Source organism: Chthoniobacterales bacterium (assembly GCA_039930045.1).
Lineage (GTDB): Bacteria > Verrucomicrobiota > Verrucomicrobiia > Chthoniobacterales > DASVRZ01 > DASVRZ01.
Genome location: JBDSQB010000018.1, coordinates 1 through 115,343, shown reverse-complemented (window position 1 = coordinate 115,343; position 115,343 = coordinate 1). Strand labels below are relative to the sequence as shown.

98 protein-coding genes, 2 tRNA genes, 2 pseudogenes and 1 riboswitch (1 of these 103 running past the window's edge) are annotated in these 115,343 nt (G+C 58.2%); of the genes and pseudogenes, 44 read left to right on the top strand and 58 right to left on the bottom strand.

Annotation, left to right across the window (positions count from 1 at the left end; translation table 11 throughout):
* The 9 genes and pseudogenes from ABIT76_14650 to ABIT76_14610 all read right to left on the bottom strand — a co-directional run.
* A protein-coding gene (locus ABIT76_14650; protein MEO7934388.1) for an alginate lyase family protein crosses the window boundary here: on the bottom strand, positions 1-62 show its 5' end (the start). It extends 3,196 nt beyond the left edge of the window; 62 of the gene's 3,258 nt are visible here — the first part of the coding sequence; the start codon lies at positions 60-62; its stop codon lies off the left edge, out of view.
* 18 nt (positions 63-80) lie between these two features.
* Positions 81-1,421 (bottom strand): glycoside hydrolase family 27 protein, encoded by a 1,341-nt coding sequence (locus ABIT76_14645; GenBank protein ID MEO7934387.1) that lies wholly within the window; start codon positions 1,419-1,421, stop codon positions 81-83.
* Positions 1,418-3,976, bottom strand: coding sequence for a glycoside hydrolase family 2 TIM barrel-domain containing protein (locus tag ABIT76_14640; protein ID MEO7934386.1), 2,559 nt, complete (start codon positions 3,974-3,976; stop codon positions 1,418-1,420). The genes ABIT76_14645 and ABIT76_14640 overlap by 4 nt, the downstream gene beginning before the upstream one ends.
* A 91-nt stretch (positions 3,977-4,067) precedes the next feature.
* A complete protein-coding gene (locus tag ABIT76_14635) occupies positions 4,068-5,708 on the bottom strand; it encodes a glycoside hydrolase family 43 protein (protein MEO7934385.1) in 1,641 nt (546 codons plus the stop codon).
* Between the two features lie 112 nt (positions 5,709-5,820).
* Positions 5,821-7,668: a family 43 glycosylhydrolase gene (locus tag ABIT76_14630; protein ID MEO7934384.1), complete on the bottom strand. Its 1,848-nt coding sequence runs from the start codon at positions 7,666-7,668 to the stop codon at positions 5,821-5,823.
* A gap of 24 nt (positions 7,669-7,692) precedes the next feature.
* A pseudogene (locus ABIT76_14625) lies at positions 7,693-8,637 on the bottom strand (glycoside hydrolase family 43 protein).
* A 107-nt stretch (positions 8,638-8,744) separates the two neighbouring features.
* Entirely contained in the window at positions 8,745-9,710 is a 966-nt protein-coding gene (locus tag ABIT76_14620) for a glycoside hydrolase family 43 protein (GenBank protein MEO7934383.1), read from the bottom strand.
* Positions 9,711-9,746: 36 nt separating this feature from the next.
* Positions 9,747-10,535, bottom strand: a complete 789-nt coding sequence (locus ABIT76_14615; GenBank protein ID MEO7934382.1) for an alginate lyase family protein — start codon at positions 10,533-10,535, stop codon at positions 9,747-9,749.
* On the bottom strand, positions 10,532-14,785 hold the full coding sequence (locus ABIT76_14610) for an autotransporter-associated beta strand repeat-containing protein (GenBank protein MEO7934381.1): 4,254 nt from the start codon (positions 14,783-14,785) through the stop codon (positions 10,532-10,534). The genes ABIT76_14615 and ABIT76_14610 overlap by 4 nt, the downstream gene beginning before the upstream one ends.
* A gap of 421 nt (positions 14,786-15,206) precedes the next feature.
* Between ABIT76_14610 and ABIT76_14605 the strand changes: the two genes are divergently transcribed.
* The 3 genes from ABIT76_14605 to ABIT76_14595 all read left to right on the top strand — a co-directional run bounded on the left by ABIT76_14605 (position 15,207) and on the right by ABIT76_14595 (position 19,964).
* Entirely contained in the window at positions 15,207-16,250 is a 1,044-nt protein-coding gene (locus ABIT76_14605) for a LacI family DNA-binding transcriptional regulator (protein MEO7934380.1), read from the top strand.
* Between the two features lie 159 nt (positions 16,251-16,409).
* Positions 16,410-17,600 carry a hypothetical protein gene (locus tag ABIT76_14600; GenBank protein MEO7934379.1) on the top strand — a complete coding sequence of 397 codons (1,191 nt, stop codon included), beginning with the start codon at positions 16,410-16,412 and terminating at the stop codon, positions 17,598-17,600.
* An 867-nt stretch (positions 17,601-18,467) separates the two neighbouring features.
* Entirely contained in the window at positions 18,468-19,964 is a 1,497-nt protein-coding gene (locus ABIT76_14595; protein MEO7934378.1) for a hypothetical protein, read from the top strand.
* 457 nt (positions 19,965-20,421) lie between these two features.
* Here the strand turns inward: ABIT76_14595 and ABIT76_14590 are convergent.
* Positions 20,422-20,506 (bottom strand) — tRNA-Leu (locus tag ABIT76_14590).
* A gap of 65 nt (positions 20,507-20,571) precedes the next feature.
* On the bottom strand, positions 20,572-23,139 hold the full coding sequence (clpB, locus tag ABIT76_14585) for an ATP-dependent chaperone ClpB (protein ID MEO7934377.1): 2,568 nt from the start codon (positions 23,137-23,139) through the stop codon (positions 20,572-20,574).
* Positions 23,140-23,230: 91 nt separating this feature from the next.
* Between clpB and ABIT76_14580 the strand changes: the two genes are divergently transcribed.
* Entirely contained in the window at positions 23,231-23,626 is a 396-nt protein-coding gene (locus tag ABIT76_14580) for a gamma-glutamylcyclotransferase (protein MEO7934376.1), read from the top strand.
* Here the strand turns inward: ABIT76_14580 and uca are convergent.
* From uca to nikR, 4 genes are read right to left on the bottom strand one after another with little or no spacing between them, the layout of a single operon-like run.
* Positions 23,623-27,204 (bottom strand): urea carboxylase, encoded by a 3,582-nt coding sequence (gene uca, locus ABIT76_14575; protein MEO7934375.1) that lies wholly within the window; start codon positions 27,202-27,204, stop codon positions 23,623-23,625. The genes ABIT76_14580 and uca overlap by 4 nt on opposite strands.
* Before the next feature lie 2 nt (positions 27,205-27,206).
* Entirely contained in the window at positions 27,207-27,848 is a 642-nt protein-coding gene (locus tag ABIT76_14570; protein MEO7934374.1) for an urea amidolyase associated protein UAAP2, read from the bottom strand.
* Positions 27,845-28,564 carry an urea amidolyase associated protein UAAP1 gene (locus ABIT76_14565; GenBank protein MEO7934373.1) on the bottom strand — a complete coding sequence of 240 codons (720 nt, stop codon included), beginning with the start codon at positions 28,562-28,564 and terminating at the stop codon, positions 27,845-27,847. The genes ABIT76_14570 and ABIT76_14565 overlap by 4 nt, the downstream gene beginning before the upstream one ends.
* Positions 28,564-29,010 carry a nickel-responsive transcriptional regulator NikR gene (nikR, locus tag ABIT76_14560; GenBank protein ID MEO7934372.1) on the bottom strand — a complete coding sequence of 149 codons (447 nt, stop codon included), beginning with the start codon at positions 29,008-29,010 and terminating at the stop codon, positions 28,564-28,566. The genes ABIT76_14565 and nikR overlap by 1 nt, the downstream gene beginning before the upstream one ends.
* Before the next feature lie 300 nt (positions 29,011-29,310).
* On the opposite strand from nikR, the gene ABIT76_14555 reads away from it, so the two are divergent.
* The 9 genes and pseudogenes from ABIT76_14555 (at position 29,311) to ABIT76_14515 (ending at position 38,060) form a co-directional block, all read left to right on the top strand.
* Positions 29,311-30,081 (top strand): creatininase family protein, encoded by a 771-nt coding sequence (locus ABIT76_14555; protein MEO7934371.1) that lies wholly within the window; start codon positions 29,311-29,313, stop codon positions 30,079-30,081.
* A gap of 1 nt (position 30,082) precedes the next feature.
* Positions 30,083-31,443: pseudogene (glnT, locus tag ABIT76_14550) on the top strand (type III glutamate--ammonia ligase).
* Between the two features lie 31 nt (positions 31,444-31,474).
* Positions 31,475-32,443, top strand: a complete 969-nt coding sequence (locus ABIT76_14545) for an ABC transporter substrate-binding protein (GenBank protein MEO7934370.1) — start codon at positions 31,475-31,477, stop codon at positions 32,441-32,443.
* A 4-nt stretch (positions 32,444-32,447) separates the two neighbouring features.
* The gene (locus ABIT76_14540; protein ID MEO7934369.1) at positions 32,448-33,512 is read left to right on the top strand and encodes an ABC transporter permease subunit; all 1,065 of its coding nucleotides are present in this window, start codon (positions 32,448-32,450) and stop codon (positions 33,510-33,512) included.
* Positions 33,499-34,401 carry an ABC transporter ATP-binding protein gene (locus ABIT76_14535; GenBank protein ID MEO7934368.1) on the top strand — a complete coding sequence of 301 codons (903 nt, stop codon included), beginning with the start codon at positions 33,499-33,501 and terminating at the stop codon, positions 34,399-34,401. Before ABIT76_14540 ends, ABIT76_14535 begins: the two co-directional genes overlap by 14 nt.
* Positions 34,379-35,266, top strand: a complete 888-nt coding sequence (locus tag ABIT76_14530; protein MEO7934367.1) for a polysaccharide deacetylase — start codon at positions 34,379-34,381, stop codon at positions 35,264-35,266. The genes ABIT76_14535 and ABIT76_14530 overlap by 23 nt, the downstream gene beginning before the upstream one ends.
* Entirely contained in the window at positions 35,263-36,504 is a 1,242-nt protein-coding gene (locus ABIT76_14525) for an SRPBCC family protein (GenBank protein ID MEO7934366.1), read from the top strand. The genes ABIT76_14530 and ABIT76_14525 overlap by 4 nt, the downstream gene beginning before the upstream one ends.
* Positions 36,501-37,199 (top strand): formylglycine-generating enzyme family protein, encoded by a 699-nt coding sequence (locus ABIT76_14520; GenBank protein MEO7934365.1) that lies wholly within the window; start codon positions 36,501-36,503, stop codon positions 37,197-37,199. Before ABIT76_14525 ends, ABIT76_14520 begins: the two co-directional genes overlap by 4 nt.
* A gap of 6 nt (positions 37,200-37,205) precedes the next feature.
* Complete coding sequence (locus ABIT76_14515) at positions 37,206-38,060, top strand: sugar phosphate isomerase/epimerase (protein MEO7934364.1); 855 nt, start codon at positions 37,206-37,208, stop codon at positions 38,058-38,060.
* On the opposite strand, the gene ABIT76_14510 is transcribed toward ABIT76_14515, so the two are convergent.
* The 7 genes from ABIT76_14510 to ABIT76_14480 all read right to left on the bottom strand — a co-directional run bounded on the left by ABIT76_14510 (position 38,057) and on the right by ABIT76_14480 (position 45,036).
* The gene (locus ABIT76_14510; GenBank protein ID MEO7934363.1) at positions 38,057-39,382 is read right to left on the bottom strand and encodes a GTP-binding protein; all 1,326 of its coding nucleotides are present in this window, start codon (positions 39,380-39,382) and stop codon (positions 38,057-38,059) included. The genes ABIT76_14515 and ABIT76_14510 overlap by 4 nt on opposite strands.
* Complete coding sequence (gene cysD / locus ABIT76_14505; GenBank protein MEO7934362.1) at positions 39,382-40,293, bottom strand: sulfate adenylyltransferase subunit CysD; 912 nt, start codon at positions 40,291-40,293, stop codon at positions 39,382-39,384. Before cysD ends, ABIT76_14510 begins: the two co-directional genes overlap by 1 nt.
* On the bottom strand, positions 40,290-40,952 hold the full coding sequence (locus ABIT76_14500; GenBank protein MEO7934361.1) for a phosphoadenosine phosphosulfate reductase family protein: 663 nt from the start codon (positions 40,950-40,952) through the stop codon (positions 40,290-40,292). The genes cysD and ABIT76_14500 overlap by 4 nt, the downstream gene beginning before the upstream one ends.
* Positions 40,953-41,015: 63 nt before the next feature.
* The gene (locus ABIT76_14495) at positions 41,016-42,170 is read right to left on the bottom strand and encodes a glycosyltransferase (protein ID MEO7934360.1); all 1,155 of its coding nucleotides are present in this window, start codon (positions 42,168-42,170) and stop codon (positions 41,016-41,018) included.
* 8 nt (positions 42,171-42,178) lie between these two features.
* Complete coding sequence (obgE, locus tag ABIT76_14490) at positions 42,179-43,264, bottom strand: GTPase ObgE (protein ID MEO7934359.1); 1,086 nt, start codon at positions 43,262-43,264, stop codon at positions 42,179-42,181.
* 76 nt (positions 43,265-43,340) lie between these two features.
* Positions 43,341-44,549, bottom strand: coding sequence for a glycogen synthase (gene glgA / locus ABIT76_14485; GenBank protein ID MEO7934358.1), 1,209 nt, complete (start codon positions 44,547-44,549; stop codon positions 43,341-43,343).
* Between the two features lie 124 nt (positions 44,550-44,673).
* Positions 44,674-45,036, bottom strand: a complete 363-nt coding sequence (locus tag ABIT76_14480) for a DUF423 domain-containing protein (protein ID MEO7934357.1) — start codon at positions 45,034-45,036, stop codon at positions 44,674-44,676.
* Positions 45,037-45,073: 37 nt separating this feature from the next.
* Between ABIT76_14480 and ABIT76_14475 the strand changes: the two genes are divergently transcribed.
* Both ABIT76_14475 and ABIT76_14470 read left to right on the top strand, forming a co-directional pair.
* Positions 45,074-45,682, top strand: coding sequence for a hypothetical protein (locus tag ABIT76_14475; GenBank protein MEO7934356.1), 609 nt, complete (start codon positions 45,074-45,076; stop codon positions 45,680-45,682).
* A 98-nt stretch (positions 45,683-45,780) separates the two neighbouring features.
* Positions 45,781-45,906, top strand: a complete 126-nt coding sequence (locus tag ABIT76_14470) for a hypothetical protein (GenBank protein MEO7934355.1) — start codon at positions 45,781-45,783, stop codon at positions 45,904-45,906.
* A gap of 7 nt (positions 45,907-45,913) precedes the next feature.
* Here the strand turns inward: ABIT76_14470 and ABIT76_14465 are convergent, their stop codons facing one another.
* Positions 45,914-47,206 (bottom strand): hypothetical protein, encoded by a 1,293-nt coding sequence (locus ABIT76_14465; GenBank protein MEO7934354.1) that lies wholly within the window; start codon positions 47,204-47,206, stop codon positions 45,914-45,916.
* 122 nt (positions 47,207-47,328) lie between these two features.
* Here ABIT76_14465 and ABIT76_14460 point away from each other — a divergent pair, with 122 nt between their 5' ends.
* The 11 genes from ABIT76_14460 to sufT all read left to right on the top strand — a co-directional run bounded on the left by ABIT76_14460 (position 47,329) and on the right by sufT (position 60,066).
* Positions 47,329-49,035 carry a serine protease gene (locus ABIT76_14460; protein ID MEO7934353.1) on the top strand — a complete coding sequence of 569 codons (1,707 nt, stop codon included), beginning with the start codon at positions 47,329-47,331 and terminating at the stop codon, positions 49,033-49,035.
* Positions 49,036-49,096: 61 nt separating this feature from the next.
* Positions 49,097-49,582: a DUF2062 domain-containing protein gene (locus tag ABIT76_14455; GenBank protein ID MEO7934352.1), complete on the top strand. Its 486-nt coding sequence runs from the start codon at positions 49,097-49,099 to the stop codon at positions 49,580-49,582.
* A 24-nt stretch (positions 49,583-49,606) separates the two neighbouring features.
* On the top strand, positions 49,607-50,347 hold the full coding sequence (locus ABIT76_14450) for a hypothetical protein (protein ID MEO7934351.1): 741 nt from the start codon (positions 49,607-49,609) through the stop codon (positions 50,345-50,347).
* Positions 50,348-50,733: 386 nt separating this feature from the next.
* Positions 50,734-52,848: an FUSC family protein gene (locus ABIT76_14445; GenBank protein MEO7934350.1), complete on the top strand. Its 2,115-nt coding sequence runs from the start codon at positions 50,734-50,736 to the stop codon at positions 52,846-52,848.
* A gap of 48 nt (positions 52,849-52,896) precedes the next feature.
* On the top strand, positions 52,897-53,640 hold the full coding sequence (locus ABIT76_14440; GenBank protein ID MEO7934349.1) for a succinate dehydrogenase cytochrome b subunit: 744 nt from the start codon (positions 52,897-52,899) through the stop codon (positions 53,638-53,640).
* A 5-nt stretch (positions 53,641-53,645) separates the two neighbouring features.
* Complete coding sequence (locus ABIT76_14435; protein MEO7934348.1) at positions 53,646-55,562, top strand: fumarate reductase/succinate dehydrogenase flavoprotein subunit; 1,917 nt, start codon at positions 53,646-53,648, stop codon at positions 55,560-55,562.
* A gap of 5 nt (positions 55,563-55,567) precedes the next feature.
* The gene (locus ABIT76_14430; protein MEO7934347.1) at positions 55,568-56,326 is read left to right on the top strand and encodes a succinate dehydrogenase/fumarate reductase iron-sulfur subunit; all 759 of its coding nucleotides are present in this window, start codon (positions 55,568-55,570) and stop codon (positions 56,324-56,326) included.
* A 95-nt stretch (positions 56,327-56,421) separates the two neighbouring features.
* Positions 56,422-58,452 carry an ATP-dependent zinc metalloprotease FtsH gene (gene ftsH, locus ABIT76_14425; protein ID MEO7934346.1) on the top strand — a complete coding sequence of 677 codons (2,031 nt, stop codon included), beginning with the start codon at positions 56,422-56,424 and terminating at the stop codon, positions 58,450-58,452.
* A 6-nt stretch (positions 58,453-58,458) separates the two neighbouring features.
* Positions 58,459-58,998, top strand: a complete 540-nt coding sequence (locus ABIT76_14420) for a rhodanese-like domain-containing protein (GenBank protein MEO7934345.1) — start codon at positions 58,459-58,461, stop codon at positions 58,996-58,998.
* A 22-nt stretch (positions 58,999-59,020) separates the two neighbouring features.
* Positions 59,021-59,509 (top strand): iron-sulfur cluster assembly scaffold protein, encoded by a 489-nt coding sequence (locus ABIT76_14415; GenBank protein MEO7934344.1) that lies wholly within the window; start codon positions 59,021-59,023, stop codon positions 59,507-59,509.
* A gap of 5 nt (positions 59,510-59,514) precedes the next feature.
* Positions 59,515-60,066 carry a putative Fe-S cluster assembly protein SufT gene (sufT, locus tag ABIT76_14410; GenBank protein ID MEO7934343.1) on the top strand — a complete coding sequence of 184 codons (552 nt, stop codon included), beginning with the start codon at positions 59,515-59,517 and terminating at the stop codon, positions 60,064-60,066.
* A gap of 306 nt (positions 60,067-60,372) precedes the next feature.
* Here the strand turns inward: sufT and ABIT76_14405 are convergent, their stop codons facing one another.
* Genes ABIT76_14405 through ABIT76_14395 form a run of 3 tightly spaced genes read right to left on the bottom strand, consistent with a single transcriptional unit; the run spans position 60,373 to position 63,912 of the window.
* Entirely contained in the window at positions 60,373-61,551 is a 1,179-nt protein-coding gene (locus ABIT76_14405; GenBank protein ID MEO7934342.1) for a hypothetical protein, read from the bottom strand.
* Positions 61,548-62,129 carry an acyltransferase gene (locus ABIT76_14400; GenBank protein ID MEO7934341.1) on the bottom strand — a complete coding sequence of 194 codons (582 nt, stop codon included), beginning with the start codon at positions 62,127-62,129 and terminating at the stop codon, positions 61,548-61,550. The genes ABIT76_14405 and ABIT76_14400 overlap by 4 nt, the downstream gene beginning before the upstream one ends.
* Before the next feature lie 28 nt (positions 62,130-62,157).
* Positions 62,158-63,912, bottom strand: coding sequence for an ABC transporter ATP-binding protein (locus ABIT76_14395; protein MEO7934340.1), 1,755 nt, complete (start codon positions 63,910-63,912; stop codon positions 62,158-62,160).
* Positions 63,913-64,060: 148 nt separating this feature from the next.
* On the opposite strand from ABIT76_14395, the gene ABIT76_14390 reads away from it, so the two are divergent.
* Positions 64,061-64,132 (top strand) — tRNA-Lys (locus ABIT76_14390).
* Positions 64,133-64,144: 12 nt separating this feature from the next.
* Here the strand turns inward: ABIT76_14390 and ABIT76_14385 are convergent.
* A complete protein-coding gene (locus ABIT76_14385) occupies positions 64,145-65,362 on the bottom strand; it encodes a glycosyltransferase family 4 protein (GenBank protein ID MEO7934339.1) in 1,218 nt (405 codons plus the stop codon).
* A 47-nt stretch (positions 65,363-65,409) separates the two neighbouring features.
* Between ABIT76_14385 and ABIT76_14380 the strand changes: the two genes are divergently transcribed.
* Together ABIT76_14380 and ABIT76_14375 are read left to right on the top strand one after the other, a co-directional pair.
* Positions 65,410-65,631, top strand: coding sequence for a hypothetical protein (locus ABIT76_14380; GenBank protein ID MEO7934338.1), 222 nt, complete (start codon positions 65,410-65,412; stop codon positions 65,629-65,631).
* Positions 65,632-65,759: 128 nt separating this feature from the next.
* Complete coding sequence (locus ABIT76_14375) at positions 65,760-65,921, top strand: hypothetical protein (GenBank protein ID MEO7934337.1); 162 nt, start codon at positions 65,760-65,762, stop codon at positions 65,919-65,921.
* A gap of 35 nt (positions 65,922-65,956) precedes the next feature.
* Here ABIT76_14375 and ABIT76_14370 read toward each other — a convergent pair whose 3' ends face one another.
* Positions 65,957-67,351 (bottom strand): DEAD/DEAH box helicase, encoded by a 1,395-nt coding sequence (locus ABIT76_14370; protein ID MEO7934336.1) that lies wholly within the window; start codon positions 67,349-67,351, stop codon positions 65,957-65,959.
* 73 nt (positions 67,352-67,424) lie between these two features.
* Between ABIT76_14370 and ABIT76_14365 the strand changes: the two genes are divergently transcribed.
* Positions 67,425-68,165 carry a dienelactone hydrolase family protein gene (locus ABIT76_14365; protein MEO7934335.1) on the top strand — a complete coding sequence of 247 codons (741 nt, stop codon included), beginning with the start codon at positions 67,425-67,427 and terminating at the stop codon, positions 68,163-68,165.
* Here the strand turns inward: ABIT76_14365 and ABIT76_14360 are convergent.
* The 9 genes from ABIT76_14360 to ABIT76_14320 form a co-directional block, all read right to left on the bottom strand.
* Positions 68,162-68,578: a DUF5069 domain-containing protein gene (locus ABIT76_14360; protein ID MEO7934334.1), complete on the bottom strand. Its 417-nt coding sequence runs from the start codon at positions 68,576-68,578 to the stop codon at positions 68,162-68,164. The two genes, ABIT76_14365 and ABIT76_14360, sit on opposite strands and share 4 nt — an antisense overlap.
* Before the next feature lie 11 nt (positions 68,579-68,589).
* A complete protein-coding gene (locus ABIT76_14355) occupies positions 68,590-69,402 on the bottom strand; it encodes a polymer-forming cytoskeletal protein (GenBank protein MEO7934333.1) in 813 nt (270 codons plus the stop codon).
* Between the two features lie 9 nt (positions 69,403-69,411).
* Positions 69,412-69,834 (bottom strand): polymer-forming cytoskeletal protein, encoded by a 423-nt coding sequence (locus ABIT76_14350; protein ID MEO7934332.1) that lies wholly within the window; start codon positions 69,832-69,834, stop codon positions 69,412-69,414.
* Positions 69,835-70,014: 180 nt separating this feature from the next.
* On the bottom strand, positions 70,015-71,370 hold the full coding sequence (locus tag ABIT76_14345; GenBank protein ID MEO7934331.1) for an ABC transporter permease: 1,356 nt from the start codon (positions 71,368-71,370) through the stop codon (positions 70,015-70,017).
* 29 nt (positions 71,371-71,399) lie between these two features.
* Complete coding sequence (locus ABIT76_14340) at positions 71,400-72,644, bottom strand: ABC transporter permease (protein MEO7934330.1); 1,245 nt, start codon at positions 72,642-72,644, stop codon at positions 71,400-71,402.
* A 28-nt stretch (positions 72,645-72,672) separates the two neighbouring features.
* Entirely contained in the window at positions 72,673-73,737 is a 1,065-nt protein-coding gene (locus ABIT76_14335; GenBank protein ID MEO7934329.1) for an efflux RND transporter periplasmic adaptor subunit, read from the bottom strand.
* 153 nt (positions 73,738-73,890) lie between these two features.
* A complete protein-coding gene (locus ABIT76_14330; GenBank protein ID MEO7934328.1) occupies positions 73,891-74,784 on the bottom strand; it encodes a hypothetical protein in 894 nt (297 codons plus the stop codon).
* Between the two features lie 108 nt (positions 74,785-74,892).
* The gene (locus tag ABIT76_14325; GenBank protein MEO7934327.1) at positions 74,893-76,800 is read right to left on the bottom strand and encodes an ABC-F family ATP-binding cassette domain-containing protein; all 1,908 of its coding nucleotides are present in this window, start codon (positions 76,798-76,800) and stop codon (positions 74,893-74,895) included.
* Between the two features lie 100 nt (positions 76,801-76,900).
* Positions 76,901-77,062, bottom strand: a complete 162-nt coding sequence (locus ABIT76_14320) for a hypothetical protein (GenBank protein ID MEO7934326.1) — start codon at positions 77,060-77,062, stop codon at positions 76,901-76,903.
* A gap of 191 nt (positions 77,063-77,253) precedes the next feature.
* Here ABIT76_14320 and preA point away from each other — a divergent pair, with 191 nt between their 5' ends.
* Entirely contained in the window at positions 77,254-78,393 is a 1,140-nt protein-coding gene (gene preA / locus ABIT76_14315) for an NAD-dependent dihydropyrimidine dehydrogenase subunit PreA (GenBank protein ID MEO7934325.1), read from the top strand.
* A 67-nt stretch (positions 78,394-78,460) separates the two neighbouring features.
* Positions 78,461-79,249: an alpha/beta hydrolase gene (locus ABIT76_14310; protein MEO7934324.1), complete on the top strand. Its 789-nt coding sequence runs from the start codon at positions 78,461-78,463 to the stop codon at positions 79,247-79,249.
* On the opposite strand, the gene ABIT76_14305 is transcribed toward ABIT76_14310, so the two are convergent.
* The 9 genes from ABIT76_14305 to ABIT76_14265 all read right to left on the bottom strand — a co-directional run bounded on the left by ABIT76_14305 (position 79,246) and on the right by ABIT76_14265 (position 87,730).
* On the bottom strand, positions 79,246-79,860 hold the full coding sequence (locus ABIT76_14305; protein ID MEO7934323.1) for a lysophospholipid acyltransferase family protein: 615 nt from the start codon (positions 79,858-79,860) through the stop codon (positions 79,246-79,248). The genes ABIT76_14310 and ABIT76_14305 overlap by 4 nt on opposite strands.
* 24 nt (positions 79,861-79,884) lie before the next feature.
* The gene (gene cmk / locus ABIT76_14300; protein ID MEO7934322.1) at positions 79,885-80,541 is read right to left on the bottom strand and encodes a (d)CMP kinase; all 657 of its coding nucleotides are present in this window, start codon (positions 80,539-80,541) and stop codon (positions 79,885-79,887) included.
* Positions 80,538-81,884, bottom strand: coding sequence for a 3-phosphoshikimate 1-carboxyvinyltransferase (gene aroA / locus ABIT76_14295; protein MEO7934321.1), 1,347 nt, complete (start codon positions 81,882-81,884; stop codon positions 80,538-80,540). The genes cmk and aroA overlap by 4 nt, the downstream gene beginning before the upstream one ends.
* The gene (locus ABIT76_14290) at positions 81,871-82,734 is read right to left on the bottom strand and encodes a prephenate dehydrogenase/arogenate dehydrogenase family protein (protein ID MEO7934320.1); all 864 of its coding nucleotides are present in this window, start codon (positions 82,732-82,734) and stop codon (positions 81,871-81,873) included. Before ABIT76_14290 ends, aroA begins: the two co-directional genes overlap by 14 nt.
* A gap of 44 nt (positions 82,735-82,778) precedes the next feature.
* A complete protein-coding gene (locus ABIT76_14285) occupies positions 82,779-83,171 on the bottom strand; it encodes a hypothetical protein (GenBank protein ID MEO7934319.1) in 393 nt (130 codons plus the stop codon).
* Positions 83,172-83,245: 74 nt separating this feature from the next.
* The gene (locus tag ABIT76_14280) at positions 83,246-84,760 is read right to left on the bottom strand and encodes a proteasome accessory factor PafA2 family protein (GenBank protein ID MEO7934318.1); all 1,515 of its coding nucleotides are present in this window, start codon (positions 84,758-84,760) and stop codon (positions 83,246-83,248) included.
* A gap of 2 nt (positions 84,761-84,762) precedes the next feature.
* Complete coding sequence (locus ABIT76_14275) at positions 84,763-86,415, bottom strand: AAA family ATPase (GenBank protein MEO7934317.1); 1,653 nt, start codon at positions 86,413-86,415, stop codon at positions 84,763-84,765.
* A 47-nt stretch (positions 86,416-86,462) separates the two neighbouring features.
* Positions 86,463-87,158, bottom strand: a complete 696-nt coding sequence (locus tag ABIT76_14270) for an anti-sigma factor (GenBank protein ID MEO7934316.1) — start codon at positions 87,156-87,158, stop codon at positions 86,463-86,465.
* The gene (locus tag ABIT76_14265; GenBank protein MEO7934315.1) at positions 87,155-87,730 is read right to left on the bottom strand and encodes a sigma-70 family RNA polymerase sigma factor; all 576 of its coding nucleotides are present in this window, start codon (positions 87,728-87,730) and stop codon (positions 87,155-87,157) included. The genes ABIT76_14270 and ABIT76_14265 overlap by 4 nt, the downstream gene beginning before the upstream one ends.
* A gap of 214 nt (positions 87,731-87,944) precedes the next feature.
* Between ABIT76_14265 and ABIT76_14260 the strand changes: the two genes are divergently transcribed.
* The 4 genes from ABIT76_14260 (at position 87,945) to ABIT76_14245 (ending at position 90,420) form a co-directional block, all read left to right on the top strand.
* Positions 87,945-88,481 (top strand): transcriptional regulator, encoded by a 537-nt coding sequence (locus ABIT76_14260; GenBank protein MEO7934314.1) that lies wholly within the window; start codon positions 87,945-87,947, stop codon positions 88,479-88,481.
* Positions 88,482-88,565: 84 nt separating this feature from the next.
* On the top strand, positions 88,566-88,967 hold the full coding sequence (locus tag ABIT76_14255; protein ID MEO7934313.1) for a hypothetical protein: 402 nt from the start codon (positions 88,566-88,568) through the stop codon (positions 88,965-88,967).
* A 47-nt stretch (positions 88,968-89,014) separates the two neighbouring features.
* On the top strand, positions 89,015-90,004 hold the full coding sequence (locus ABIT76_14250) for a TIGR01777 family oxidoreductase (GenBank protein ID MEO7934312.1): 990 nt from the start codon (positions 89,015-89,017) through the stop codon (positions 90,002-90,004).
* Positions 90,001-90,420, top strand: a complete 420-nt coding sequence (locus ABIT76_14245) for a DUF393 domain-containing protein (GenBank protein ID MEO7934311.1) — start codon at positions 90,001-90,003, stop codon at positions 90,418-90,420. Before ABIT76_14250 ends, ABIT76_14245 begins: the two co-directional genes overlap by 4 nt.
* 9 nt (positions 90,421-90,429) lie before the next feature.
* Here ABIT76_14245 and argB read toward each other — a convergent pair whose 3' ends face one another.
* The 5 genes from argB to ABIT76_14220 form a co-directional block, all read right to left on the bottom strand.
* Complete coding sequence (gene argB / locus ABIT76_14240) at positions 90,430-91,311, bottom strand: acetylglutamate kinase (protein ID MEO7934310.1); 882 nt, start codon at positions 91,309-91,311, stop codon at positions 90,430-90,432.
* Positions 91,312-91,330: 19 nt separating this feature from the next.
* On the bottom strand, positions 91,331-92,551 hold the full coding sequence (gene argJ, locus ABIT76_14235) for a bifunctional glutamate N-acetyltransferase/amino-acid acetyltransferase ArgJ (GenBank protein ID MEO7934309.1): 1,221 nt from the start codon (positions 92,549-92,551) through the stop codon (positions 91,331-91,333).
* Between the two features lie 12 nt (positions 92,552-92,563).
* Positions 92,564-93,616 carry an N-acetyl-gamma-glutamyl-phosphate reductase gene (argC, locus tag ABIT76_14230; protein ID MEO7934308.1) on the bottom strand — a complete coding sequence of 351 codons (1,053 nt, stop codon included), beginning with the start codon at positions 93,614-93,616 and terminating at the stop codon, positions 92,564-92,566.
* A 66-nt stretch (positions 93,617-93,682) separates the two neighbouring features.
* On the bottom strand, positions 93,683-94,303 hold the full coding sequence (locus tag ABIT76_14225; protein ID MEO7934307.1) for a response regulator transcription factor: 621 nt from the start codon (positions 94,301-94,303) through the stop codon (positions 93,683-93,685).
* 55 nt (positions 94,304-94,358) lie between these two features.
* On the bottom strand, positions 94,359-98,117 hold the full coding sequence (locus tag ABIT76_14220) for a PAS domain-containing protein (protein ID MEO7934306.1): 3,759 nt from the start codon (positions 98,115-98,117) through the stop codon (positions 94,359-94,361).
* Positions 98,118-98,244: 127 nt separating this feature from the next.
* On the opposite strand from ABIT76_14220, the gene ABIT76_14215 reads away from it, so the two are divergent.
* Together ABIT76_14215 and ABIT76_14210 are read left to right on the top strand one after the other, a co-directional pair.
* A complete protein-coding gene (locus tag ABIT76_14215; GenBank protein ID MEO7934305.1) occupies positions 98,245-99,513 on the top strand; it encodes an MFS transporter in 1,269 nt (422 codons plus the stop codon).
* A 600-nt stretch (positions 99,514-100,113) separates the two neighbouring features.
* Positions 100,114-102,135 (top strand): threonine--tRNA ligase, encoded by a 2,022-nt coding sequence (locus ABIT76_14210; GenBank protein MEO7934304.1) that lies wholly within the window; start codon positions 100,114-100,116, stop codon positions 102,133-102,135.
* Positions 102,136-102,163: 28 nt separating this feature from the next.
* On the opposite strand, the gene ABIT76_14205 is transcribed toward ABIT76_14210, so the two are convergent.
* The 3 genes from ABIT76_14205 to ABIT76_14195 all read right to left on the bottom strand — a co-directional run bounded on the left by ABIT76_14205 (position 102,164) and on the right by ABIT76_14195 (position 105,233).
* Positions 102,164-103,492 carry a hypothetical protein gene (locus ABIT76_14205; protein ID MEO7934303.1) on the bottom strand — a complete coding sequence of 443 codons (1,329 nt, stop codon included), beginning with the start codon at positions 103,490-103,492 and terminating at the stop codon, positions 102,164-102,166.
* On the bottom strand, positions 103,456-104,016 hold the full coding sequence (locus ABIT76_14200) for a hypothetical protein (protein MEO7934302.1): 561 nt from the start codon (positions 104,014-104,016) through the stop codon (positions 103,456-103,458). Before ABIT76_14200 ends, ABIT76_14205 begins: the two co-directional genes overlap by 37 nt.
* Positions 104,017-104,102: 86 nt before the next feature.
* Entirely contained in the window at positions 104,103-105,233 is a 1,131-nt protein-coding gene (locus tag ABIT76_14195) for an AI-2E family transporter (GenBank protein MEO7934301.1), read from the bottom strand.
* Between the two features lie 127 nt (positions 105,234-105,360).
* Between ABIT76_14195 and ABIT76_14190 the strand changes: the two genes are divergently transcribed.
* Together ABIT76_14190 and ABIT76_14185 are read left to right on the top strand one after the other, a co-directional pair.
* Complete coding sequence (locus ABIT76_14190) at positions 105,361-105,609, top strand: hypothetical protein (GenBank protein ID MEO7934300.1); 249 nt, start codon at positions 105,361-105,363, stop codon at positions 105,607-105,609.
* A 21-nt stretch (positions 105,610-105,630) separates the two neighbouring features.
* Positions 105,631-106,515 carry an MIP/aquaporin family protein gene (locus ABIT76_14185; protein MEO7934299.1) on the top strand — a complete coding sequence of 295 codons (885 nt, stop codon included), beginning with the start codon at positions 105,631-105,633 and terminating at the stop codon, positions 106,513-106,515.
* Between the two features lie 43 nt (positions 106,516-106,558).
* On the opposite strand, the gene ABIT76_14180 is transcribed toward ABIT76_14185, so the two are convergent.
* Both ABIT76_14180 and ABIT76_14175 read right to left on the bottom strand, forming a co-directional pair.
* Entirely contained in the window at positions 106,559-107,053 is a 495-nt protein-coding gene (locus ABIT76_14180) for a peroxiredoxin (GenBank protein ID MEO7934298.1), read from the bottom strand.
* Positions 107,054-107,145: 92 nt separating this feature from the next.
* Entirely contained in the window at positions 107,146-108,108 is a 963-nt protein-coding gene (locus ABIT76_14175; GenBank protein ID MEO7934297.1) for a cation diffusion facilitator family transporter, read from the bottom strand.
* A gap of 86 nt (positions 108,109-108,194) precedes the next feature.
* A riboswitch (cobalamin riboswitch) is annotated at positions 108,195-108,423 on the top strand.
* Between the two features lie 153 nt (positions 108,424-108,576).
* Between ABIT76_14175 and ABIT76_14170 the strand changes: the two genes are divergently transcribed.
* From ABIT76_14170 to ABIT76_14155, 4 genes are all read left to right on the top strand, one after another.
* Positions 108,577-110,424, top strand: coding sequence for a TonB-dependent receptor (locus ABIT76_14170; GenBank protein ID MEO7934296.1), 1,848 nt, complete (start codon positions 108,577-108,579; stop codon positions 110,422-110,424).
* Positions 110,425-110,486: 62 nt separating this feature from the next.
* Positions 110,487-111,545, top strand: coding sequence for a thiamine pyrophosphate-dependent enzyme (locus ABIT76_14165; GenBank protein ID MEO7934295.1), 1,059 nt, complete (start codon positions 110,487-110,489; stop codon positions 111,543-111,545).
* 27 nt (positions 111,546-111,572) lie between these two features.
* Positions 111,573-112,538, top strand: coding sequence for a transketolase C-terminal domain-containing protein (locus ABIT76_14160; GenBank protein MEO7934294.1), 966 nt, complete (start codon positions 111,573-111,575; stop codon positions 112,536-112,538).
* A 12-nt stretch (positions 112,539-112,550) separates the two neighbouring features.
* Positions 112,551-113,762 carry a 2-oxo acid dehydrogenase subunit E2 gene (locus ABIT76_14155; protein ID MEO7934293.1) on the top strand — a complete coding sequence of 404 codons (1,212 nt, stop codon included), beginning with the start codon at positions 112,551-112,553 and terminating at the stop codon, positions 113,760-113,762.
* A 39-nt stretch (positions 113,763-113,801) separates the two neighbouring features.
* On the opposite strand, the gene ABIT76_14150 is transcribed toward ABIT76_14155, so the two are convergent.
* Positions 113,802-114,557, bottom strand: coding sequence for a hypothetical protein (locus tag ABIT76_14150; GenBank protein MEO7934292.1), 756 nt, complete (start codon positions 114,555-114,557; stop codon positions 113,802-113,804).
* Positions 114,558-114,802: 245 nt separating this feature from the next.
* On the bottom strand, positions 114,803-115,343 hold a 541-nt coding region (locus ABIT76_14145), incomplete at its 5' end, for an RICIN domain-containing protein (GenBank protein ID MEO7934291.1).

Sequence of the window (115,343 nt, the reverse complement as noted above, 5' to 3'; positions counted from 1 at the left end):
TGCCCCGACCATTCGTCGGCAATTTCGAGATTCTGTGTGCAGTGCGGACAATCGAATTTCATTTAGTGCAGCCTGTTGGATTACTTCACTCGCAGCGTTACGGCACCGTGCGGCGGCACAGTGACGGTGAACTTGTCGGAAAACGAGCCGAGATCCTTGTGGGCCCACAGGTCGCGAACTTTGCGGCTTCCGGCAAGGCTAGCCTCGCTCCAGAGCACCTCAACATCCGCAGCCGCGTCTCCGCGATTAAAAAGTCCCACGGCCTTGTCGCCATTCTCAAGGGTCTTCACCCAGACCTCGGTTCCGTTTCGCTGCACCACGCGTTTTGCTTTTGCGCCGAGCCGATCCTGATTCACCGCGAGCACTTCATCATTGGTAAGCAAAGCGAGCGTAGGCTCATCCAGGTCTGGAAGGTTCGCGCCCAGCATGAGCGGCGATGGGGCGAGCGACCATAGCGACATCAGTGTGCGCTGCTCGTCCGGGGTGTAACGCGTCTGGCGGTCCGGCCCGGCGATGGTGCACTTGATGCCAATGTGACCAAACGGAATCATGTCCGCGTCAGGCCAATGCCCCGGGCCGCCGACATCCTGCCACGCGGCGAGCAGGTCGAATTGATGATCAAGGTCCTTCCAGCGATCCCAAAAGTCACCGGAGATGCGCCACATGTTAGCGAACTTTGAAACGTGCGCGGCCTGCTTTGTATCGGTCGGTCCCGCCGACGTGCTGAAGACAATCGGGCGGCCGCATTTGTCGATGGCTTTGCGGATCATCTCGATCTCGGGTGTTCGGTAGGGAGACGAGAGATCGTCCACCTTCACGAAATCAAGTCCCCACGATGCCCACAACCGGGCACATGAGTCATACCACGCCTGGCCGGCTTCGTTGTCGCGAACGCCGAACATATCAGGACACCAACCGCACGTGTTCTTTTCATCGCCCGCATCCGCAGCTGTGAAATTACTTCCTTCGATAGGCGTCCGCGCACTGACCGCCTGCCGCGGGATGCCACGCATCATGTGAAAACCGAACTTCAGCCCCATCGAATGGATTTGATCAGCCAGCGGCTTGAAACCTTTCCCGTCAACGGCGGACGGAAACCGGTTCGTGGCGGGAAGCATTCGGCCAAACACGTCCGCGAAGAGCTTCGCGCCGGCACGCTCCTTGTTGAGGTTATGGTCGTCGAATGACGACACCGAGTCATACCAGCGGAAGTCGATCACGACATGATTCCAACCGTGCGCGAGAAGATGCTGCTTCATGGAGCCGGCATTGGCCAGCACCTCCGCCTCCGTCACGCTGCCTCCAAACGCATCGTAGCTGTTCCAGCCCATCGGCGGCGTGGACGCCACGGGAGCGGCAGGGAGCGAATTGGCCAGGGTGGCGAACAGCAGGAGGAGAGCGTGTGTGGGTTTGATTTTCATTGAGTGAGATGTCCGGTGAATTGCGCTTCTGCGAGCGCGGCTGGTTTGCCGACAGGAGTGCCGGTAAAAGTGACGCGCACGAAGCGCCCCGTAGCGCCGGGCGAAGTTTTGTCAGTGCGATCTTTCGATGTTGCGGTCGCGCCAGTCTGATCGACGGCGGGTTTCCAACTCACGCCATCCTGCGACACTTCGACGCGGTAGCGGTAATTGCTGGCATCGGGAAACGTGAGCGCGATTTTTTCAATCACCACGATGCGCTCGAGATCGGCCTGCCACCACGCATTGGGGCGGACATCAGCGGATTGCCAAAAGGAAGCTGGATTTCCGTCGTTGGCGAACCGGGCGCTGTGGCCGGGAGCCTCGCTGCTCGAGCGTGTGGGATTCTCGCGGCCAAATGTCGTCGTGCTTCCAGTCGTGTCCGATTTTTCCTCAAAGCGCACATAGGCGCGTGGCCTCACGAGTGGCGTTTGCCCAGATATAAAGACGGGCTGGCCTTCGGAGGTGATGGTGAGCGTGGCGTCCGTCAAACCCGGCGAAGACGCGCGAATGACACTCTGCCCAGCGTAATACGAGCGGAACTCGATCGCAGCCTGACCGTCGCGAATGGCGATGTCCGACTGCGGATCAAACGTAATGGCCGGGCCAGTCGGAAATTCACCCGGACCGGATTCCACCGTCAGCGCCACTGGCGGGCAGTTGCTGATCGCTTTCCCTGCCTTGTCCACGACCGTGACGATGAGTTGCGCGTCGTCCGTGCCATCCACGCTTTTCAAAGTCGTCTTGTCGGTGCTCAACTTCAGTGCCGCAGGCGTGCCCTCGGCTGGCCACTCCGGCGCTGGGATTTTCGCGTATTCGTTGCGATACCAATACCATGCGCGCTTCGGCAGGCGGAAGTAATCGACCAAGCCCATCGCGCCGAACTTCCTCCCCGCGATGCTGCCGTGATCAAAGCCGCACCAAATGACCTCGCCGCTGCGCCACGCAAATTTTTCCGGCTGCAGATCGCCCCAGCCCGGCTCGTATTTGCCGGGACGGTCCGAAGAAGTGGAACCATATTCGCTGACGACGCTGGCGACGCCGGGGTTCAGGTATTCGCGAAGACGCGCGCCGTCGCCGTTGTAGCCGGCGATGTCACCGAGTTTGTCGATTTCCCCGCGCTGCGCACCGCCGACGGCAGCCGGGCGTGTTGGGTCCAGTTCGTGCGAATACGCCACGAGTTGTTTGAGGAATTCGCGCACCTTCGGCATGACTGCTTTGTCGGAGAAAAACGGCTCATTGCTCATGCTCCAGACGACGATGCTCGGATGGTTGCGATGGATGCGGATCATGTCGCGCAGGCTGGCCTTCACACTTTCCTCGAACGGCTTTTCATCCTCCGCCTTCACCGGGTAGGCGCTGCAATTCCAATAGCCGTCGCCCTTAAACCCGCCCGTGCCCCAGAAACTGTTCTCCGACCAAAACAGAATTCCCTCGTGGTCGCAGGCCTCCGCGAAGGCCGGGTCGTGCGGATAATGCGAGCCGCGGATGAAATCGAAACCCGCGTCTTTGATCAACTTCACGTCGCGCTCAAACCCCGCGTTCGTCACCGCGTCGCCCCAGCCCGCGTGATCCTGATGCACATTGGCTCCCTTGAAATAAACGTGCTCTCCATTGAGGAAAAATCCCTGATCGGCGGTAAACTTGAACCAGCGGAAGCCGAGCGGCGAGGTGAAGTCGTCCACAGGTTTACCTGCGTCGAGCACCGTGGTTTTCACCGTGTAAAGATTCGGCGTCTGCGGACTCCACAGTTTTGGGTTGGCGACAGGTTTGCTGGTCTGATCGAAGATAAGCGTCTTGCCTGCTGGCACAGTTTGCTTGGACTCCATCGCCGCCACCTGTGCGCCGCTCGCATCGAGGACGGCGGTCTGCACCGTTGCGGATTTTGAGACGTCGGAGTCATTCACGATTTCCGTTTTCACGTTCACGGTGCCCGACTCCTTCGAGACCTGCGGCGTGGTGACAGCAGTGCCATACCACGCCACGTGCAACGGATCGGTGACAACCAGATGTACATCGCGATAGATGCCGCCGCTGAAAACATGCTCGCCGGCACGCGGCGCGAGCTGGCCATTCCAGAAGTTGTTCAGCCGCACCGCGACGACATTGTTGCCGGGCTTCAGTGCCTTGGAGATGTCCAGCGAGAAGCCCGTGTAGCCGCCCTGGTGCCCGCCCACGCGCTGACTATTGACAAAGATTTCCGCGTCTTGAAACGCGCCCTCAAATTCCAAAAATACCCGCTTTCCTGCCCACGACGATGGAGCTTCAAACTGCTTTCGATACCAGCCGTAGCCGACGTAAAATTTCTGCGCCGCGAAGTAGGGAATGCTGAACGAGTGCGGAAGACCGATGGCGTCCCATTTTGAATCATCAAAGGCGGCGGCCTCTGCGCCAGGCTGATCACCGACGAGAAATTTCCACTCGCGATTAAAATTGGAATCCTCCCGAAGCGGCGCGGCGGACGCTATGAATGCCATGGCGAAGAGGCCAAAAACGAGGATGGCGGCTCTAATCTTCATAAAGTTGGCGAGTTGGATAACGATGCGACTGCGGTTTGTTTCAGTTCCATTGGGCGATGTAGAGGCCGCGTTTTTCACCTTAAGCGTTGCACTATTTTATTTCTCGAAGGGTGAAATAATCGAAGTCCGCAAAGGCACGCTGGCCTGCGACATCGTGCGCGGCCAGACCAACGAAGGCACCTGTGAAATGCAGACCGCTCGCGTATTCATCGGAGAGTTTGCTGGCATCCAAAACGGGACCGACGGATTGCCAGGTGACAGCATCGCGTGAGGCGGAAAATTGCAGGCCAGCGCCATGGATTTCTGCCCGCAGATGCATTTCCAGCCAGTCGTTGATGACAATCTTTGAATCATCGAGTTCGTCGTAAACGCCATCATCCATCTGGACGATGCCGAGGATTTTTCCCAGTTGCTCGTCGTGAGAGATTCGCAGGTAAAAAAACATCTTCGTGTCATACCAGGCGACCAGGCCCGCCATCTGGGAAAAACGAGTCGGGTTAAAATCGACTCGGGTTTCCGCAATGGCGTGAAAAGATTGGAGGCGGCGGGCGACGACACTTTGCTCGTGAAGCGAACTGGGGCATTCCCGGCCCTGCAGCCGCAGCCAGCCCGGTCTCTCTGTCGTGGATAGCCAGGTCGAATCGGCCATCACCCGGAGCGTGGACCAATGTTCGCTGAGGTTAGGTTCCTCAAAATCATCGCGCTCCGACACCGGTTCCCATGGATGCAATGGCAGGTCGGAGGGAGCTTCCACGCTCACTTCGGGCAGCACTCCGCCGTGGGCCAGGCGCAGCCAGCCGTCCGGCGACCAGACGACTCGCTGCAGGGCTGTTTCGCGTCCCAGCACGCAGCGATGGCCCGCGTGCGCACGAGCCGCCGCAGTCTGATCGGGAGATTTGGGATCGAGTCCGGCTCCCGTCTTTAATGGTCGGCTGCAAAGGTGGGCCAGCCACCATTCACCGGAAGCCGTCTCGACCAATTCGCCGTGCCCGGCTTTTTGCAAGGGATGTTCCGGCGCATGACGCGTGGTTAGGACAGCTTCCTCGGGATCGAGTTCATACGGTCCCGTGATCGAGCGCGAACGCGCCATCGAGATGCCGTGGTTCCAGCCCGTGCCTCCCTCGGCAAGCATGAGGTAATACCAGCCGTTGTGTTTGTAGAGATTGGGGCCTTCGCACAGAATGTTTTCCTTGCGGACCAATTCATGGACCGGGCCGACAAGTCGCCGGCTCGCAGGGTCGTATTCCTGGGCCACATTTCCAGCAAATCGATGCCGTCCTTTGCGGAAATCCCATTGCATATTAACCAGCCATTTCCGCCCATCATCATCGTGAAAAAGGGAGGGATCGAAGCCGATCGCATTCAGGAAAATCGGTTCGCTCCATGGACCTTCAATCGTCGGCGCAGTGATCAAAAAAGTGAGCGGATCCTTGAAGGGACGTCCCATGCCCGCTGTCCGTATGTTAGTATAAAGCAGCCAGAATTGCCCATCCGCATAGCTAAGAGAAGGCGCCCAAACTCCGTTGGAATTTTCCACCCCTTTCAGGTCGATTTGCGAGGGGCGAGTGAGGGCGTGACCTGCGAGCCGCCAATGAACCAAATCCCTGGAGTGATGAAAGCGAACTCCGGGCAGCCACTCAAACGTGGAACTGGCGAGGTAGAAATCGCCCCCTACGCGGACGAACGAAGGGTCGGGATGAAACCCTCGCAGGACTGGATTTTGAATTTGCATGAATTGGGGGTGGAAAATAGCAGCCGGACAGAATCTTCCTCCTGACAAATACGGCCCCTGCCCCACTCGGCAAAGGGTTGCCGCTCTTACACGGTTAAGCCCTCCCTTTGCACTACCTCGGATCGGGCAATCCCTTGCCGTGGCTGATCGGCTCACCAAGGTCGCCTAGCTTGAATGGCACCACCATCGGGTCCATCGGCTTGATCGAGCCGTCAGGATTGAATTCCATGCGGACTAGACAGACTTCGCGTTTGTAACCGCCGCCGCCGGGAACGGCATGGCGATGATAGGCGACATACCAACGGTCGGTGCCGGGGACATTGACCACGCTGTGATGCGCGGTCCCCACCACCGGGCCATTTTTCTGTAGAACGATGAAGTCCGTTTCAGGTATTTTCACTGGGCCGAAAGGTGTGTCGGAAATGCCCCAGCCGACGCGATAATTCGGGCTGCGGGCATCATCAATGGACCACATGAAGTAGTATTTCCCGTCACGCTTGAAAACGACAATTCCCTCACGGAAGTCCTTCATGGGGATGTCCACAGGATCGCCGTCCAGCGTGATCATGTCGGCTTTTAATTTGATGACCTGGGCACAACGACCGTTTCCATAATAGAGGTAACCCTGCCCATCGCTGTCGATAAAGGGATAGGGGTCGATCGTGGTCACATTCACCTTGCCACCTTTGACCAGAAGCGGATGGTTCAGCGCGTCCTTGAAAGGCCCGGTAGGAGTTGGGGCGGTAGCCACGCCAATTTTGCCACGGGCACAGAAGTAGAAATAATAGGTGCCGTTGCGTTCGACACAGTCGGGTGCCCAGGCTTGGAGATCGGCCCATTGCAGATCTTTGGTGACATCGAGAACGATCCTTTCCTTTTTCCAGTCGATCAGGTTTTTCGACGAAAAAACGGGGAACTCGGTGGTGTTCCAGTAGGGTTTGTCCGAGGTCGGGTAAATGTAATATGTGTCGCCAAAAACCCGAATTGCCGGGTCGGCGTTAAATCCTTCGAGGATCGGTTTGGGCGCGACGGCGGCAGATTCCTGACGCAGTTTTTCCGCCAAATCCACAGGAACAGAAAAGATGGTGCCGTGGCGCTGGCCATTTGCGACGGCGGTGGATTTGGCAATGTCTGTCCACGTTTTCCAATCGGTGGTTTCACGCGCCGCGTAGCGACCATTCACGTAGTAATCCGCGTAGAGCAAAGTTTTGTCGCCGATGGTGATCGGGGATGGCCCTTCCACGCGTTCATTCGCAAATGCTAGATCGGGAAGAAGTTGGTAGGGACCGAGCGGCTTGTCGGCCACGGCGGCATGGATGGCTCCCCATTTTTTCAGTTTGGGCTGATCGGTTTCCTTGAGAAGGATGAGGTATTTTCCGTCGGCGCGTCGCAACATCGTGGTGTCAATATTGTTGAAGCCGGGATCGAAGAGAACCTTGGGATCGCTGAAGGTTTTGAAATCCCGTGTGAGTGAGTACCAGGCTCGAAAGTGTTCCTCAGTGGAACCGACAGACGGGACATTAGAGGACCACACGAGGATGTAATTTTTCGTCGCGTCGTCGTAGAAAGTTTCCGGCGCCCAGCAGTTTTGGGCACCCGGAGTTTTTTCCATCAGCGAGATGTATTGTTGCCCGGACCAGTGGACCAAATCCTCCGAAGTGGCGTGGCCAATGCCGGTGTCTTTCCAGCCAGAGGTCCAGACCATGTGATAAAGATGGTCCGGTCCGAAAAGTATATGGGGATCGCGCAGTAATTTACCGCCAACCGTGGGGGTGAGAAAGACACGATCGAGGTCGGTCCAATCCAGCGCGTCGTGGCTGTAGGCGAGATGCAACCCGTCGCCATTACCGCGAAAGGAAGTGAAAAGATACGCTGTCGTGGATGGTGGAGTTTCGGCGTGAATGGCGTTGCCGAGGAAGAACGCAGTCGCGAGCAGAAGATGGAGAAAGAGGGTTTTCATTAAATTTTATGGAGTCGGATATGGGCCATCAGCGACCGGAGTGCCGAAGTCGGGCGTGCCGTCCGGTCGCCATTGGATGACTTGGGCACGGGTCGCACGGTCACCATTCTTAAGTGGGTCGCCTTTGATTTTTTCGTAGTTGCGGTCGTGATAAATGAGGATGTCGATCTTACCGTCCGGGCTGGTGGTGAAGCAGTTGTGGCCGGGACCGTATTGGCTCGTGGCCGGGTCGCTTTTGAAGACGGGATCGGGCGATTTCTTCCAGGATTTCCGGTCGAGCAGGTTGGCGTTTACGTCGGCGGTGAGCAGACCTAGACAGTAGTTGGCATCGGTCGCGCTGGCCGAGTAAGTGAGGAAAATCTGTCCGTTTTTCTGCATCACAGCGGGGCCTTCATTGACCGCATGACCGATGCGCTCCCATGGCAATTCGGGCTTGGAGATGGCAATCTGTTCACCGGTGATCGACCAAGGCGAATCCATTTTTGCGATGTAGATGTTGGTGCCTTTAACCTTCGGGTCACGCTCGGACTGCGCCCACGTGAGATAGCGAGTGCCGCTAACTTCAAAGGTTGTCGCATCGAGTGTGAAGGATTCCCAATTCACCTTGAGCTGGCCTTTTTCGGTCCATTCACCTTCCAGCGGATTGGGCGAGCTGTTTTCCAAGACATAGAGGCGAATATTCCAGATGTGCTCGGCTTCGCCAGCAGTGAAATAGACATACCATTTGCCGCCGATGAAATGAATCTCCGGCGCCCAGATATGCGATCCCATTGGGCCTTTGGGATGCATGTTCCAGATGACTTTCGACTCGGCAGTGGACAGCCCGTCCAAGGTGCGGGCACGATGCAACTCGATGCGATCGTATTCCGGAACTGTCGCGGTGAGATAATACCAGCCATCGTGCAGCATTACCTGCGGATCGGCTCGTTGCGGCACAATGGGATTCGTCCAGGAAAGAGAATGATCCGCCGCTCTGATTGGCAGCGCTAAAGAAAGGGCAAAAATGGCGAGTAAGATGCGAATCATGAGGGAAAATTTTCCCATCGCGCGTTCAGTTGAATCACTATCTCGTGGAGTCATTTCACGGGTGGAAGATCAGTGCCTTCGCTCGTTTGCACGACGCGCTTCATCGTACCGTCGGGGTTGTAGTAGAGATAATCGACACAGACAGAGCGCCGAAAACTGCCACCTGTGTTCGGGTGCTGGATCACTCCGTTGTGGTAAACGAAATACCACTGGTTTTTGAATTCGATGATCGCCTGATGGATGGTGTTGCTGTTCCCAGCGACTTCCGCGAGCACGCCGCGAGGAGTCCACGGCCCGGTGATTTTGGGGGCGGTGGCGTAAGATATTTTTTCCGGGAAACCGGACGCGTAGGAGAGGTAATACATGTCTCCCTGTTTGTGGAGCCACGGCGCTTCGGTGTATTCGGGCAAATTTTCCACGCTCTGAATCGGGCCATCCAGCTCGGTCATGTTCGGCTTGAGTTTGGCCATGTAGCAGTTGGTATTTCCCCAGCAGAGATAGGTCGCGCCGTCGTCATCCGTAAAAACCGTGGGATCGATGTCTTCCCAGCCGATTTTGCCGTTGGGCGTCATGTCGTTGGTCACGAGAGCGGAGCCGCGAGCGTCCTTGAAGGGGCCGGTTGGACTGTCAGAGACGGCAACGCCGATCGCTTTGCCTCGGTGTTGATCGTTGTGCTGCACGGTCACATACCAATAGAACTTCCCTTTATTCTCGATGACTTGAGAGGCCCAGGCATCGCCTTTGGCCCAGGCGAAATCTTTCCAAGCCAGCGGCGAACCATGCGAAGTCCAAGTCTTCATATCCTGCGACGAATAGCAGACCCATTTGTTCATCGTGTAGCCTTTGTTCGGCGGAGCCTCGTCCTGCCCGGCATACAGATAGACGGTGTCTTTATAGACCAACGCAGCCGGATCAGCCGTGAAGATGTCAGTAATGATGGGGTTGGCCGCATGCAAACCCAGCGGGATGAGCGCGATAGCCAAAGAGATGAACTGTTTCGTTACAGGGGTTTTCATAAATGAACTGTGATTAGCAAACTATCTTTACCGAGACTATGGGATCACCGTCACACGGTAAAAACGTTTGGCTTGCTGACCCGCCATTCGTGTCTGTGATTTGCACGGGATTGCCGGTGCCGGGGATGTTGTCTGATATTCGTCGGTCGTGCCCATCGGGAACTTTGTCCAGTTCGCCTGATCGTCGCAGAAGACCGCGATCGCCACGGCGGCAGCCATGCTCAAGGAGCCCTTGTTAGTCGGGCCGAGCTCGTCGGTGGGCAGACTGGTCGCTGGCCAATAGACGGTGGAGAAGAGCGCCTTCACTTTGTCGGTGTCCGCCTGCGTCCAGAGCGGCCAGGTGCCGCGCAAGATATCCGCTCCGTCCCCAAAACGAAATGCGTAGTCTCCCAAGTCGAGGCCGGATTCGATGCCGCCGAAGCTGGTCTGGGTGTTGGCCCATTGGAGCAGGATGTCGTGCGCCTTTTGCGCGTAGGCAGTGTTGCCGGTGAAATACCACATGAGCGAAAGGTTCCAGATCGCGATCATGTCGTTGCGCCACTGGGTGAGGTTGGGATTGGTGCCGCTCTCGTTGCGCCCGACGTGCGCGAATGGCCCCTGCATCGTGTAGGAGAGCTGGGAGCGGTAGTCTGCCGCCAGCGCCGCGTAGCCGGAATTCCACGGCTCTTTGGCAAGGTTGGCCGCAACCGCATCCAAGTCGGCCGCGATGAGGGGAATGCCGGGATGGGTGAAAGCCCTCGCCTCAGCGCACCAGAAGCCAGCAAATCCGATGACAATCAGTGCAAGGGCACTTTTCAGAATCGAAAAGCAACGGGATTTCCTCACGGGATGAGGACCCGGTAGAAGCGTTTGCCCTGCATGGCCCCGCCGGCGTCGGTGACCTGCACGACGCCACCAGTGCCGGCGAGGTTGTCCTGCACGGTTGTCCACGAGCCGCTTTGCAGCGTGTCGGAGCGTTCTACGCGATAGACTTTCCCAGAGACCGTCGGGAAGCTGATCACCATGTCGTTGCCGGATGGCGCGACGTTGCTGACCTTTAATGCGCTGGCGTTACTCTTCGGGTCGGTGCCTGCGGCGAACTCCTGCGCGTTAGTCATGCCGTCGCCGTCGGGATCGGCGTTGTCCGCCGCGTTGCCGCTGTTGGCCGTGGTGCCGAAATACGTCGAGCGCCAGTTCTCGACCACGGTCATCGCGGTGAGCGAAAGCGTGCCGCTGCTCGCGCTGAGGGTGCAGACGTAGCCGCCCGGTGTTGTGCCGACGGCGAAGTTGCCGGCGCTGATGCCGGTGGCACCCGTGATGAGTGGATACGTGCCGGAGCCGACGAAGCTGCCGAGCGCAGTCAGGTTGATGGTCGTCGTGCCGCTCGCGGCAAACGCGCCGCTCACCGCGATCTTGTCGGAGGTCGCCGTGCCGGCGAGGTCCATGGCCAGCGCCGCACCGGTATTGAGCGTAAGCCCTCCGGAAAGCGTCAGCGTGCCGGCTGTGCCGCCGCCGTTGCCGGGCGAAATCGCGCCGCCGCTGGTCACGGTGGTTGCGCGGGCTACGGTGCCGGTTCCCGCCAACGTGCCGCCATTGTTGACGGTCACGGTCCCGGAACTGCTGCTGAGCGAACCCGTGATGTTGAGGATGCCGCCGTTGATCGTCGTCGCGCCGGAGTAGGCGTTCGCGGCAGTCAGGGTCAGCGTTCCGACGCCGGTTTTGGTGAGTCCGCTGGCGACCTGGCTTGACGAGGTGTTGAGCAACTTCGCCGCAATCGTCAGATCCGCAGCCGAATTGCCAGTGACATCCGCCACGTTGAAGACGATGGATTGGCTCGCTGTGCTGTTCTGACCGAGGTGAATGCCGTTGGAGGCGTTATTGGAGGAGGCGAACGTGTCGATGACGGAGGCCGTGCTTCCGCCGACTGTGACGGTGCCGAGCAGCGCCAAGCCTTGGAAGCTCGTGGTGTTGGCACCGCTGCCTACGTGGATCGTGCCGCCATTGAGGATCACCGGCCCGAGCTTGTTCCACCAGCCTGTGCCGCTGCCATTCAGACCGCTTTGAAAAACACCGCCTTGATTCACGACGAGGGTCGTGGTGGCCAGCGTGTTGGTGCTTCCTCCCGTCCCCAACACGTTTCCTCCGGTCAGTGACAGCGTTCCCCCGTTGTTCACCGTGAGGGTGCGGGAAACAGAAGTGCCAATATCGCCAAGACCGCTGGACTGGCTCGTATTGGTTCCCGGGTTGCCGAGGGCCAATCCGGTGGCAAGCGTGCCGCCGTTGATGGTGAGGTTCCCCGTGAGGGTGTTCGCCCCCGAAAGCGTCAGGGTTCCGGCGCCGGTTTTAGTGATAGCGCTGCCAGTCCCGGCGACCACGCCCGAAATCAGGAGATCCGTGGCGGCGGCGCCATCGGCCACGTCTATCGGGAGGTCCACGCTGTTCTGTAGAAGGAGACCCGAGCTGATCGTCGAGGTCGCGGAGCTGGCGAGCGACGCGATGCCGTAACCTCCCACGGTGAAGAGGAAGGAGCCGCCTCCCGTCGAGGTCATCGTGCCACCCGTGAGCGCCACGTTCGTGCGAAACCCCTCGTTGCCATTGCCGCTGTTGTCGAATGTGCCGCCAGTGAGATTCAACTGGGCGACCTGGCTCCCGGCGTTATAGCCCACGGCATCGGTGACCGTCGTTTTTAAGGTCGCCCCGGAGTTGACGGTGACGGTGCCGCGAATGGCACCCGCGCCACCACCCTTTGCGAGCACCAGCGTGCCCGCGTTCACGATCGTGCCGCCGCCGTAGGTATTGACGGCCGGGAGAGTCAGCGTGCCTGCGCCGGCTTTCGTCAGGCTGCCGTTCCCGCTGATCACGCCGCCGATCGAGACGCCACCGTTCGCATTGGTCGTCACGCTGTGCGCGCCGGAGGAAAGCGCCAGGGGGAGGTTGATGGACTGCGTGTTCGGACTGTTGTTGGAAATATCTCCGCCGAGGGTGATCGCGTTTCCGCTCAACGTAAATGCCGGGGCTCCGCTGCTGAACGCCAGGCCGCCAAAAGAGGTGTTCGCCGCAAAGTTATTCCCGCTCGCCAGCCGCCCGCCGGCGAAGGTCAGCGTGTTGCCCGCCACAGGCAGCGTGGTCCAATTCGCCGCCGTCTGCCAGTTGCCATCCGCGCCAATGCCAATCCAAGTGCCCGGCGGGAGACTCACTCCCGCGCAGACTTCAAACTCCGCGTTGGCGGTCGAGCCGGATGCCGTGACCGCCGAGACGGTATAATAGTAGGCCGTGCCGGCAACCGCGCTGGAATCCGTGTAACTGGTGCTGCTGACATTCTGGAGCGTCGTGTAAGGCCCACCGGATACGGAGGCGCGCTTGACGTCATAGCTCGTCGCGCCGGGAAGAGCGTTCCAGGTCAAATTGATGGCTCCGCCGCTGGCGACCGCCGTGAGGCCGCTGGGCCCGGCTGCCAGTGGGTCGGGAAGGCCGGGATCGCTCGCGATCACGTAGCGCAGCTCCATCGGCGAAGGCGCGGTGCCCGAGCCGGAGAGCGCGCCCGAGGCGACCGTCAAGATCGACTTGGTGAAGGGCGACCACGTGTTGTAGGCAGGAGCGGTCGCATGGTGTTTCCAGAACGACGCGCCTCCGACGGCAGTGTCCCAGTAGCCGTAAATCGAACGCCTGTTGTCCCGCGAAATCTGCGTGCCGCTGGCAATGGAGGTCGTCGTGCCGTCGAGCTTGATGCCGTTGAACGTGAGCTGCCAGCGGCTCTTGTTGAGGTCCATCCGGATCTCCACCGGCGAGCCCGCGCCGGTGAGGTAGCCACTGTGCGTGCTCGTCCACGCCGTGGAATACGCCGGCACGAAGCTGAAGTAACCGTCGTAAAAAATGGTTTCCCCGCCCGAGTCGGAACGCGCGCTGACGACCATGCGATTCAGCGAGCCGTTTTGCGTGATCGTGATGAGGATGCCGGGATTGCTCCCCGTTGTCACGGAGGTCGGTGCTCCCCCACCCCACGTCTCGTTGGCGAACCAAAGACCAAAGAAGGTCTTTTGGTTCGTCGGCGCGGCGTTCTTCACCTCCCACAGCCAACGCACGGTCGAACCATTCGCGTTGTCCCAGTAAAACGCCGGGCCCGTCTTCGCCGCCGCCACGGCGGTGAGCGTGGGAGTGAGCGTGTAGGTCGTGTTGCCACCCGAGGTCGCCTCGACCGCCGAAGCGCCGGACTGGCTGATGTTCGTCAGGCCGGAAAAACCTCCCGCCCCCGCCGTCACGTTGGCATTCACCGGGAAGATGTCGGTGCGGTCGAGGTAATCGATCGCCTCCTCCATCTCGGCGTCACTGGTATCCGTGTGCGTGCCGGGGCCGTCGTAAAGAAAGCAAGTCTGCCCCTGCGGCTCGTAGCTGCAGTGAAAGGACTCCACGAAGTATTCCTCCCGGTAATCGTCGTAGCGCGTGATGATATAGGAGCGCAGTTTCTGGGAAAGCGCGGTCGCGTTGATCGCATCCACATCCTCCCCGAAGAACCAGCCGTTCGAATAGTTGTAGAAAGAGTCCGGAGTGTTACTGCCAGTCGGTTTCGTGATGTAGTCTGGCGTCACCTCGTTGAGTCGAGGCAGACCAAATCCCGAGGAGGGGGCCGTGCCTTTGATGAGTTCGCAGTGATAAAATGCGAGGGCGCTGGCAACGCGGGCACCGCCAGACTTGCCGGACGTGTAAACCCGCCGCGGGTCGATGTTGAACAGCTCCTTGGCACGATAGATCGCCAGCAGCGACGCGCCGAAGCGGAGCGTGTAGTCTCCCTGATTATTGCCGACGTTCCGAGGTGCGATCCAGATGAGGTTCTTGTCGTTGGACGCGGTCTGCAGCACCACGCCGGGGGTGGGGTCCGAGGTGATGTAAACTACCACGCCATAGGGCTTCGTGCCGTCGTAGCCAGGCGGGACATAGACGTCGTAAGTCCAGGTGGCCAGATCCACGTCGTAGTCGACCCAATTGGGCCACTGGCGGTTGACCACCGCCGAATTCTGAAGCGCACCCAACGTGATGTTGCTGAGCAACCCGGTGCCAATCGGCGATGGCGCGGCTTCGAGAGTGACTGTTAATAACACCGCAAATAGCGAAACCGTTAAAAGAGACCGGAAAAAAAAGTTCATAAAGGGGGCAATAGTAGGGATCAGGCAAGGCGCATCTGACGAAAAGGCGGTCCAGTGATTTTACTAAGTGATTGTGCCGGCATCGGGATCGGTCGCACTTCCGTCATGGGGGGTTACGCAAAGGAATCCAAGGACTTGAGGAGGAATTCCACGGTAGTTGCCCTGTATTTTTAAAGAATTAACACTTCCCAATTCGCAGACGACCCGTTTATGGCTGACACGATTAAGTCGTTCCTTTCACCGGGGCAGACAAAGAAAAAGCCCCGTGCAAAGCCGCTGCGAACAGACCGTGCGAGGCAAACCAGCTTGACACTTAAATCTGACGGGGCGTCACTTGGTGCCATCCCCCTTTTTGCCAAGGGAGGTTATTTAATCCATGGATGTCCCCCCCGCTTTTCCACGTGTGACTTTGAAGGATATCGCGAAAGCGGTGGGGCTTTCGCATGCCGCAGTTTCGCTGGCTTTGCGAAACAGCCCCGAGGTGTCCAAGGCGACTTGCCGACGCGTGCAGGAGATGTCGCAAAAGATGGGCTACCGCCCCAATGCCTCTGCCACCGCTCTGGCTTACCACAAAAAGGATTCCAAGGTGCAGCCCATGGTTAATTCTCTGGCGTGGCTCAATTTCTGGCCTGAGCCGGAGAAGTTGCGCAGTTATCGGGAGTTCGATCTTTATTGGGAAGGAGCCTCGGCGTCAGCAGCGAAATTTGGCTATAAGCTGGAAGAGTTTGTGGTGAACACCGAAATGTCTTTGCGAAGGCTGGAGCAAATTTTACTCACCCGCGGCATTACCGGGATTCTCCTGCCTCCCTCCGGCTCGACCCCGATCAACTGGAGCGAGTTTAATCTGGAACGTTTTTCTGTGGTGCGGCTGGGTGTGCCTCGTGATGTGCCATTGGTATATTCGGTGGGAGCCGATCAGGCTCGGAATACGATGCTGGCCTTTGAAAAAGTCATGGAAAAAGGGTATCGGCGGATTGCATTTGTCGGCGAGGTTTACCGTGAGTGGTCCTACGGTGCCGGGTTCTTATGGGCGCAGCTGATGGATTGTCCAGCCGAGACACGGATTCCGCCATTCATGCTTCATGCTCGCGAGATTTCCAAATATCAAACGGCCTTCACTGCTTGGCTGGAAAAAGAAAAACCCGATGCCATCATCACGGAATTGGCAGCCATTCCAGCCATGTTGAAAAAGGCAGGGTATCGCGTGCCGGAGGATATCGGCCTGGCCACGGTGACGGTACACGATTGCCCGATCGATGCGGGGATAGATCAAAATGCGCGAGAAATCGGCCGGGTGGCGGTATTGGTGGCATTGTCGTTGATTCACGATAACGCCCATGGGGAGGCTTTGATTTCGCGTCAGATTCTGATCAAAGGCCGGTGGGTGGACGGCAAATGTCTGCCAAAGGCCCGGAAATGACATGCCAGTTTCTCAAATGGAACCATGGCCTCGAAATGAGCACAGTCACTCCTTAACTTTTCATGAATATCGCCTATAATAACTTTCAACACGTTTTTTATGGCAAACTGGTAATTCCCGCTTTTCTGGTGTGCCCTTTTATTGCATTTGATTTTGATCATGTTAGTCGGCGTCGTCGTGTTGTTCGATAAGCACAAGGACGATGACTTTGTTGCCCAAGGCGGGGGCTCCTTCGTTAATAGTGAGGTCGAGATCTCCACGCCTCCCTCGCAAAACATGGCGCTGTCCAGCGCGATCACGCCTCCACTACCCACTCAGAGTGCTTCCTCAATGTCGGTCATTACCTCAATGAATTCCATGTCGCAAGCCAGTATAACCCTGCCCTCGCAACTTGGATCACTGCCGAATATATCGCGGACACTGAGTTCCACGACCTCTCTCCAATCCACCCTTCATACCACCTCCGGCGGCTCAGGGGGTGAGGGTTCCGTCTTTGGTAATGCCAAGGCAAATGAGGACGGGGGCCTGGAGGGAGTATTTTATGATCTGAAGCAAGACAACCGGGGCAAACCGACGAAAATGTTCCCTGCCCCCGGTGAAAAAGATGGCTACCCAGGCATTAATGAGCCCACGAACAAAAATTATGACGAAGTTCTGCGGAGTGTAATCAATTCCGGCATGAATGATACGATGCTGCGATCCTATTTCCACGGGCCATCGCCTCTCTACGCCTCGCACATTTTTATCCCGGAGATCAAGGCCACCAAGGCCTTTGGACTGGGTGACAAAGTGCAGCCGAAGCGGTGGGTAGTCCTTTACCGAGGTAAAGTGTCGCCATCGGTCAGCGGGAGATATCGTTTTGTAGGAGCTGCAGATGATATATTGCTGGTACGCTTCGAGAATCGCCTGGTGCTGGACGGCAGCCTGCAAGCGCTCACGCCGGGAGCAGACAAGAAGAGCTACCACTATGGTGGGATGAAGGCAGTGGCGAGTGAATTGATCGAAGTTCGTGCCGGGATAAGTTATAATATGGAGATCATGATCGGGGAGCGTCCCGGCGGCGAATTTTCCGCTTATCTACTGCTGGAAAAAGATCAGGAGAAATATGATGTGCTGCCGGGCGGAGGCCCTAAACTACCGGTGTTTAAGATGCGTCCCGGTCCGGTGGCCTCCAAGGGGAAAGGCGTCGCAGTTGCCAACGATACGATTTGGTCGGTTTGGCTCGCCCCCCCGGACAGAGAAAATTATTGTAAGGAGCTAACAAGGCACCTGAATGACCTCTTTCGCTCTCCCTTCTCTATCAGCTTTGTAAAAAGTGCCGCTGGCCGGACGAATCGGCACGGGAGGTGAATCCCAGCGGATATTAAGTCCGTATCGCTACGAGGGAAGTATGTTTCCGTTGCCGTTTATCTACCCTACTCTTCTGGTAAAAATCATCGCCCTCCCCCCCTTTCTTCATCTTCTTCCCAAGACGAGAACCCTTATTTTCCCCCGGCCCTATATTTTAACAGACCATAAAAAAGACGCTATACTCCAAGGCAGGGAAGATCAATCCCAATTTTCTCAATGCGGAAAAGTTTGAGGAACTATTCCTGACACCCTGTCCCGGTATGTTTCATTCATGGGTGTTCTGATTTTTGAGTTTAGCCAGTTTCATCCGAGCGATTTTGAGCACGATCGGGACTTAGTAGAGGCCATGGACCGGTTTCTTGGGAGTTTGCCGGCAGCCTGGCAGTATGGGGTGGAGATTCGCAACAAATCACTCCTGCACGCCCGGAACACTTTGCCCGCATGCGCTCGCATCAAGCGGCGCATGTTTTCAACTTATGGAGTCGAATGCCACCGCTTTCCGAACAACTGGCAATGGACGGCAGCCAGACGACAGACTTTGTGGTAGCGCGCTTTTTGTTAAAGCCCGGCCGCTCTTATGCACAGGCGGTGAACATTCAGTCCCTACAACAGCATCAAAGAGGTCAACAATGACGCGAGGGCGGCTGGCAAGACCCTCATTGAGCGAGCCAAGGCAGGAATCGGAAGTCATTTCTTTTTGTGAACAACCGCCTGGAAGGACACGCGCCTTCAATGATTCAGGCGATGTTGTCTGATTAAAGGGTTGTACGCAGCAAGTGCATCTATTCGTTCATAATAACGTATAATGCTGACTCCGCGCCAAACTGGGGTCTTTGTCTTCCTAGGTAAGTAGCGCTACTTTAATCAATGCCGATATTCCTCGATACCCAAGTCGTTTCAAACGCGTTCAAGGATATCCCGACATTCTTTCATTCGGGCGCGTCAATCTGTTCAGTTGTCGCCAGTGCCATAGAGGCAATGCTACAGAGCAAAACGCTTTTATTAATCGCAAGGCGCATAACACACTCGCGGGGAGACTCTTCATCTAAAACCCGAAATAAACTTATGACAGACGAAACCCGGCACTTCGCAGTCAATCCATTCTACCCAACCTCTCTACGAGGCATTTTCCGTCAGTTGCTGGCTCTAGGTGCCATGGCGCTATGTCTTGGTTGCGGTTCGATCACCATGGCGCAAACGGCAGCTCCGGGATTTGTCCAAGACCGTTTTGCGATTGGCTTGTGGGTGGAGCCGCCCGCCTCCGATGCCGATGGGGCCACCTATTACAAAGACATCGCCGAAGCGAATCTTAGCTTGGTTATCGCGATTTCTACCCCAGACATCCCCAAGCAGCTGGAGCTGTGCAAACTAAACGGGTTGAAGGCCATCGTGAATGCCACTGGATCGCCGGACACATTTCCCGAGGACGAGGCTTGCTGGGGATATTTGATGATTGATGAGCCAAACGCGAAGGTCTTCCCGGCCCTTGCCAAAAATATGCAGGCGATCTACAAGGCTCGTCCGGGACGATTGGGTTACATCAATCTGTTTCCGAACTACGCGACACCCGAGCAGCTTGGCGCCCGAAACTACGATGACTACGTGGCGAAGTTCGTTCGCGATGTAAAGCCACAGGTCTTGTCGATGGACCACTATCCATCAATGAGGCCCGAGCAGGATACGAGGGAGTCGTATTGCGAGAATCTGGAAACCATGCGCAAGCACTCGTTGCTCGCGGGCATTCCTTTTTGGAATTTCTTCTACTCCATGCCGTTCAACGACAGGATCGACCCGACCGAGGCCCAGATCCGCTGGCAGATTTACACGTCTGTCGCCTACGGAGCCAAAGGGGTTTTGTATTTTTGCTACTGGACTCCGGGAAAAGGTGCGGCAGGAAAAGGCGAGTTTCCTAAAGGGGGCGCGCTCATCACCGCAGAGGGGCGGAAAACCCGACATTGGGACGAAGCGAGGCGGATCAACGGTGAACTGAAGCACTTGGGGCCGACTCTGATGAGCCTGACGAGTACTGGAGTTTACCGGGTGAATACTGGCAAAAGGACCGCCAAGACGCTGGCCGGATCGCCGGTCAAATCGATTACCAAAGTCCACGGCGACCCGGAAGGGGAATTCATCGTGGGAGCCTTTAAGGGTAAGGACGGAAAACGGGCCGTGCTCATCCTCAACCACAACTACTCCTACACGGCATGGCCGACGGTCGAGTTTGAAGCCGACCCGACTCAAGTGATGGAAGTGGACAAAGCGACTGGCCAGCTAAACCCGGTTATCGATGACAGCCCGGAGCTTGAGGGACTACAGCTTTCGTTAGGAGCGGGCGACGGGAGACTATTCGTTCTGCCGAATTAGCAGACAATTCCTGCGCAATATCGTCTGCTGCAATTTGCGACGAAGGAAACCGCAATTTTCAATAAGATCCACGCTCTTTTTCAGTAGGCATTAGCCGCTTTTTCCTGTCTCGTATCGTTGGAAAAACCGGCCCATTTATAGCCGTCACTGTATGGGGATTTGAGTTGGCACAGTTCGAATTGCTGAATGGTGAGGCAACTGCAGACAGGGCTTTGGCGTCACTGAAAATGGCGGAGGCGTGAGCTGTATGGAATCATGGTCGCTGAGAAAGCTGACGGCGCTATTTTCGTCACCAGTGGAGTTTATACCCCAGATGCCCCCAGATGCCGGAGCACTTGCTCAAGGTAAACCGCTGGAGCTGATTGATGGAGAACAGCTTTGCCGGCTGATTGAACCGGCTCGGGTCAACGCATCCCCCCTTAAGGACATTTAGCCTAAGAATTACTCTGAGATAGGGTGCCGCTGGCCGGACTCGAACCGGCACGGGAGGTGAATCCCAACGGATTTTAAGTCCGGTGCGTCTGCCATTTCGCCACAGCGGCGGCGGATGGGAGGATTCCACCCCTCGTCTAAAAGATCAACGCCTATTCTCTGCCAGAGTGGCCCGTCACACGCTGCGGAAGACAATTTTTCCTTCCACCGCATCGGCCTCGATAGTCTGACCTTCCAGAAACCGTCCGTCGAGAATTTCCAGACTGAGAGGGTCCAGGATTTCCCTCTGGATGGTGCGTTTCAACGGACGCGCGCCATAGGCGGGATCGTAGCCGTCGGTGGCCAAAACGTGCCGCGCGGCGTCGGTGAGACGCAGGGTGAGCTTCTGACTCGCGAGTCGTTTGGTCAGGCGAGCCACTTGGATATCGACAATTTGAGTTAGGTCCGATTCCGTGAGCCGGTCGAAGATGATCGTCTCGTCGATGCGATTGAGGAACTCCGGTCGGAAATGGCGGCGCAAGGCCTCCATGACGAGCGCCTCCCGCTGCTCGGCATTGTCGCCAGCTTCGAGGATGAATTGCGACCCGATGTTCGATGTCATGATGATGACCGCGTTCTTGAAATCCACCGTGCGCCCCTGCCCGTCCGTGATGCGCCCGTCATCCAGCACTTGCAGAAGGACGTTGAAAACGTCCGCGTGCGCCTTCTCAATTTCGTCGAACAAAATCACCGAATACGGCTTGCGACGAACGGCCTCGCTGAGTTGCCCGCCCTCCTCGTAACCGATGTAACCCGGAGGCGCTCCAATCAAGCGGGCGACGGTGTGTTTCTCCATGTACTCGCTCATGTCGATGCGGATTATGGCGCTCTCGTCATCGAAGAGAAACTCGGCCAGCGCGCGGCTGAGTTCCGTCTTTCCCACCCCGGTCGGCCCCAGGAAAATGAACGAGCCGATGGGGCGATTTTCGTCCTGCAAACCCGCTCGCGAACGCCGCACCGCATTCGCCACCGCTTTGATCGCCTGACGCTGCCCGATGACGCGCTGCCCGAGGCGTTCCTCCATCTGCACAAGCTTCTGCCGCTCACCTTCCTGCAAACGTGAAACGGGAATGCCGGTCCAGCTCGCGACCACTTGCGCGATGTCCTCCTCGGTTACTTCCTCGCGCAACAATCGCGCCGGATTTTTCGAATGAACATCGTCCGCTTCCAACTGTTTTTCGAGATCGGGAATGCGACCGTATTGAATCTCGCTCGCCTTTGCCAGATCGCCCCGCCGCTGGGCTTGCTCCAGCTCGGTGCGCAGCGCCTCGAGTTGCTCCTTGGCCTTGCGCTGATCGGCGAGAACGGATTTTTCTTTTTGCCATTCGGCCTTGAGCGCACTGGATTTTTCACGCAGGTCTGCCAGCTCGCGCTCGATCTTGGCCAGCCGTTCCTTGCTCGCCGGATCGGTCTCTTTGAGCAACGCCTGACGCTCCATTTCGTCCTGCATGATCGAGCGCTCGATCACGTCGAGTTCAGTCGGCATCGATTCGATTTCGATCTTTAACCGCGACGCCGCCTCATCGACCAGATCGACGGCTTTGTCGGGCAGAAAACGATCCGAGATGTAGCGATTCGAGAGCACCGCCGCCGCCACCAACGCGGAATCTTGAATGCGCACGCCGTGATGTACTTCGTAGCGTTCTTTCAATCCGCGCAAGATCGCCACCGTGTCCTCCACGCTTGGCTCGCCGACCAGCACCGGCTGAAAACGGCGTTCCAGCGCAGCGTCCTTCTCGATGTATTTCTTGTATTCATTGAGCGTCGTCGCGCCAATCGTCCGCAACTCGCCGCGCGCCAGTTGTGGCTTCAACATATTCGACGCATCCACCGCCCCCTCGCTCGCTCCCGCGCCTACAATCGTATGCAACTCGTCGATGAAAAGAATGATCTCTCCCTGCGAATCGGTCACTTCCTTGAGAAACGCCTTCAGCCGATCCTCGAATTCTCCGCGGTATTTCGCACCCGCGATCATCGACCCGATGTCCATGCTAATAATGCGCTTGTTCTTGAGCGATTCTGGCACGTCGCCGCTGACGATTCTTCTCGCCAATCCTTCCGCGATCGCGGTCTTGCCCACGCCCGGTTCTCCGATCAGCACCGGGTTGTTTTTTGTGCGGCGCGAGAGCACCTGCATCACGCGGCGAATCTCGTTATCGCGCCCGATCACCGGGTCGATCTTCCCACGGCGCGCGGCGGCGGTCAGGTCGCGCCCATATTTCTCCAGCGTCTGATATTTCCCCTCGGGATTTTGATCCGTCACTCGCTGCGAGCCGCGCAATTCCACCAGCGCTTTCATCAGCCCGTCGCGCTTTACACCGGAGTCGGACAGCAATCTCGCCACCGAGTTTTTCGAGTCCGCCAGAGCCAGCAAATAATGCTCCGCGCTGGTGTATTCGTCCTTGAGTTTCGTCATCTCGCCCTCAGCGGCATTCAGCACCTGCGTCAGCTCGGAAGTCAGCCCGGCCTGTGCGCCGCCGGAGACTTTCGCCCGCTTCGCCAGCGCATCTTCGAGCCGCTGTTCGAGGCTGGAAACGGAGACGCCCAGCTTTTCGAGCAGCGGACGCGCCACGCCGTCGCTTTGCCCGAGCAGCGCGAGGAGAAAATGCTCGTTGTCGATCTGGGAGTGGTCGGATTTCGAGGCGAGATCCTGAGCCGCTTGCAGCGCCTCCTGCATTTTTGTGGTAAACCGGTCGATACGCATAACATTAGCTTACTCCGAAATTACACAGTGCAAGCGTGCCATTTTCCATTCCCCGCTTGACGTAGAAAAGCCACGGAATGCACTCTGCGAAATGTCCGAAAAACTCGTCCACCTCGCTGTCAACGGCACGCTCATGCGCGGCCTGGAACTCAACCCCAACATGCTGGCCGCAGGAGCGGTTTTCGTTCGCGAAGACGCCACCGTGCCCGCCTATCGACTCTACTCCATCGGGGATCGTCACCCCGGAATGGTGCGAGTCGCGACCGGCGGTGTCTCCGTGGCTTTGGAAGTCTGGGCCGTGCCGCCCGCCGGGCTTGCGGATATTTTGTTGAAGGAACCGCCCGGCCTTAGCATCGGAAAAGTCTTGCTGCAAAGCGGAGTGGAAGTCCTGGGAGTACTAGCAGAGCCGATTCTGTGCGAAGGCCAGCGGGAGATCACGGAATTTGGCGGCTGGCGCGCCTATAAGTCGAAAGGTGCGGCGGGTTAGGTTTCTATCAGTACAAGCAAGTTCTGCCCCGGATCGACGGTGCGACCCTTGGCGACTAACAACTGACTAACCAGTCCCGCGCAAGGAGCCGTAATGGCCGTTTCCATCTTCATGGATTCGATAATGAGCAATTTGTCGCCCTCGGCCACAGTCTCGCCCTCATTCACCAGCACCTGCCAGATGCTGCCCGGCAAATGCGCTGCCACCGCGCGTCCACCCGGCGGCAGGACGAGTTCCTCGGAAATGATCTCGGGTTCTGGCTCACTGGCCGCGATATTTTGACCGGCAGCCACCCAGCGGTCGCGCTCCTCGGCAAAGGCACTGCGCTGCTTCAAACGAAACTCCGCAATCGAATCCGACTCGCGTTCTAAAAATGCCGTGTAATCGGCGAGCCGGAAAGTTTCCTCCTCGGTTCTAACCACAAACCGGCCATTCAAAAAATCAGCCCGATGCTGCAAAAGCTCGCCCGCCGTCACCGGATAGAAGCGCACTTGATCGAAGAAACGCAGCAGCCACGGTTTGCCGCCAGTGAAGTTAGAAGTCGCACGCCAAGCGTTCCACATCTGCACGGTGCGCCCAACGAATTGATAGCCGCCCGGCCCTTCCATTCCATAGACGCACATGTAGGCGCCGCCGATGCCGACCGCGTTTTCCGGCGTCCAGGTGCGGGCCGGATTGTATTTGGTGGTCACGAGTCGATGTCGCGGATCGAGCGGCGTGGCGACAGGCGCTCCAAGATAAACGTCACCTAAACCGAGCACCAGATAGCTGGCGTTAAAGACGATGTCTCGCACTTCGTCGATGTTAGAAAGCCCATTGATGCGCCGGATAAATTCGATGTTGCTCGGGCACCACGGCGCGTCGGCGCGCACCGACTGGATGTATTTCTCAATGGCTAGTCGCGTCGCCGGGTCATCCCAGGACAATGGCAAATGCACGATGCGCGACGGCACTTCGATCTGATCCGTCGGCGGGAGTTCCATTTCCGCCGCCCGAAGCAGCGATGTCAGCTCATGCAACGGCAGCGCGCGGGAATCGTAGTGAATCTGGAGCGAGCGAATGCCTGGCGTGAGGTCGATAATTCCTAATATCTGGCTGTGCTCCAGCCACTGCATCAACGCGTGAACCCGGAAGCGCAGGGCAATGTCTAGTACTAGCGGTCCATATTCCACCAGAAGATATTTGTCGCCCGAGACGCGGTGGCGGACTTCGATTCGATTCTCCCCCGCTGGCCGGTGAAATAATACCGGCGACGGCAGCGATGTTAGTTCAGGAAAACCATCACCTTCGAGCGATGTTAGATTCAAGATCGACGCATCCTGCGCAGACTCGAGTTCCACCGCTTTCTGGTGAGTCAGAGGAATGAAACGCACCGTGTCGCCCGCCTTGAGCTGTCCCATTTTCCAGAGTTCCGCCTGCACAATCGTCGCCGGACAAACAAAGCCGCCCAGACTCGGTCCATCGGGTCCGAGAATGATCGGCATGTCCCCGGTAAAATCGACTGTTCCGACGGCGTAGGCGTTGTCGTGAATGTTAGAAGGATGCAACCCAGCCTCACCACCGTCCGTGCGCGCAAACTTGGGTTTGGGTCCAATCAGGCGGACACCAGTTGGATTCGAGTTGTAGTGAACTTTCCAGTCGGTGCTGAAGAATATCTCAATGTCGTCGTCCGTGAAAAAGTCCGGCGCACCGTGAGGACCGTAAAGCACGCCGATTTGCCAATGGTTAGCATACACCAGAGGCTGTGCGGAGTTAGATTCGGATGTGCCGCCAAAGAAATGAAGCACGTCGCCCGGACGCAAGGCGCGTCCACCATGGCCGCCAAATTTCCCCAAAGTAAAAGTCGAGCGACTGCCAAGATAGAGCGGAACATCGAATCCACCAGCGACGGCAATATAACCACGAGCACCGGGGCCGGTGATGTTGCGCATGCGCAGCTTGCTGCCCGCCGCGACCGCGACCGATTGCCAGAGAGGCAGTGGATTCCCATCTAACTCCACTTGAAAATCCGCGCCGCAGATCGCAATGCTAGTCGCATGGTTGAAACGAAGCGTCGGCCCCGTCATGACCACTTCCAAAGTCGCGGCAGTTGGCGCGTTTCCTAACAAACGATTTGCCAGCCGATGCGCCAGCGGGTCCATCGGGCCGGACGGAGGCACGCCGACATTCCAGTAGCCGACGCGGCCTGGATAATCCTGCACCGTGGTCATCGCGCCCGCCTCCAGAACGTCAATCGTGAGCGGCGTGTAAGTCAGATCAGCCAGCGAGCGGGTGATGATGCGGCCTTCGGAAAATTCCGGCGTCGCGACGACCATGCGCAGGTAGTCGAGGTTCGTCTCAATGCCAGCAAAACTGGAGCTGGCCAGAACCGCCTGCATTCTGGCGATGGCGGTAGGACGGTCCGCTGCATGAACGATGATCTTCGCCAGCATCGGATCGTAGTAGGGCGTGACTTCCGTTCCACTCTCGACCCACGTTTCGCAACGCGCCGCAGGATCGACTCGAACCTCGGTGAGCAGACCGCAACTCGGTTGGAAATTTTTCGCCGGATCTTCCGCATAGATGCGAACTTGAATGGAATGTCCCGCAGACCTGCTAACATACTCGTCCAGGAAACTAACATCGCCCTGCGCGAGACGAACCATCCACTCGACCAGATCGATTCCACAGACTTCCTCGGTCACGCCGTGCTCTACTTGCAGCCGTGTGTTTACCTCAAGAAAATAGAACTCGCCGCTGTCTGCATCGAAGACAAACTCGACTGTGCCCGCCGAACGATAATTCACCGCCTCCCCCAACTGAACCGCCGCCGCGAAAAGCTGAGCGCGCTGCTCATCGTTGATGTTAGGAGCTGGCGTCTCTTCGATCACTTTCTGGTTGCGGCGTTGCGCAGAGCAATCACGCTCGCCCAAAGCCACGACGCGGCCTTTGCCATCGCCGAAGATTTGCACCTCGATGTGTCGGGCATGAGCGACAAATTTCTCCAGAAAAATGCCGGATTCCTTGAAGTTATTCTGGCTCATTCGTTCGACCGTGGCGAATGCTTCCAGCAATTCCTCGCGGCTCCAGCAGACTTTCATTCCAATGCCGCCGCCGCCTGCGGTGCTCTTGAGCATGACTGGAAAGCCGATCTTTTCCGCCGCATCGGCAGCTATGTTAGCATTTTCCAGAAGCCCGGTTCCGGGGAGTAAGGGAACTCCGCATTTGCCGGCGATTTCGCGCGCGGTGTGCTTAAGGCCGAAGACTCGCATCTGACTCGGAGTCGGCCCTGCAAAGGCGATTCCGGCGTTCTCACAAGCTTCCGCAAAGTCTGCGTTTTCGCTGAGAAAACCGTAACCCGGATGGATCGCTCCAGCGCCGGTTTTCAAAGCAGCCTCCAGGATTTTATCGACGCGAAGATAGCTTTCCGAAACAGCCGCTGGTCCTAACAAAATGGATTCGTCCGCCTCGCGCACATGGATCGAGTCCGCGTCTGCCTCCGAGAACACGGCGACACTGCCGATGTTCATATTTTTCAGAGTGCGCGAGATGCGGCGTGAGATGGCACCGCGGTTGGCGATCAGGAGTTTCGTAAACATGATCAGTCCCAGACTAACAATCGAATCGGAGTCGGGTTGTAGGCGTTGCAAGGGTTGTTGAGTTGCGGACAATTTGAGATGAGGCAGACGACGTCCATCTCGGCGCGCATTTCCACATAGCGACCGGGGCCGGAGACGCCATCCTCGAAGGTGAGTCCGCCATCGGGAGTCACCGGGACGTTCATGAAAAAATTGATGTTATGCGTGATGTCGCGTTTGCTCCATTGCGGTCGCCATTGGCGCAGACCTCGCAGGAACACGTCGCGACAGGCGTGCATGGAGCGTTTCTCGATGGCGTAGCGCACCATATTGCTCTCGCAGGCGCACGCGCCACCGAGGGTGTCGTGGCGTCCGCAGGTATCGGCGGTGATGGTTAGAAGGACGTTTCCGCGAGTGGAAATGAGTTGCGTTCCCGTGGTTAGATAGAGCGCGCCTTGCTCGCGAATCGTGTCCTGCGCGCTGTAGCGGTCGGCCTGGTCCCGGGCATTGTAGAAGAGCGTGTCGGCGGCTTGATTTCCCTCCAAATCGAAGATGCGCAGTGTTTGCCCGCGTTTGATTTCAAAGAGCCACGGATCGCCGGCCAGCAACGTGAAATCGTAAATGGCGTCCGCTGGATTCAGGGTGCTTTCGGTGAGTACGCTCATAGAAAATAGCGTTCGGTGAGAATGAAACCGCGCTCATTTTCCGGGCAGAGTGTCCGGCAGAAATCATCCGCGGCAGGCGGCGGAGAACTGAAGATGGTTAGATGCACCGGCTTCGGAGAATAAATAGACGTGGAATCGAGTGGATGAATGGCCGTGTTCAGCACGACCAGCGTGTTCATTTCGGAGCGGAGATCGACGTATTCCCCGGCTCCAGAATGTCCGGCGTGATAAACCATTTTCCCCAGTTCATCGACGCTGACTTTCTGAAAAAAGTTAACATTCATCGTCAGATCGCGCTCGCCCATGTCGTATTTTCCCAGCTCGGTTAGAAAGTTGTCGCGGCCGTTGCGATACCAGCCGTTTCTGGCGGTTTGATAGTTCGCCTCGCCATACTTGTCGCGTACGATACTAACATTGGAAACTCCCGCGAGCGGATCGTGCCAGCCGCAGGTGTCGGCGGTAATCGAGACGAGAATACGGCCCATGTCGGAGTAGAGGCAATGGCCGGTGGTTAGCTTGGCGGTGTGCTGGCACTTGAGCGTGTCGGGAAGATTCAGGCGTTCGCTGGGCAATTCGAAGTTGTAGAAAAGCGCGGACACATTGGCTCCGCTCTCGATGTTAGTGATGCGCAGGGTAGTTCCGCGCTTAAGGACGTGCGACCAATTCGCACCGGCGGGAACGATTTCCTCGAATCGAATCAAAGTCAGATCTATCATTAGTAAATCGGTGGAATAATGGTGGAGGTGACTGTTAGATAACCGTGCTGGACGCCCTTGCAGGAGATGAGTTCGGCGGCGATTTGTTTCAACCGATAGCCGGGCCCCTGCACGAGCAGCACCTCGAGACTGTGGTGATTTTCCAGATGCACGCGCTGCGAGGAAATGACTTCCTTGAGCCACTTGTGCTGGATGCTGAGGAGCTTGGTGGCGAGCCCGGCTTTGGCGTGGTCGTAAATGAGTGTAATGGTGCCGGCCATGATTTTTTTGCCGAGAGCTTGTTTATGCTGCACGAGCTGCTCGCTGATCATTTTGGAGATGGCTTCCGAGCGGCTGGCGAACCCCCGTTCCTCGACCATTTCGTCCAATTCGCCGAAGAGACCGGCGGGAAGCGAAATTGTAAACCGGGTGGAGTTCGCTTCTTTTTTTGAGGTTGGGGCAGGCATACAGATCTGGCGGAAAGCACTTCTTGTGCAAGCGGAGGAGACTTTCGTCAAGTATTACTTTCCATCTGGTACTTCATACTGTGAATGGAATGGAACCCGGTCGTTTTTGCGCAAGCTCATGGCTGTTTTTGCGCAGTGTATGAATTTGTGAGCAGTTTGTATGAGGCTCGCGCTAGTTCAAATCAGAAACATCACAGGCATCCGCAGGTTTTATCAGCGGAGACACAAGGTTGGCACAGGGATTGCAATCGGACCGGGCGAATTGAAAGTCCGACTCACATTTCAGCAGTCCCGCCAGCCATGAGCGCTCCTGTCCTTTGGCAATCCATGACTTGGGGGGAGGTCGGCGCACTGACGGCCTCGGGAATGGACGCCGCGTTATTGCCCGTGGGCGCGACCGAGCAGCACGGACCGCATCTGACGACCTCAGTGGATTCCATTACGGCCGAGCGTCTGGCCCACGCGGTCTCGGCGGAGACGGGCATTCCGGTTTTGCCGACCTTGCATTACGGATGTTCACTCGGTCATTCGCAGCGCTGGCCAGGAACAATTTCACTCCATCCGCAGACGTTGATTGAGGTGATTGTCCAGATTGGCGAATGGGCCTACGCGTCTGCGGTGCGTCGGCTCATCATTATTAATGGCCATGTAACTAACCATGCTCCGCTCCGTTGTGCCGTGGAGATTTTGCGCAGCCGCTTCGATGACTTGATGCTGGCCATTCGCAACGTGGGCGATGTGACGATTAACATAGCTAGCATCTTTTCCTCGGATGCGGCGGACTGGCATGCCAATCGCGCGGAGACTTCACTGATGCTAGAGTTGGAGCCGGGTCACGTTCGATTGGAGAAACTAGCCATTGCCGATGATCCGGATCGCACCGGCGGATTATTTTTTGTTCATCCAGTTAATCACACGAGCTTGAACGGCGTCACCGGCCTTCCCTCCCAGGCGAGCGAGCGTGAGGGACGCGAACTATTTGCGGAAATGGTGAGCGCCTTGAGCAGTCAGCTTCGCGCGGCTTTGAAAGAGCAACCTCCTCTCGCGCACAGCTATTTTGCTCCTGTCTAACATGAAGACCGATAGCGAACTCCAGACGATTCAGACCGATCTAACATCGAAGGGTGTGAAATACTGCATCGGCGCCTACGTCGATCTGCATGGCGTTCCCAAAGGCAAGGTCGTGCCGGTTTCTCACTTCGTGGATTTTGCGAAAGGCTCCGAGCTTTACACCGGCTATGCCCTGGATGGTTTGGGGCAGTCTCCGAATGACGATGAGATCGCCAGTGTTCCCGATCTGGAGCGCGGAGTACAACTCCCCTGGCAGCGCGAGGTGATGTGGTATCCCGCGGACAACACCTTCCATGGCGAGCCTTATCCTGTTAGTACGCGGGTGGCTTTTAAGAAGGTTCTGGCCGAGGCGGAGGCGATGGGGTTTTCCTTTAACCTCGGCATCGAGTGTGAGGTTTATTTTCTGAAATTGGATGAAGTCGGGAAGCTGGTCGTTCCTAACAAGGACGACGATTTAATGAAGAGCTGCTACGACCTGAAACGCTTCCTCGATGTGTTCGGACTGGTGGATCGTGTGGCGACCACGATCAACGACCTGGGCTGGGACTTGTATTCCTTTGATCACGAGGACGGCAACTCGCAATTTGAATTCGACTTCAAATTCGCTGACGGACTCACCATGGCCGACCGCTTTATTTTCTTCCGGTTGCTGGCCAAGAAATATGCAGCTGATGAGGGACTTCTGGCGACCTTCATGCCGAAGCATTTGCGGATAAAACAGGCAACGGAGCGCACTTCAATATGTCTCTTGCTGACTTGAAAACGGGTGCCAATCTCTTCAAATCCGGTGATGGCCCGGACCAATACGGCCTCGGGCTTTCTCCTCTGGGTTACTACTTTATCGCTGGCATCCTGCGTCATGGCCGGGCCTTGTGCGCCGCGTTCGCCCCGACGGTGAACAGCTATAAACGCCTCATTCGCAAAGGCGCGATGGGTTACTACTCCTGGGCTCCGGTGTTCAATTCCTTTGGCACTAACAATCGCACCAATTCCGTTCGCGTCCCGATGGGCGGTGGCCGCTGCGAATCGCGCAACGCAGACTCCAGTTGCAATCCCTATCTGGCTGGCGCGCTCGTTCTCGCCGCCGGGTTGCAGGGCATTCGCGAAAACCTCGATCCGGGTTTTCCACAGACGGAAAATCTCTATGAGTTCACCGACGCCGAGCTGGCCGTGCGTGGTGTGCAACCGCTTCCGAAAACATTGGGCGAAGCCGTCCAGGCATTCGAGGATGATCCATTCACCGGCGAAGTGCTGGGAGAGGCGCTGAAGAAGGAATTCATCACCTACAAACGCGCCGAGTGGGAGGACTATCATCAATCCATCAGTCAATGGGAAACGGACAAATACGCCCGTCTTTTCTAACCAAAACAAACAACCGCAACCAACCAATACAATGAAACTAAAAACACTGCTCATAACCGCGACTGCGGCCTTGCTCGGCACGGCGCTGCAAGCCGAGCCACTAAAAATCGCCTACTCCGACTGGCCGGGTTACACCGTGCTCGAAGTCGCCAAACAAAAAGGCTGGTTCAAGGAGGCTGGCCTCGATGTCGAACTTGCCTGGTTCGACTATCTGCCATCGCTCGACGCATATTCCGCCAACAAGGTGGATGCAGTTTGCGTCGTCGCAACTGACGCCTTGGTCACTGGGGCCACGGGAGCCAAAAGCAAGATCATCACCCTGCTGGATTACAGCGAGGGCAGCGACATGATCGTCGGCGCTCCCGGCATTGACTCCATCAAGGATCTGAAAGGCAAAAAAATCGGCATCGAAGTGACGCTCGTCGAGCACTTGCTGCTGTTAGAAGCCCTCAAGCGCAACGGCATGACTCAGTCCGACGTTGAGCTGGTCACGACTCCCACCAACGACACTCCGCAGGTACTAGCTTCCGGAAAAGTGTCGGCCATCGGCGCATGGTATCCCAGCTCCGGTCAGGCGCTCAAGCAGGTCGCCGGTTCCAAGCCACTCTTCACCAGCGCCGACGCCAAGGGCCTGATCTACGACGTTCTGGCCGTCAACCCGACCAGCTACGCCAAGCACAAGGAGGACTGGGCGAAAGTCACCGCTATCTACTACAAATGCGTGGACTATTTGAAAGATCCCAAGACGATGGACGATGCTGTTAAAATCATGGCCGCTAAAGTCGGGGCTGATGCAGCCGACTATGCCAAGAACATTCCCGGCACGCACTTCCTAACAGTCGCCGAGGCCAAGACCGCCTTCAAAAAAGGCGATGGACTTGACTCCATCTATGGATCGATGGCCATCGGCAACCAGTTCAATCTGGACAACAAGGTTTACAAGGATTCGCAGAAGCCAGCGAGCTATCTCGCCCCTTCCATCGTCGAAGGTTTGAAATAGAACAATGAACTACCGGGCACCCGGAGCGGCTGGAGGCGACTGGCTGGGATTGAAAAAGGAACTGCCGCCACAACGGCGCATGGTCCTAACCATCTTGTCTTTTGTTCTGCCTCTGGCCCTCTGGGCTCTCGTTTCCTATATGCCATGTATGTGGCATCCGTTAGTACGCATCACATCGCCGGGAGACGTCGACTACTTCATCGAGGACATGGACGTGCAGCGGGAGGTCTTCTCCGATGAGAACGCAAAAATGCTCCTCAATCACGGCGCGCCTGCAGAAGGTCATCGCGTCAATCCGGTCTATCTCCCCTCGCCCGGCGCGGTCGGACGCGCTTTTTACACGGCATTCAAGACACCACCGCGACTCCCGAACGAACCCTGGCTCCACGAGTCGCTCGGCCATAGCATTCGCACGATTTGCTGGGGCTTTTTTCTGTCTTCAATGCTCGGCGTTCCACTCGGAATCCTCTGCGGCACCTATAGGTTCATTGCGAAATTGCAGGAGCCATTCATTGAATTTTTTCGCTACCTGCCCGCGCCCGCTTTTGGCGCATTGTGCGTGGCGATATTAGGAATCGACGATGGACCGAAGATCGCCATCATTTTCGTCGGCACCTTTTTCCAGCAAGTACTAGTGATTGCTAACACCGTCCGCAAAGTCGATCCCGCTCTGATCGAGGCCGCGCAAACGCTTGGTGCCAATCGAATGAAACTCGTCTTTCGCGTCATCATCCCCGCGTCCATCACGGAAATTTACACCGACATGCGCATCCTGCTCGGCTGGGCGTGGACCTATCTGATCGTCGCCGAAGTCGTCGGCACCATGTCGGGTATCACGTTCTTCATCAACCAACAGGCGCGCTACCGCAACTTCGACAATGTCTATGCCGCCATCGCCATGATCGGCATCATCGGATTCGGCACCGACTTGTTTCTAGCGAAGCTCGGCACCGTGCTTTTCCCCTGGAAACGGAAGACGCGTACTAACAAACCCGCCACGCTCTGGCCGAAAGCCATGGAAGCCGCCAGCGGCGCACCCGCAAAATTGGAGAACCATGTTGCCCACTAAGCTGGAACTCCCCGACTACAGGCAGCTCGCGCCGGAAGTCGCCGCGCGCTTCGAGCGCATCCGTCAGCGTCCGGTGATACTAACAGTCGATTCGCTGAAAAAATCCTACGGGCCGACTGGGTCGGAGCACGTGGTTTTTGACAACGTCTCGCTCGACGTGCATCGCCGCGAATTCGTCACCGTTATCGGACCTTCCGGCTGCGGCAAATCGACTTTCATTCGTATCGTGGCCGGCCTCGACGAAGCCAGCGGCGGCAAAATGCTGCTCGACGGCAAACCCATTGGCGGCCCCGGCCCGGATCGCGGCATGGTCTTCCAGGGCTACACCCTTTTTCCGTGGCTCACCGTCCGACGCAACGTCATGTTTGGCCTCGAAATGCAGGGCAAGTCGCATGACGAGGCCGATCGTGACGCCCGTCAATGGCTCGACATGGTCGGTCTCTCCAAGTTTGAAAATGCCTATCCGCACGAGCTTTCCGGCGGCATGAAGCAACGCGTCGCCATCGCCCGCGCCCTCGCCGGCAACCCGCGCATCCTCATCATGGACGAGCCATTCGGAGCGCTCGACGCCCAGACGCGCTGCCAGATGCAGGCGTATCTTCTCCAGATTTGGAAGAAGGTGGACGTCACCATTCTCTTCATCACACACGATCTGGAGGAGGCGATTTATTTATCCGATCGCATCTTAGTCCTCGGCGGCACACCCGGCGGCGTGCTCGAGTTCATAGAAAATCCGGTGCCGCGTCCGCGCACTCCGGTAGCCTTCATCTCCGCTGAATTCCTAGCGATCAAGGCACGCCTGGAGGAACTAATTCATCCTATTACTAACTTCGAGGAAGACAAGCTGCCGATGATTCGAATGACCCATGCAGACGATGAAGTTGAATGAAAATCGCTATCTGCCCGAGCCGCGTTTTGTCTGGCCCGACGGCGCCCGCTGCGCAGCCATGCTCTGCTTCGACGTGGATGGCGAGACGACCGTTCTGAGCGAGGATCCGGCGCTGGCGCAACGCCGCACGCTGATGTCGCAATGCGAGTACGGTCCGAAGATCGGCGTGCCGCGTTTGCTGGGCCTGCTGGAACATCTGGCTGTGCCGGCCACGTTTTTTATTCCGGGCTACATCGCGGAAAATCACCCACGGATGGTCGAGGCGATCCTAACCAAAGGGCACGAAGTCGGGTTGCATGGTTATCTGCACGAGAAACTGGCGGGTCTGGACGAAGCAAAGGAGGAGGAAATTCTCGTTCGCAGCATCGAGATTCTCACCCGGCTCACCGGCGCAAAGCCCGTGGGTTTTCGTGCGCCGTGGTTTGAGATCAACCCGTGGACGCCAGCGCTGTTGGAGCGGCACGGCGTGCAATATTGCGCCAGCGAAATGGGGGACGATGTTCCCTATTTTCACTCGAACGGACTCGTCGAAATCCCCGGCCAATGGATGCTGGAGGATTGGGAGCAGTTTGCCTTCAATGCCGATCCGGCCTGGGGTTTTGTGCCGGAGAATTGCGCAAAAGTTTACGATCTCTGGTGGCGCGAGTTTGAGGCGACGCACGACTTTGGGAGTTGTTTCGTACTAACGTTGCATCCGTGGTTGAGCGGGCGTCCGTCGCGCGTGCGATTGCTGGAGGATCTGGTCGGCGCGATGCAGAAAAAAGACGGCGTCTGGTTTGCCCGTGGGCGAGAGATTGCCGATTACGTGCGCGCCAATCCGACGGCACGACGCGAGTTAGATTTCGATGTTAGGAGCACACCATGATTTCACTGGGAGAACTCCAGCGGCAGATTGTGGAGACCGCCGCGCTGCCGCTGAACCAGGCCAAGACGCTTCCCGCACCAGCGTATGTTAGCGAGAAATTTTTTGCCTGGGAGGCCGATCACGTTTTGCGCCAGGAGTGGCAATGCGTCGCGCATATTTCGCAGATTCCCGCGCCTGGCGATTTCCTGAATCTCGAATTGTTAGGGGACCCGCTGATCGTCGTTCATGGCAAGGATGGCGTGGTTCGCACGCTCTCGCGCGTCTGTCCGCATCGCTCGATGGACATCATGCCGGAGGGCTTCGGCTACGACGGCCACACGCTGACCGAGGTGCGCGAGGGTAAGCCGGATTGCGGTCACACCCGGCTCTTTTTGTGTCCGTATCACGCCTGGACATTTGAGTTGGATGGTCATCTGAAGGCCTGTCCCGAGATGCAGCAGGCGGAGGGTTTTTCGCGCGATGACTTTTCTCTGATGCCCTTTCGCTGCGAGACTTGGAATGGCTTCATCTTTGTCAATCTCAGCGGGGACGCGGCTCCGCTGCATACAGATCTAACTGAAATCACAGCCGATCTGGCCGCCTTCAATCTGGCAGAAATGAAGGTCGGCATCGCACTCGATTGGGACTGTCCATTCAACTGGAAAGTGCTCGTGGAAAACTTCATGGAGAGCTATCACCACCTCGGCATCCATCACAAAACGCTCCAGCCTTTGATGCCCGCGCGCGACACCTGGACTGAGCAGGAACGCCGCCGCTACATCCGCGCGCATCTGCCTTACAAGGAATCGATGCGCGCCGATTTGCAGGAGATCGCCGCCAGCCTGCCGCATCTCCGCGGGTTGAATGAAGCCCAGCGAAACCAGTGGGGGCTGTTTCTCATTTACCCGACGTTTCTCCTCGCGACGGCGCACGATCGCGTGATCTGGTATCGCCTGCAACCGCTCGGCGCGAATCGACTCAAACTCCTAACCACGACGCTCTTTTCTGCGGAGGCGTTGCAGCGCGAGGACTATCTAACATTGCGCGAGCAAGCCGTCGAATCGCTGACGACTTTTCACATGGAAGACATGGAAGTCTGCACCGGCGTACAGCGCGGTCTGGCGTCTAGCGGATGGCAGCAAGGGCGGCTAAGTCACCTCGAAATGACGGTCTGGCTTTTCTATCGCTATCTCGCCGCACGGATTCGCGGAGTGTGGCCGACGGATGACCATGAACCCGCGCCCAGTCAGCGGCCATGACGTTGCAACTCCGCGAGTTTCAAGCGGATGAACTCGGCGAATTTATCATGGGAGAAAACGCAGGGGACAAGTTTGCCAATGACACGGAGCGTCCGGCGCATCAGGTGAGGTTAGAACGTCCATTTGCCTTGGGGAAGTTTCTAGTGACGGTCGGCGCGTATCGGCTTTTTGCCCCGGATCACGCGCCGAATGAGGACGTCGAATGGCCAGTGGTGAATGTTAGCTGGATCGCGGCGCAATCGTATTGCGAATGGCTCAGCGAACGAAGCGGTCTCGCGTGCCGTTTGCCCAGCGAGGCAGAGTGGGAATTTGCCTGTCGTGCTGGATCGCAAACGCCTTTTGCCATTGGAAATGAGCTGACTGCACAAGACGCGAATTTCCTTTTCTCCGAATACGGCGAACGCATTGGAGCCGGCCACCGCACGCGAGTTGGAGCGTTTCCTGCGAATGCTTTTGGCCTTCACGACTTGCATGGAAACGTCTGCGAATGGGTTGCGGACGCGTGGCATCCTAACTATCGCGGCGCACCAGCCAACGGCTCGGCTTGGACTGCTGACGGCGATGAAACCCGGCGCGCGATTCGTGGAGGCGCATGGGATTATCTGCCCCGGCTGCTGCGCTCGGCCTGGCGCGATTCTTTTCCGGCGGACCAGCGCCGCGACAACATCGGTTTCCGCATCGCCTGCGACCTCTAGATTACTATGAAACTCCTCCTTTTTCGCTCGCTCTGGACCAATGGCTTCGACCTCGACACGGCGCTGGACGATTGCAAAACGGGCCGTTTCGACGGCATCGAGGGACCCGTTCCCAGCGACTCTCAAGAGCGGGAAATTTTCTCGGCGAAACTGAGCGATGCGGGCGTTCCTTTCATCGCGGAAATTTGCACCGCTGGCGGTTATGTTCCTAAGAGAATAGCCACCGTCGAACAGCATTTGGAGGATTTTCGCCGCAAGTTAGAAGTCTCCCTCGAATGCGTGCCGCTGTTTCTAACCTCGCTCGCCGGATGCGATGCCTGGCCGCTCGCGCGAAGCGTGGAATTCTTCGGACGCGCCATGGATTTCGCCGCTGCCAGTGGAGTCGCAGTCGGCTTTGAAACGCATCGCAGTCGATCCACTTTTAATCCATGGACCACGCGCGATCTTCTCACCGAGCTGCCTGCGCTGCGGCTCACCTGCGACTACTCGCATTGGTGCTGCGTCTGCGAGCGGTTGATCGACACCGAGCCGGACGTGCTGGCACTATGCGCCGGTCGCGCCCAGCACGTTCACGCTCGGGTCGGCTACGATCAAGGGCCGCAGGTGCCGCATCCCGCCGCGCCGGAATATCTCGCAGCGTTGGAAGCCCACGAGCGCTGGTGGAAAATGATCTGGCTGGCCCACGCCCGTGCGGGACGCGAATTCACGACGATGACGCCGGAGTTTGGGCCGGATGGATATTTGCAGGCGGCTCCGTTTTCGCAAAAACCGGTGGCCGATCTGGACGAGATCAACCGCTGGATGGCGGACCGGATGCGCGCGACGTTTGCCGCAGCGGAGTTAGATTCGAATCTAACTTAGATCGCGAAATCGTTGTATTCTGGCTTCACGGGTTCCGTCGGCGGGAAGAGCATTCCGGCGGCGACGGTGTGGTTCGTCCCCTGCTCGATCAGGATGAAAGAGCCGGTGAGCCGGTTGGTGCCGTAGCCGTCAAAAACAAGCGGCTTCGCAGTGCGCAGGCGAATTTCGCCAATACCATTCATCGCGAGCTGCGCGGGCGCTGGTTCGTGCTCGAACGTGCGGATATCGATGCAACTCTCGATGCTCGTGACCGCCGCCTGGACAGTCTGCGAAGTGTGCTTGAGGAAATATTTGTTGCCGCGCTGCAGTGGACGCGGGTGCATCCAGCAGACGCGGGCGCGCAGTTCGGTGCCCATGCCGGGGAGGTTGTCGAGACCGATGATCATGTCGCCGCGGCTCACGTCCAAGTCGTCCTCAAGGCAGAGCGTGACGGATTGTGGGGCGAACGCCTCGTCGAGTTCGCCGTCGAGCGTCCAGATGCTTTTCACCGTGCTTTTTAACCCGCTTGGGAGAACCATGATTTTTTCCCCACGCCGGACGATGCCGCCAGCGATTTGCCCACTGAGACCGCGGAAATCGTGGAGCGAATGATCCGTGGGATTGTTTGGGCGATTGACCCATTGCACGGGCATCCGGAAGGCGGTGAGGTTCACGTCGCTGGCGATGTGGACGGTCTCCAGATGGTGCAGCAAACTCGGCCCCTCATACCACGGAGTCTTGTCGGATGGACCAACGACATTATCACCACTGAGCGCGCTGATCGGGATAAATTTTACGTCCTTCGCCATGTCGAGCTTGGGCAGGAAACCCTCGATGGCGTCGCGGATTTCGAGGAAACGCTCTTGGCTCCAGTCGACGAGATCCATTTTATTCACGGCGACGACGAGATGCGGAATGCCGAGCAGCGCCGCGATGCAGGTATGGCGGCGGGTTTGCTCGATCACGCCATGCCGCGCATCGACGAGGATGACGGAGAGGTTGGCCGTGCTCGCGCCGGTGACCATGTTGCGCGTGTATTGGATGTGGCCAGGCGTGTCGGCGACGATGAATTTGCGCCGCGGCGTGGCGAAATAACGATACGCGACGTCGATGGTGATGCCCTGTTCGCGTTCGGCGCGAAGGCCATCGGTGAGATTGGCGAGATTGATCTGTCCGCCGCCGGTAATGTCGGCGGAGCGTTCCAGCGCCTCGATTTGGTCCTCCATCAGCGACTTTGTGTCGTATAAAAGACGGCCGATGAGAGTGGATTTTCCGTCATCGACGGAGCCGCAGGTGTTGAAGCGGAGGAGTTCGACGGGATGTCCGGTGGTGGTTTGGCTCATTAGAAATACCCCTGCTTTTTGCGGTCTTCCATCGCGGCCTCACTCGATTTGTCGTCGGCACGCGAGCCGCGTTCGGTCACACGAGCGGCGGCAATTTCGGCAATGATGTCATCGACGGTGTTAGCCGGACTTTCGACGAGTCCGGTGCTGATGATGTCGCCGATGGTGCGGACGCGGACGGTGAGTTCGCGCACTTCCTCCTTGTCCTTCGGCGGCAGAATTTCGCTGACCGGGAGCCACTGGCCGCCCCGGCGAACGGACTGGCGGCGGTGGGAAAAATAGATGGTCGGCACTTCGAGTTGCTCGCGCTTGATGTATTCCCAGACGTCCATTTCGGTCCAGTTGGAGAGCGGAAAAACGCGCATGTTTTCGCCGGGATTCACGCGGGCGTTGTAGAGATTCCAGATTTCGGGGCGCTGGTTTTTCGGATCCCATTGGCCAAAGGCATCGCGGAAACTGAAGAAACGTTCCTTGGCCCGCGCTTTTTCCTCATCGCGCCGGGCACCGCCGATGGCGCAATCGAATTGAAACTCCTCCAGCGCCGCGAGCAGCGTGGGAATTTGCAGTCGATTGCGGCTCACTTCGCCGGGCGAAGGATGCGCGATACCTGCGGCAATGGCGTCCTCAACTTTGCGGATGATCAGTTTGCCGCCGAGTTCTGCGGCGCGTTTGTCGCGAAATACATTCAACTCGGGAAAATGGTGGCCGGTGTCCACGTTGAGAAACGGCATCGGAATGTCCGATGGACGAAACGCTTTTTCTGCGAGGCGCAGGAGGCAGATGGAATCTTTTCCGCCCGAAAAAAGCAGCGCGGGCCGCTCAAACTCGGCCGCAACCTCGCGCATCACATGGATGGCTTCGGTTTCCAGATAATCGAGGTGATCGAGTTGGTAGGAAGTCACGGCACTCATACTTTCACCGCCGCTCCGCCCCAGGCTGCATGCAGGCCGCACTCGCGCTTTTCGTCGGCCTTGGCTGGATCGAAATAATCCCACTCGTTCGGTAGCGAATGCTCCTGGCAATAGGCGTGCATGTCGCGGTCGGTCCAGCGAAAGACAGGGCTGATTTTCAGTGAACCGAAGTTTCCGTCTGCGCTGACGATGTCGAGCCCGGCGCGGTTCGGGTTCTGCACTTCCCGCAGGCCGGTGATCCAAATCGTCGGCGCAAGCTCGCGCATTCCGCGCTGAAAAGGCTCGAGTTTCATCGTGGTGCTGAAGGCTTTGATCCGCTCCTCGTTTTCAGGCGTCGGCTCGGGCGCACCGCCGTAAATGGCATCGTAGTGCGCCGTGGTGACTCGCGGGACGAAGGCTTGAATGTTCAGCTTAAGCAGATTTTTCACCTCTTCCGCGTGCCGGTAAGTCGCGGGCTTGTTGTAGCCATGATCGACCCAAAGCACCGGAATATCGGGCTGCACTTGAGTGGCGAGGTGCAAAACGACGGCTTCGTAAGGCCGGAAATTGGTGGAAACAATGGCCCGTCCATTCGCCTGTTCGATGGCCCAGCGAACGATTTCCAGCGGAGATCGGTCGCGGAGCAGCACATTTGCCTGAGTGATTTCTTCAGCAGTCATAATTCTCTATAGGTTAATAGGGAAACGAATTTAGCCAGCAGATTGGCGCTGGCAATCAGATATTCAGCGGCTTCCGGCGATTTGAATGGCTTCATCATAATAGCTCTCCAGCTTGGCGATTTGCGCGCCTTGCTCGAAATTTTCCCGGACGGATGCCGCCGCTACCTGTCCCATCGAAAGACGACGGGAAAAATCCTGCCCCAGCTCCAGCATGGCCGCAGCGAGTGCAGTTACATCCTTTTCTGGAACCAGGAGACCGGTTTTTCCATGTTCCACCGCCTCGGGGATTCCGCCGTGAATGGTCGCCACCACAGGCAAACCCGTGGCCATGGCCTCAAGGAGCGAATTCGGCACGCCTTCCTGATCCGACTGAGCCGTGATTTCGCTGGGATGAACAAAAATGTCGGAATTCGCATACCATTCCCGCAGAGCTGCTTGATCCAAAAATCCGACAAACTGAACGTAAGGAGCGAGTCCGAGTCGAGCCACCAAGCTGGCGAGTTCTTCCGCCATCGGACCTGCGCCGGCGATTACCAATGTGCTCCCGGGCAACTGGCGGCGAATCTTAGAAAATGCCTCGATGGTGGTGCGAAGCCCTTTCTTTTCAATCAATCGGCAGGCTTGGATAAACCGCAGAGGCACCTTCCCATGTGATGACCTGTCGATATATTTCAATTGATCGAGCGGAATACCGGTGCGGTTGATCCGTATTTTTTCAGCAGGACAACCCAAGTCCCTCAAGCGAACTGCCAGCGACTCCGATCTCGCCATCGCAATGGGGATGATTTGTAATAATTTTTTGAGGTTTCCCAAATACTCGGGGCGATCTGCGCGAGGCATCACGTCAGCACCATGAAAAGACACCGCGCAGGGCATTTTCGACTCCTCGATGAACGGCAAAAGATGCACTCCGGTGTGCCCAAAATAGATATGGAGGAGGTCCGGCTGATGGACTTTGAGTGCACTCTCCAGAACCGCATATTCACCACGGTAAATGAAGGCAGTTTTTTTGTAGATATACTTGGAGACCAGACGCTTAAGCAGGTTGATACTCGGTTTATCCAATTTTACTACAGGTTCGAAAGGGAAGTCTGCCTGGTGTTGACGTGTCTTGGTGATGACGACATTTTCATATCGCTTCAATCCAGTGACCTGCCGGTAGATATGCAGCATCTCCGGCTTGAGGAAAACCGTGCAGTAACTGGCAACTTTCGGCATGGGAACACTCAGAGAATCAACTCAGCCAGCCGCTTTTTCAGTTCATCGATTCCGACTGATTTGTCAGCAGAGATTTCGATGATTTCCGGCTTCGGATAACGGATGCGGAAGATGCGCAGATTCTCCTCTGACTCCGGCAAATCCATCTTGTTCGCGATGACCAGCCATTGGCGTTGCGCGAGTGTGGGATCGTAAAGAACGATCTCCTCGCGCAACCGAACCAGATCGTCGAAAGGATTTCTTCCCTCGCTGCCGGCCATGTCGATGACAAAGAGGAGCAACTTGCAGCGCACCACATGGCGCAAAAAGTCGTGGCCCAAGCCCACATTGCGATGAGCCCCTTCGATCAAGCCAGGGATGTCCGCGACAGTGAAACGTCCGAAGTTTTCCACATCGACCACACCGATCATCGGTGTGAGCGTGGTGAAGGGATAGGGCGCAATCTTCGGATGCGCCGCAGAAACCTGGCTGATCAAGGTTGATTTTCCAGCATTCGGATAACCGACCAAGCCCGCGTCGGCGATCTTGCGCAGCTCAAAATAGTAATAGCCCCGCTCGCCCGGCGTGCCTTCGGTGTATTCGACTGGAACTCGATTCGTCGAGCTCTTGAAATGGATGTTCCCCTTCCCGCCTTTGCCGCCTTGGCAGAGGATAAATTCCTGGCCCGGTTCCGTCAGGTCGGCCACGAGTTCCAACTCCTCAATCGGCAAACCCTTTTTCTGCAACGGCTTTTCCACCGGCTCTGCGTTCTCATCCTCCTCTTCAAAACCCGTTTTCGGAACTGGCACCAGTCTTTCCGGCACTCGGTAAATAGCCGTGCCCACTGGGAGCAAGGCGATCTTATTTTCGGCGGATTTGCCGGATTTCTGACGGCCAGAACCTCCGTTGCCACTCTTGGCTTTGATCTTCGGGTCGTAGTAAAAAGAAACCAGATTATCCACTTGCTCGCTGGCCTTGAGAATCACACTCCCCCCGCGTCCGCCGTCGCCTCCGTCGGGACCGCCGCGCGGGATAAATTTCTCGCGCCGGAAGGAAACCGAGCCGCGTCCGCCATCGCCGGCCTCGGCATAAATTCTAATTTGATCTACGAACATAATCTAAGTCCGACGTTCGCCGGGTTCGGAGTATAGCCGTCGGGAATGGTTCGTCAAAGGCTCATCCACAGGACGACTAGCGAGCCGCCTGCAACTCCTCATACAAATCCCGCGTCTGCGCGGCGATCGCCGACCAGCTAAACTTCTCCAGCGCACGGCGGCGACCGGCTTGACCCATCTTTTTCCGCTTCTCGGGATCGCGCATCAGCTCATTGATCGGCGCGGCCAGATCGCGGGCAAAACGATCCGGGTCCACCGGCTCAAATGGACTCGCAGTCATCTGCTCCAGCGGCACGAGATAACCCGTTTCGCCATGAACAACGACCTCTTTGATGCCACCGACCGCGCTCGCGACCACGGCTGTTTCGCACGCCATCGCTTCGAGATTAATGATCCCAAACGGCTCGTAAATCGACGGGCAGCAGAAAACCGCCGCATGGGAATAAAACTCAATCGCCTCCGCCTTGCTTACCATGTCGGAGATCCAGAAAATATCGGCCCGCAACGCCTGCGCGGCGGCCACAGCGGCTTGCATCTCGGCCGCGATCTCCGGGGTGTCGGGCGCGCCGGCACAGAGGACGATCTGGAAGCCGGGGTCGAGATATTTGATGGCGTTGACGAGGTGAACGATGCCCTTTTGACGCGCGATGCGTCCCACAAAAAGAAGGTAGGGCCGAGTCGGATCGATACCGTGCCGCACCAGCGCCTCGTTACCCGTGGCTGGCTGATATTGAGCGGGTTCGATGCCGTTGTAGATGATGCGGATCTTCGATTCATCGACATCGAAAAGACCGAGCACATCGCGTTTCGTCTCCTCGGAAACAGCGATGATCGCGTCTGCCATTTCGATGCAAGTCCGCTCCAGCCAGACGGAAAAATCGTAGCCGTGCCCGAGCTGCTCGCGTTTCCACGGGCGCAGCGGTTCGAGCGAATGAATCGTGACCACGAGCGGAATCCCGTAGCAAAGCTTGGCCAGGATTCCGCCAAAATGGCTATACCACGTGTGGCAATGGACCACGTCGGCGTCGATGTTCGTCGTGTTGAAATCCGTGCAGCGTCGGATCGCGCCGAAGACCGATTTCAGATTCGCGGGACTAGTGAAATCCGTCGTGTCGAGGGAGAAACCCTTCACCGTCAGCCTTGGATCGTCGCTCTGTTGCTCGCCGAAACAGCGCACCTCCACATCGAGAAGTTTCGCCAGTTCCTTGCTCAAATAATCCACGTGGACACCGGCACCGCCGTAGATGTGAGGAGGAAATTCGTTGGTGAGCAGGAGGGCTTTCATGGCGTTATACTGTTCGCCGGACGACTTCGCGACAAGCCAGAATCAACGGCATCTGAGGACAGATGCCCTCCAAGGTGGCCAACCCTGGTGAAGGGCATTGGTCTTAAGTGCCTCGGATTCCACCCTAACTCGGCTCGTTTTTTCCCAGCACCAGACTTCCCCACCCCGCCAGCAGCGCGAGACCACCGAAGGGCGTGATGATCGCCAGCCATTTCACGCCCGTGAGCGCGTAAATGTAGAGCGACCCGCTGAAGACCAGCACGCCGATGAGAAACGCCCACCAGCTCCAGCGGCGCGCGGCGTATTCGCGGCTGAGGACCAGCAACACCACCCCGTGCAGCAGGTGATAAAGCGAGGCCGTGCCCCAGGGCTTCACGGTGTCGAGCGCGATGAGCCGACTGGAAAACGCATGAGCGCCAAACGCTCCCAGAGCCACTCCGAGAAAGGCGAGCGCGGCGGCGAGGCGAAAGGCGGTGGAGGATTTCATGTTGGTCAATCGCGGAGGGCAAAGCTAGTCATGGGTCGTGAATTATCGAGCGCTATTTCTCGCCGCCGTCCTGCCCGGCTGCCTGACTTTGGGGGCCCCATCCGCCACGGCTGCCGGGAGCGCCACGACGGCAGCCGACCCCAAGCTCGCCGCCGAGAAAGCAATGGAACTCGCCCGCGCCGCCGTTGCCGCCGATCCGCAGAATGGCCGGGCGCACGTCGCGCTCGCCATCGCCCTCGGAAAAATGACCGATTTCACCGACAACCGCACCAAACTCGCCTACGCCCGGGAGATCAAAGCCGAGGCCGAGATCGGACTGCGACTCGACCCCACCAACGTCAAAGCCTGCCGCATCCTCGCCCAATGGCACGACTCCATCCTGCGGCTGAACCCCGTGTTGAAAGCCCTCGCCGCCACGCTTTACGGGGCCTTCCCCGAAGCCTCCGCCGTCGATGCCGAGAAGTATTTCCGCCGGGCCACGCGCCTCGCCCCGCAAAGCATCGCCACCCACGGCGACCTCGCCGCCTACCTCCAGCGTCAGGACCGCGCCAGTGAAGCGCAACTCGAATGGAAAAAAATCCTCGCGCTCACCGCTGCGGACGCCGAAGACCGCCGCTACCTCGAAGAAGCAAAGAGAATGGACTAAACCCTAATGACAACCGAGTCTTGGTAAGTTCATCCAACCCTCAACCCCTCACATCTATGATCTCTCACGGAGAAAAGTGCAGCCATTGTCACGCGAACATGAGCCTGCCCAAACTTGTCACGGACGGACCCAAGAAAGGCCAGTATCGCACCGTCTGCAGCCAGTGCGGACACATCGAGTATCATCTCGACCTGGCATTTTTGCAGCCGAAGCCGACGCATTGATAACGATCTAAGTTCCCATAGGCTCGATCGACATCGTGCCGGTGGTCATCGTGTAGGCGTCGGCCAGTGGCATCCGCTTCAGTTCATGGCCCGCGCCCCAGGTGTCGGAGAACAACACTTCCGAGGTTTTCGCATTGTAGCCGATGAGCAATCGCATGTGGCCGCCCGCATTGGCCGAGACGCCTTTCTCGGGGATTTTGCCCAGCATCACGGTCCAGAGAAGGGGTGTGCCGCGGTTGACGTGCTCCTCAAGGGAACGCTCGAAACGCGTGAGATCGCCGGGGTTTTTCGTGCGCGTCTCCTTCAGCACGTTGCCATCCATCGCCTCATAGACATTGCTCAGGCTGATCATGTTTCCCTGATCGGGAATGGGCGTCATCTTGTAGCGTTTCGCATTGCGATTGTAGTCGGCCATCAAGCGCACGACGTCCTTGTAGTCGGTCTTTTCGATCTCGTGCACGCGCACTTTCAACCGGGTGCTGAGTTTCTTGAGCGCCTCGTACATGGCGTCGTAACTCGTGCCACCAGCCGCCGAGGAATTGGCGACCTGGGCGAGTTCATTGGCATCGACCGGGTTGCCATAATAACGCATTACGCGCTCCGTCGCCGCGACCACGCAATAGCCCTTCTGCCCCTGGTCCACCATCGGCACATCGCCGATCCAGACATCGCCGGTGGCCGGATCGCGCTTCACGTGTTCCGACCCGATGAATTTCCCGCTCGGGGCCTGCAGGATCTGCGCGGCCAGCCCCAGCTTCTTCTCGGGAGGCGTCATTTCCAGCCGGACAAACTCCGCGCGAAACGGGATGTGTATCGACTTTATCTCGCGCACCTTGCTGTATTCGAGCAGGTAACGCCCCGTCGGGGTAGTCCAGACCAGGCCCTCCGCCTTCACCGCGCTCGTCTGATCTTTCCCGCGCACGGCAAACTTCACCTGCGTGGCCGTGTTCAATGCCTCGCAACTCGTCCGCACCAGCGTGTCGTATTGCGTCTCCGAAATCTCGCCCGCATCGCCGCGCGCATAGAAAACCACCGTCATCTGCTTGAGCGCGCCGCCCTCGAAACGCGCCACGCATTCCACCGCCTTCTGGCCAAACGCCGTCATATCCTTCACCGCCGCGCGGGCGGAATCCTTCGCCGCTGAAGTCCACTCAAAGCCGAGCGGTTCGCCTGCCGCCATGAACGTCTCCGGCGTCTGCGTCCAGAGGTCGGAGCTAGTCAGCACCGGATCGAGCGGCGCGGCGGAAATCCAGGAACCCAGCGCAACGAGGATGAGAAAAGCAGAGAGAATTCGTTTCATGAAAAGGCACGGGATGGGACCACAGCTTTATCGCTCGGCATGGGCGCGTCAACCGACGGTTCAGGCAGTGCGAGCGTGAATCGAGTTTGATCTTTATCTGGACCACTGTTTGTCTCACGGACATGCGCCTTACGTTTCTGCAGTGGATTTTCCTACCCATGCTGGCCTTCATCATTGCCACGGGAACGCCAGCCGTGCTCGCCCAGGCGCCGGACGCCGCAGCGGGTGAGACCGTCTTCGGTGGCGGACTTTCCCTCGTGCTCCCGCCCGGTTGGAAGACGAGCGTCCTGAATACCTCCGAGCCGCCAAAGGATCGGCACCAGTCCTTCGACGACCCCGACACGCTGGTGTTGCTGGCGCAGGCCAGGTCGGGGGACGCCAAACGCTCGGCCAGCCTCACCCTGTTGCGCGATGATTCATTTGGAGGTCACGCCGGACCCATGGCCCGGAAGGAAATGCTCGCGCGTCTCAACGAACTCGTCCTCGCCAGCGGATTTACCTCCGGACGCATGAGTGAAAAAGGCCATGCCGACGGACCTCGCAACGTCCTCCTGGGCACCATCGACGGCGTCGCTGCGGATGGGCAGAAGCGCATCTTTAACTGCGTGACCATCAATCGTTTTCCGCAATCCAGCTTTCGTTGCTATTGGCAATACGACCCCACCGACCCCGTGGCCCAGGGGGAATTTGACTCCTGGCTGGCGACGGTCTCCATCGACCACTCCAAGGTGGCCGACGTCCTGTCGGGAGCTTCGACCATGGATGTTGCCGCCTCCTCTTCAACGCCAGCGGTTGCCAGCGCCGATGGCACCCCGCCCGCCGCTGCCGGCCTGCCGATCCCGGAGATTCCCTCCGCAGCCACGGGCGAGATGATTAACAAAAACCGGGCCAGTCTCATCGTTGTCCAGGGCGACAAAGGCATGGGTAGCGGCTTTGTTTGCAACTTCAATGGCGAGCCCTGGCTCCTGACCAACGCCCACGTTCTCAGCAATAATCCCCATCCGCGCTTCTCGACCATCGGCGGCGCCGTCACCGCCAATGGGCCCGCCTTCCTCGCTGTCGATCACGACATTTGCAAGATCAAGATGCCCGCCGGCACCGCCGCACTCGAAGTCATGTCCGAGGCCGATTCCAACATCAAAATCGGCGACGCCATCGTCGTGCTGGGCAATGCTGAGGGCCAGGGCGTAATCCATCCATTTCAAGGCCACATCGTCGGCATGGGCCCTAATCTGGTCGAAGTCGATGCCCCATTCGTCCCCGGCAACAGCGGCAGTCCGATCATTCACAGCGCTACCGGAAAAGTCATCGGCATCGCCACCTACCTCGTCACCAAGAAAGTGGCCGATACCGACGAAAAAACCGCAACCGGAGAGAAGGCCGACAAAGCCGTCAAGGAAACCATCCGCCGTTTCGGCTATCGCATCGACAACGTGCAAACGTGGGAACCCATCAACTGGCCCCGCTTCTACGCGCAATCCGCCCAAGCCTCCAGCATCCAGACCACTGGCGAGGAATTTCAGCAACTCTTCGCCGATGCCAGAGCCAAGAAATTGTTTGCCTCCAGCTACCACAACGTCGGCATCCAGCGCGCCCTCGACACCTACGCCAGCCGCATCCGCACAGGCTCGCACATGAGCGACGCCGACCGCTCCTTCGCCGTGCGCGAGCTGCTCGCCAACCTGCGCACCGCCTCGCAAACCGATGTCCGCGCCTTCGACAGCCGCAACGCCTATGACTATTTTCGCCGCACCGTGGCCGACGAAAGCCGCTTCCGCGACGAGATCTACTCCGGCTTCACCCGCTCGCTTAATTCCACCACGCCGTAGGAAACCTTTTTCCGGCATTCAGCCTTCGCGAGCCGCGCGAATAGGTTGCAACTCCGCACTCTTGAAAACTTGGAACCTGAAGCAATTCGCCCGCGCACAATTCGCTGCCTTGCACCAGATCCGCGACCAGCCCCATGCCGTTGCGGGCGGCGTCGCCATCGGGATGTTTTGGGGATTCACCCCGCTCACGGGGCTAAAGACCTTGTTCTCCATTGCCTGCGCCTGGGTCTTTCGTTGCAGCAAAATCGCCGCCGCCGTTGCGGTCAGTTTCCATGACATTCTTACTCCCGTCTGGCCCATCATCCTGCGCTGGGAATACGACCTCGGCTACTGGCTCCTGAGTCATCCGCACCGCTTCCCGCCCCACTTACACATGGGCGAAGGGCATTGGCGTGACTGGTTTCACCTGAAAACACTGCAAGTCCTCTGGCCCATGTTCCTCGGGTCGCTCGCCTTCGCCATTCCGATCTCACTCGTCTCTTACTGGATCGTCGAGAAATCCCTCGAACGTTATCAGCACCAGCACAACTCGAAGTCCGTCATTTAACTACCTGCCCCAACGTTTCCATCCATGAGGTCTTTTCTCTTCTTTCTCGTCCTCTGCGGCGCGTGCTACGGCGGGTATCGTTACCTTCACCGCAACGACACCGCTGTAGTGGCCTCCGTTTCCCCGGCCAGCGGCGATGCCACTCCAGCCAGCGTCACCCCGCCCGTAGACCCGGTAACCGGCACACCCCTGGCACCTTGCACCCGCTGCCAGGGCTCCGGAACCATTCGCTGCACCGCACCGCATTGCGCCGAAGGCTGGGTCGATTGCCCCGGCAAATGCCTGAAACTCTCCGTAGGCCGCTGGGAACACATGGACGTGCCAGGTCACGACCCCAAGGAACTCTGGCAGAAATTCACCTACCCCGGCGGACACGCCGCCTGGACCACGGCGCACGTTGGCCAGGTCATCGAAATGCGCGACCACAAGGCCGTGAACATCGGCGCCTGCCCCGTCTGCGGCGGCAAAGCCAAAGTCCCGTGCAAAATCTGCCAGAGCACCGGCCACATCGTCTGCCCTGTCTGCCACGGCAGGAAATTCCTCCCCGTCCGCCTCGTGCGCCCCGCCACTCCGACAGCTTCCTCCAGCGAAAGCCATTCCGCAGTGCCCGTGAAAACCCGCGACGACGCCATTCGTCTGAAGGACGGCAGCGTCATCCACGGCCAGATCGTCGTCAGCGACCCCACCGCCGTCTGGGTCCGCCAAACCAACGGCGGCACAATCCAAATCCCCAAAAGCAAACTGCTCCAGCCCGCCGGACACTGAGTTGAAGCTTCCTCTTATTCCCAAACTCTTGTTTTATTTTTCCGCTGCGAAACAAGCGAAAACGTGCGAGGCACGAATTGTAAAATGTCTGCCACAAATTCTCACAAGAAAGGAACTCCATGATTAGCGACGCCACTCAACGCACGATCTGTCGATGGATTCACATCGTCTTTAGCATTCCGATTATTGGTTACATTTACAGTCCGTTTGCAGAGCTGCCGGACTACGCGCCCGTGACCCGGTATGTAGCGTTTCCGATGATTGCGGCGTCTGGATTGTGGATGTGGAAAGGCCACGTCGTCCGGCGGCTTTTTTCGAAAAAAACGTCCTGAAAAGGTCAGCCGCTTGAGTTTGCGGTAGAGGGTCTTTATTCTGCGGGCTCATTCATGTGGCGTCTCCCGGAAGATTTTACCCTGCGGCCGGAGTTCCGGCGGGGCTTCCGTGCGAGTGTGGCTTTTCTCATACCGCTGCTCATCTGCCACTGGCTGGGGAGAACGTCCGACGCCATTCTCATCGCCATGTCTGCGCAGACCATGGCGCTGCCCGATCTGCGCGGCGCGTATGGGATGCGGCTTGTCATTCTGGCCACGATCACGGCAGCGGTCGCCTTTGCGGCGGTGCTCGGCGTGTGGTGCGGAGGGAGCCTGGTCGCGTCGATCCTGGCGGCGGGTTTTCTGGCGCTGCTCGGAGGCGTGTGGCGTCATCTCAGCGCAGATTATGGCGCACATCTCAGCGTGGCGTCGGTGCTGTTGTTTCTGCTCGGGCTCTCCCAACCCGGCACGCTGGCGCACGGCTGGCACCTGGCGGGTTTGATCTTTATCGGAGGCGCGGGAACGGCGTTGCTGCACGTGGTTTTCTGGCTCTTCCGCCCGCAACATCCTCTACGCTACGCGGTCGGCGAAACATGGGTCGCTCTCTCCGACGTGATCGCCAGCATGCGTCCGCCGCTCGACGGAGCCGTGGCGCCAGTCGGGCTGATGATGGAGAAAGAACGCGAGCTGCGCCTGGCTCTGGACCGGACTTTCGTGATTCTCGGCGCCGCCGAAAACAAGCGCCGCACTGCCCTGCTCCAGCATCTGGAGGAGATGCGCCGCGAGGTCGTGCATCTGGCGATGCGCGTGACCGGATTGCACGCTGCCTGGGAACCGCTGATGACTTCCCCATCGTTCGCGCCGCATCTGCCGACGATGGATTCCGTCATCAAGGCGCTGAGCGACACGGCGCGCTCCGTGGCGATCACTCTGATCTCGCACCGGTCGGAAAATTTCGCCGCGACCGAGGTGCGCATCCAGCGCTGCCTGCATTTAATCCACGTCTGCGAGGAGCAAATCGCCCCGACCGACGCGTCAGATAACGATCTAACTCAACTCCAGGACGCGCTCGGCAAGATCGCGCTCATCCTTCCGCGGATCGACGCCACGCTGGCAACCACCATCGACCACGGGCCGCAGGGCATGGCCAGATTTCCCTCGCGCCTGCCCGATCTGGGTGGGAAATCCATCCGCTCCGTCGCTGTCTGGATGAACCCCGCGTCGCAGGTCGATCCCGTGCTGGTGCGCCACGCCTTGCGCATGGCGCTGGTGATGATGGGCGGCGTGGCGGTTTACAAGGCGTTCCAGATTCCGCACGGGTATTGGATTCCGTTTACGATGGTCGTCGTGCTGCAACCGGACTTTGGCTCGACTCGCGAACGCGCGGCGCAGCGCATCGGAGGGACGTTTGCCGGCAGCTTGCTCGGGAGCGCTTTGCTTTGGATCAAAATGCCGCTGCTCCTACTCGATGGGCTGGCCGGTTTGATGTCGTTCGGCTTCGCTTACTACGTGAAGCTGCGCTACGGACGCGCGGTCTTTTTTGTAACCATTATGATCGTGCTCCTCACGGAAACCATCGGCCCGGTCCACTTGGATTTCACGGTCAGCCGGCTGCTTTGCAATGCCGCAGGCGGCGCGGTGGCCCTGGTGGCCGCGCTGCTTTTCTGGCCGATCTGGGAGGGTGGAAAATTCAATACGCTGCTCGCGGCATCGATTCGCGCAAACCGGGTTTATCTTGCCTCCATCGCCCGCCATCTGAGCGCGCCGAGCAGCGACTTCGAGGAGGTTCTCGCCAGCAAACGCAAGGCGGAAAACGCCAGTCGCTACGCCTCCACTTCGTTGCAGCGCCTGCTCGCCGAGCCAGGAATCGCCGAGCTGGCGGCGGATCGCGGCACCGCGCTGACCACTTACAATCAACGCATCACCCGCGCCCTCACCGCCATTGCCGTGCATCTCGCCGAGAGTCCAGTCGGCTGCGACTCATTTGACCAGCCTATCAAGGAACTGGATCAGCGTCTGGAAAAGCTCGCCGCCTTCGTCGAGGCCAACGAAGCCCATTTCGGCGATCTGCAATCATGTCCCCTGCCCCCGCAGCCACCCGGTCCGGAGCTACAGCTCATCTGGAGTTATCTCGCAAAAAGTCTCACCGAAACCCAAGCCATGGCGCTGGCACTCGACGTCCCCAAATAAGCTTTCCCGAAACATTGACAATATTAGCAAAATTAATACTCTGCTGCCATGCCGGTTCCCTCCACGTCCTCACTCGGAAGTTTCGCCAAGTCCCCGTTGCTGAGTTTTGCCACGTCTTCCATTGGACGGAAATGGATCGTGGCACTGACGGGGCTCGGACTTCTCGGGTTCGTCATGGGCCACTTGGTGGGCAACCTCCAGTTCTTTCTGCCGGACAAGGAAATCTTTAACAACTACGCCGCCAAACTCCAGTCGCTCGGCCCCCTTCTCTGGATCATCCGACTGGGACTCCTCTTTATTTTCGTAGTCCACATCATCACCACGATTGCCTTGGTCATCGAAAACCGAAAGGCGCGTCCCGCCAAATACTCCAAGGTCACTCCTCAGAAATCCACCGCCGCCTCGCGCTGGATGGCTCTGAGCGGAATCACCGTTCTTTGTTTCGTGATCTATCACGTGCTGCATTTCACGCTGATCGTTTTTCATCCGGTTTATAAAACCCTCGTCGATCCCGCAGGGCATCCGGACGTTTACTCGCGAATGATTTTGGGCTTCAGCAATCCCGCCATTTCCGCTTTCTACATTCTGGGCGTCGCCCTGCTCGGGATGCACTTGAAACACGGCATTTCGAGTTCCATTCAAACCTTGGGAATCAAGAGCCGCCCCGTCATCAACCTCGTGGACAACGGCGGGAAATTCCTCTCCATCGCCATCGCATTGGGCTTCATCAGCATTCCGGTTTCCGTTCTTTTGCATCTGCAAGGTCTGCCCTCCTGGTCCCCACTTCACTGATCACCATGCCACTCGACTCCAAAATTCCCTCCGGCCCGCTCGAACAGAAATGGGAGAAGCACAAGTTTGAGTCGAAGCTGATCAATCCCGCCAATCGGCGGAAATACCAGATCATCATCGTCGGCTCCGGACTGGCTGGCGCGTCCGCCGCCGCGACTTTGGGCGAAATGGGTTATCAGGTGAAATGTTTCTGCTATCAGGACAGCCCGCGTCGTGCCCACAGCATCGCGGCCCAGGGCGGCATCAACGCCGCGAAAAATTACCAGAACGACGGCGACAGCGTTCACCGTCTTTTCTACGACACGATCAAGGGCGGCGACTTCCGTTCCCGCGAGGCGAACGTGCATCGCCTGGCCGAAGTTAGCTCGGCGATCATCGACCAATGTGCCGCTCAGGGCGTGCCGTTTGCCCGTGAATACGGCGGCTTGCTGGCGAATCGCTCTTTCGGCGGCGCGCAGGTTTCCCGGACGTTTTACGCTCGCGGCCAGACGGGACAACAACTTCTCCTCGGCGCGTATTCGGCGCTCAGCAAGCAAATCGCCGACAAGACGGTGGAAATGTATTACCGCACCGAAATGCTGGAAGTCGTGATGATCGACGGCCACGCCAAAGGTATCGTGGTGCGCGATTTAACCACTGGAAAAGTGACCAGCCACGCGGGCGACACGGTCGTTCTGGCGACCGGCGGCTACGGAAATGTCTTCTATCTTTCGACCAATGCGAAAGGTTGCAACGTCACCGCTCCATGGCGCGCGCACAAGAAAGGCGCGTATTTTGCCAACCCGTGTTTTACCCAGATCCATCCGACTTGCATCCCAGTCACCGGTGAATACCAGTCGAAGCTGACATTGATGTCTGAGTCGCTGCGCAACGACGGCCGCGTCTGGGTACCGAAGCGAAAAGAGGATTGCGGCAAGCGTCCACAGGACATTCCCGAGGACGACCGCGATTATTATCTGGAACGAAAATACCCGAGCTACGGCAATCTCGCCCCGCGCGACATTTCCTCCCGCAGCGCCAAGGAAGCCTGCGACGACGGACGCGGGGTCGGCCCAGGCGGGCTAGGGGTTTATCTGGATTTCGCTGACGCAATCAAGCGGCTGAGCGAACCGGTCGTGCGCGAGCGTTACAGCAACCTTTTTGAGATGTACGAAAACATCACCGGCGAGGACGCTTACAAGCAGCCGATGCGCATTTTCCCGGCGGTGCATTACACCATGGGCGGACTCTGGGTGGACTACAATTTGATGAGCAACGTCCCTGGTTTGCACGTGCTCGGCGAGGCAAATTTCTCCGATCACGGTGCGAACCGACTCGGCGCGAGCGCCTTGATGCAGGGTCTGGCCGACGGATATTTCGTGCTGCCTTACACGATTGGAAACTATCTCGCGACCGTTGCGGGAAAGAAAATCACCACCGATCACCCGGAGTTTAAGAAGGTCGAAGCCGAAGTCCAGGCGCGGACGAACTTGTTCCTGAGCATCAAGGGCAAGCGCACGGTCGATTCCTTTCACCGCGAACTCGGCCTGCTCATGTGGGACAAATGCGGCATGGCCCGCAATCGCGCTGGGCTGCTGGAAGCCTTGGAAAAAATCCCGGCGCTGCGCGAGGAATTCTGGCAAAACGTGATGGTCGATGGCAGCGGAGCAGAGTTGAATCAAAGTCTCGAAAAAGCTGGTCGCGTGGCGGATTTCCTGGAGTTTAGCGAGTTGACCTGTCGCGATGCGCTCGACCGCGAGGAAAGCTGCGGCGGACATTTTCGCACGGAATATCAGACGGGCGAGGGCGAGGCGCTGCGCAACGATGAAGACTACGCCTACGTGGCGGCTTGGGAGCACTCTGGAGATCTGGCCAATCCGGTTTTGCACAAGGAGCCGCTCACCTATGAAAGCGTGAAACTGGCCCAGCGGAGTTACAAATAACTGTCATGAATTTTACCCTCAAAGTGTGGCGGCAAAAAAGCCCGGAGTTAGAAGGTGTTCTCAAGGAATATCCCGCGCAAAACATTCCAGCGGAAGCTTCATTCCTGGAGATGCTGGACATCGTGAACGAGTGTCTGATTCTGAAAAAAGACGACCCGATTGCCTTCGACCACGACTGTCGCGAAGGCATTTGCGGCGCTTGCTCGCTCGTCATTAACGGTGTCGCCCATGGTCCGAAGCGCGGGACGACGTGCCAGGTTTACATGCGGAATTTTCAGGACGGCGACACGATTTTCATCGAGCCGTTTCGCGGGAAGGCGTTCAAAATCCTGAAGGATCTGGTGGTCGATCGCAAGTCGCTCGACCGCATCATTCAGGCCGGCGGTTACATTACCGCCCGCACCGGTTCCGCGCCCGATGCCAATTCGGTCCCGATCAGCAAGGAAGACGCCGATGAATCCATGGATGCGGCGGCTTGCATCGGTTGCGGTGCCTGCGTGGCGGCCTGCCCGAACTCATCCGCGATGCTCTTCACGGCGGCCAAAGTCAGCCACCTCAGCCTGCTCCCACAAGGCCAGCCAGAGCGCAAGCGGCGCGTGCTGAAAATGGTCGAGCAAATGGATGCCGAGGGCTTCGGAAATTGCAGCAACCATTACGAGTGTGAGGCGGTTTGCCCGGCGGCGATTCCAGCCACATTCATTGCTCGGCTGAACCGCGAATACACCGTGGCGTCGGTGACGGCAGCAGCGGCTGGCGTTAAGTAAATTATCCGTTTTTTCTTTGCGTCGACTTCAGGTGAAATCAGACCCGCCGGTTTTGCATTGAGCAAACCGATGTGATACCCTGTCGAACTAAAATCATGTCCAACAACGACTCTCGCGGACCCAAGGAAAATCGTAACCGCACCCCTTCACCGGATCCCAATTTCAACTGGCGCGGGATCATTCTTTTCGCTCTCGCTTTTGCCCTCATCGGCGGTGCGCTGCTCTTCCGTCCACTCGCCAATGTGCAGGAGTTGAAATACTATCAATTCGAGGAGCGTCTGAAAGCGGGTGCCTTTGACCGAAATCTCCCCATCGAACTCGTGGTCGAGCAAGGCCGCAGCACGCAATATATCCACGGTTATTTTGCCCAAAATGAGACGACCACGACTCCGAGCAAAGTGCTCCCGACGGAGTTCAAGACGCGGGTCCTGTTCGATGTGAATCGCAATCTGGAACAGCAAATCAAGGACGCTGGCTACAAGGTCGATATTCAGGAGCAAAACAACGTTCTCGCCTCGGCGCTGGTCAGCTTTTTACCCATCGCGATCTTCCTCCTCGTGCTCTATTTCCTCTTCCGCCAGCAGATCAAAATGGCAGGCAAAGGCGCGATGAATTTCGGCAAATCGAAGGCTCGGATGCTCGCTCGCGAGAAGAACAAAATCACCTTCAAGGACGTTGCTGGCGTCGAGGAAGCCAAGGAGGAAGTCTCCGAAATCGTCGAGTTTCTGAAAGACCCAAAGAAGTTTCAGAAATTGGGCGGTCACATTCCGAAGGGCGTGCTCATGGTCGGCTCTCCGGGCACGGGCAAAACCCTGCTCGCCCGCGCCATTGCCGGTGAGGCCGACGTGCCATTTTTCAGCATCAGCGGCTCGGACTTTGTGGAAATGTTTGTTGGTGTCGGTGCCTCGCGCGTTCGCGACATGTTTGAGCAAGGCCGCAAATCGGCTCCATGTTTGATCTTTATCGACGAGATTGACGCCGTCGGTCGCCACCGCGGACATGGCATGGGCGGCGGGCACGACGAGCGTGAGCAGACTTTGAATGCGATGTTAGTCGAAATGGACGGCTTCGACGCGCAGGAAGGCGTCATCATTATCGCTGCGACCAACCGGGCCGACGTGCTCGATCCCGCTCTGCTGCGTCCGGGCCGTTTCGACCGCCAGGTGGTGGTGCCGCTGCCCGATGTGAAAGGACGCGAGGAAATCCTGCGGGTTCACGCCAAAAAGGTGAAAATCGCCGAAGGCACGCAACTCGACACCGTCGCCCGCGGCACTCCCGGCTTCTCTGGAGCCGAACTCGCCAACGTCATCAACGAAGCCGCTCTCCTGGCCGCGCGCCGTGGATTGAAAGCCATCACCCTTTCCGAGCTGGAGGAAGCCCGCGACAAAGTCCGTTTCGGACGCGAGCGCCGCAGTCTCGCCATGAGCAACAAGGAAAAGGAAAACACAGCCTACCATGAAGCGGGCCACGCTTTGTTGGGCATTCTCCTGAAGCATGTCGAGCCGCTGCACAAGGTCACGATCATCCCACGCGGACCAGCCCTTGGAGTGACCATGTTCCTGCCGCTGGAGGACAAATACACCAGCCGCAAACAAGAGTTGCTCGAAAGCCTCATCATGACGATGGGTGGACGTATTGCCGAACAACTCATTTTCGGAGACATCACGAACGGAGCCAGCGGCGACATTCGCCAGGCCACCGCGATGGCTCGCAAGATGGTTTGCGACTGGGGCATGAGCGAAAAAATGGGCATGGTCGGCTACAGCGACAGCGACGAATCCTCCTTCATGGGCGGCATGGGCAAACCCCGGAATTACTCCGAAGCCACCGCGTTGGAGATCGATTTGGAAGTCCGCAAGCTCTGCGACGATGCCTATGCGAAAGCCGAGGAACTCATCACCAAGCATCGCGACAAACTTGAAATCATCGCCAAGGCCTTGCTCGAATTCGAAACGCTCACTGGTGAGCAGACTCGTGACATCGTCGAAACCGGTTCGATGAGAAATCCGCCGCCACCGATCACCGGCACGCCACTGGGTGGTGATGACAAGCCCTCCCGCACCTCACCGCCTGAGATCGTAATCGCACCCGATTTTCCGGGCGGCATGACCGGCCAACCGGCTTAAAGTTCGATGACTTCGACGATTCATCCCGACCTCACGATGGCCGAGCTTCTGGAGGTTTATCCAGGCGCGCAACGGGCGCTCTTTCGGCAATATCACATCGGCGGCTGCAGCAGTTGCGGCTTTCAGCCTGGCGAGACGCTTGCTGGCGTTTGTAATCGGAACGAAAATCTCTCCGTGTCGGAAGTGATCGACTACTTGGAAAAAAGCCAGGCCGACGACGAGAAATCGCTCATTTCCCCAACCGACGCGGCTACGGCCTTGGAGACAGGCGAAGCCAAGTTTCTCGACATCCGCACCCGTGAAGAATATGAGGCCGTCCACATCGCGGGCTCGCATCTTTTCAGCCAGGAGTTGCTCGCGGAAATCACGTCCACTTGGGACAAAGACGCCTTGCTGGTCATCGTCGATCATCAGGGCAAACGGACCCTCGACGCCGCCGCTTATTTTCAAGGTCATGGCTTCAACAACGTGCGTGGACTCACCGGCGGTATCGACGCCTGGAGCGAGCAGATCAATCCCGATCTGCCCCGCTATCATTTGGAATAAACCTCATTCGAGTTCCATTGCTATGTCCGCTCCATCCGACAACGAAACCTTCAACGACCGGCTCGAAGCCGCTACGCGCAACCCGCAAAACGTCGGGGAAATCGCCAATGCCGACGCCATCGGCACCGTGGGCAGCGCCGATTGCGGCGACATGCTGCGGATGTGGGTGAAATTCCGCGAGGAAAACGGTCGGAAAGTCATCGACCGCGCCAGCTTTCAGACTTTCGGCTGCGAGACCGCCATCGCCGTCGCCAGCGTCGCGACCGAGATGCTCCGCGGCAAATCCATCGACGAGGCGCTGGCTCTCAACGGCTCCGATCTTTCCGCTCCGCTGGGTCCATTGCCACCGATGAAAATCCATTGCGCCCAGCTCGTCGAAGGTGCCCTGCGCAACGCGCTCGCCCCTGAGGCGGCTCAAACTCCGGCTCCCGCCAATTCCCCCACCCTTTTCGGCCAGCTCTCCGCTGGAACTTCCTCCGACAAAAAACTCAAAGTCGTCCTCAACTCCTAGCATCCATGGATTCCAACCAAGAAATTCTCCTTTCCCGCGACACACCTGCTGTCCGCATTCCCAGCGGCGATAAAATCACTCTGCTCGAAGGCAGCCGTGTTTACATCACTCAATCGCTCGGAGGCACTTACACCGTCGCGTCGGAGCAGGGTCTGGCCCGCATTGCCGACATCGACGCCGACGCCTTGGGCATCGATCTGGCTCAAAAAATTGCCACCGAAGAAGCTCCCCAATACGAGGGCGAAGTCGATACCGAGAAAGTCTGGGACCAGCTCAAGAACGTCTATGACCCGGAAATTCCGGTGAACATTGTCGATCTCGGGCTGGTTTACGACTGCCAGATTTTGAAAACCGACGAGGCTAAAACCAAAGTCGAGATCAAGATGACTCTCACCGCTCCCGGCTGCGGCATGGGCCCGACCATCGCCGAGGACGCCCGCAGTCGCGTCGTCAGCGTTCCCGGAGTGGACGAAGCGGAAGTCATTCTCGTCTGGGATCCACCATGGAATCAGCACATGATCAGCGAAGTCGGCAAGATGAAGCTGGGCATGATCTGAGTGCGGCTTTTCGCGGCGGCGACGAGCATAATTCCTCAAGGATGGAGCCTGTCTCCGGGATGTCCGAGTCGCTTCAGACAGGTCTGTTTACTCTCCAGCCAGGGTTGGAGCGGCTCCAGCTATCCGTAAAGTGCCTCCAGCCTCGGTTGCAGGCACTCCCACCGAGGTCAGACTGACTCTCCCCTTGGATGGTTGCGCCATCCCACTGTCTGTTGATGGTTTACCACGAGTTGTTTGCGATCCAACCCAGTCTGTTTGGCAAATCCTTTTGATCCTCAACGACTTACAGAAGTCGCTGAATCGGATTTAAACGCCCGCGCGCTCCAAAAGCGAGGCGAGCACTTTGCGGGCTTCAAACACCTCGCAGGCCAGTTCGTAAGCGAGCCGACAGTGCTTTTTGTAGTCGGAATTAATCTCGCGCACGGCCTCGACGATTTCCTCGACGGTCGAGTAGGCAAACAATCCGCCCGCGTTTCCGTAGTGTTTCGTAAACCCGGTTTCCTGCGTGATCGCAGGCCGTCCACTCGCCAGATAACACGCCGTGCGGTCGCTAAACCAGCCCGTGTTTAGCCGCACATATTGGTCTTTGGCGACGGTGAATTCACCCTTGCTGCCCTGGATGTAGCGCACATAGGAATCGTAGTCCGAGCTGAGCAAATGCGGCAGGACCAGCGACCAGTTTTGGCTCAGAAACAGATCGCGCTCGACTGGGTTTTTGATGTCCGTAGCGAGTTGAAACGACTCTCCACTCGCCACCGGTGCCGAGGAAAATTTCATAAACTCCAGCGACTTGCTCCAGAGATAGTTTTCACCATTCCACTGAATGTCTTTCTTACCGCTGGTGGACCAGTTGGCCACTGACGTGAAAACTGCGTCTGGCCCCGGCAGATCGGGCTGATACCACAGACTCGTTACCACCGGCTGGCGGGTCGGGAGCCACTTCAAACCGTGAAGCGGAACCGGAAACTCGGAAGTTCCAATGTTCTCGCCGAACGTGAAAAGCGCGTGATGGCGCTGGAGATAATCGAGGGTGTTCTGGCTGCCTTGATCGACCTTGATTTGCTCCACGCCAGGGTCGCTTTCGACGTAGAGAATGCGGTCGCTTTTCAGCAGATCCTCATTGAATTCCTGCGAGCCGCAGACGTTCAGAATCGCATCGGCCTCGACGTAAAGTTCCTTGATCCGAGCCAGCGACAAACCAAGCGTTCCCGCCGCCGGATCGGGCAAATACCTCGGGCAAAACGACCAGCGCCCGTCGAAGCCGTAGCGTTTCGCCAGCGTGTCGAGCACCTGCCCCGCATAAGTCGTGTCCTCAGTCGTATCGAAGTCCACCGGGTTGTATGGGATGCGCGCCGAGTCCTCGATGTAATAAACTTCGTGCCCGAGTTCCTGCAGGCCGACGATGTAATGGATGTGCTGCCAGATGACGCCGGCGATGGGACAATTCCCCATGAAACCCATGACGATGATTTTCTTTCGGCTCATAATTCTTTGACGATGCGGGCGGGGTTGCCGGCGACGATGGTGTTGGGCGGCACGTCTTTGGTGACGACCGAACCGGCGGCAACAATGGAGTTTTCGCCGATGGTGACGCCTTTCAAAATGACCGCATTCATGCCGATCCAGACGTTGTCGCAGATGTGAATGGGCCGCGTCTCGATCTTCGGACGCGCCGGTTTATTGGGATAATAAACGCTGCAAGCGATGGTGTCCTGGAGCCGCAATGCCGGATCAATCGGATGGAAGTCGCTATCGGCCAGCCCGACGTTCCAACTAATCAGGCAATGTTTTCCAATGGTGATTTCCTCCTCAGCCATGATCAGCGCGCCATTGACGAGGCTGAAATCGCCGATGGAACAACGCCCTTTTGGCCCGAGAGCAAACGAGCAGCCGGCGTAAATGGAAACGTCGTTTCCGATCTCGACGGCTGGAGTGAGCAGGCTCTTGAACTGGCGGAAAACCTGAGCCGTTTCGAGGTAAAGCCGCTCGCCCCAGACGATGTTTTCGGGCACGGGCTTGGAGTACCAATCATCTTCAACATGTCGGTTGGGCAGGATGTTCATAAATTTTGCATTCGAGTTGGAGTCGACTCTAACCGGCGTACTCGGCGGACTTGTAGAGTTCGGCATAGACGCCATTTTTGGCGAGCAATTCCGCTCCGGTCCCCTGCTCGGCGATCAGGCCATCCTTGAGGACCACGATCCGGTTCACGCCATGAATTGTGGAAAGACGGTGCGTCACAATCAAAGTCGTCCGCCCTCGCATCAACTCGTAAATCGTGCCCATAATCGCGTGCTCCGTGGCCGGATCTAGCGCCGAAGTCGGCTCGTCGAGAAGGAGCAAAGGTGAGTCTTTCAAAAAGGCTCGGGCAATGCCAATACGCTGACGTTGACCGACGGAAAGGTGCCCGCCCCGTTCGCCGACCTGACTTCCATAGCCCTCGGGCAAGGCTGAGATGAACTCGTGCGCCTGGGCTCGTTTCGCGGCTTGAATGATTTCATCCTCAGTCGCATCGGGACGTCCGTAGGCGATGTTTTCGCGAATCGTCGTGGAGAAAAGCAGCGTGTCTTGCAGCACGAGGCTGATCTGCGAGCGGACGGATTTCTTGGTGTATTTCCGCAGGTCCTGTCCGTTGATAAGCATGGAACCCGCATCTGGGTCGTAAAAGCGAGGCACGAGGCTGAGCAACGTGCTTTTGCCCGCTCCGGTGCCGCCGACGAAGGCCACGGTTTGGCCCGAGGTGATGCTGAGATCGATCCCTTTCAAAATGGGGCGAGTCGGATCGTAACCAAACTCGACTCCTCGATAAGCCACTTCCGAGATGACGCCATCCCAGGCGACTGCGTCAGGCGCATCTTTCACCTCGTCGGGACGATCCAGAACTTCGAAGCAACGTTTCGCCCCGGCAGTTGCGCCTTCGAGCGCCCAAGCGGTGTAAGTCAGGTCCTGGATTGGCTGGTAAAGCATCACGAGATACGCGGCGAAAACGGTCAGTTGTCCGAGACCCAGCGAGCCTTCCAGCACGTGACGGAAACCCACGAAATACATCCCGGACGTGCCGGCGGCCATCAGCGTGCCGACAATCAGGGCGCTCATCATGTTCGTCTTGGTCATGTGCATATTCGCCTCGAGACTGCGCCGCGCCTTCACCTGAAACTGCCCCACTTCCCAATCTTCGCGACCAAAGGCATGGACCATTTTAATCGAACTCAAGCCTTCTTGAACCACAGCGAGCACGGCGCTGTCGGACTCTTGAATGACGGTCGATTGATCCCGCACTCGACTTCCATAATAACGGATCGCCAGCCCGATAAACGGAAGGATGCCGAGCGAAATCAAAGTCAACTGCCAGTCCATTCGCAGCATGATGACGAAGGTGCCGGCGAGCATGAGGCTCGACGAGAAGATGTTCGTAAACCCCTTGTTGTAAATGGTTTGGATCGCCTGCGAATCGTAAGCGACCCGGAAACTGGAATCGCTGCTGCGTTTGGAGTCGTGATATTTCAGCGGCAGCGCCTGGAGATAGGCATACAACTCGGTTCGCAGTTTGAGCAGGCCTTCGAGACCGACTTTGACGAAGATATAATTCGTCGCCAGTGCCACCAATCCCGAGAGCAAATGGAACACGACCATCGCCACGCAGAGCCAGAGAATGAGCGACGGCTTGTCCAATTTTGGCAGCCAGCTGATGGCGCGGCGTTCGGTAATCACGCTGTCGATGATTGCGCCAACGGGCCATGGTTTGGCTAGGTTGAGTCCGATCCCGATCAAAGTCAGAGCGAGAGCGAGCATCGTTTGCGGCAGAAACGGGCGGAAGTAGGCAAACGTGCGGCGGTAAATGGACATGAAGGCAGATTGGGACGTGCTCCCGTGCCCGCTATTCACTCAGGCTGGAGAGAAAAGTCAAACCCGGATGAAAACTCGGCACTGGCTCATTTTCCCTTGCAACGTCCAGCCGGAGCGGTTATTTACACGCTCCCGTTTTTGGAACGACGGGTTGGTAGCTCAACGGTAGAGCAGCGCCCTTTTAAGGCGTTGGTTGAGGGTTCAAATCCCTCCCAACCCACAGTTTTCTCGGTCACAAATCGTGCGGGATGTCTTGGAAAATGACTTTCCAAGCTCGTTCGGGAGAAAAATGCCGGGCCACGTATTCACCGCCTGCGTTTCCCAATTGGATGAGCCGGGTTTCATCGGAATAGAGGTCGATTACACTTTGCGCGAAGGCGTTGGGTGCATCCGCAAAAAGAGCGATGCCAGCGATATTCGGCAGGCCCTCACCTGAGATCGTCGTCATGACGACTGGCAGATGATGATGCATGGCCTCGACGACTTTTCCTTTCACTCCAGCCCCGTAACGCAGCGGAACGACGGCCATTCGCGACCGCCGATAGAGTGCAGTTAGATCGTCCTCACTCAGCCAGCCGGTGACGATCACCCGGTCGGACGCCCTCTGTTGCATCGCATCGGTCCGGTCGCGGCCGACGATGTAAAAACAGACGCCCGGCAGCGCCTTTTCGATCACTGGCCAGCAATGATCGAGAAACCACGTCACAGCATCGCGATTCGGATGATGGCCAAATGCACCGACAAAAATGAGGTCGCGGCGTTGGGCGAGATTTTCCTCATAACGAATGTCTTGGGGCTCGAGCAAAAAGAGCGGCAGCGTCCGCGCCCGGACGTGCGGCAGCCGAGTAAGAACGATATCTGTTTCCGTCGTCGAAGGGTAGTAAACGGCATCCGCCTGCTGCCAAATTTTCATTTCCAGCTTCTCCACGGTCACGGCACTTTTCGCATCCGCCGGATCGCCGGAAAGCGCGAATCTTCGCTGAATCCGAACGAAAGCCAGATCATGTCCATAGTAGAGAATCGTGGTCTGGTGCATCCCGCGAAACGCCTCCAGATAGTGCTTCGTGGTGGAGGGACGATTCGTGAAAATACAGCGGACATCCGCCCGATGCTCCACGAGCCACTGCTGCATGGCGGCATGATTTCCACCATCGGAGAGTACCTCCACGCCGAGCTCCCGGAGCTGTGTCGTGTAAGGTTCCGGCGTCTGGAAGTTGTCCGCGATAAACTTCACTTCCATCCCCATCTTCAGGAACAACTGAATGTAATGCCACGTGCTGCGGGAACCCGCATCGCAATCGGGAGTCGGCACCTGATGATCGATCACCACCATCAGGAAACGCTTCCGTTTTTTCCGCCATCCGACACCGCTTTGGAGCAATCGGGTTAGCCTGGGAAAATTCACCTCCTTCCTATACCGGTCGCCCGACGCGGCGTGCAATGCTTTCATTGGGCCGCACATTGCCCGCCTTCTCGCATTCATGTTAGACTGAACTCATGAAAACCGTCCGCTTTTCCAAGATCGTCGAGAGCTGCGGCCAGCCCGAGCCTTACCTCGTCCTGATGGATCCGGCGAAAGACAAAACGCTCCAGGCTGCGGTCAAAGCGCAGCGCGTCCTCACCGTTTTTCAGGAAACCGTCGGCAATAAGGCGGATCGCGGCGAGGTCGGATTCCAACCCGGCCCGCTCCGGCAGTTTCTGGTTTTCCGAAATCACTGAGTCGTTTTGCAGGCAGTGCCGTCGTCGGGATCAAATACGATCTGCTCGCGTCAGCCGCTGCCCCGAAAGCCAAACCTACCTCATCCAAGGCCAAGTCCGCCCCCAAACCGCCAAAAAAGCCCATCGCTGTGCCGAATCCGTTTCCAAAACTGGTCGAGTTCCATCCTGCTGAGGAGGAAGATTCCGCCGTCACCGAATTGAAAAAGAAAGTGCGTCGGGCGATGGCCGCACTGGAAGACGGCAAGCAAGTCGCCGCCTTCAACCTTCTCAAACAAATCGTTGAAGACTAAAGAACTTACTGAGTCAACTCCAACTCGAATGAAATCTACCTCGCGCGACGATTGCGAAAGGCGTGGCCGATTTTTCCGCCATCGACTGGACGGCTGCCGCCGTCGCGCACGCTGCGTCCGCCACCGGTTCCCTTCGGAGCTGCGGTCGGATTGGTGCGAGGGCCATCGCCGTTGGCGGTGACGGTCGCAGGGCGTGGCTGGCTTCGACCACTGCCACCGCGCTGTTGCTGCTGGCGGCGCGGGTCGCGAAAAGGTCGGTCGGGGCGTTCTCCCGGAGGCGCGGCTGGAGCTGGGGCGGAGTAGTCGAAATTCTCGGCGCGTTTGCGAACGATGCCGCGTCCGATGAAGCGCTCGAGGGTTTTCAGCGGCGCGTAATCTTCCTGCGCGACGAAGCTGATCGCCTCGCCGACTTGCTGGGCGCGCCCGGTGCGTCCGATGCGATGAACGTAGTCCTCGGCGTGCAGCGGAAAGTCGTAATTGATGACGTGCGAAATGCCATCGACGTCGATGCCACGCGCGGCAATGTCGGTGGCGACGAGCACGCGAACGGTGCCGTCCTTAAATTCTTGGAGGGCGCGCAGGCGCTGATTTTGGCTGCGGTTCGAATGCAATGTGCCGCATTTGACCCCCTGCCCTTCGAGGCGGCGGGCGACTTTGTCCGCGCCATGCTTGGTGCGAGTGAAAACGAGCACGCTGTCCATTTGCGGCTCTTTCAGCAGGTGCCCGAGGAGGGTGAGTTTGAGCCCTTGCGGCACTTCATAGACGAATTGCGTGACGGACTCCGCTGGGTTCGAGCGGCGTCCGATTTCGACAATCTTCGGATCGCGTTGGAACTCATGGGTGAGTTGCTCGATTTCCTTGGAGAGCGTGGCGGAAAAGAGGAGCGTCTGGCGTTTCTTGGGGAGGCGGCGGACGATGTTGCGAATTGATGGGAGAAAACCCATGTCCAACATGCGGTCGGCCTCGTCGAGAATGAGGTGCTGGAGCTTCGAGAAATCGCCGTAACCCTGCTGCATGAGGTCGATGAGACGGCCCGGACAGGCGATGATGATGTGCGTGCCGGTTTTCAGCGCCTCGATCTGTGGACGCTCCCCGACTCCGCCAAAAATGGTGGCGACTCGCAGCGGCAAATGATGCGCATAAGCCCGGACGTTTTCCTCGATCTGGACGGCGAGTTCGCGAGTTGGCGCGAGGATGAGGGTGAGGGTCTTTTGCGTGGCCCAATCGGTGACTTGCTCGGCGAGTTTGGTAAGGACCGGGAGGGTGAACGCAGCGGTTTTACCTGTGCCAGTCTGGGCGATGCCGATGAGATCGGTGCCCGTGAGAATGAGCGGAATGGCGGCGGTCTGGATCGGAGTAGGTTCCGTGTAACCGGCTTCCTGCACGGCTTGATAAACTTTGGGCGAAAGCCCGAGCGAACGAAAAGGCATAATTTTTTGGGGCGCACTCATACACCAGAAAGGACTTGTCCGCACGGGGTAATCGTCAAATCATCGGACTTCCATGACAATCCAACCCGATTCCACCGTCGATCTTCCGACGCCAAATGGCCCGATGCGGGTGCATCTTTTCATCCCCACGGGCGAGGGAAAACATCCGGCGCTGATCTTTTACTCGGAGATTTTTCAAGTGACCGGGCCGATCCGGCGCATGGCGGCGACGCTGGCGGGGAATGGTTATCTGGTGGCGGTGCCGGAGGTGTATCACGAGTTTGAGCCGGCTGGAACGGTGTTGGCCTACGATCAGGCGGGATCGGATCGCGGGAATGAATTGAAATACGCCAAGACGCTCGCCTCGTATGATGCCGACACGGCGGCGCTGGCGGAGTTTCTGGTGGATCACTCGCGCAGCACGGGGAAAATCGGGAGCTTCGGCGTGTGCCTGGGCGGTCATCTGGCGGTGCGGGCCGCGCTGCATCCGCTGGTGCGAGCGACGGTGGCGTTTTATCCGACAGACCTGCATTCGGCCACACTGGGCGCGGGGAAAAGTGATAACACTCTCACTCGTATCAGCGAGGCGCAGTCACCGTTTTGCTTCGTTTTCGGGCGTCAGGACCCGCATGTTTCCCTCGAAGGCCGTCGGGTGATTCAGGCGCGACTGGAAGAGGCGCGAGTTGCATTCGAATGGCACGAGTTCAATGCGGCCCATGCCTTTTTGCGCGATGAGGGGCTGCGCTACAATCCGGCTTTGGCCCGTCTGTCGCTGGAATTGTTGTTCCAGTTCTACGCGGAGCAACTGGCCTAAATCCGGCCCTCGTCGAGTTCAATGAGGTCGAAATAAGTCTTTACCTCGGGCCGGTTTTCGCCGCCGGATTCCTTCAGGAAAAACTTGAAGCGCGCCAGTTTTTCCGGCGTGTCGGGGTGGCGACCAATCATGTGGCGGTTCCATTCCTCGATTTGCTCGGGCGAATGCCGGACGCCATTTTTTTGCACCCAATCGGCGATGGCCGCGTCGGAGTCGAGTTCGTTGGCGATGTTTTCAAACGTGTCTGGATCGAGATTCAGGAAGGTGAGCAGATGCTTGTCAAACCCGAGCGTCTTGTAATTATAGCCGACGAGCTGGCCCTGACGATGCAGGCGGGCCTTGTCGATCAGGCGCGGCAGATGGACGTAGCCAGCGAGACGCTCGTAGGGACTGCGAGGATACTTCTTGGGCATGAGAGTGGAATCTAACCCAGCCCGAGGCCGAGTTCGCTCTGAGGATCGTTACGGCGGGCGGGTGGGCGCGGCGGAGTCGGCAGCAAGCTGGGTTCTTCCGTCTGATTTTCGCCAATGTTGAGCTCGCCCTCAAACTCCCCGCCGCGCTCGATGTTGATGCCCTTTGCGTAGATCGAGCCGGTCATGCGTCCCGACTTCAAAATGTGGACGGTGCCGCTGGCGAGAATGCGGCCCGACATTTCGCCCTCGATGAAGACGTCGCGCGCCCGGAGCGGACGGACAAATTCCGTGGTCGATTTCTTAGCGACGCGCAGAATGTCGGTCTCGATGCCGCCAGTGATGCGGCCCTTGTATTTGACGCTAATTTCTCCGGTGCAGACGAGTTGCCCTCGCATGGAACCGCGCAAATCGGCGCTCCCGCAAATGGCACGGGCCGTGTATAAATCCCCCTTCGGCGAGACAAATATGTGGCCCGCTGTCTGGATAGCGCGGCTGAATCCACTATCGATTTTGACATCCTGGAGGTCGATGTAAGCACCGCAGGATTTGCAGGAGCAAGAGGTGGCGGTACGAACGACTTCCTGGCGCGTGCCGCATTCAAAGCACGAGACGACCCGGGGGGTATTGTCGCGGAAAAGCCCGCTAAATTTCTCCCAGATGCCGGGGCCCTCATCATCCTCGTGGTGAGCATTGTTCTTGACGCCAATCTCGAAATGCTCGCTGCACGCGCGGCAATACGTGGATTGCGCGAGGGCAGGCTCGAGTTGGTGCGCGCCACAATGCGGGCACTGGACACTGACCTTGACTGCGGTCGGCTTGGCCACCGGTGCGGGTTAGCGCCCGAGGATGGACGCGATTTTCGACGGGGCGGGCGCGATCACTTCGTCACTGGCGGTCACCACCGGGCGGCTGGGCATTCCGGTTTTGCTGGCGTTGACTTCCGATTTGCCGACAAAGGTGGCGCCTTCCTCAATGATGAGGCGGGCGGCCTTGAGGTCGCCGATGAGCTGCGCGCGGGACTTGAGCTCGCATTTTTCGGCCACAGTGATGTTGCCATGGACTTTGCCGTAAATGGTCACAGATTTGGTCTTAATCTCGCCGCGAATGTCGGCGTTTTCGCCGAGGGTGAGCGTGCCTTCGGAGTTGATCTCGCCCTCGACTTTGCCGTCGATGGTGAGGTCGCTGGTGAATTTAATGGAGCCCTTGATCTCGATGTCTGCGGAGAGGGAATTTTTAACGTGACTGATGTCGGCCATAGGATGTGGTTGGTTGGTAGTGCTGATGCTGCGGTGAATATTTTCCGATATCTCATTTCTGAGGAAATCACGAGGATTTCCGAGAAATCGTGTCGCACTTTCGGGTCGGAAGTTTTGCGACAGGGAGCACTATGGCAGCAGCAAAAAGCGTGTCAATCGCTGGAGGGCAAAAGGTTCCGGCTATTCGCTAGTCAGGGCCTCGGTCGGGCTCAGCGCAGAGGCTTTCAAAGCGGGATACAACCCGGCGACGATGCCGATAACGCCCGCACTACAGACGCCGAAAATGACGATTCCCCAGCTCAGCACGGGGGCATTGTCGGGCGGCGAGACAGCTTCCAGCGTCTTTAAGAGCAGCATGGAACCCCCGATTCCGAGCACGCCGCCGAGCAGCGCGATGAGAATGCTTTCCACCAGCACCTGCCGAAAAATATCCCCTGCCGAGGCACCGAGGGCACGTCGCACGCCGATCTCGCGGGTGCGGTCGGCGATGCTGGCCAGCATGATATTCACGATTCCCAAGCCGCCGACGAGCAGGCTGATGCCGGCGATGACGCTGCCGGTGATGCGGTTTGAGCGAATCTCTTTTTCCACGTCGTCCATGCTGGCGTCGGGTGGTTGAATCTCGAAATCCTCCACGCCATTGTGCGCGTTGAGAAGAACGGCACGCGCTTCCTTCGTGATGGGTTCCTTCTGACTCGAACTGGAAAAGCCCGCCTGAATCTCGCTCACGTTGAGCAACGGGCCGCCGTCGACTCCGTCAGCGCCTACGTTGGTTGAGTTGAAGGTTGCCTGCGCCGTGGTCAGCGGAATGATGACCAAGTTATTCTTCCAGGAAAACGGGTCGAACCAGTTACGACGCGCCATGGAGCGCAGCAATTTCCGGCGCTGGTCCTGCGCTTCGATTACCCCGCTGGCGAGCTTGCGCTTGGCCGACTCCGATAGATGCTCGGGCAGGACACCGACGATGAGAAAGGAGACTCCGCGAATGAGGACTTTTTTGCCGACAGCCTGCGTTTCCGGACGATCAAAAAGCTCCTTCGCCGCTGTGCCACCGAGCACGCAGACGCGGGCCGATTCATCGACATCGAGCGCGGTGATGAATCGCCCCGCGACCGGTGGCAGATAACGATCCTGCACTTGCAAAATGGGCGTTCCCGCCAGCACTCGAGGCGTGGTCAGGCGATTGCCGATGGTCACTTTTTCCCGGTCGTATTTAACGGTGGCCGACACCCATTCGAGCGACGGCAGGGCGAGAAGCAGCGCCCGCGCATCCTCCCGGACGAGTCCGCGGCTGAACAACCCGGCGACGGACGAACTCGAACGGCTGTTGCTGGTGCGAATGATGATTTTCGTGAGGCTGCCGCTTTGCAACGACGCCTCGCGTTTCCCCCGTGCGACGCCTTCGTTGAGGGCAACCATGCCGACCAGCGCCGACACGCTCATGACGATGCCGATCATGGTTAGGAGCGTGCGAAACCAATGGGTAAATATCTCCCCAAGTCCCTGTTGCCAGGCGATTTTCCAGATCGTGATCATACTAACTTCATCCGAGTTTCATTCGTATTTTACTCGTATCTGAGCGCCTCCATCGGCGACATGGCCGCGCCTCGCAGCGCCGGATAAACGCCCGCCAGCACTCCGGTCACCAAGGCCGATCCGAAGCTCCAGCCAAGCGCGGCAGGGAGGATCACCGGCACGGATTTGCTCACTGCTGCGATCTTGAAAAACGCCACCATTCCCCAGCCGGTAACGACTCCTAACAATCCGCCCAAAATCGCCAGGATGAACGCTTCTAACATGATCTGCAAAAAGATGTCGCTCCGATGTGCACCGATCGCGCGACGCACGCCGATTTCGCGGATGCGGTGCTTGATCGCTGCCAGCATCACATTGGTTACGCCGATGCCGCCGACTAACAAACTCACCCCGGCGATGACACTGCCACTCATGCGAACGGCGGTGATCCGACTTTCAATCGAATCCGACCAATCCTGCATGGTATCAAATCCGAAATCCTCCACTCCGCGATGCGTCTTTAGGAGCACCGCCTTCATTTTTTGAATGGTCGCTTCGAGCTGATTTGGATCGCGCACACTGCCCATCATTTCATTGAAAGTCCGCACCGGCGCGGGCTTGCCTTTCGCGTCCACTTTGCCTTCCTCGAAGACGGTGAAGGCCGTGGTGTAGGGAATGATTACTTCCGTGTTCATCCAAAAGGCGGGCGACGGTTGCAGCGTGCCGATGATCTCAAAAAGCGCCCCGTCGAAGGAGACCTTTTGCCCGATCGCGCTGGTCCTGTTCAAACCCAATGAATCGACCACATCGCTGCCGATCACACACACCGGACGGCAGCGTTCCACGTCGAGCGCACAGAGGAAACGCCCCGTGGCCAGCACGTGCCGGGCGACCCGGTGATAATCCTCCGTTCCACAGGTCACCCGCGCGTTGTAAACCATGCGCTGATTGCGCGAAATCACCGGATTCGGACGCAGCCGGTGCGAGGGAGTCATGGCCGCCACGAGGTCCGGCTCGCGGCGCAACGCGTCCACATCCCGGATCGTCATTCCAGGACTTATCTCTGGACTCGCATCCTGATCGGCGGGCACCGGGGCATTGCGAATGGTAAATCTTTCCACGCCTCCTAGCGCCTGCAAAAAGCGCCGTTCCTGACGCGCAATTCCCTCGGTCAAGGCAAACGTCGCCAGCAACGATCCGGCTCCGAGCACAATGGCTAGCATCGCGATGGTCGAGCGCATCCGATGTGCAAGAATTTCCCGCAATCCCTGGGTGAGACCGATGGCGATATTCATCTAGCTAAAAGCTAACCTCAACGAAAAATCAGGACTTCGGCGCGGGCTTGGTTAGGAGCACTTTCTCTCCGGCATCGACTCCCGATTTAATCTGCGCGAACGCATTGTTAGTCAATCCGACTTCCACTGGTTTCTCCACGGGATCGCCGCTGCCATTGGAAAGATAGACCACTTTGTCGCCGGTGCGGTTTTCGAAGATGGCGCTTATCGGCAGCGAGGTGACTTGCTCCGCCTTGTTAGTCGGGATCGTCACCTGCGCGGTCATGCCGGGACGCAGGCGCGGATTGGGATTTTCGATTTTGAAAGTCACGACATAGCCCTTGATGTTGTTCACAATCGTCGCCATTGGCGCAATGGTTAGCACCTTGCCCGTCATCTGGATCGGACCGAGCGAATCGACGCGAAACTCGAACGGCATGCCGACGGTTAGTTTCGCCACATCAACCTGATTGACGTGCGACGTGATGATCAAGTCGCCGAGGTTGGCGACGCTCATGATGACTGTGCCGGAACTCACACTGGCCGCGCCGACGACGACCTGATTTTCCACAATGGGCAGCGCGAGAACGGTGCCGTCGAGCGGAGCCAGGATCTTCGATTTCTCGATGCGACTTTCAATCGTATCCAACTGCTGCCGCGTCTTGCGCAGGCCTTGCTCGGCCACGTCGCGAATGGTCTTGGCGTCGCGATATTCCTGGTCGGTAATGATGTTGCCCTTGAGCATTTTTTCCTGCCGTTTGAGGTCGCGCCCGGCTTTTTCCAACTGCAATTCCGCGATCGCGATCTCGGTTTCGGCGGCGGATTTCTCGGTCAGGAGCTCGCTGTTGTCCAGATCGACAAGGACTTGGCCACGGGTCACCTTGTCGCTTTCCTTGACGTAGATCTTGAGCACGCGCGCGCTGATCTCTGGTTTAACTTCGACTAATATCTCGGGCTTCACCTCGCCCGCGACTTCGACCGTTTCCACGATGGTTTCGCGGGTCACTTCCGCCGTAGTGCTGGTTGCGCCTGCGGTCGTGTCTGGCTTTTTCCAGTAAGACCAGCCAAGGCTGAGCGCCAGTGCAATGACGAGAAAGAGAAGGAACTTTTTCATTGCGACCTAGATATACGGGATGCCAGCCCCGGCGGCAAACGGTTTGGGTCGAGAGCCATCGAAACAGGGGAGGTGGCGCAAAACTTTCATGCGGCTGGAACCGTGTTCGAGGCTGAGTAAAAACAGCCCTCTTAGTTAAGCGGAGTTAAAGCCTTACGGAGCGAGATGGTACTCGCCTTGATCCCCGTTTTTGCTGAAGACAAAAGCGGTGGGTGCGGCAACCGAATCGTCGATTCGGATGCGGCCCGCCGCCACCAAGCCGTCGAAGTATTTCTTGTCCTTCCCTTTCAGCGACAACTTTCCGTGGCTGCCTTTTGTGAAACTAATCCAGGCATCCGGACTGTCTGGAGCGAACGTGATGTTCCCATTCGCCACCTGCTCAAACACGCCGCTACCTTGGCCGATGACGATTTTCTTGGAAGGTTCGCCCTCCCCGAAACTCGTCGGGCCGCCGGCAGTCACCGAGCCATTGCCGCTGATCGTTATAAGTCCCGTGCCGGACCGCCGTCCCACCTCGATGCCCCATTCCAGAATCATCTTCCCTCCGGAAATGGTGATCGTGCCATTGCCAGTAGGTTCATTGCCGAGATACAGACTCCAGGTCGTTTCTTGATCTTCCATTCCCGAATCCTTGAAGCCGCCGAGGAGTTCCAATGTGCCGCCTGTGATCTCCAGTGTGCCCGGACCGACTTGGCCGATGATGGCCATGCCCGCCTGTTTCACTGTGAGATGACCGCCCGATACCTGCAGGGCTGCCCCAGGGCAGCCCTTTATGCCGATCCTGAGTTGTTCGACGAACGTGGTTTCGCCCTCTTTCTCTGTGTAATAAAGGGGTGCGCCGTCTCCGTTGATAATATTGAGCACCTCTTTGTTTTCGACGCCGGCTGAAGGAGGTTCATTGGAGGCATCGGGAAGGCGCCAGTTGTCAGCCTTGGCAAAGTCGGAATCCACTGTGCCGTGCCAATCAAAGGCCTGTAGCGGACTTGCCAAAAGCCCCAGGCAAACTGGGAAGAGGGAGAGGGTTTTGAGAGTTGGAGAGTTACACATGATGGGTTCAATAAATCAGTTCTGCGCAGAATCCAATCGAATCCAGCGTAATCAAATTCCGAGCCGGCCTTCGCTTTTGTAGCGGCAGTCTATGAGTGCTGCCGCCACTTACACTGCGGACAGCGCGGCGAGTTCTTCCCAGCGTTCGTAGAGCGCGGCGATCTCGGCTTGATACGACTCCAACTCCGCCATCAGCGACGCGGCTTCCTGACTGCGGGTGACGTAGAATTGAGGGTCGTCGAGAGTCGCCTGCAACTCTGCCGCTTTTTTCTCCACGGCAGCGATGGCGGCCTCCATCCCGTCGAGTTCGCGCTGATCCTTGAAGCTCAGTTTTTTTTGCTTGGGAGCTCCCGGAACGGCCACGGGCAGAGCGGGGGCCGGCGCGATTTTCGTCGTCTCAGCCGCCGCCTTGTCACGAAGTTGACGCTCCGCGCGTTTTTCCAAGTAGTAGGAATAATTTCCCGGTTGCACTACGACGTTGCCCTCCTCAAACGCCACGACCTGATCGCAGATTCGATCCAAGAAAAACCGGTCGTGACTCACCACTAGCACCGCGCCGTCGAATCGCGCCAAGGCTTCCTCCAGCATTCGCAGACTCGCCAGATCGAGGTCGTTCGTGGGTTCGTCGAGGACCAAAATATTGCCACCGCGTTTGAGCACCTTGGCCAGCATCAGCCGCGCACGCTCGCCGCCGCTCAGTTTGTCCACGCGCTCATTCACCCGCGCATCGGCAAACAAAAACCGCCGCAGATACCCGCGCACGCTAATCGTTTGCTCGCCGAAACGTACCACGCCGTCGGTGTCCTCGACCTCTTCCATGACGGTGCCGGTGCCTTTCAACGACATGCGGACCTGATCGATGTAATTGAAAACGACTTTCTTTCCCACGGTCGCCGTGCCTGCATCGGGGGAACGTTCGCCCATGCACATCTTTAGCAGCGTGGTCTTGCCCACACCGTTGCGACCGACCACGCCGGTGCATTGTCCGGCGCGCAGGGAAAGGGTCAGGTTGGAAAACAACGTCCGGCGTTTCTCTCCTTCGCCCACGACTGCAGAAGCCTTCAGGAGTTCCACTCCGATGTCGCCCATTTTCGGCGGTGGCGGAATGAGCAAATCCATTTCCTTTTCCTCCGGCGGCGCGGCTTGACCGGCGATCTCGTAGAACTTGTCGAGCCGTCCACGCGACTTCGAGCGTTGTGCGCGGACTCCGGCGCGAACGTATTCGAGTTCCGCTTTAATGAAACGCTGACGCCTCCGTTCGCTCTGCTCGACGACCGATTGACGCGCCGCCTTCGACTCCAGATACGCGGTGTAATTTCCCGGGTGCGAATAACATTTCCCCTCGGACAACTCGATGATCCGAGTCGCGATGACATCGAGGAAATACCGATCGTGCGTCACGAAGATTACTGCCCCCGCGAAGTTCCGCAGGAAATCCTCCAACCAGCGGATCGACTCCGCATCCAGATGGTTCGTCGGCTCGTCGAGCAGCAGCAAATCGGGCATCGCGACCAGCGCACGGCAGAGCGCAACACGGCGTTTTTCACCGCCGGAGAGCGGGCCCACGATTTTGTCGAGCGGCGGCGCGTCGAGAGCCGTGGCGTAGGCCTTGGCCCGGGTGTCGAGATTCCAGCCGTCGGCCAGCTCGATGTGATGCAAAATGTCCGCCAGCTCGGCCTCCGTCCCCTCGCCCTCCTCGTATTGGCGAATCCATTCCTGCACATCGGCTCCACCGGCTTCGATGTTTTCCTGCACGGTCAGAGCGTCATTCAACTCAAACTCCTGTGGCAAATACCCGACCCGCAACCCGCGCCGACGCGAAATATCCCCCGCATCCGCCGGTTGTTCCTGTGTGAGGATTTTTAGGAGACTCGTCTTGCCGCAACCATTTCGACCCACGAGCCCGACCTTTTCCCCCGCAGCCACGGCGAGCGTCGCGCCATCAAGCAAACGCTGCGTGCCATAGACGAGCACGAGTTCATTGACAGATAAAAGTGAGGGAGCTGCCTGGGCCATAGGACCGCCACTGACGTGGATGAGAGCCCTTTTGTCCAGCGGGAATGAAACGGCCTTGGCCTAGGGAGCAGCCGTCGATGGCCGCTGGAGAAAACCCAGCTTACGTCTCCTTGTTGGCCTCGACCTCATCCTGCTCGTTTTCGGGCTGGCCGTGGTGATGCTGCGTTTCCGCATTCTCGTGCTTGTGATCTTCCTTCTTCACTTGCTCCTCGTGTTTCTTCTCGGCCAGCTTGTGAATGTTTTTTGGTGATGTGTCGCCCATACCAGATTTACGTGATCCAGCCCGTTCCGCTTGTATTTTCCGCAATGAACAGCGACGGGGCGGTACTTTATTAGGAGTCCGGGAGCAGTCAGCGGTGAAAGATGGAACGAATCGCTTTTTTTGTTGTGGCCACGTGGCGATTTGATTTCCACTTTAGCGTCAGGGAAACAAAGGCATCACAAAGGAATCTTATGGCTACACTCGCGACGGTTGTTAACGGGCTCAAAATGCCCAATCCATTCATCATCGCCTCTGGCCCTCCGGGGACGAATCTAAACGTCATCGGCAAGGCTTTCAAAGAAGGCTGGGGCGCAGTCATCGCAAAAACGGTGAGCCTCGATTCGTCGAAGGTGATCAACGTCACCCCGCGCTACGGCAAGCTGCTTTCGACCGACAAAAAGGAGGTCATCGGCTGGGAAAACATCGAGCTGATCAGCGACCGTCCGTTCTCGATCTGGCTCGAGGAGTTTAAGCGCTGCAAGGATTTGTATCCCGATGGCGTCCTCATCGCGTCGATCATGGAGGAGTATAACAAGGACGCGTGGGTCGAGATCGTGGAGCGTTGCCAGGAGGCGGGCGTGGATGCGTTTGAGCTAAATTTCTCCTGTCCGCACGGCCTGCCCGAGCGGAAAATGGGAGCCGCCATGGGCCAGGACCCCGGCGTGCTGGGGGAAGTTTGCACCTGGGTGATGTCGGCCGCGAAGCTCCCGGTCTGGGCGAAGATGACTCCTAACATTACGCACATCGAAGACCCGAGTCGCGCTGCACTCGCGGCGGGCGTCGAAGGCATCAGCGCGATCAACACGATACGCAGTGTCATCGGGGTGAATCTGGAAACGCTCCGCCCCGAGCCGAGCGTGGAGGGTTACACCACACCGGGCGGTTATTCGTCGAAGGCGGTGCGCCCCATCGCGCTCCGCATGTGCATGGAGATCGCGCAGTTGATCAAAAGCGAATTCCCCGGTCGCACGCTTTCCGGCATGGGCGGCATCGAGACGGGCGAGGACGCGGCGCAGTTCATTCTGCTCGGCAGCGACACGGTGCAGGCCTGCACGGGTCCGATGAAGTTTGGCTACGAATACGTGAAGCCGATGCAGGAGCAATTGCTCGCCTTCATGGAGAAGCATGGGTTTGAAACGCTGGCCGATTTCAAGGGCTTGAGCCTCGATTATTTCACCACTCACGCGGACCTGGTGGTGCGCCAGAAGGCTCGCAAAGCCGCGCAAGCCGCTGAAAAACAGGCGACGGAGCAGAAGAAAATGGTTCAGGCCGACACCGAGTGGAGCGGCGACGATTTCGTGGCGCAGTCGAACGCGCTGGCGAACAACTAGATTATTCTCATTATCGAATCGCGCTGTTCCGGTTTGCCAGGGCCGCGCTTTTTTGTTTCCATCTGCCATGGAAAAAATCCTTCTTTACCCCGGCGGATCGCACGATGCCCGCGGAACCGAGCCGCACGATCAGCCCTGGATCGACGTTTACGAGCCGTTCGGATTCGAGTTTCAGGGAAATGGGATTCTCATTTTGCCAGGCGGCGGTTACGGAATGCTTTCGGCGCAGGAAGGCGAGGGATTTGCCGGGTGGTTTCGGCTCCTGGGCTATCATTGCTTCGTCCTGAATTATCGGCTTGGCAGCCAAGGCTATCGGCATCCTTCGATGTGGAACGACGCGACGCGCGCGATGCGAATCCTGCGCAGCCGCTCGGAGGAATGGGGCATTCCGACGAATCGTTTCGGGGTCATCGGCAGTTCGGCGGGCGGACATCTGGCGGCGACTTTGCTGACGAAATGGGACCGCGGCGATGCGAGTTCCAAGGACATCATCGAGCAGCAAAGCTCGCGTCCCGACTACGGGATTTTGTGTTATCCGGTGATCTCGATGAAGAGGCAGCCACACTCGGGTTCTCGCGCCAATCTGATCGGCGAAGACGCCACCCCGGAGTTGGATGATTTGCTGTCGGCAGAGCAGCATGTCGCGCCCGATACCGCGCCCTGCTTCATCTGGCACACCGTGGCTGATCCGGTCGTGCCGGTGGAAAATTCGCTGAACTTCGCCTCGGCCTTGCGCGCGGAGAGAGTTTCATTCGAGTTACACTGCTATGAGACTGGCGACCATGGACTGGGAATGAAGGATGGTCACCCGTGGACCATTCCCCTGCTCCCCTGGCTGCGGAATCGGCTGCGCTAGCGCGGAAGTTCCAGCGCGGCGATCTCAGCCATGACACGCTCGCTGATCTTCTGATACGCCTCACGTCCGCCGGCGAGATCGGCGTCGGAGAAAAGGATTGGCTCGCCGATGACGACCGTGATGCGGGCGAGTTTGACCCGGCTCGCGCCGCGCGGAAACGCCTCGTAGGAGCCGAATATCCGCATCGGCACCACCGGCGCGCGCGTCTTGGAAACGACCAGACCGAGGCCCGGTTGCGCGGGCTGCAAGTTGCCGTCCTCCGTCCGCGATCCCTCGGGAAAAATAATCGTCCGGTGCCCTTCGCGGACGAGTTTGATAATAGTCTTGAGGGCGCTCATGTCGGCGCGTTCCTGATCGACAGGCACGACATTCAACGAGGGAAAAATGGGGCCGAGAATGGGCCACTTCATGAGAGTTTTCCGAGCCAGATAATAAATCGGACGCCGACAGCACGTGCCGATGATCGGCGGGTCGAGATAGCTCGCGTGGTTTGCCGCGTAAATCACGCCGCCTTCCTCCAGCAATCGCTCCGGATGAATCACACGCATCCGAAAGAAAATCCGGAGAATCAGCTTGGAAAGAGTATAGCCGAAGAGATACCAGCCGCGCATTTGGGAGGAGTTAGGGAATTATCTTCAACTCTCGACCGACAGGCCCTTGAGCTTGAGGCGGCCAATGATTTCTCCGACCACCCCGTCGATGGTGAGGTGCGAACTGTCGATCACCTGCGCGTCGTCGGCGATGACCAGCGGTGAGGCGCGCCGGGTGGAATCGGCCTTGTCGCGATTGGAAATTTCATCCGCCTGCCCCTGCACCTGACGCCTCATGCGCCGGACTTCGGGCGAGGCATCGATGTAGAATTTATAGGGCGTGTCCGGAAACACGGTCGAACCAATGTCGCGTCCTTCCATCACCAGATCGGAGTGGTTGGCGAAATCGCGCAGGAGGGGCAGCAGGAAATCGCGCACGCCCGGAATGCCGGAAACAGGCGAGACGTTTTGATTGATCGATTGATCGCGCAGATACGGCTCAGGGTCGGTGCCGTCGATGCGAATGACCGACTTACCATTTTCGAGTGCGATCTCGATGTTCGACCGCTCCAGCAGATCGAGCACCGCGATGGCGTCGTCCGATGGGACATTCATGGAAACGACGCGCCATGTGATCGCTCGATACATCGCGCCGGTGTTCACATAGGCGTAGCCGAGGCGGCGGGCGAGATTTTGAGCGACGCTGCTTTTGCCAGAGGCCGCCGGGCCGTCGATGGCGATGACGTTGTGCCCGTCGCTCATTCCGCAGACTCCGTTTGGCTGATCAAATGCGAATGCACGGGAGTTCCGATCTCTCCTCCGCGCAGGATTTGCCGCAATGTTTTCTCGAAGCCGGGATAGGAAGTCGCCACGCAATCGGTGTCGGTAATCGTCGTTTCTCCATCGGCAAACAGCCCGGCAATCGCAAATGCCATGGCAATGCGATGATCACCGTAGCTCGGCAAAGTCGCCCCGTGCAGCGGTGCACCGCCCTGGATGATCATCCCGTCCTCGGTCTCCTTGACATTGGCGCCCATGAGTTTGAGGTTGCTCACGACTGCGCTGATCCGGTCCGTTTCCTTCACCCGCAATTCCTTCGCGTCGCGAATGATCGTGGTGCCCTGCGCCAGCGCGCCTGCGACGGCGAGAATAGGCAATTCGTCGATGACATTGGGAATCTCGCGGCCCTCGATGATGGTGCCCTGAAAAGGTCCGCCCCAGATTTCGAGGGAACCCATTTGCTCGACTTGGGAAAACTTTTCGACGTTCTCGCGATGGCGCGTGCCCATGCGAACGAGGACGCCGAGGATGCCGGTGCGAGTCTTATTCAGGCCGACGTCCTTCACCAAAAGATGGGAGCCGGGTTGCGCCGCAGCCGCGACGAGCCAGAAGGCCGCGCTGGAAATGTCACCAGGAATTTGGAAGTTGTTCGCGATCGGAATCTGGCCGCCTTCCAGCGAAACGGTGAGGCCCTCCTTCTGCGGATGCAGGCCGTAGTACTCAAACATTCGCTCCGAATGATCGCGGCTTTGCACCGGCTCGGAAACGGAAGTCGTGCCCTCGGCAAACAAGCCCGCAAGCAGGATGGAACTCTTGATCTGCGCGCTGGCGACCGGCGACTGGTAATGGATTCCGCGGAGTTTCGCTGGCTGGATTTCCAATGGCGCGGTGCCCTTTTCGCCTTGGCCGGTGATGCGCGCACCCATCTGGGAGAGCGGTCCGATCACCCGGTTCATCGGGCGTCCAGAAAGGGAGGCGTCGCCGGTCAGACGGCTGGCAAATGGCTGGCCCGCGAGGAAGCCGGTGAGCAGCCGCATGAGCGTGCCGGAGTTGCCGCAATCGATGTCCCGCGTCGGCGGCTGCAGGTTTCCATTGCTGCCTTCGACGATGAGTGTGGTGGGCTCGGGCTGCTCGATTTTGACACCGAGGGCGCGCATCGCATTGACCGTGCAAAGGCAGTCTTCACCAGGCAGAAAACCAGAAATAACGCTCGTGCCGTTTGCTAAAGCCGAGAGCAGAACGGCGCGATGCGAAATGCTTTTGTCACCGGGAACGCGAATCTCGGCTTCGATCTGTGGTGCGCGCTGCGATTTAATTTCCGCCATATCTGACTTTCCGGGTGATGCCATCGCGTTTGGTCTTAGCGGCGGCGAGAAAATTGCGCAAGCCCGCAGCGTCGTCCGCTTGCAGAAGTTGCTCGGCGAGACCAATTTGCGACTGAAGCGCTGCCAGGGCGGCCAGGAGCTGAGTTCGATTCGATTGTAAAATGCCGCGCCACATGTCGGGCGGTCCACTGGCGATGCGAGTCGAATCGCGGAACCCCTGCCCCGCCAATTGGAAAGCTGCCGGATCGGCGACGGCGTTGACCAGGCAACCCGCCAGCAGATGCGGCAAATGGCTGATCTGCGCGATCTGCCGGTCGTGCGTTTCCGGACTGAGACAATGGACTTCGCACTCCAGATTTTTCCAAAACTGGGCGATGTGCTCGACGTTGGCCGTCGGCGTTTTTTCCGTGGGAGTCACAATGCAAGCGGCCCCGATGAACAAATCCGCCCTCGCCGCCGCGCTCCCCGATTGCTCGGAACCGGCCATGGGATGACTCCCGAGAAAGCGTTTCGGCCCGCAGATGGATTCGAGTTCCATCACTATGCCGGCTTTGACGCTGCCCACGTCGGTAACGAGCGTTTCCTCTCCGAGAAAAGGCACGATTTGCCGTGCGATGCCGCCCATCACTTCGATTGGCGTGCAGAAAATAACGAGGTCCGCACCTTTAACCGCCTCGGCCAGATCTATCGTGCAGACCGGCGCAAAATTTCGCACCTCTGCAATGGATTCAGGACGGCGTCCCCAGAGTCGAATGGAACTCGACTCTGCGAGGGCGAGCGCCAGGGAAGCTCCGAGCAAGCCGGGCCCGAGGATCGCGATTTCCCGAAAAGGCGCGGGTTGGGTGGACATTTTTTCTACGAACGCGAGTCCCATGGAACTCGGATCGAGCAAACTTAAGGAACGAGGAAAACTTTGCCGGTGTAAGGATCTTTCACCTCAGTGCCGGGAGGATAGCCGCGAACATCGACGATGCCCGCGCCACCAAATGGGCTCTTCACAAAACCGGGTTTGCCCTCGACGGCGCTGGCGGTCGGATAATCCTGCACGACCGGCGTCGGCATCGGAGTCACGGCTGGCTCGATGGTGGGAGGCGTGTTTTCGGTGGTCGTGGTGGTCTCGACCGTGGGCCGCGGTGTCGGCGTCGGCATTTGGTCCGAAGGCTTGCGGCCCGACTGGTTGACGCTATGGGTTTCCGTGGTTTCGACCGTGGTGGTCTGAGGGGTCTGGCAGGCGGAAAATCCCAAGGCAAGGCTGGCGGTGAGGATGACGGGCAGGTAGCGGCTCATAAGTTTCGAGGAAAATAGTGGTGTTTATACCAGTCTGACAATGGAAAAAATGATGCGGCTTTCGACGAATCGCCTCAGGCACCGTCTAAAGAACGTATTCTGTCGCGCAATTCGTCGGTATTTTTCACGGCGACGATGATTTTGTTGAGCGCGTCGAGCCGGGGAGAATCGGCCACCTCGGGAAACGGAATGGTGAATTTACCCGTAGTCGTCAGCAGGGCGACCGCGTCCCATTGCAACGAGGCGATCTGCCCCGCAAAACGGCTGACGACCTGCCCGCGAAAAAAGGCCCGCGTGCTGGACGGCGGATTTTTTATGGCGGCGGCGACGGCCTCATCGCTGACGAAGCGCCGGATCGTTCCCTCCCTCGACAAGGCGTGATAAAGGCCGTTTTCTGGGTCGATATTGTGATATTCCAGATCGAGCGATTGCAGCCACGGATCGGACCACGCGAGGTCCTCGCTTTGGCGAAAAGTGTCGAGCAGATGCCATTTCGCGACCCAGTCGAGCCGGTCCACGCAACGCAGCGGATCGACTTCGAGGTCGTTCAGGACGTTTTCCCATTCGCGAAAGATCCAGGCGTGATCCTCCTCCGGCTCAAGATGAACACGGGCCGCTTCCAGATACGCGCGCTGGATATCGATGGCGGAAATCTTTCGTCCATCACGCAATTCCACGATCCAACTGTGACTCGGATCGCGGCTGATCGCCTTGGTGGCCTCGATCGGCTGGGCCAATTCGATGTCAGGGGCGAGCCCAAGCTCGATGAGTTTCAATGCCATGGAAGTCGTCCCTATTTTGAGCGCGGTGGCAAATTCGCTCATGTTGGCATCGCCGATGATGACGTGAAAACGCCTCCACTTTTTTGGGTCGGCATGAGCCTCGTCGCGAGTGTTAACAAGGGGCCGCCGGTTCATCGTGTCCACGCTGGTGAGGACGCTGAAAAAATCCGAGCGCTGCGCGATTTGATAGACGCCGGATTGCAGGAGTTTTCCCTCGGCCTCGATGCCTAGTTTTCCCGCGCCGGCGAAGATCTGGCGCGTGACTAGAAACGGCAGCATTCCGCTGACCAGTCGCTCCCATTTTACCTCGCGGCTGACCAGATAGTTATCGTGGCAGCCATAGCTATGACCGTCGAAGTCGGTGTTGTTTTTGTAGAGTCGCACGGAGCGTCCTAACATCGCGGAACGGCGCAGGGCGCATTCGTGCAAGATGCATTCGCCCGCCCGATCCTGCGCGACGATTTCGTTGAGGTTAGAACATTCCGGCGTCGAATACTCCGGATGCGCGTGGTCGTTGTAGAAACGCGCGCCGTTCGCCAGCACCAGATCGCTCTTGATTTCCTGAAACGAAAGCGGTCGATCGTGGTCGATCTGGAAGTAGTTAGCTTCGTCCGTGTCCTGCAATAACTCCCTAACTCGAAATCCCCGCGCATCGACGTGTGGGTCTTCTAGCTGGTAATCCCATTTCATGAGCGTGCCCCGCTCCATGTAGGAGCGGACTAGCTCGATGGATTCCGCCACGACATCAATCTCCTCCTCGCCCAGCACCATGATGCCGTACTCGGTCTCGATCCCATACGGTCTCATGGTTAGATAATGCGGCTGACGGGGACGTTTCGCTTCTCCTTGAACGGGCGGACTTTGACCACGTTCTCCGGATCGTAATCGACGAGTTTCAACCAGTCTTCAATGATGTCACCCGGTGGAAAAATGTCGTTCTCGGCGTATTCATTTTCCAACGCCTCTAACAAATCGGACTCGCGGATTCCCTCCTCAATTTTCGAGGAAATGGAGCGTCGAATGGCTAGTTCCTTCGCGCGATCCACAATGGATTCAATGAGCGCGCCGCTGGCCAGATCGCCGCGATGGAGAATCTCTTTTCGCCCGCTACGCAAGGTGATTTCCAAGAAACGATTCGCGTCGGTCTGCGCATATTGCGCGTCGGAAACCCGGCTGGTTAGGAACTCGATAACTGCCTCACTCGACCCAAGTTTTTTAACCAGTTCTGGATCGTAAGGAAGAGCCGGATCGAGATAGATCCGGTAGATTTCCTTGGCGCCCGCGCGGTCAGGTCTATGAACCTTAATTTTTCGATCAATGCGACCGGGACGCAAAATGGCGGGGTCGATGAGATCGGCGCGATTAGAGGCTAGAATGATGACGACTTCGTTGAGCGATTCGATGCCGTCCATCTCGGTGCAGAACATGGGTACTAACGTGGAAAGAATGTTAGCCGAGCGTGACGCGCGCCGCGTTCCAAGAATGCTTTCCGCCTCGTCGATGAAGAGAAATGGCAGATAGCCTTCCTTGCGTTTCTCGCGGGCGGTGGAAAAAATTTCACGCACAATTCGCTCCGACTCGCCGAGCCACATGTTGAGGATTTCCGGGCCTTTGATGTGCATGAAATATTGCTCCATCGAGCGACCGGTTTTCTCGTTGAGCTGCTTGGTTAGATTGTAAGCCGTAGCTTTACCAATAAGCGTTTTTCCGCAGCCGGGAGGTCCGTGCAACAGGAAGCCTTTCGGCGTGGAATGTTTGTAGCGGGCAAATAATTCCTCGTGCAGCAACGGGAGTTCGATGGCGTCGCGGATGGCGTTGAGCGCTTCCTTTTGACCGCCGATCTGGTCCCATTCGAGTTCGGGTACGATGTCGAGATAGTAGTCCTTGTTTTCGGTGCGGGCGAGAACCTCGACGGCGACGCGGAAGTTGCCATCGACGCGGACTTCGTCGCCCGCCTTGAGCTTGGCGTCGGCCAGCAATGCGGAGCGCATGAGGACCGACGATTGCAACCCGTGCTCGCTGCCTACGCGCAGGCGATCTTCTCCTAACAACTCCACGATTTTCGCGATCTGGCCCGTGGTGTCGAAGCCGAGATCGCCGACGATTACGTAGGCGTCGTTGACCAGCACGCGCATTCCAGTTTGGAGTTGATCCGCCTTTAGCCGGGGATCGATCAGGCAAAAATAATCGGAACCGCCCACAACGATCTGGGCGGTTTTTCCCTCGCGCAATGCTAGAAAGGTCCCGATGCGATTGGCGGGCGAAGTGACTTTTTTGACGACTTCCTCAAGCTTCTCGATGGCTTCGCGCGCTTCGCCGATGATGGATTCGTGCTCAAACAATCCGGCCCGAATCGACTGCAACTCGCCCGCCAGCGGGTGCTCCGCTGGGAAGATGGCGAGCAGGCGTTCGACCCGCTCCATCGCGCTGGGTTCGTCGTCAGAGAACTCGGGTTCTGTCACGCGTCCAACCTAAGCTGACATTTCCGGCCTGCAACCGGGCGGGGCGCTTATTCGCCTACGAAAATGACCTGACCCACCGGTTTTTTGGAGCCGCCCTTGGGCTCGATGCTGACGGCAAATTTCGTGCCTTTGCCGACGCGCACATCGGGATGGAAGTCCACTTTGGCCGCGCCAGAATTGACCACCGGCATGAGGCCGGCGTTGATGGGTTCTTTCTGCGCGGGATCGAGGGCCCAGAGCTGGTAATCCTGGCCTTCGTGAGCCGGTAATTTATCGTAGCGAACGAAGCCTTTTTGATTTTTCTGATCCCAGATGACCACGGCGGAACCGCTGGCGTAGGTGTCCACCTGCGATTGCAAAACGGCGACCCGCGTTTGCGTGAGAAGGTCGCGGCTTTGCAGGGCGGCGACTTGTTTTTTGAGCTTGGTCTCTTGCAGAAAAAGAAAGGTGGACGCAACCGCCAAAGCCGCTGCGATCGCCCAAGGTAGGAATGAAACTCGGATCACTTTCGACGGCTGGTTTTCAGCGCGAAATTGCTGGATGAGTCGTGCGCGCAATCCGGCGGGCGGGCGCACCATCGGCGCGGCGAGGGCGAGCGTGGCGAAGTCTTCCTGCAAGGCGGAAACGAGTTCCTGCAACTCGGCGCTGCCCAGCAATTCGGCCTCAAAGCGGGCCGCCTGCTCGGCTTTGAGTTCGCCCAAAACATAGAGCGAGGCCATTTCTTCCATTTGTTCGTCGATCATACATCCTCCTTCCAAAGACTGCGCAATTTCAGCAGTCCACGGCGAATCCGGGCCTTCACGGTGCCCAGCGGCGCGTCGAGGCGCGCTGCGATTTCGTCGTGAGTCAGGCCGTCGAAAAAGCTCATTTCCAGCGGCGTGCGCTGGTCCTCGGGCAAGGTCTCGACGGCGGCGCGGACGAGTTTCACTCTTTCGCGAAAATGGGGGGCGAGCATGGACTGCGCATCGATGTCGTCATCGGGCGAGAGTTGCGCCGTGGCGAGGTCGCGGACCTTGGCCACCCGCTGGCGCACGCGGAGGCGGTCGATGGTTTTGTTGCGGACCAACATCACCGCCCACGTAAAGGCGGCGCTGCGCTCGGGATCATAAGTCGAAGCGCGACGCCAGATCTGCATAAAGCCCTCGGAGAGAGCGTCTTGCGCTTCTGTTTCATCATTCGTCATCTGGCGGACGAGAGAAAAAAGTGGCGCTGAAAAGCGGTCGTAGAGCTGGGCGAAAGCGGTTTCGTCCCCTTGCGCGACGCGCCCCAAAAGCTCGGCATCGAGCTTCTTTTCAGCAACATCAACGACTCTCATGAAAGATAATATCCATTGTCCAAAGGGGGTGACGATTTGCCGCCAAGCCGTCTTGCACCCGACTGTGGTAGGCGGGAAGGGAATGGCTTGGCAAGCGATAATCACAAACTATAGACGCCAAAAGTCGCGCTTTGGATGCCAGCCGTAAAAAAGTTAGAAAAAGCTAAAATGGCGCTGGACAACATAAGTTTCAGGATTTATTGGAAGTATAGCGATGAACGACTCAGACGAAATCCCTCAACCCGACGCTCTGACTCTGGCGCGCGATGAATTTGTTTCCCAATGGGGTGCCATCGGAAACGCGTGGGGAATCAACCGGACGATGTCGCAGATTCACGCGTTGCTGATGACGGCTCCGGGCCCGATGACGACCGACGAAGTGATGGACGATCTGAAAATCAGCCGCGGCAACGCCAATGGCAATCTCCGCGAACTGACTAGTTGGGGCTTGGTTCGAAGTGTGGTTCGCAAGGGCGAGCGCAAGGAATATTTCGAGGCGGAAAAAGACGTGTGGAAAATGTTTTGCACCATCACGCGCGAACGCCGCCGGCGGGAAATCAGCCCTGCAATCGAGGTGCTCCGCAATGTCGCGGCCAAGAGCGCACAACTCGAGGGCGCGGACGCCGCCGGCTTCACCGACCAGATGAATTCCCTCCTGAATTTTCTCCAGACGGCGGACAGCGTCATGGAAAAGGTGTCCCGCGCCGACCAGAACGTCGTGCTGCCCTGGGCTCTAAAATTTCTTCGATAACGCGGGAGGTCACCATGAATTAAACACCCTTTTTTTACAATCAACTTTCATTTCTTTCTGGAATCTCAAACAACACAATAAACTATGAACTACATCACCATCACCTATCTCAGTTATCTCCTTCTTACTCTGAGCATGACCATTTGGGTCGCACGCACTTTGCACAAAAACGGCCGAATCTTCCTCGTGGACAGCTTCGGTGGCAACGAGCCGCTCGCCGATTCGGTCAATCACCTGCTCGTCGTGGGCTTTTACCTCGTGAATATCGGCTACATCGCCCTGGCCTTGAAAGTCGGCGCTGTCGTCGAAAGCACCCGCGACGTCTTCGAAATCGTCAGCAATAAAGTCGGCATCGTTCTGCTCGTGCTCGGCGCGATGCATTTCTTTAACCTGCTGGTCTTCACCAAAATGCGGAAGCGCGCCCTGCTCCACCAAGCACCGCCGCCCGTTCCACCGCAAGCGAACCTGAGCCAGGTAAAAATCTAACTCGAATCACGCCACGCCGGGCGGATCGCCCCGCCCGGCCACTCACCATGAAAACACTCAAACTCATCCTTCCCGGCGGCAACGGCTACATTGGCCGACTCGTCAGCCGTCATTTCGCCAGCCTCGGGCACGCGGTCGTCGTCCTCAGCCGAAAGCCTGCCGCCGACGCTTCTCACATTCGCCAGGTTCTCTGGGACGGTGCCACTCCCGGCGCGTGGATGGCCGAACTGGAAAATGCGGACGCCGTCATCAATCTCGCCGGACGCAGCGTCAACTGCCGCTACACCGCGCGCCATCGGCAGGAAATTTACGATTCCCGCCTGCGCAGCACCGCCGTTCTCGGGCAAGCCATCGCCGCCTGTGCGCAACCGCCGAAAGTCTGGCTGAACAGCAGTTCGGCCACGATCTATCGTCACGCGGAGGACCGCGAAATGGACGAGGCGACCGGCGAGATCGGCAGCGGATTTTCAGTCGATGTCTGCCAGAAATGGGAGGCCGCGCTGAATGAGGCCGCCACTCCGAACACCCGGAAAGTGGCCCTGCGCAGCGCCATGGTCATGGGCCCCGGCGGCGACGGAGTCTTTCAGGCGTTTCATCGTCTAAGCCTTTGGCATTTGGGAGGAAAACTCGGCAACGGACGCCAGTTCGTTTCATGGGTGCATTGGCAGGATTTTCTCCGCGCCCTCGAATGGATTCTGGAAAACGACCACCTCAGTGGCGCGATCAACATTGCCTCGCCCAATCCCCTGCCCAATCGCGACTTCATGCGCATCCTGCGCGAGGCGGACCGGCAAAGCATCGGGCTTCCCACGCCCGCCTGGATGCTGGCCATCGGGGCGATTTTCCTGCGCGCAGAAACCGAACTCGTCTTAAAAAGTCGCCGCGTCATCCCGGCTCGCTTACTGGCCGACGGTTTCATTTTCCATCATCCGCATTGGGAAACGGCCGTTCGCAATTTGCTCGGGCACCCCATTCACCCGCTGCTCGACGATCATTTCGAACCTTTGCACGCTCCGCTGCACCTCGGCAAAAGATGAAAAAACTCTTCGTTCTCTACGATGCCGAATGCGCGCTTTGCCGCCGCTGCCGGGAGTTTCTCAGCCGCCAGCCGAGTTACATTCCATTGGAGTTTGTGCCGCTGCAGACCCTTGATCTCGAACAACGTTTCCCCGGAATCACGGCACTGCATCCGGACCGCGAAATCATCGTCATCAGCGACGAAGGTCAGGTTTATCAGGGCGGCCACGCTTGGATCATGTGCCTCTATGCGCTCCGAGAATATCGCGAATGGAGTCAGCGCCTGGCCAGTCCCGCGCTGCTGCCGTTTGCCAAGAAAATCGTCTCGAGCATTTCGCAGAACCGCCATTTTCTTTCCAGATGGCTCTTCAAGCCGGATGCGGAACTAACCAATCGCCTCGCCCACGCGCCGGTCGAGTGCGCTTGCGACAGATAAGACTCTAACTCAGGGCAAAACTTCCGTGCCGATGCCGCTGTTAGTACAGATCTCCAGCAAGAGCGCGTGGGGAATGCGGCCATCGATGAAATGGACCTTGCCCACACCGTCGCTGAGCGCCTTGAGGGCGGAATCCACTTTGGGAATCATGCCGCCAGCAATGACGCCCTGTTGCATGAGTTTCCTAACCATCTCGCTGTTCACGCTGGGAATGAGCGATTCGCGGTCAGCCACATCGCGCATGATGCCGGGAACGTCGCTCAGATAGATCATTTTCGACGCACCCAAAGCCGCCGCGATGGAGCCTGCGGCGATGTCGGCGTTCACATTCAGCGTGTGACCGTTCGCATCCCGGGCGATGGGCGAAATGATGGGCACTTTTTCTTCGGCCAAAGTCGCGCGGACGGCGTCCAAGTTGAGCGTGTTCACCGTGCCGACATAGCCGAGATCGACCGTCTCACCCGTCTTCGCATCGAGCTGGGGCGGAAGCTTCTCCCCCAGGCAAACGTCGCGCCCGGAGAAACCAACCGCGTGGCCGCCAAACTCATTGATCGTCTTGACCAGACCCGGGTTGATCTCCCGGTCCAGCACCTGCTCGACGATGCCGATCACTCCCTCGTCCGTCACGCGCAGGCCATTGACGAAGCGAGCGGAAAGTCCCGCTTCGCGCATTTTTCCGCTGATGGATTTTCCACCGCCATGGACCAGCACGGGATTAATTCCCACCGCTTCGAGAAAGACGACATCGCGCAAAAGACGCTCCACCAGATGATCGTCCTCCATGGCGCTGCCGCCGTATTTGATCACGAAAGTCTGGCCGCGAAATTTCTGGATGAACGGCAGCGCCTCGATGAGGACTTCGGCGCGAATGGAAGAGGAAATGTTAGACATGTACTAGCGGTTTGGAAAACTATTCGCCCTTGTTTAGCTCGACGTATTCGGCGGTTAGATCGGTGGTGTAAATGATGTATTGGGCGGTGCCAAGATGGAGATCGACGGTGACTTTAAACTTCCGCTTTTTCATCACGCTGCGCAGCGCTTTCACGGGCGTCGCGCTCTTCATGCCGTTCTTCACGGCGATCAATCCGTCGTAATAAATGTCGATCATTTCCTCACGCGCACGAGCCGTGGAATAGCCGATTGCGTCCATGATCCGGCCCCAGTTGGGGTCCTCGCCGTTCCAGGCGCATTTCACTAACGTCGAGTTGGCAATCGCGTTCGCCACTTTTCTGGCGTCCTGAAAGGTGGCGGCTCCATTGATTTGGACTTCGACGAATTTACTAACACCCTCCCCGTCCTCGACGATCATGCGAGCGAGGTTGCGGGTGACGAAATTCAGCGCCTCCTGAAAGCGATGGAAGTCCGGATGTTCGTTCGTCGCAGGCTCGCCGCCGGCCGCTCCATTAGCTAGAAGAATGACGGTGTCGTTAGTACTCATGTCGCCATCGACGGTGATACGATTGTAACTCTGCTCAACGGCGATGCTGAGGGCGCGCTGCAGCTCCTTTTTTTCAATGGCTAGATCGGTAGTGACGACACTGAGCATGGTCGCCATGTTAGGATTGATCATCCCCGCGCCCTTGGCGATTCCGCCGATGCTAACTGTTCGCCCTCCGATCTCGACTTGCACTCCTATCTCCTTCGGAAATGTGTCGGAGGTCATGATCGCCTTGGCCGTCTTGTGGCTTCCCTTGCGTGACATGGCATCTGGGAAAAGACTCGCGGCCGACTCCATTTTTTCGATCGGGAGTTCCACTCCAATGCGGCCTGTGGAGCAGACTAGCAACTGGTTGTCCTTGAGTTTGAAAACTTTGGCGACGGCCTTGATGCTGCGCTTGGTGTGCTGAATGCCGACGACGCCGTTGCAGGCGTTGGCGTTGCCGCTGTTGAGCAAGACGCCGCGAATGTCGCTGCCGCGAATGTTAGCTTGTGAAACGCGAACTGGCGCGGCTTTGATTTTGTTAGTCGTAAAAGTCGCTGCCGCCACCGCCGGGACTTCCGAGAGAATGAGGGCGAAGTCGCGCTTGTCGTCGTTGCCGGGTTTGATGCCAGCATAAACAGCGCCGGCAAGGAAGCCCGCAGGCAGGGTGATGCCGCCGGCAACGACGGGAAAGGTGGAGTGCTCGGGCATGTTAGTAGAATGTTAAATCAGGCCGGTGGTTTCAGAAAAGCCAGCCATTAGATTGAGGCACTGCACGGCCTGGCCCGCGGCTCCCTTGGTTAAATTATCTTCGGCGCTGAGAAGAATCACGCGACCAGTGCGCGCGTCGAATTGCCAGCCGATGTCGATGTAGTTGGTTCGCGCGACATATTTTACATCGGGAAAATCGGACGTTCCCAACAAGCGGACAAACGGCTCGCTGGCATAAGCTTCATGATACGCGGCGGAGAGCGCATCGATGGTTAGGTTTTCATCCGGCGCGGCGTGGATCGTGGTTAGGATTCCACGAGTGATGGGAATAAGATGCGGCGCGAAGCTAATGGTGAGATCGGTGCCGGCGGCGAGGGAAAGTTCCTGCTCGACCTCGGACAAATGCCGGTGCTTGGGCAGGCCGTAAGCGCGCACACTTTCATTGCACTCGGCGAAGAGGAGCGAAATGTCGGCCTTGCGTCCAGCACCGCTGACGCCGCTGAGGCAGTTGGCGATGATGCTTTGCGGCTTGAGCAATCCCCGGCGCAGCAACGGCACGAGCGGGACAAGAATGCTAGTCGGATAGCAGCCGGGACAGGCGACTAACATCGCACTCACGATCGCGTCGCGATGAATCTCCGGCGAACCGTAAACCGCTTGATCCAGCAGTTGCGGTGCGGGATGTTTCGCTCCGTAAAATTCCTCGAAAACCGCCGCGCTGCGCAGGCGAAAATCGGCGCTCAGATCGAGCACGCGCAGGCCCGCCCGCAGCAGCGGCTCGGCAAATTCCCCGGCGAGTCCGTGCGGCAACGCGAGGAAAACAAATTCCGCTCCCGTGGCGGTGATTTTTTCCACATCGGAGTCGATGAATCGAATGCCAGCCAGCCGTGGATGACCGCGAAACTGCGGCTGAACGTCGCCAAGCGCCTTGCCCGCGTGCTGGCGCGAGGTGATCGCGACCAATTCGACTTCTGGATGATTCCCAAGGAGGCGGAGGAGTTCCTCCCCGGAATAGCCGGATGCTCCGACGACGGCGACTTTTTTGCGGGGCGAAGGCTGGCTCATGGGAAGCCCATATTAAGGACAAGCCGCCGCGAAAAGGCACGAAAAAACTCGCCTCAATTCCACTGCTTAGATTCCCTTTTTGGCTTTCGCCTCGGCGAACGAGACGCCCATTAATTTCTCGAAGCAATGCGGGCAGATGCCGTGGCTGAATTCCGCCTCCGAGTGGTCGCCGAGATAGGTCTCGACCTCCTGCCAATAGTCCTCGTCGTTGCGAATCTTTTTACAATAGGAACAAATCGGGAGCATTCCCTGGAGCTTCTTCACTTTTTCCAGAGCCGCCTCCAACTCGATTACGCGGGCGGCCAGTTCCTCCTGCAGCACAATCATTCGCTCGCCGACGCCGACGCGGGCGCGCAATTCCGCAGGGTCGAAGGGCTTGACCATGTAATCATTTGCGCCGACTTCGAGCCCACCGACGATGTCGGCTTTTTGCTCGCGGGCGGTCAGCAATATAATGTGAAACGCCACGCTCCGGGGCAGGCTGCGGGCGCGGCGGCAGACCTCAAGTCCATCGAGACCGGGCATCATCCAGTCGAGAATCGCCAGCGGCGGCGCGTCTTTGCGCTGAAAGACTTCCCAAGCCTGCTCGCCATTTTCCACGGCCTCGACCTGGTGCCCCCAGCGCGTGAGAGTGTCTGTGAGGAGGAGCCGGGAAATGGCGTCGTCTTCGGCGATGAGAATGTTCATGAGGGGTCGAATACGTTACCATATACGCAGCTCACGCCCGCAAAAATTGTGACTATCAATTTAATGCATCGAGTTCCGACACCAATGCGGTGTAAGCCGACTCAAACTTTTCCCAGACGGCGCTCGCGCTTTGGAAGTCGTCATTGCGGCCCGAGGTCTCCAGGGTTTGCGCGATTGCGGCCAACGGTGCGGCGGAAAAACTCAGGGCAGATCCCTTCAAACGATGCGCAGAATGTTCGAGCTGCGTGCCGTTCCGATCCAGCAAAGCGGACTGCATTTGACTCCGATCCTCGGCGGCCTGGCGGGTAAAAGTGGAGGCGAGTTGAAGGATGAGCGCGTCGTTGTTGTTCACCATCTGGCGGAGAGCGCCGAGGTCGAATTGTTTGCAGCCGACTGCGGGCGGAGCGATGCGCCGGGTCTTGATGATTCGAGTCGCCGTCGGTTGTTGGGCGAGCGTTTCGTTGCGCTCGACTTTCGCCTCCACGAGCTGGGCAAACTGGTCCACGCGGATCGGTTTGGTGAGGTAATCGTTCATGCCCACTTCGAGGCAGCGCCTGCGATCCTCGGGCATGGCGTGGGCCGTGACCGCATAGATTGGGATGGTTTTTCCCCTCGGATGGCTGCGAATGTCGAGCGTCGCCTGGTAGCCGTCCTTACCGGGCATTTGCACGTCCATGAGGATGAGGTCGAAACGTGATTTCTCGAAAAGCTCCACGGCTTCAAATCCGTTGCGCGCGAGGATGACATGGTGTCCGCGCTCCTGCAGGAGCGAAATGGCGAGCTGCTGGTTGATCTCGTTGTCCTCGGCGAGGAGGATTCGCAGCGAATGCCGCGCGAGCGACGCCACGGGCTGGCCGGCGAGCATGGCAGGCGCGGGCTCTGCGGATTCGGCCATCAGCACAGTGAAATGGAACTCGCTGCCGCCGCCAGCCGGGGCTTCGATCCAGATGCGGCCGCCCATGAGATCGACGAGTTGCGAGCAAATCGCGAGCCCCAGCCCAGTGCCGCCGTACTGGCGAGCAGTCGAGCTGTCGGACTGGCGGAACGGCTGGAAAATCAGCTCGCGATGACTTTCCGAAACTCCGATGCCGGTGTCGCGGACGACGCCATGGAGAAGGACTTCGTTGCCCCGGCGTTCGTGGAGAAACAGGCGGACCGAGACTGCGCCTTCGTGGGTGAATTTAATGCCGTTGTTCACCAGGTTAACCACGATTTGCGCCAGCCGCCCGGAGTCGCCGAGAAGATGCTCGGGGACCTCGGGCGCCACCTCGCAGGTGAGTTCCAGTCCTTTCTTGTGAGCGTTGGCCTCGAGGATTCTCACCGAGTGGCGCAGGCACTGGCGCGGGTCGAAAACGACGGGGTCGAGTTCCATTTTACCCGCGTCGATCTTCGAGAAATCCAGAATGTCGTTTAGCAGGCGCAGCAGTGAATCCGACGCCGTCATCGCCGTGCGCAGCAGTTCGGACTGATTCGCCTGCAACTCCGTCTTCGCCAGCAGTCCGAGCATTCCGATGAGGCCATTCATCGGCGTGCGAATCTCGTGGCTCATGTTGGCGAGAAATTGCGACTTTAGCCGCGCCGACTCCAGCGCCTCGTCGCGCGCCTCGATCATCGCCGCCTCGGCCTCCATACGATCCGTCATATCGAGGCAAAGCACCCCGATCAGACGCTGGTTATCGCGGCCTTTCATCGGAAATTTATAGACCAGCCAGTGGCGGATTTTCCCGGTTCGGTCCGGGATGACTTCGACTTGCATCAACGGCTTGTTCGAGGCGAGGAGCTTCTGGTCGCTTTCGCGAATGATCTTCGCGGCCTCTGGATTGGTCAGCTCCTCGGGCGGCTTGCCGATGGCATTTTGAGTCAGGCCGAAATTCCGCAGACTCGCCGGATTAATGTAAACCAGCCGACTCTCCTCGTCCTTGATCGAGGCGCTCGCCGGGTTGTTCGCCATAAAGGCCATGAAGCGTTCCTCGCTCTCTCTCAGCGCTTTTTGATGCTCCTCGCGCTGGGTAATGTCGCGGGAAAACAAGTAGCAACCCCGGAGATTGCCCGCGCGATCCAAGTCGCGGATCATCGTCAGCTCCTGATAAAAAATCGACCCGTCCGGACGCAGGAAACGTCCCTCCGCCTCGGAACGCCCGTCCATGATCATCTCCAGATAAGCCGCCGTAAATATATCCACGTCCTCACGATAGATATGGCTGCGCCGGTTCGTGCCGATCAATTCATTCGCCGCGACGCCGCACATGCGGGCATACGCCTTGTTCACCGTCATATACACACCCGACACATCCACATAGGCGATGCCATCGGCGGCATTCTCCAGCACCGCCGTCTTCTCCATCAAATCCTCCGCAGCCAGCCTGCGCTCCATCGCCAGCCCCATCTGCCGGCTAATGCTCAGGAGCAGTTGCCGCCAGTCGGGGAACGGCTGGCTGACGTCGAGATGAAAAAATTCCACCACCGCCACCACGCGATCCCGCACGATCACAGGGAAGGCAAACGCAGAAAGCAGGCCGCTGCCCTCAGCCGCTTCTTTGCGCAGGAAACCCTCAAACTCCCGCAAGTCTTCCACGAAGAGCACCTCCCGCGATTCCATCACCCGGCCTGGCAATCCCATGCCTTTGGAAAATCTCATCTTCTCCGTCTCATGCCGCATCCCTTGGAAACGCTCCTCGTCGGTGATGCTAAAAACGCCGCTCGACACCAGCACGTTCGCATCCGCGAGATCGGGCACGCAGACATGGCCAAACGGCCAGTCGAGATAGGCACAGATCACCTGGAGCGATTTGGCGAGCAGTTCCTGGTCGGTCGCCGCTTCGTTGGCAGCCACCGCCACGTTTTCCAGAAGGCTCGTAATATCGTGCTGGCGCCGCAACTCGTGGGCCGCGAGACGCTGGCGCAGCAGATACATCGCCACCAGCACGCTCAGCAGCAGGCAGCCGGCAAAGATAAACCCCTGCTCCCACCATTGGTAATGCTCCATGAAATGCGGCGCTGGACGGCAATAAATCGTCCATTCACTCGACCCCAAGTCCGCTGTCCGGGTAAACGCATAATGCGCCGCGTCCCGCTCCTTCTGCGGATCGTAGGGCTCGGTCCGGGTGAGGCTAAACCACTTCGCAAGCACGTGCGACTCGGCGACTTTCCCGTCGTAAATCTCCGCGTCGAGGCCCACCTTTTCCAGACTGTCGAAAGCCTCAAACATCAACCGATGCAGATCGATCCGGGCCAGCAGGACGCCTTCCTCCGTCTTCCTGTGCTCGGAATTGGACTGATGAGACTTTACTGGCAGCACCACCAGCCAGTCGGCCCGGGTGCCCGGCTGCTGCGACTCCGAGGGAAGATTGATCCAACTGGCACTCCCGGTTTGCACGGCCGCCTGAATCGCGTCCCTCATCCCCGGCAGCTCCTCCAGGGTCATCCCGCCCCCGAGCGTGCCGTCTTTTTGAGACTCCAGATAATTGGCAATATGGCGCACCTGCCCGTCGGCCCCCACGACCCGCGGGGCCCAGGCGACGCAGTCGAGTTCCGACCGTTTCTGGAGGAGCGGTGTCACGAAATTTCGGAACTCATTTTCATCCACGAAATCGCTTGAGTCGTAGAGCTGGCGGATGTTTTCCGGGATGCCCAAATCCTGCTGCAACCGCTGCATCACCGCCACCGAGCGATCGCCAGACACGCGGGCAAAATCTCGGGTGATTCTTTCTTCCTGCAGCCGTATCATCCAGAGCAGCAACCCGATGGAACTCACCGCGCCGAAGACAAAAATGAGAATCGGCAGCGTGTAAATGGAGCGTTTGGAGACAGTCATGCGAAGAAAGGGGGGCCACTCTCTTTAAGCAAATGCCGTGCGCAGTCAGGGCGGCACCCGTTTGCTCTGACGCACGGCTTGTGGAAAACTGTCCTCCCTCCCGGTTCATGGCCACATCCGACTTCCATTGAACTCCACCGGCACTTCCGAATCCATCCGGCACGATCCATTTGCCGCCTTGCGCCATCCGTCCTTCCGGCTGTTTGCCATCGGGAACTTTGCCTCCATCATCGGACGCCAGATGGTCGATGTCGTGGTCGGCTGGGAAATCTACCAGCGCACGCACTCCGCAGCGATGCTCGGCTACGTGGGTCTCGCCGCCGGCGTGCCGCTGATCGCACTCGCACTCCCCTCGGGTCACCTCACGGACCGGGTTTCCCGGCGGAAAATCATCATGGTCGCGCAGATTTTCACCGCGCTCTCCTCGCTCGGCCTCGCCTGGGTCTCCATCACGCAATCCGCCATCGGCTGGATGTATGCGCTGCTCTTCATTGGATCGTGTGCCAGAACCTTTGGCTGGACCGCCCGCAGCGCGCTCGTGCCCAATCTCGTGGACCCGCCCGAGGTCAGCAACGCCATCACCTGGAGCAGCAGCCTGTTTCAGCTCGGCAGTGTCGTCGGTCCGTCGCTTTGCGGACTACTCATCGCGCGGCTGGGTTACACTCCGATCTACCTGATCGATGTCGTCTCGTCGCTCGTCTTCTTCGCCACGCTCTTTTTCATCCAGCCGCGCATGGAGGCGGTGAAAACGACCCGACCGAGCGGCAGTGGACTCAGCGAACTTTTCAGCGGCGTGCGCTTCGTTTTCCAAAATCGCATTGTGCTCGCGACGATCACGCTCGACCTCTTTGCCGTCCTTCTCGGCGGCGCGACCGTGCTGCTGCCCGTCTTTGCGCGGGATATTTTACATTGCGGCCCCATCGGACTCGGCTGGCTGCGGGCAGCGCCGGGTGTGGGCGCGATCCTTATGGCGGCCACAATTGCCTTTCTGCCGCCGATGCGGAAACCGGGGACTTCCATGCTAATGGCCGTGATCGGCTTCGGACTCGCAACGGTGGTTTTCGGATTCTCGCACAACTTTTGGCTGTCGCTGGCGATGCTCTTTCTCACGGGCGCATTCGACACCGTGAGCGTGGTGGTGCGCCACAGCCTGGTGCAAATCCTCACGCCCGACACCATGCGCGGTCGGGTGTCGGCGGTGAACAACGTCTTCATCGGCTCCTCAAACGAAATCGGGGCGTTTGAGTCCGGCATGACCGCCGCGTGGTTTGGTCCGGTCGCATCGGTGGTCGGCGGCGGCCTGGGCACCATCCTGGTCGTCTTCGCCGTGGCCGCGCTCTGGCCCGAAGTGCGGAAAATCGGCTTTTTGCACTCGATGAAAGCGGCTGAGGCGTGAAAGGCGGTCTTTTTCTCTTCCATAACGAGCCCCCTCCCCGGTGCGGCGAGTCGGAGCACACTCAGAAAGTGCCGCGTCCCGGGGGCGACGCCTCGAAGCCCGACCAAGAAGAGCCACCCACCGGAGAGGACACGCTTTGGGCTGTCTATAAACAGCCACCTCCCGAAGAAGGTCATCTCGAGGGCTCCCATAATCGTCCTCTCCCCCGGTCGGATGCACTTTTGAGCTTTCCAAAGCACGGACTTCTCCGAGAAGTCGGTCTTTTCGGCTCTTCAAAGCAGCGGAAGCCGTTCCCTTCCGCCCGTCAGGACGCTCTTTTACCCCGGATGGCGCTGGCTTCTGCCTTCCAAGACTCTCCCAAAATCCGCACGACGCTCCGTCCGTCCTCCAAGACGCTCGCAAAGGACGGAAGTCGCCGCCGTCCGCCCCTTACGACGCTCCAAAAGTTTGCACGCTGGCCCGGTCTGCCCGTAAAGAGACTTCTGGACCCCGCACCCGGCGGCTTCCGCCCTTCGTGAGCGTCCTGGAGGGCGGTTTCTCGTCGGCAAGCCTCACATTTCACCTTTCACCTTTCTCTTTTCACGCTAAAATCTCCACCCCATGTCCGACGAACGCAAAACCCTCGAGCAACGCCACCAAATGTCCGATCTGGAACGGCTCCGCCATTCCGCAGCGCATGTGCTGGCGACCGCCATTCTGAAATACTGGCCCGAGGCGCAGTTCGCCGCCGGTCCGCCCGTTGAGAACGGCTTCTACTACGACGTTCAACTCGAACACCGCATCACGCCCGACGACTTTGAAAAAATCGAGGCTGAGATGAAGCGGATCACGAAGGAAAACCAGACGTTCGAGAAAGTAGTCGTCAGCCGCGACGAAGCGCTCGATCTAGCAAAAAAGGGACGACTTTCAGCGTTATCAGAGCGAGGCGAGGCGAGTGTTTTCAAGTTGGACATCATCGAGAACATTCCCGCCGATGAGGAAATTTCGCTCTATAAGAATGGCGACTTCATCGACCTCTGCGCCGGACCGCACGTCATGCGCACCGGCAACATCGGGGCGTTTAAGCTCACCCAAGTCGCCAGCGCCTACTACAAAGGCGACGAAAACAATCCCCAACTCCAGCGCATCTACGGCACCGCCTTCAAAAACAAAACCGCCCTCGACGAATATTTCGCGATGTTGGAGGAAGCGAAGAAACGCGAACACCGGAAGCTGGGAAAAGAGATGCAACTTTTCACCTTCGACGACGACGTCGGCCCCGGCCTCCCGCTCTGGCTGCCGAACGGCACCGTCTTGATAGAGGAGTTAGAAAAACTAGCGAAAGAGACGGAATTCGCAGGTGGCTATGACCGTGTTAGAACCCCGCATCTGGCGCGTGAGAACATGTATCTAACCAGCGGGCATTTGCCTTACTACGCGGGGTCGATGTTTCCAGCGATTGAGCTGGTCGAAGCTAGTGATCGTAAGAAATACGACGAGTTGAAGCTAGAGCTCAGCCGCGCGGAAGAGGAGGCTGCGGAACTTCGCGGAGCCATCGGAACGGTGGATGAGTTTGATCCGAGCTTTAATCCAAGTCCTCAATTCATAAAGGACAACAAAAGAGTGACGACGCTGGAGAATCGTCAAATTGAAATCGTGGCCGAACTCAAGAGCTTGGCGGACATTTACTACCTCAAGGCCATGAACTGCCCGCACCACCACAAACTCTTCGGCGCGGTGCCGCGTTCCTATCGCGATCTCCCCCTGCGCCTCGCCGAATACGGCACCTGCTATCGTTACGAGCAATCGGGCGAACTCTTCGGCCTCATGCGGGTCAGGGCCATGCAGATGAACGACGCCCACATCTATTGCACCGAGGAACAATTCGCCGCCGAGTTCGACGCGGTGAATAAAATGTATCTCAAATACTTCGGCATCTTCGGCATCGACCGCTACCAATTCCGCTTCTCCACCCACGACCCGGCGGAGTTAGGAAAAAAATACGTCGATCAAAGCGACCTCTGGCTCAAGACCGAAAAAATGGTCCGCGACGTGTTAGTCGCCAGCGGCGCACCGTTCGTCGAAGTCCCCAACGAAGCCGCCTTCTACGGCCCGAAGATCGACATCCAAATCTGGAGCATCATCGGCAAAGAATTTACGTTGGCCACCAACCAGGTCGATTTCGCCGTCCCGGCCCGCTTCGGTCTCACTTACAAAACCCGCGACAACACCGAGGCCACGCCGCTTTGCATCCACCGTGCGCCGCTTGGCACGCACGAACGTTTCATCGGCTTCCTCATCGAACACTATGCGGGCAATTTCCCGATTTGGCTGGCCCCCGAGCAAGTCCGCGTCCTGCCGATTGGAAACGAACCTCCACTCCTCGAATACGCCACGCAGATTCAAATGGAACTCCGCTCAGCGGGCGTCCGAGCCAAACTCGATTCCAGTAACGACCCGATCAAAGCCAAGATCGCCGCCGCCGAGCAAATGAAAGTTCACACCATGCTCGTCCTCGGTGGACGCGATTTGGAGAATCAACAGATCAGCCTCCGAGTCCACGGCAAAGGCAACCTCGGCGCGAAACCCCGCAACGAAGTCATCGCCGACATTCTGCGAGCCATCCAGGAACGCCGCGCTTAAACTCCAGAGCCACGCCCGACAAGTTCACCTAGAAAACTGGCAGTGGGCGCTCCTCTGGCGGCTCCGGCAGATCACTCCATTCGAGGGGCTCCTCGCCCATGAAATAGGTGGCATTTTCTCTTTCATCGTGGCTTGAGGCCACTAGAAGCGTGTTTTCCAGAAGCACCGCGTAGAAACCCAGATCCTGGGCCATCTCGCTCGTCTCATCGTCCGGCGGCGGAAGCATCAGCCCTCCGTCATCATTCCAATCTCCCTCCGACTCTTGGAAATCTTCGTCGTCCTCGACCCCATCAGGCACATCTCCCGCGGCGATTTTCTCCTTAGGAATCGCCTCCTCCTTGTGCGCAAACTCCGCCGGGTTAATCTCCATGCCGCCTTGCTGTTGCAGGCGCATCCGGTGCTCTCGCTCCAAAAACTCCCGTTGTTCCAGACGGCCTTTGCGGAAATTTTCCCATTCTTCCTTCTCCTGCGCGGCATCGAAGGGCTTGAGCAGCCAATCCGCCGTTTCCTCGCCATTGCGAAGGCGCATGCGGTCCATGTCCTCGCTCATGTCGCCATGCGGCTCGATGATGAGCAGATAATTTGCCGGCTTCCGGCACATTGCGCTGATCTCGCGCAAGACCTGCACGATCTCGCGGAAACGCATTACGTCAGCATACCGGCGCACCGGCACATGGTTTCCATTCGGGATGCCCCATCCTGGGCCGAGCAGCCGGTTCAAGCGCTGGTAAATTTCTTCCTCAAACCACTTTCCCTCGGCTGCCCGAAGCGCGGCATCCTCCGTGGCCACACGTCGATGGTACTCCTCGTTGGACTTCAACTGTTTGGCCTCCCGCACCCGCTTCATCTCCTCGTCCTGACGGCTGTAAACCACAAAACGCAGCGGCTCCAGCGCGCGTGGCGGATCAATCGTGAAATCCATACTCCAGGGCACGAGCGCCGCCTGGAGCGCTGTCAGCTCGGTGGCCATGATCGGGCAGCGGGGCATGAGCACCTCGCGTAACTCCGGCGCCTCGGCCAGCACCGAGATGTCGAGCGGATGCTCCCGTTCCATCTCCAGCTTGCGCAGCCCCCCCATGCGGCAGACCGGGGCCAGATCGGTAAAGAGATTCCCATTCAATTTCAGCGACGTCACTTCCGGCAGCGCGGCCAGCGGCGTCAAATCCCGGTAAAATCCATCCACTTCCAGATTCACTAGCTTCGGATAACGTTCCAACCCATCCAGCGTCGCCACCGGCTCGATCACTAATCGCCGCAAGAGCGGCATCTCGGGTACATCGCGCAACGAGCGCAGCGGTGTTTTAAAATGAAAATCTGCGTTTAAGTTTGCCGCCTCCACGCGGTTGAGCGGCCCCACATCACCCAATACAAGGAGATTCGTCCGGAGAGTGAAAGCGAGAGAGACTCGAGCGTGGGCAAAACCGCCAGATCCTCCAAGCTCTGGAAGTGATGCCCCCCGTTCAGATGAGGCTCGGTCACACAATATTTTTTGAGCGCTTGCAGCTCCCGCAGCACCGAAAAATCCTCAACCTCGCAGTCACGGATTTCCACTTCCTCGAGATGTGGGAAAAAATGCAGAGCTGAGAGATTTCTCACTACACGGTCGTCGCTGTAACTCGTTGCAAATCTTTTGATTTCGCCCCAGACCTCGATTGTTTTATCTAGCAGATCACGATCAATCTTCGGGCGGTAAGCCGGATTGAGCCGACGCGCGCTTCTCTTTTTCCTGTCCAACTCCCAGTCCGTCACCTCAGGATTCTTGTGCTTCCAGCCCCAGACCACCCGGCCCCACTCAAGGATCAGCTCAGCGGTGTATAATTCATCATTGGTCCGGGAGGGATGCAAAACCCACGCGCAAAATTCGTCAGCCAGAGTGCTCATGGACAGGATTTAGCCTGCCACCCTGCCCGCTGTCAGCCTTAACTTTACTGGATCGAAAAAACCACCGAGTCGAGTTAGATAACGCCCTAACTCCCCAAAAACTCGCCGATGGGTTCGAGGGGTTCGATGTAGTCGCAGAGGATTTTCACGATGGCCAGCATCGGGACGGCGAGCAGTGCTCCGGGAATGCCCCAGATCCAGCCCCAGAACATCAATGAGATGAAGATGGCGACCGGGTTTAGGGTCATGAAGCGGCCCATGATCATCGGGGTGATGAAGTTTCCCTCCAGCACGGCGATGGCGAGGTAGATGCCGGGCATGACAAAGGCGTGGCTGGTGGTCGGGAAAGTGAGCAGGCCGACTAGGAGGATGGAGACGATGCCGACGAGCGCGCCGACGTAGGGCACGAAGTTGAAGAGAAACGCGAGGGAGCCCCAGAGGATGTAGTTTTGCAGGCCGACGAAGTAGGACGCGGTGCCGACGGCGAGGCCGAGGCAGGCGTTAATGGTGAAGGTGACGCGCAGGTATTTGGAGATTTTTTCCTCGATGTCGCGCGAGATTTCCACGGCGCGGACTTTGTCGCGGAGTTTGGGCGTCATGGTGACGAGTTTGCGAAGGAAGGAGTTGCCCGAAGCAAGGAGGAAATAGAGCAGGATGAGCATAACGAAGAGGTTCGCCACGAAGGCGGGCGTCTGGCTCATGATCACGGCGACGGGCGATTTCTGCGGTGCCTGGATGATCTGGGTTTTCACGCCGGCGGGATCGGTGACGGTGGCGAGTTTCTCGACTTCGGCGCTGGCGGCGGTGACTTTAGCGATGGGCTTTTTCAGCAGGCGCAGGCGGGTTTCCAGCTCGGGCATTTTCGAGGGAAGAGTTTGCAGCCATTCGCTGGCGGGATCGCTCACGAAAACGACGGCACCAGCGAGGATGCCGACGAGCCCGAGCATGACGATCGCCGCTCCGATATGTTCCGGGAGGTGCAGGCGCTGCTTCAAGAAACGCACAACCGGCACGAGCAGAAAGGTGAACATCATGGCCAGGAAGATGGGGAGGAGAAATTCCTTCGCGAAGTAGAGGGTGTAGAGAACGGCGAGCAGAAAAAGCCCGGTGAGAACGAAGGAGCGGACGCCGACGCCGTCCTGCAAAAGCTCGGCTAGTTTCGTCAAACGAGGCGGTGGACGGTCATCGTCGGCGGGAGTCAGGGGGATTTCAATCATGCGGGTGGCTCAGGGACATTCCTGATACGAATGGAACTCGAAAATCAGCCGTCTTTTGTGCGAAGGCGCACGGAGTTTTTATGCAAGCTTGCGGTGGTGGCGGCGTTGTGATGACAATCGCGTCCACATGAAAAAACGACTTCTCCTCCTCGCCAGCCTCAGCCTGGTCTGCCTCCACGCGCAAGCCGACACCACCAGCGGGCAGAAGGAGGTGACGAAGAAATTTACCGACGAGGCGCACGCACGCCCTTGGACGGAGAAGGATTACCAAGACCTCTGCGAGAAGGTTCTCCGCAGCAACAAGGCCAAGCGCATGATGTGCGAGATGCTCCTGAAAGACCCCGAGTCGGCCCAAATTCTCCGCACCCACAAGTAACCCCAACCAAGTCACACACTTATGTCGCAATCACAAAACATGGACAACATTGTCGAGGGCATTACCGCCACCTCGAAGGCCGTTTCATCCCGCCGCACCGCGCCGTGGGACTGGATGGTCGGGGAATTTTTCGGGACGTTCCTGCTGGTTTTTTTCGGCTGCGGCAGCGTTCACGCCGCCGTGCTCATGGGAGCGCAGGTCGGTGTTTTCCAGATCGCGATCGTCTGGGGCTTGGGCATTGCGACGGCGATTTATCTCACAGGCGCGCTGAGCGGGGCTCACCTGAATCCGGCGGTGACGCTGAGCATGGCCGTGTGGTCCACGTTTCCGAAACGGCGCATTTTGCCGTACTGGCTGATGCAAATGCTGGGTGCGTTCGCCGCCTGCGCCGTGCTCTATGGCATTTTCGGCGACAGCCTGCGGGTCTATGAAACGACTCACGACATCATTCGAGGCCAGGCTGGGAGCGAGGCGACGGCGATGGTTTACGGCGAATATTTCCCTAACCCAGGCGGCAAGGCGCTCGATGCAGCGGCGCGTTTGAAGATGTCCATGCCCGCAGCCTTTTTCGCGGAGGTCATCGCAACGGCGATCCTGCTGCTGGTGATTTTCTGCGCGACCGACGAACGCAACAAGACGCGTCCGCAAACGCTCACACCCGCCACCATTGGACTTACGGTCACCTTGCTGATTTCCTTGATCGGGCCGCTCACTATGGCCTGCATGAATCCGGCGCGCGACTTGGGTCCGAGGCTGTTCTCGGCCGTCGCAGGCTGGGGTTCCATTCCATTCACCGCAAATGGCCACGGCTGGCTGACGGTTTACATCGTGGCACCGCTGCTTGGCGGTCTGCTCGGCGGCGGCATCTATCGTTTTTTCTTCGCGCCCGGTTATCAGGAAACCTGAGCCGGGATGATAGGAATGTTAGTCCGCTCCTAGCTATTGCGGTTTACTTCAAGTTCTCCATCGCAGCTTGCACCTTCGCCACATGATCGGACGGGGAAACATTAAGGTCGTTCCAGACAACTTTTCCACCGCTGATCAGAAACGACTGGCGCTTGGCTAGTCCTAACATCGTGGGCACTCCGAAAGCCTTGGCCACCGCGCCATCGTGATCGGCGATCAGCAAAAAAGGCAGATGATATTTCTCTTTGAACGCCTTTTGCGACTCCACTTTGTCCTCGCTCACGCCAAGGATTTGCAACCCGCGTCCTTGCAAACTTTCAAATGAATCTCGCAGACTACAGGCTTGTTTCGTGCAGCCAGGCGTGTCGGCTTTGGGGTAGAAATAAACCAAAGTCGGCCCCTTTTTGTAGTAGTCCTCGAACTTGACGGTGGCGCCATTTTCATCGACGGCACTCACCAAGGGAGCGGCGGCGCCGACATCGAGGGCATGCGCGTTGGTAAAGAAGGCAAGGAACGACATGATGAGTAGGAGTTTCATGTGTGAGATTACGCTGAATCTCTGCGGCCAGATGTGAATAATTTTTTGGCTGGCGGCTTCCCACTGCATTTACAACCACTCGCCGTCGAGTACTAGCTGGATCTCGCCGCCGTCTTCCGTGGCTCGACATGGACGAGAACATCGGTGATGAGGCCGTTGCGATGGCGGATCGCGTCTTTTACCTCGTGCGCGATGCGGTGCCCCTCGTGGACGCTAATGTTTCCATCGACGATCAGGTGGAGATCCATGAAATATTCCAGGCCCATCTTGCGCATGCGGGATTCGTCGAGACCGATGACACCAGGGACGCTTTCGGCGGCTTCGCGCGCACCAGCTTCGATCTCGGGATCGGGCGCGGAATCCATGATTTCATTGATGGCCGGACGCATGCGCTGGATCGCTGTGTAGCCGATGAAACCCGAGGCAAAAAGCGCGGCCCAGTCATCGGCGTTTTCATAGCCGGGACCGGCGATCAAGGCGACAGAGATACCTATGAAAGCTGCGATGGACGTGATGGCGTCACTGCGATGATGAAAGGCGTCGGCAATGAGCGCGCTGCTGCCGAGTTTCTTGCCGCGATGCGACATGACTTGGAAGATGATTTCCTTCACTAGAATAACGACGATGAGCACGATCAAAGTCCAGGCCGCCGGCGGCGTGTGTTGCCGGACGAACATTTCCCGAATACTGAGCAGTGCAATGAGGATGGCCGCGAAGAAAACGAACACGGAAATCAAAATCGCCGCCAGTGGTTCCGCCTTGCCATGGCCGTAGGGATGCCCCACGTCGGGCGGAGTCGCAGCGAGCCGCACACCGCGCCAGGTAACGACCGAACCCGCCACGTCGAGAAGCGATTCGATGCCGTCGGCAATCAAGGCGTAGGAACTGCCAAGCACGCCGGAGAGGATTTTCACCACGGCCATAGTCGAATTCAGGAAGACTCCGCGCAGCACCAGCCCCCCGGCCTCGTGCAGGTTCTGCATCGCCAGCGCCGAACTCAGGCGCACGGGCGTGGCGCCTTTCGCGATCTTTTTGAGTTCTGCTTCCACGGTCATACCTTTCCAATCTGACAGAAGCCGCGCTGGCACAATGAAAAAATGTTTGCCCCACTTTTGGCTTGCCGCCTTCGGGATGGATCTCCAATTTACCTCCAGTTCTTTGCGAGCAAATTAATGTGAGCCGAAGCGAGAAATCCCGTGAAAATCGGGAACAGTCGCGCTGCTGTTACTGGATACGATTTCCCATTTTGCCAATCTGGAGGTTTTCACAAAAACCAACGGGTGAAGGCGGGAAAAAGGTCGGGCTGAGTGCCATGCAACTCCGCCCAGAAGCCAGAAGTCAGAACATTCGCCAGGTTCACCTCATTCATCGCGCCATGTGTGTGGCGCGATGCCCAACCTTCTTCGCAAAAAAGAAGCAATGAGACTTCAGACCAGTCGTTTTCATTTCAATGGAACTCGTTTCCGCTGCGATGGCTCGCGCTCCTGATTTCTCTTAAATCAAAACCAGGAGTTAAAAAGAAAATGTCCGTATTCATTCGCGGCTGCATTGCAGCCATTAGCATCGTCGCGTCCACCGCGTGGGCGCAGGAAACCAGCACCCTCGACGAATTGATCGTCACCGGCACGCGCCTAGAGTCCACGGTCGAGCGCAGTCCGGCGTCCGTCACTGTCATCACCGCCCAGGAATTGCAGGATCGCCAGATCACTCATGTCGCCGACGCCTTGCGCAACGTGCCGGGCCTGGATGTCGTGCAAACCGGCGCACCGGGGCAGCTCACATCGGTTTTTACTCGCGGACTCACCAGTGAGGCGACTCAGGTAATGATCGATGGATTGCCTGTGAACCAAGGTCTCGCTGGGCTTTTTAATTTCGCCGATTTATCCACGGAAAACATCGACCGCATCGAGGTCGTGCGCGGCCCGCAGAGCAGTCTCTACGGACCACGGGCGGGCGGCGGCGTGGTGAATATCATCACGAAAACCGGCAACGGAAAACCCACGGGCTCGCTCAGTCTGGAGGCGGGCAGCTTCGGCACCTTTCGCGAGGCGGCGACCACCAGTGGATCGGCTGGAACGGTGGATTATTTCGCAGCCATTTCCCATCTCGACACCGACAACGACCGGCCCAACAGCCAGTATCGTTACACCTCGGGCACTGCCCGGATCGGCTGGCAGCCGACCGACACGTTTCGCTTTTCCACGCTCGTTCTCTATTCGCTGGCGGACACAGGAAATCCGGGAAGTATTTTCAACCCCAAGCCGCTTGATAATTTACTGACGGAGCGCTGGCTGATTGCGCCCAAAGTCGAATGGGACGCCACGTCCTGGTGGCATCACACACTCTCGGTCGGGGTCGATCGCGAGCGGCAGGTAAGCGATCCGAGTGACGACGGTTTCGTCGGGCCGACGCGCGCGTTGTTCAAACGCTGGCAGGTGGATTATCAAAACGTGATCGAAGCCGCCGACTGGCTGCAAATCGTCAGCGGTTATTTTTACAGTCGTGTGGAACTCGAGCAGGAGCAGCCGTTCATCGCGTTTGGCGATAAATTCATCACCGACAACACCGAAAACCACGCCGCGTTTTTGCAATTCGAGTTACATCCGATTCACGATCTCACTGTCGTGGCGAGCGGGCGGTTCGATCATTTTTCACAGTCAGGCGACATCGGAACGTGGCGTGTGGCGGCAAATTATGTGACGCCAAAGACCGGCACGATTCTGCATTCCAGCGTCGCGACCGGCTTCAGCCCCGCGACGAGTCAGGACAAAATCTACGGGAACAATTTCAACCTCGATCCCAATGAGACGTTTGGCTGGGACGCGGGCTTCGAGCAGCCGTTGATGGGCAAAAAAATGTCCGTCGGCGCGACTTTTTTCCACAACGACGCGTCCAATCTCGTGGGCTTCGACGGCGATTTTAATACCTTTAATCTCGGCTCAGCCACCACGCATGGGATCGAGTCGTTCCTTCGCTGGACGCCCATCAAGAACCTCGATTTTTCGATCAATTACACCTGGCTGGAGACGGAAAAAACCTCCAGCGAAGACATCCAGCAACCGAATGGAGCCCGGCTCGCGCGGCGACCTCGGAATCATTTCAGCGGCGCGATCAGCTACCGCTGGTTTGAGCGTTTGCAGACTCGACTGGAACTCGAATCTGTCTCGGGGCGCGAGGAATTGAGCTTTGGCGCGGCTAATTTTGACATCGAGGATTACACCACCCTGCGCGTCGCCGCGGACTACGAGGTTTGCCGTTATTTCCACCTCACTGGCCGCGTTGAAAACCTGCTCGACGAGGAGCACGCCGAGGTCTTCGGTTACCCGAGTCTCGGCCGCGCTTATTACGGCGGTGTGCGCATGGAGTTCTAAAATAGAAAGTGGCGCAACAAACCGTTGCAGACCTCGTGAGTCATCGCTTAACCTTGGCGCAAATGGCTACCCGCCCTCAATCTGTGATTTCTCCCGCCCAAAGTGACGACTCAGGTGACGACCAGGCTGACAATCAGCGCGATCTTTTTCTGGCCACCTACCGCTGGATGCTGCTGGCGCGGTTGTCCGAGGACCGCCTGAGCGCCCTCTGGAAAGCTGGGAAAATCGTCGGCGGCGTCTATCTGGGCCGCGGTCAGGAAGCTCTCAGCGCGGCGCTCGGCGTAAACCTGAGAAAAGGCAGCGACATCTTCGCCCCGCTCATTCGCGATCAGGCGGGACGGCTGGCCTTTGGCGAGCCGTTGATCGAGTCGATGCAGACCTATCTCGGTTCTCGCCTTGGCCCAATGCGCGGCCGCGATGGTAACATCCACCGGGGTCGTCCGCGGGAAGGTTATTACGCGATGATTTCCCATTTGGGCTGCATGGTTTCGGCAATCGCCGGGGGCTTAATGGCGAAACGTTTTCAAGGCGACTCTGATTTCGTTGGCGCGACTTGCATCGGCGACGGAGGCATGTCCACCGGTTCCTTTCACGAGGCGATGAACATGGCGGCGGTCGAGAAACTGCCCCTCATCGTCCTCGCGGCGAACAACCAATACGCCTACTCCACGCCCAGTTCACGCCAGTTTGCCTGCGCCGATCTGGTGGACCGCGCCATCGGCTACGGCTTTGCCGGTCACTCGGTCGATGGCACCAGCTTGACGGATTGCCTCGCCACCATTGGCAAGGCTGTCGCGGCAGCCCGAGCGGGCGGCGGACCTCAACTTATCGTCGGCACCATCCTGCGTCTGGCAGGTCACGCCGAGCACGACGACGCTTCCTACGTGGACCCGATTATTCGCCATAAACCCTTCGCCGTGGACTGCCTGCGCGCTGCCGAGGAAATGATTTTGGCCAAAGGCTGGCTGGCCCAGAGCGACCTCGCCACCCTGCGCAACGCTGTGATGAATGAAATCGACGACGCCGTTTCCACGGCCCAGAAAGAACCTGTTCCCGACGCCGGCACCGAAGATTGGTGCGCCCTTTCCAGTCGTCACCTAGTCGATGGCCATCTGGCTTAACTGGCTGCCGTTGAAGACTTTGCCAGTATGAGTATTACCTATCTCGAAGCCATCCGCGAAGCCCAAGCCAAAGCGCTCGCCGACGATCCACGCGTTTACATTTACGGTCAGGATGTGGGCGAATTTGGCGGCGCGTTCAAGGCCACCAAGAATCTCTCCAAGGAATTTCCCGGTCGCGTGCTCGATGCACCCATCTCCGAGGACGCCATCGTCGGCTCGGCCATCGGCGCTGCCATCGAGGGAATGCGCCCGATTGTGGAAATGCAGTTCGCCGATTTTTCGTCGGTCGGCTTCAATCAAATCGTCAATCACGCCGCCACCCTCTACTGGCGCACCGAAGTCCCCTGCCCCATTACTGTGCGACTCCCAAGTGGCGGCAATCTAGGGTCCGGCCCGTTTCACAGCCAATGCATGGAGGCTCTTTACGCGCATTATCCGGGACTGATCGTCATGACGCCCGCCACGGTCGAGGACGCCTATTCCATGCTTTTGGAAGCCGTCGCCATCGATGACCCGGTGGTTTTTTGCGAACATAAATACCTCTACTATCATCTGAAAGCCGACGCGCTTCCGACCGACGCCCTCCCCGCTGGCAAAGCCCGCATCGCCCGCCCCGGTCGCGACGCCACCATCGTCACTTACAGCGCCATGCTCCACGAGGCGCTTGCCGCCGCAGAGGAACTCGCCCTCGACGCCTACCAGATCGAAGTCGTCGATCTTCGCACGGTGAAACCCATCGACACCGATACGATTCTCGCTTCCGTCGCTCGCACCGGACGCCTCCTCGCTGTCGGCGAAGCCTTCCCTTGGGGCGGCGTCACCGCCGAAGTCATCGCCCGCGTCGTAACCGAGGGTTTCGAGCTGCTCGATGCCCCGCCGCAACGCCTTAACGCACGCGACACCCCGATCCCCTACCATCCCAATCTCTGGGCTGCGCACCGTCCGACCGCCCCCGCCATCGTCAACGCCCTGCGCAATCTTCTCAGAATGTAGCTTTTTCCCACCATGCCCTTCATTCCCATCATCATGCCGCAGCTTGGCGAATCCATCGCCGAGGCCACCGTTGTTAACATTCGCACGCAAGTCGGTTCGAGCGTCGGCTCCGAGGAAGAAATCCTCGACGTCGAAACCAACAAGGCCGTCATGTCCGTCACCGTCCCGTGCGTTGGTAAAATTGCCGCGCTCAACGCCGAAGTCGGCCACAGCTACCCCGTCGGAGCTACGCTTGGCAGCCTGGAAGTCTCCGCTGAGGATGCCGCCCGCCATGGTTCCTCCGCCACTCCCGCACCTGAGCCCGAGGTTGAAACTAAACCCGCCTCCAGCACGCTCAATTCCACTGCAACTCCCATCAAAGAGGACGCCAAAGTCGCCCCGACCGTTCGTGGACTTCCCGTTCCCGCCAAGACCCAAGGCGCGAGTTTCATTTCACCCCGGCTCAAGGCTCGGATGCTCGAACTCGGCCTGCGCGCGTCCGACCTTTCCGGCATTCCCGGCAGCGGCAGCGGTGGCCGCGTGACCGTTGATGACCTCGAAAAATATCTCGTCGGCCTCGCCAAAAACCACACCACGCCCGCCTCACGGATGCGCATCGCCGTCGCCGATGCCATGCGCCGCAGTTGGACCCGCCCCCTCGCCACCGTCGGGCTTTACGTCACGCTCGACCCGCTCCTCGCCCACCGCAAAATCAGCAACCCCAAGCCCGGCCCCACCCTCTATGTCATCCGCGCGCTCGCCATCGCCCTCGGGGAAGATTCCCTCGCCGCCGGACGCCTGGTCGGGTCCAATATCATTCATCCCAACTCGATCGACATCGGATTTGCCGTCGAAGCCGAGGACGGCGTGCTCGTCCCGGTGATCCGCAACGTGGACAAAATCCCGCTCAGCGAACTCGTTGCCGAATACACCCGCCTCGTGGAGCTGGGCCGCAGCCGCCGCCTGCCCCCCGACACCTTTGAAAACTCCGCCGCCACCGTCACCAACTTCGGCACCTTCGGACTCGCCTGGGCGACTCCCATTCCACTTCCAGAGCAATCACTTTTAATCGGACTCGGAGCCGGCCGCAAAGCGCCGAAATGGGACGACGAGATCGAGGACTTCATCCCTGTGACCGAAGCCGAGCTCACCCTCAGCTTCGACCACCGCGTGATCGACGGCGGTGCCGCCGGCAAACTTCTCACCCGAGTTGCCAGCCTCCTTGGCCAGCCGGAGTCGTTGTAAACGCTCAACTCGGCGGTCTATGGCCGCTGAAGCCTTCTTCTACTTTCGGAAGTCGTCCACGCTTCCCTCGGCGCCTCGGCCTGTTTGAACAACATCGCCGATGCGCGGCAGCTTTTTGATTCCCTCCAATTCCGCCATCGCGCGGTCGCGCAAGGCCCCTTCGGGAAAGGCTTGAACCCAACTCGCCGCACCATTGAAATCCTTCAATGCCCACTGGTGCAGCACGGACATGGCCGCCTCATTTTGTTCAGGCCCCGGCTCCATTTCACTGACCACAATACCGGCAGCGGCGGCGGGATTGGTTTGCGACCAGACAAACATCACGCGCTCCATCAAGGCGTCGCGAAGATCTCCGGGAGCTTGCTGTCTAGCCCAGTTGTAAGCTTTGGATGGATCGCGTTCCGCCCATTGGGCCGTCATATTCTCCAGCAAGCCATTCGTACTTCTGTCGAGATGGTAATGAATGGCGGTCTGAATTGCCTGCGGTGGAGATCGTTCCGCCAGTTTCATACAAATCCAAGAGGCCGCGTTCTGGCGGTCCACCGGATCGATAAGATGCTCGGACCATGACAGCGACGCATTGGAATCGCGAATGGCCCAGGCTTGCAGAACAGATCGCAGCAGTTTTTCGCGATACGCGGCTTCTGGCTGTGCCTGCGCATAGCTGGCAGCCTGCAATGGATCGGCCGTCACCCATTTTTCAATCAACAACGCCAGGGCCTGATCCTGCTGGTTCGGTTTTTGCAGGTTTCGCAGCCGTGCGATGGATTGCTCGAAATCATCAGCCTCCGACAACGAGGGGGAATTTTGAGAGCCTGACGAAGACGTGTTAAATGATGAAGCTATCTGGGATCGGACCTGCCCTGCTGGTTTTCTTTGTCTAACTTGCGAGGTCGCACGATACGGACTCCAAGCCGATATTACCAAACCGGCGAAGGCCGTGGCAGCCCCGGCTAGGGAGAACTTGAGCCATGATTGGTTCATCGGAAGTTTTCCTCACGCCAGACAGGGAAATGACCGGCGTGAGGTGCTTGCTTTATCTAAGGAGCAATGGATATCCGCCACAGCTGGTTATCAGCGCCGCTGTAGGGCCATTGGAGGACATTGGCGCCGTCGGCGGTGCTGCCGCCGCTCACATCAACCGCCTTGCCGCTGTTCACGTTCAGGAACTTGTAGTTTCCGTCGCCTGCCGGTGTGATGGTCCACTTCTGGCAGTTGTTATTGTTCGACGTATAGATTTGGACGTTTGCACCATTGGCGGTGGAGGCGCCCGCAACTTCGAGCAACTTGCCGCTGCCAACACCCATGGCCTGATACTGGCCGTTGCCCAAATAGGTGACGGTCCACTTCTGGTTGTTGCCGCCGTTCCAGCCCCACTGATCGACATTCGTGCCATCGGCGACGCCGCCGTTGTAAACGTCGAGAACCTTATTGCTCTTCTTATTTACGATGCGGTAGGTCCCGTCTTGGAGCGTGCGGCCGGTGTCGGACCACAGTCCCAGTTCGGAGATCCCCAGCGAGCCGCCGTTGCCGGCGGTGATATTGAGCTGGTAGTAGCGGTAGCCGGTAGTGTTGCCGATG

Excerpts from the sequence above, each read along its gene's own strand:
- ABIT76_14645 (MEO7934387.1), bottom strand. The coding sequence starts at position 1,421 with ATGAAAATCAAACCCACACACGCTCTCCTCCTGCTGTTCGCCACCCTG.
- ABIT76_14640 (MEO7934386.1), bottom strand. The coding sequence starts at position 3,976 with ATGAAGATTAGAGCCGCCATCCTCGTTTTTGGCCTCTTCGCCATGGCA.
- ABIT76_14635 (MEO7934385.1), bottom strand. The coding sequence starts at position 5,708 with ATGCAAATTCAAAATCCAGTCCTGCGAGGGTTTCATCCCGACCCTTCG.
- ABIT76_14630 (MEO7934384.1), bottom strand. The coding sequence starts at position 7,668 with ATGAAAACCCTCTTTCTCCATCTTCTGCTCGCGACTGCGTTCTTCCTC.
- ABIT76_14620 (MEO7934383.1), bottom strand. The coding sequence starts at position 9,710 with ATGAAAACCCCTGTAACGAAACAGTTCATCTCTTTGGCTATCGCGCTC.
- ABIT76_14605 (MEO7934380.1), top strand. The coding sequence starts at position 15,207 with ATGGATGTCCCCCCCGCTTTTCCACGTGTGACTTTGAAGGATATCGCG.
- ABIT76_14600 (MEO7934379.1), top strand. The coding sequence starts at position 16,410 with ATGTTAGTCGGCGTCGTCGTGTTGTTCGATAAGCACAAGGACGATGAC.
- ABIT76_14595 (MEO7934378.1), top strand. The coding sequence starts at position 18,468 with ATGCCGATATTCCTCGATACCCAAGTCGTTTCAAACGCGTTCAAGGAT.
- clpB (MEO7934377.1), bottom strand. The coding sequence starts at position 23,139 with ATGCGTATCGACCGGTTTACCACAAAAATGCAGGAGGCGCTGCAAGCG.
- ABIT76_14580 (MEO7934376.1), top strand. The coding sequence starts at position 23,231 with ATGTCCGAAAAACTCGTCCACCTCGCTGTCAACGGCACGCTCATGCGC.
- uca (MEO7934375.1), bottom strand. The coding sequence starts at position 27,204 with ATGTTTACGAAACTCCTGATCGCCAACCGCGGTGCCATCTCACGCCGC.
- ABIT76_14570 (MEO7934374.1), bottom strand. The coding sequence starts at position 27,848 with ATGAGCGTACTCACCGAAAGCACCCTGAATCCAGCGGACGCCATTTAC.
- ABIT76_14565 (MEO7934373.1), bottom strand. The coding sequence starts at position 28,564 with ATGATAGATCTGACTTTGATTCGATTCGAGGAAATCGTTCCCGCCGGT.
- nikR (MEO7934372.1), bottom strand. The coding sequence starts at position 29,010 with ATGCCTGCCCCAACCTCAAAAAAAGAAGCGAACTCCACCCGGTTTACA.
- ABIT76_14555 (MEO7934371.1), top strand. The coding sequence starts at position 29,311 with ATGAGCGCTCCTGTCCTTTGGCAATCCATGACTTGGGGGGAGGTCGGC.
- ABIT76_14545 (MEO7934370.1), top strand. The coding sequence starts at position 31,475 with ATGAAACTAAAAACACTGCTCATAACCGCGACTGCGGCCTTGCTCGGC.
- ABIT76_14540 (MEO7934369.1), top strand. The coding sequence starts at position 32,448 with ATGAACTACCGGGCACCCGGAGCGGCTGGAGGCGACTGGCTGGGATTG.
- ABIT76_14535 (MEO7934368.1), top strand. The coding sequence starts at position 33,499 with ATGTTGCCCACTAAGCTGGAACTCCCCGACTACAGGCAGCTCGCGCCG.
- ABIT76_14530 (MEO7934367.1), top strand. The coding sequence starts at position 34,379 with ATGCAGACGATGAAGTTGAATGAAAATCGCTATCTGCCCGAGCCGCGT.
- ABIT76_14525 (MEO7934366.1), top strand. The coding sequence starts at position 35,263 with ATGATTTCACTGGGAGAACTCCAGCGGCAGATTGTGGAGACCGCCGCG.
- ABIT76_14520 (MEO7934365.1), top strand. The coding sequence starts at position 36,501 with ATGACGTTGCAACTCCGCGAGTTTCAAGCGGATGAACTCGGCGAATTT.
- ABIT76_14515 (MEO7934364.1), top strand. The coding sequence starts at position 37,206 with ATGAAACTCCTCCTTTTTCGCTCGCTCTGGACCAATGGCTTCGACCTC.
- ABIT76_14510 (MEO7934363.1), bottom strand. The coding sequence starts at position 39,382 with ATGAGCCAAACCACCACCGGACATCCCGTCGAACTCCTCCGCTTCAAC.
- cysD (MEO7934362.1), bottom strand. The coding sequence starts at position 40,293 with ATGAGTGCCGTGACTTCCTACCAACTCGATCACCTCGATTATCTGGAA.
- ABIT76_14500 (MEO7934361.1), bottom strand. The coding sequence starts at position 40,952 with ATGACTGCTGAAGAAATCACTCAGGCAAATGTGCTGCTCCGCGACCGA.
- ABIT76_14495 (MEO7934360.1), bottom strand. The coding sequence starts at position 42,170 with ATGCCGAAAGTTGCCAGTTACTGCACGGTTTTCCTCAAGCCGGAGATG.
- obgE (MEO7934359.1), bottom strand. The coding sequence starts at position 43,264 with ATGTTCGTAGATCAAATTAGAATTTATGCCGAGGCCGGCGATGGCGGA.
- glgA (MEO7934358.1), bottom strand. The coding sequence starts at position 44,549 with ATGAAAGCCCTCCTGCTCACCAACGAATTTCCTCCTCACATCTACGGC.
- ABIT76_14480 (MEO7934357.1), bottom strand. The coding sequence starts at position 45,036 with ATGAAATCCTCCACCGCCTTTCGCCTCGCCGCCGCGCTCGCCTTTCTC.
- ABIT76_14470 (MEO7934355.1), top strand. The coding sequence starts at position 45,781 with ATGAGCCTGCCCAAACTTGTCACGGACGGACCCAAGAAAGGCCAGTAT.
- ABIT76_14465 (MEO7934354.1), bottom strand. The coding sequence starts at position 47,206 with ATGAAACGAATTCTCTCTGCTTTTCTCATCCTCGTTGCGCTGGGTTCC.
- ABIT76_14460 (MEO7934353.1), top strand. The coding sequence starts at position 47,329 with ATGCGCCTTACGTTTCTGCAGTGGATTTTCCTACCCATGCTGGCCTTC.
- ABIT76_14450 (MEO7934351.1), top strand. The coding sequence starts at position 49,607 with ATGAGGTCTTTTCTCTTCTTTCTCGTCCTCTGCGGCGCGTGCTACGGC.
- ABIT76_14445 (MEO7934350.1), top strand. The coding sequence starts at position 50,734 with ATGTGGCGTCTCCCGGAAGATTTTACCCTGCGGCCGGAGTTCCGGCGG.
- ABIT76_14440 (MEO7934349.1), top strand. The coding sequence starts at position 52,897 with ATGCCGGTTCCCTCCACGTCCTCACTCGGAAGTTTCGCCAAGTCCCCG.
- ABIT76_14435 (MEO7934348.1), top strand. The coding sequence starts at position 53,646 with ATGCCACTCGACTCCAAAATTCCCTCCGGCCCGCTCGAACAGAAATGG.
- ABIT76_14430 (MEO7934347.1), top strand. The coding sequence starts at position 55,568 with ATGAATTTTACCCTCAAAGTGTGGCGGCAAAAAAGCCCGGAGTTAGAA.
- ftsH (MEO7934346.1), top strand. The coding sequence starts at position 56,422 with ATGTCCAACAACGACTCTCGCGGACCCAAGGAAAATCGTAACCGCACC.
- ABIT76_14420 (MEO7934345.1), top strand. The coding sequence starts at position 58,459 with ATGACTTCGACGATTCATCCCGACCTCACGATGGCCGAGCTTCTGGAG.
- ABIT76_14415 (MEO7934344.1), top strand. The coding sequence starts at position 59,021 with ATGTCCGCTCCATCCGACAACGAAACCTTCAACGACCGGCTCGAAGCC.
- sufT (MEO7934343.1), top strand. The coding sequence starts at position 59,515 with ATGGATTCCAACCAAGAAATTCTCCTTTCCCGCGACACACCTGCTGTC.
- ABIT76_14405 (MEO7934342.1), bottom strand. The coding sequence starts at position 61,551 with ATGAGCCGAAAGAAAATCATCGTCATGGGTTTCATGGGGAATTGTCCC.
- ABIT76_14400 (MEO7934341.1), bottom strand. The coding sequence starts at position 62,129 with ATGAACATCCTGCCCAACCGACATGTTGAAGATGATTGGTACTCCAAG.
- ABIT76_14395 (MEO7934340.1), bottom strand. The coding sequence starts at position 63,912 with ATGTCCATTTACCGCCGCACGTTTGCCTACTTCCGCCCGTTTCTGCCG.
- ABIT76_14385 (MEO7934339.1), bottom strand. The coding sequence starts at position 65,362 with ATGAAAGCATTGCACGCCGCGTCGGGCGACCGGTATAGGAAGGAGGTG.
- ABIT76_14380 (MEO7934338.1), top strand. The coding sequence starts at position 65,410 with ATGAAAACCGTCCGCTTTTCCAAGATCGTCGAGAGCTGCGGCCAGCCC.
- ABIT76_14370 (MEO7934336.1), bottom strand. The coding sequence starts at position 67,351 with ATGCCTTTTCGTTCGCTCGGGCTTTCGCCCAAAGTTTATCAAGCCGTG.
- ABIT76_14365 (MEO7934335.1), top strand. The coding sequence starts at position 67,425 with ATGACAATCCAACCCGATTCCACCGTCGATCTTCCGACGCCAAATGGC.
- ABIT76_14360 (MEO7934334.1), bottom strand. The coding sequence starts at position 68,578 with ATGCCCAAGAAGTATCCTCGCAGTCCCTACGAGCGTCTCGCTGGCTAC.
- ABIT76_14350 (MEO7934332.1), bottom strand. The coding sequence starts at position 69,834 with ATGGCCGACATCAGTCACGTTAAAAATTCCCTCTCCGCAGACATCGAG.
- ABIT76_14345 (MEO7934331.1), bottom strand. The coding sequence starts at position 71,370 with ATGATCACGATCTGGAAAATCGCCTGGCAACAGGGACTTGGGGAGATA.
- ABIT76_14340 (MEO7934330.1), bottom strand. The coding sequence starts at position 72,644 with ATGAATATCGCCATCGGTCTCACCCAGGGATTGCGGGAAATTCTTGCA.
- ABIT76_14335 (MEO7934329.1), bottom strand. The coding sequence starts at position 73,737 with ATGAAAAAGTTCCTTCTCTTTCTCGTCATTGCACTGGCGCTCAGCCTT.
- ABIT76_14330 (MEO7934328.1), bottom strand. The coding sequence starts at position 74,784 with ATGTGTAACTCTCCAACTCTCAAAACCCTCTCCCTCTTCCCAGTTTGC.
- ABIT76_14325 (MEO7934327.1), bottom strand. The coding sequence starts at position 76,800 with ATGGCCCAGGCAGCTCCCTCACTTTTATCTGTCAATGAACTCGTGCTC.
- ABIT76_14320 (MEO7934326.1), bottom strand. The coding sequence starts at position 77,062 with ATGGGCGACACATCACCAAAAAACATTCACAAGCTGGCCGAGAAGAAA.
- preA (MEO7934325.1), top strand. The coding sequence starts at position 77,254 with ATGGCTACACTCGCGACGGTTGTTAACGGGCTCAAAATGCCCAATCCA.
- ABIT76_14310 (MEO7934324.1), top strand. The coding sequence starts at position 78,461 with ATGGAAAAAATCCTTCTTTACCCCGGCGGATCGCACGATGCCCGCGGA.
- ABIT76_14305 (MEO7934323.1), bottom strand. The coding sequence starts at position 79,860 with ATGCGCGGCTGGTATCTCTTCGGCTATACTCTTTCCAAGCTGATTCTC.
- cmk (MEO7934322.1), bottom strand. The coding sequence starts at position 80,541 with ATGAGCGACGGGCACAACGTCATCGCCATCGACGGCCCGGCGGCCTCT.
- aroA (MEO7934321.1), bottom strand. The coding sequence starts at position 81,884 with ATGGCGGAAATTAAATCGCAGCGCGCACCACAGATCGAAGCCGAGATT.
- ABIT76_14290 (MEO7934320.1), bottom strand. The coding sequence starts at position 82,734 with ATGTCCACCCAACCCGCGCCTTTTCGGGAAATCGCGATCCTCGGGCCC.
- ABIT76_14285 (MEO7934319.1), bottom strand. The coding sequence starts at position 83,171 with ATGAGCCGCTACCTGCCCGTCATCCTCACCGCCAGCCTTGCCTTGGGA.
- ABIT76_14280 (MEO7934318.1), bottom strand. The coding sequence starts at position 84,760 with ATGAGACCGTATGGGATCGAGACCGAGTACGGCATCATGGTGCTGGGC.
- ABIT76_14270 (MEO7934316.1), bottom strand. The coding sequence starts at position 87,158 with ATGATCGACGAACAAATGGAAGAAATGGCCTCGCTCTATGTTTTGGGC.
- ABIT76_14265 (MEO7934315.1), bottom strand. The coding sequence starts at position 87,730 with ATGAGAGTCGTTGATGTTGCTGAAAAGAAGCTCGATGCCGAGCTTTTG.
- ABIT76_14260 (MEO7934314.1), top strand. The coding sequence starts at position 87,945 with ATGAACGACTCAGACGAAATCCCTCAACCCGACGCTCTGACTCTGGCG.
- ABIT76_14255 (MEO7934313.1), top strand. The coding sequence starts at position 88,566 with ATGAACTACATCACCATCACCTATCTCAGTTATCTCCTTCTTACTCTG.
- ABIT76_14250 (MEO7934312.1), top strand. The coding sequence starts at position 89,015 with ATGAAAACACTCAAACTCATCCTTCCCGGCGGCAACGGCTACATTGGC.
- ABIT76_14245 (MEO7934311.1), top strand. The coding sequence starts at position 90,001 with ATGAAAAAACTCTTCGTTCTCTACGATGCCGAATGCGCGCTTTGCCGC.
- argB (MEO7934310.1), bottom strand. The coding sequence starts at position 91,311 with ATGTCTAACATTTCCTCTTCCATTCGCGCCGAAGTCCTCATCGAGGCG.
- argJ (MEO7934309.1), bottom strand. The coding sequence starts at position 92,551 with ATGCCCGAGCACTCCACCTTTCCCGTCGTTGCCGGCGGCATCACCCTG.
- argC (MEO7934308.1), bottom strand. The coding sequence starts at position 93,616 with ATGAGCCAGCCTTCGCCCCGCAAAAAAGTCGCCGTCGTCGGAGCATCC.
- ABIT76_14225 (MEO7934307.1), bottom strand. The coding sequence starts at position 94,303 with ATGAACATTCTCATCGCCGAAGACGACGCCATTTCCCGGCTCCTCCTC.
- ABIT76_14220 (MEO7934306.1), bottom strand. The coding sequence starts at position 98,117 with ATGACTGTCTCCAAACGCTCCATTTACACGCTGCCGATTCTCATTTTT.
- ABIT76_14210 (MEO7934304.1), top strand. The coding sequence starts at position 100,114 with ATGTCCGACGAACGCAAAACCCTCGAGCAACGCCACCAAATGTCCGAT.
- ABIT76_14200 (MEO7934302.1), bottom strand. The coding sequence starts at position 104,016 with ATGAGCACTCTGGCTGACGAATTTTGCGCGTGGGTTTTGCATCCCTCC.
- ABIT76_14195 (MEO7934301.1), bottom strand. The coding sequence starts at position 105,233 with ATGATTGAAATCCCCCTGACTCCCGCCGACGATGACCGTCCACCGCCT.
- ABIT76_14190 (MEO7934300.1), top strand. The coding sequence starts at position 105,361 with ATGAAAAAACGACTTCTCCTCCTCGCCAGCCTCAGCCTGGTCTGCCTC.
- ABIT76_14185 (MEO7934299.1), top strand. The coding sequence starts at position 105,631 with ATGTCGCAATCACAAAACATGGACAACATTGTCGAGGGCATTACCGCC.
- ABIT76_14180 (MEO7934298.1), bottom strand. The coding sequence starts at position 107,053 with ATGAAACTCCTACTCATCATGTCGTTCCTTGCCTTCTTTACCAACGCG.
- ABIT76_14175 (MEO7934297.1), bottom strand. The coding sequence starts at position 108,108 with ATGACCGTGGAAGCAGAACTCAAAAAGATCGCGAAAGGCGCCACGCCC.
- ABIT76_14170 (MEO7934296.1), top strand. The coding sequence starts at position 108,577 with ATGTCCGTATTCATTCGCGGCTGCATTGCAGCCATTAGCATCGTCGCG.
- ABIT76_14165 (MEO7934295.1), top strand. The coding sequence starts at position 110,487 with ATGGCTACCCGCCCTCAATCTGTGATTTCTCCCGCCCAAAGTGACGAC.
- ABIT76_14160 (MEO7934294.1), top strand. The coding sequence starts at position 111,573 with ATGAGTATTACCTATCTCGAAGCCATCCGCGAAGCCCAAGCCAAAGCG.
- ABIT76_14155 (MEO7934293.1), top strand. The coding sequence starts at position 112,551 with ATGCCCTTCATTCCCATCATCATGCCGCAGCTTGGCGAATCCATCGCC.